At 68.8% G+C, this 89,952-nt stretch carries 64 protein-coding genes, 7 pseudogenes and 1 CRISPR repeat array; of the genes and pseudogenes, 41 read left to right on the plus strand and 30 right to left on the minus strand.

Annotated features, from left to right (window positions below):
* Positions 1-370 precede the first annotated feature (370 nt).
* Complete coding sequence (locus ABD481_RS33735; RefSeq protein ID WP_344669890.1) at positions 371-763, plus strand: SsgA family sporulation/cell division regulator; 393 nt, start codon at positions 371-373, stop codon at positions 761-763.
* A 219-nt stretch (positions 764-982) separates the two neighbouring features.
* Here the strand turns inward: ABD481_RS33735 and ABD481_RS33740 are convergent, their stop codons facing one another.
* The 3 genes from ABD481_RS33740 to ABD481_RS33750 form a co-directional block, all read right to left on the minus strand.
* Positions 983-1,609: a hypothetical protein gene (locus ABD481_RS33740; RefSeq protein ID WP_344669891.1), complete on the minus strand. Its 627-nt coding sequence runs from the start codon at positions 1,607-1,609 to the stop codon at positions 983-985.
* Between the two features lie 195 nt (positions 1,610-1,804).
* Positions 1,805-2,857, minus strand: a complete 1,053-nt coding sequence (locus ABD481_RS33745; protein ID WP_344669892.1) for an ATP-binding protein — start codon at positions 2,855-2,857, stop codon at positions 1,805-1,807.
* A gap of 399 nt (positions 2,858-3,256) precedes the next feature.
* Positions 3,257-3,460, minus strand: a complete 204-nt coding sequence (locus tag ABD481_RS33750) for a cold-shock protein (RefSeq protein ID WP_344669893.1) — start codon at positions 3,458-3,460, stop codon at positions 3,257-3,259.
* A gap of 1,055 nt (positions 3,461-4,515) precedes the next feature.
* On the opposite strand from ABD481_RS33750, the gene ABD481_RS33755 reads away from it, so the two are divergent.
* The gene (locus ABD481_RS33755) at positions 4,516-4,842 is read left to right on the plus strand and encodes a MerR family transcriptional regulator (protein ID WP_425559354.1); all 327 of its coding nucleotides are present in this window, start codon (positions 4,516-4,518) and stop codon (positions 4,840-4,842) included.
* A complete protein-coding gene (locus ABD481_RS33760) occupies positions 4,839-5,609 on the plus strand; it encodes a hypothetical protein (protein WP_344669894.1) in 771 nt (256 codons plus the stop codon). Before ABD481_RS33755 ends, ABD481_RS33760 begins: the two co-directional genes overlap by 4 nt.
* A 373-nt stretch (positions 5,610-5,982) precedes the next feature.
* Here ABD481_RS33760 and ABD481_RS33765 read toward each other — a convergent pair whose 3' ends face one another.
* From ABD481_RS33765 to ABD481_RS33795, 7 genes are all read right to left on the minus strand, one after another.
* Entirely contained in the window at positions 5,983-6,552 is a 570-nt protein-coding gene (locus tag ABD481_RS33765) for a hypothetical protein (protein ID WP_344669895.1), read from the minus strand.
* A gap of 231 nt (positions 6,553-6,783) precedes the next feature.
* Positions 6,784-7,014, minus strand: a complete 231-nt coding sequence (locus tag ABD481_RS33770) for a hypothetical protein (protein ID WP_344669896.1) — start codon at positions 7,012-7,014, stop codon at positions 6,784-6,786.
* Positions 7,015-7,029: 15 nt separating this feature from the next.
* Positions 7,030-7,776 (minus strand): GAF and ANTAR domain-containing protein, encoded by a 747-nt coding sequence (locus ABD481_RS33775; protein WP_344669897.1) that lies wholly within the window; start codon positions 7,774-7,776, stop codon positions 7,030-7,032.
* A gap of 55 nt (positions 7,777-7,831) precedes the next feature.
* Positions 7,832-8,551, minus strand: a complete 720-nt coding sequence (locus ABD481_RS33780; RefSeq protein ID WP_344669898.1) for an ANTAR domain-containing protein — start codon at positions 8,549-8,551, stop codon at positions 7,832-7,834.
* A gap of 94 nt (positions 8,552-8,645) precedes the next feature.
* A complete protein-coding gene (locus ABD481_RS33785) occupies positions 8,646-8,936 on the minus strand; it encodes a GlsB/YeaQ/YmgE family stress response membrane protein (protein WP_344669899.1) in 291 nt (96 codons plus the stop codon).
* A gap of 481 nt (positions 8,937-9,417) precedes the next feature.
* Entirely contained in the window at positions 9,418-10,719 is a 1,302-nt protein-coding gene (locus ABD481_RS33790; protein WP_425559358.1) for a serine/threonine-protein kinase, read from the minus strand.
* Between the two features lie 63 nt (positions 10,720-10,782).
* Complete coding sequence (locus tag ABD481_RS33795) at positions 10,783-10,953, minus strand: hypothetical protein (RefSeq protein ID WP_344669901.1); 171 nt, start codon at positions 10,951-10,953, stop codon at positions 10,783-10,785.
* Positions 10,954-11,226: 273 nt separating this feature from the next.
* Here ABD481_RS33795 and ABD481_RS47505 point away from each other — a divergent pair.
* Positions 11,227-11,727: pseudogene (locus ABD481_RS47505) on the plus strand (acetate--CoA ligase family protein); the annotation flags it as partial.
* Positions 11,728-11,826: 99 nt separating this feature from the next.
* Here ABD481_RS47505 and ABD481_RS47510 read toward each other — a convergent pair.
* The 4 genes and pseudogenes from ABD481_RS47510 to ABD481_RS33815 all read right to left on the minus strand — a co-directional run.
* A pseudogene (locus ABD481_RS47510) lies at positions 11,827-12,219 on the minus strand (universal stress protein); the annotation flags it as partial.
* 8 nt (positions 12,220-12,227) lie between these two features.
* The gene (locus ABD481_RS33805; RefSeq protein WP_344669903.1) at positions 12,228-13,172 is read right to left on the minus strand and encodes a M48 family metallopeptidase; all 945 of its coding nucleotides are present in this window, start codon (positions 13,170-13,172) and stop codon (positions 12,228-12,230) included.
* 11 nt (positions 13,173-13,183) lie between these two features.
* Positions 13,184-13,633: pseudogene (locus tag ABD481_RS33810) on the minus strand (LemA family protein); the annotation flags it as partial.
* A 12-nt stretch (positions 13,634-13,645) separates the two neighbouring features.
* On the minus strand, positions 13,646-13,771 hold the full coding sequence (locus ABD481_RS33815) for a hypothetical protein (RefSeq protein ID WP_344669904.1): 126 nt from the start codon (positions 13,769-13,771) through the stop codon (positions 13,646-13,648).
* Positions 13,772-14,515: 744 nt separating this feature from the next.
* Here ABD481_RS33815 and ABD481_RS33820 point away from each other — a divergent pair.
* Genes ABD481_RS33820 through ABD481_RS33850 form a run of 7 tightly spaced genes read left to right on the plus strand, consistent with a single transcriptional unit; the run spans position 14,516 to position 24,976 of the window.
* Positions 14,516-15,034: a universal stress protein gene (locus tag ABD481_RS33820; RefSeq protein ID WP_344669905.1), complete on the plus strand. Its 519-nt coding sequence runs from the start codon at positions 14,516-14,518 to the stop codon at positions 15,032-15,034.
* Positions 15,035-15,057: 23 nt separating this feature from the next.
* The gene (locus ABD481_RS33825; RefSeq protein WP_344669906.1) at positions 15,058-15,522 is read left to right on the plus strand and encodes a YflT domain-containing protein; all 465 of its coding nucleotides are present in this window, start codon (positions 15,058-15,060) and stop codon (positions 15,520-15,522) included.
* A gap of 46 nt (positions 15,523-15,568) precedes the next feature.
* Entirely contained in the window at positions 15,569-18,388 is a 2,820-nt protein-coding gene (locus tag ABD481_RS33830) for a cation-translocating P-type ATPase (protein WP_344669907.1), read from the plus strand.
* A gap of 9 nt (positions 18,389-18,397) precedes the next feature.
* Positions 18,398-19,213, plus strand: coding sequence for a slipin family protein (locus ABD481_RS33835; RefSeq protein ID WP_344669908.1), 816 nt, complete (start codon positions 18,398-18,400; stop codon positions 19,211-19,213).
* Positions 19,210-21,579, plus strand: a complete 2,370-nt coding sequence (locus ABD481_RS33840; RefSeq protein ID WP_344669909.1) for a phosphoketolase family protein — start codon at positions 19,210-19,212, stop codon at positions 21,577-21,579. The genes ABD481_RS33835 and ABD481_RS33840 overlap by 4 nt, the downstream gene beginning before the upstream one ends.
* Positions 21,576-24,227: a magnesium-translocating P-type ATPase gene (gene mgtA, locus ABD481_RS33845; RefSeq protein ID WP_344669910.1), complete on the plus strand. Its 2,652-nt coding sequence runs from the start codon at positions 21,576-21,578 to the stop codon at positions 24,225-24,227. The genes ABD481_RS33840 and mgtA overlap by 4 nt, the downstream gene beginning before the upstream one ends.
* A gap of 38 nt (positions 24,228-24,265) precedes the next feature.
* The gene (locus tag ABD481_RS33850) at positions 24,266-24,976 is read left to right on the plus strand and encodes a VIT1/CCC1 transporter family protein (protein WP_344669911.1); all 711 of its coding nucleotides are present in this window, start codon (positions 24,266-24,268) and stop codon (positions 24,974-24,976) included.
* 109 nt (positions 24,977-25,085) lie between these two features.
* Here ABD481_RS33850 and ABD481_RS33855 read toward each other — a convergent pair whose 3' ends face one another.
* A complete protein-coding gene (locus tag ABD481_RS33855; protein ID WP_344669912.1) occupies positions 25,086-26,009 on the minus strand; it encodes a carbamate kinase in 924 nt (307 codons plus the stop codon).
* Position 26,010: 1 nt separating this feature from the next.
* Positions 26,011-26,400: pseudogene (locus ABD481_RS33860) on the minus strand (Rossmann-fold NAD(P)-binding domain-containing protein); the annotation flags it as partial.
* Positions 26,401-26,638: 238 nt separating this feature from the next.
* Here ABD481_RS33860 and ABD481_RS33865 point away from each other — a divergent pair.
* The 4 genes from ABD481_RS33865 (at position 26,639) to ABD481_RS33880 (ending at position 31,813) form a co-directional block, all read left to right on the plus strand.
* Positions 26,639-27,343, plus strand: a complete 705-nt coding sequence (locus ABD481_RS33865; protein ID WP_344669913.1) for a transposase — start codon at positions 26,639-26,641, stop codon at positions 27,341-27,343.
* A 286-nt stretch (positions 27,344-27,629) separates the two neighbouring features.
* Complete coding sequence (locus ABD481_RS33870; RefSeq protein WP_344669914.1) at positions 27,630-30,257, plus strand: DUF7507 domain-containing protein; 2,628 nt, start codon at positions 27,630-27,632, stop codon at positions 30,255-30,257.
* A gap of 501 nt (positions 30,258-30,758) precedes the next feature.
* The gene (locus ABD481_RS33875) at positions 30,759-31,172 is read left to right on the plus strand and encodes a hypothetical protein (protein ID WP_344669915.1); all 414 of its coding nucleotides are present in this window, start codon (positions 30,759-30,761) and stop codon (positions 31,170-31,172) included.
* A gap of 464 nt (positions 31,173-31,636) precedes the next feature.
* The gene (locus ABD481_RS33880) at positions 31,637-31,813 is read left to right on the plus strand and encodes a hypothetical protein (protein WP_344669916.1); all 177 of its coding nucleotides are present in this window, start codon (positions 31,637-31,639) and stop codon (positions 31,811-31,813) included.
* 163 nt (positions 31,814-31,976) lie between these two features.
* On the opposite strand, the gene ABD481_RS33885 is transcribed toward ABD481_RS33880, so the two are convergent.
* Positions 31,977-32,837 carry a hypothetical protein gene (locus ABD481_RS33885; protein WP_344669917.1) on the minus strand — a complete coding sequence of 287 codons (861 nt, stop codon included), beginning with the start codon at positions 32,835-32,837 and terminating at the stop codon, positions 31,977-31,979.
* Between the two features lie 372 nt (positions 32,838-33,209).
* Positions 33,210-34,490 (minus strand): phosphatidylinositol-specific phospholipase C, encoded by a 1,281-nt coding sequence (locus ABD481_RS33895; RefSeq protein ID WP_344669918.1) that lies wholly within the window; start codon positions 34,488-34,490, stop codon positions 33,210-33,212.
* Between the two features lie 306 nt (positions 34,491-34,796).
* Between ABD481_RS33895 and ABD481_RS33900 the strand changes: the two genes are divergently transcribed.
* Both ABD481_RS33900 and ABD481_RS33905 read left to right on the plus strand, forming a co-directional pair.
* Positions 34,797-35,204, plus strand: coding sequence for an integrase core domain-containing protein (locus tag ABD481_RS33900; protein WP_344669919.1), 408 nt, complete (start codon positions 34,797-34,799; stop codon positions 35,202-35,204).
* Positions 35,205-35,573: 369 nt separating this feature from the next.
* Positions 35,574-36,404 carry an integrase core domain-containing protein gene (locus ABD481_RS33905; protein WP_425559356.1) on the plus strand — a complete coding sequence of 277 codons (831 nt, stop codon included), beginning with the start codon at positions 35,574-35,576 and terminating at the stop codon, positions 36,402-36,404.
* A 32-nt stretch (positions 36,405-36,436) separates the two neighbouring features.
* On the opposite strand, the gene ABD481_RS47515 is transcribed toward ABD481_RS33905, so the two are convergent.
* Positions 36,437-36,826 (minus strand): BTAD domain-containing putative transcriptional regulator, encoded by a 390-nt coding sequence (locus ABD481_RS47515; protein ID WP_425559359.1) that lies wholly within the window; start codon positions 36,824-36,826, stop codon positions 36,437-36,439.
* 508 nt (positions 36,827-37,334) lie between these two features.
* On the opposite strand from ABD481_RS47515, the gene ABD481_RS33910 reads away from it, so the two are divergent.
* From ABD481_RS33910 to cas2e, 10 genes are all read left to right on the plus strand, one after another.
* Positions 37,335-38,780 (plus strand): recombinase family protein, encoded by a 1,446-nt coding sequence (locus ABD481_RS33910; protein ID WP_344669920.1) that lies wholly within the window; start codon positions 37,335-37,337, stop codon positions 38,778-38,780.
* Positions 38,781-39,113: 333 nt separating this feature from the next.
* Positions 39,114-41,888, plus strand: a complete 2,775-nt coding sequence (locus ABD481_RS33915; RefSeq protein WP_344669921.1) for a Helicase associated domain protein — start codon at positions 39,114-39,116, stop codon at positions 41,886-41,888.
* 486 nt (positions 41,889-42,374) lie between these two features.
* Complete coding sequence (locus tag ABD481_RS33920; RefSeq protein WP_344669922.1) at positions 42,375-42,872, plus strand: helix-turn-helix domain-containing protein; 498 nt, start codon at positions 42,375-42,377, stop codon at positions 42,870-42,872.
* A gap of 465 nt (positions 42,873-43,337) precedes the next feature.
* Positions 43,338-50,393: direct repeats of the CRISPR family, unit length 29 nt; unit sequence CGCTCCACCTCCGCCTGCGCGGAGAGAAC.
* Between the two features lie 101 nt (positions 50,394-50,494).
* Positions 50,495-53,458 carry a CRISPR-associated helicase Cas3' gene (gene cas3, locus ABD481_RS33925; RefSeq protein ID WP_344669923.1) on the plus strand — a complete coding sequence of 988 codons (2,964 nt, stop codon included), beginning with the start codon at positions 50,495-50,497 and terminating at the stop codon, positions 53,456-53,458.
* 179 nt (positions 53,459-53,637) lie between these two features.
* Positions 53,638-56,001, plus strand: coding sequence for a type I-E CRISPR-associated protein Cse1/CasA (casA, locus tag ABD481_RS33930; RefSeq protein WP_344669924.1), 2,364 nt, complete (start codon positions 53,638-53,640; stop codon positions 55,999-56,001).
* Between the two features lie 59 nt (positions 56,002-56,060).
* On the plus strand, positions 56,061-57,281 hold the full coding sequence (gene cas7e, locus ABD481_RS33935; RefSeq protein ID WP_344669925.1) for a type I-E CRISPR-associated protein Cas7/Cse4/CasC: 1,221 nt from the start codon (positions 56,061-56,063) through the stop codon (positions 57,279-57,281).
* Entirely contained in the window at positions 57,278-58,156 is an 879-nt protein-coding gene (cas5e, locus tag ABD481_RS33940; RefSeq protein WP_344669926.1) for a type I-E CRISPR-associated protein Cas5/CasD, read from the plus strand. The genes cas7e and cas5e overlap by 4 nt, the downstream gene beginning before the upstream one ends.
* Positions 58,153-58,806, plus strand: coding sequence for a type I-E CRISPR-associated protein Cas6/Cse3/CasE (gene cas6e / locus ABD481_RS33945; protein WP_344669927.1), 654 nt, complete (start codon positions 58,153-58,155; stop codon positions 58,804-58,806). Before cas5e ends, cas6e begins: the two co-directional genes overlap by 4 nt.
* On the plus strand, positions 58,803-59,825 hold the full coding sequence (gene cas1e / locus ABD481_RS33950) for a type I-E CRISPR-associated endonuclease Cas1e (protein WP_344669928.1): 1,023 nt from the start codon (positions 58,803-58,805) through the stop codon (positions 59,823-59,825). The genes cas6e and cas1e overlap by 4 nt, the downstream gene beginning before the upstream one ends.
* Positions 59,813-60,127: a type I-E CRISPR-associated endoribonuclease Cas2e gene (gene cas2e / locus ABD481_RS33955; RefSeq protein ID WP_344669929.1), complete on the plus strand. Its 315-nt coding sequence runs from the start codon at positions 59,813-59,815 to the stop codon at positions 60,125-60,127. Before cas1e ends, cas2e begins: the two co-directional genes overlap by 13 nt.
* A gap of 175 nt (positions 60,128-60,302) precedes the next feature.
* On the opposite strand, the gene ABD481_RS33960 is transcribed toward cas2e, so the two are convergent.
* The gene (locus ABD481_RS33960) at positions 60,303-63,422 is read right to left on the minus strand and encodes an AfsR/SARP family transcriptional regulator (RefSeq protein ID WP_344669930.1); all 3,120 of its coding nucleotides are present in this window, start codon (positions 63,420-63,422) and stop codon (positions 60,303-60,305) included.
* A gap of 165 nt (positions 63,423-63,587) precedes the next feature.
* Positions 63,588-64,106, minus strand: coding sequence for a helix-turn-helix domain-containing protein (locus ABD481_RS33965; protein WP_344669931.1), 519 nt, complete (start codon positions 64,104-64,106; stop codon positions 63,588-63,590).
* Positions 64,107-64,590: 484 nt separating this feature from the next.
* On the opposite strand from ABD481_RS33965, the gene ABD481_RS33970 reads away from it, so the two are divergent.
* Together ABD481_RS33970 and ABD481_RS33975 are read left to right on the plus strand one after the other, a co-directional pair.
* The gene (locus ABD481_RS33970) at positions 64,591-64,983 is read left to right on the plus strand and encodes a hypothetical protein (protein WP_344669932.1); all 393 of its coding nucleotides are present in this window, start codon (positions 64,591-64,593) and stop codon (positions 64,981-64,983) included.
* Positions 64,984-65,195: 212 nt separating this feature from the next.
* Positions 65,196-66,515: pseudogene (locus ABD481_RS33975) on the plus strand (Mu transposase domain-containing protein).
* 13 nt (positions 66,516-66,528) lie between these two features.
* Here ABD481_RS33975 and ABD481_RS33980 read toward each other — a convergent pair.
* Entirely contained in the window at positions 66,529-66,807 is a 279-nt protein-coding gene (locus ABD481_RS33980; RefSeq protein WP_344669933.1) for a hypothetical protein, read from the minus strand.
* 80 nt (positions 66,808-66,887) lie between these two features.
* Between ABD481_RS33980 and ABD481_RS33985 the strand changes: the two genes are divergently transcribed.
* Both ABD481_RS33985 and ABD481_RS33990 read left to right on the plus strand, forming a co-directional pair.
* The gene (locus tag ABD481_RS33985; protein ID WP_344669934.1) at positions 66,888-67,058 is read left to right on the plus strand and encodes a hypothetical protein; all 171 of its coding nucleotides are present in this window, start codon (positions 66,888-66,890) and stop codon (positions 67,056-67,058) included.
* Between the two features lie 62 nt (positions 67,059-67,120).
* Entirely contained in the window at positions 67,121-67,291 is a 171-nt protein-coding gene (locus tag ABD481_RS33990) for a hypothetical protein (RefSeq protein ID WP_344669935.1), read from the plus strand.
* A 999-nt stretch (positions 67,292-68,290) separates the two neighbouring features.
* Here the strand turns inward: ABD481_RS33990 and ABD481_RS33995 are convergent.
* Positions 68,291-68,914: a hypothetical protein gene (locus ABD481_RS33995; protein ID WP_344669936.1), complete on the minus strand. Its 624-nt coding sequence runs from the start codon at positions 68,912-68,914 to the stop codon at positions 68,291-68,293.
* A gap of 110 nt (positions 68,915-69,024) precedes the next feature.
* Positions 69,025-69,189 carry a hypothetical protein gene (locus ABD481_RS34000; RefSeq protein ID WP_344669937.1) on the minus strand — a complete coding sequence of 55 codons (165 nt, stop codon included), beginning with the start codon at positions 69,187-69,189 and terminating at the stop codon, positions 69,025-69,027.
* Positions 69,190-69,606: 417 nt separating this feature from the next.
* On the opposite strand from ABD481_RS34000, the gene ABD481_RS34005 reads away from it, so the two are divergent.
* From ABD481_RS34005 to ABD481_RS34030, 6 genes are all read left to right on the plus strand, one after another.
* On the plus strand, positions 69,607-70,059 hold the full coding sequence (locus tag ABD481_RS34005) for a hypothetical protein (RefSeq protein WP_344669938.1): 453 nt from the start codon (positions 69,607-69,609) through the stop codon (positions 70,057-70,059).
* Between the two features lie 324 nt (positions 70,060-70,383).
* A complete protein-coding gene (locus ABD481_RS34010) occupies positions 70,384-70,578 on the plus strand; it encodes a DUF397 domain-containing protein (RefSeq protein WP_344669939.1) in 195 nt (64 codons plus the stop codon).
* 156 nt (positions 70,579-70,734) lie between these two features.
* Positions 70,735-73,143, plus strand: coding sequence for an ATP-binding protein (locus ABD481_RS34015; RefSeq protein WP_344669940.1), 2,409 nt, complete (start codon positions 70,735-70,737; stop codon positions 73,141-73,143).
* Between the two features lie 129 nt (positions 73,144-73,272).
* Complete coding sequence (locus ABD481_RS34020; protein ID WP_344669941.1) at positions 73,273-76,575, plus strand: AfsR/SARP family transcriptional regulator; 3,303 nt, start codon at positions 73,273-73,275, stop codon at positions 76,573-76,575.
* Positions 76,576-77,128: 553 nt separating this feature from the next.
* Positions 77,129-78,355: an IS110 family RNA-guided transposase gene (locus tag ABD481_RS34025; protein ID WP_425559360.1), complete on the plus strand. Its 1,227-nt coding sequence runs from the start codon at positions 77,129-77,131 to the stop codon at positions 78,353-78,355.
* A gap of 350 nt (positions 78,356-78,705) precedes the next feature.
* A complete protein-coding gene (locus tag ABD481_RS34030; RefSeq protein WP_344669943.1) occupies positions 78,706-79,146 on the plus strand; it encodes a DUF6228 family protein in 441 nt (146 codons plus the stop codon).
* Positions 79,147-79,160: 14 nt separating this feature from the next.
* On the opposite strand, the pseudogene ABD481_RS34035 reads toward ABD481_RS34030, so the two are convergent.
* Positions 79,161-79,421, minus strand: a pseudogene (locus ABD481_RS34035) (ATP-binding protein); the annotation flags it as partial.
* 20 nt (positions 79,422-79,441) lie between these two features.
* On the opposite strand from ABD481_RS34035, the pseudogene ABD481_RS34040 reads away from it, so the two are divergent.
* From ABD481_RS34040 to ABD481_RS34055, 4 genes and pseudogenes are all read left to right on the plus strand, one after another.
* A pseudogene (locus tag ABD481_RS34040) lies at positions 79,442-79,699 on the plus strand (ATP-binding protein); the annotation flags it as partial.
* A gap of 30 nt (positions 79,700-79,729) precedes the next feature.
* Positions 79,730-80,236 carry a hypothetical protein gene (locus ABD481_RS34045; protein ID WP_344669944.1) on the plus strand — a complete coding sequence of 169 codons (507 nt, stop codon included), beginning with the start codon at positions 79,730-79,732 and terminating at the stop codon, positions 80,234-80,236.
* 72 nt (positions 80,237-80,308) lie between these two features.
* Positions 80,309-80,956: an integrase core domain-containing protein gene (locus ABD481_RS34050; protein ID WP_344669945.1), complete on the plus strand. Its 648-nt coding sequence runs from the start codon at positions 80,309-80,311 to the stop codon at positions 80,954-80,956.
* Between the two features lies 1 nt (position 80,957).
* On the plus strand, positions 80,958-81,386 hold the full coding sequence (locus ABD481_RS34055; RefSeq protein ID WP_344669946.1) for an integrase core domain-containing protein: 429 nt from the start codon (positions 80,958-80,960) through the stop codon (positions 81,384-81,386).
* A 47-nt stretch (positions 81,387-81,433) separates the two neighbouring features.
* Here ABD481_RS34055 and ABD481_RS34060 read toward each other — a convergent pair whose 3' ends face one another.
* From ABD481_RS34060 to fxlM, 5 genes are all read right to left on the minus strand, one after another.
* Positions 81,434-83,599, minus strand: a complete 2,166-nt coding sequence (locus ABD481_RS34060) for a thiopeptide-type bacteriocin biosynthesis protein (RefSeq protein WP_344669947.1) — start codon at positions 83,597-83,599, stop codon at positions 81,434-81,436.
* The gene (locus ABD481_RS34065; RefSeq protein WP_344669948.1) at positions 83,581-84,804 is read right to left on the minus strand and encodes a lanthionine synthetase C family protein; all 1,224 of its coding nucleotides are present in this window, start codon (positions 84,802-84,804) and stop codon (positions 83,581-83,583) included. The genes ABD481_RS34060 and ABD481_RS34065 overlap by 19 nt, the downstream gene beginning before the upstream one ends.
* Positions 84,801-87,860: a lantibiotic dehydratase gene (locus tag ABD481_RS34070; protein WP_344669949.1), complete on the minus strand. Its 3,060-nt coding sequence runs from the start codon at positions 87,858-87,860 to the stop codon at positions 84,801-84,803. The genes ABD481_RS34065 and ABD481_RS34070 overlap by 4 nt, the downstream gene beginning before the upstream one ends.
* Before the next feature lie 78 nt (positions 87,861-87,938).
* Complete coding sequence (locus ABD481_RS34075; protein ID WP_344669950.1) at positions 87,939-88,142, minus strand: FxLD family lanthipeptide; 204 nt, start codon at positions 88,140-88,142, stop codon at positions 87,939-87,941.
* 13 nt (positions 88,143-88,155) lie between these two features.
* Positions 88,156-89,421 (minus strand): methyltransferase, FxLD system, encoded by a 1,266-nt coding sequence (gene fxlM, locus ABD481_RS34080; protein ID WP_344669951.1) that lies wholly within the window; start codon positions 89,419-89,421, stop codon positions 88,156-88,158.
* Positions 89,422-89,952: the final 531 nt, after the last annotated feature.

Below are 89,952 nucleotides of genomic sequence, written 5' to 3' on the forward strand. Positions count from 1 at the left end.
GAACACCATCAGGATCGCCCGGGCGCAGGTGAAGCCCGGGTGGGCAGGTCGGTCCCCGGATGGGAAGGTGATTTCCGGTCACACCTCCGAGATCCCCGCAGCCCCGCCTTATCCCCCCCGAGGCGGCCGTGCGGAAAAGTAGGCCGGCGCGTTTCGCCGGTAGGTAGATGGTGTTGAACCCCCGTGGGCCCGGTGCCGCAAGGCACCGGGCCCTTCCACGCCTGCGCCGCACAGCAGGGGCTCGGCCGGCGCGCTGATCGTCTGATGGTCCCGGACCGCATCGGGGTCCAGGCGACCATCGGGGGCTCGGGAGGGGCGTGGCGTGGGAGTGCCGGTATCACGCCGGACGGCAGGAGGGGTGTAGCGCCGTATGCGCGCAGCAGTGATCGAGCGGCAGGTGCAGATGGCGCACGTCCAGACGGCCCGGACGGGCGTCCCGCCCGTCCCGGTCCTGGCCGACCTGCACTGGGCCGCCGCCGCACCGTGGTCGGTCCGGGTCGGGTTCCGCCGGGACGGCGAGCAGGTGTTCTGGAGGTTCGGGCTGGACCTGCTGGCCGCCGGACTGGTCCAGCCGCCCCCGGGCGTCGCCGAGCACGGGCCGATGACGGTCTGGACCGCCGGGGAACAGCGGGAGAGGATCCTGCTGGGCCACGCCCAGGACGTGGACGGGCGTCCGGGCCGGCTGGAGGCCCGGACATCGGATCTGGCCGAGTTCCTGGCCGACGCGCTGCGCGCGATGGCCATCCGGACCGCGGCGGCGTAGGCGCCCCTCGGCCGGCGACGTCCCTGACCGGGCCGCAGGGCACCGGATCGGACCACGCACCCCGAAGGCCGTGCCAGGACGCTCCCCGGGCGACCCGTCGGCAGGCCCGGGCCCCGGGCCCCAGCCCTGCGTCACAGGGCGGACCCGGCGGCCCGCTGATGCCGATGCCGCGGGTACGGCCGTCCCCGCGATCTACATTGCGGGCGTGCGGGACTGCGGTCAGCCCGGCAGGGGCGCGCCGTGGCGGCCGGCGGCGCGTCGGTTGTCGACCGCGGCGGCGGCCCACTGCCCGGGGGCGAGCTGCGTGTCATCGACTGTGGTCCGCAGGTACGCGGCGGCGGACTGGAGCGCCCAGGCGGCCTGGTCGCGCAGGACGGCGGCGAACTGTCCGGAGGCCAGCATGTTGGCCCGGGTCAGGAACCGCGGGTCGAGTTCGCGCGGGGCGGTGTCCTGGGCCAGGTGCAGGTCGTGGGCCAGCAGCCCGGTGCAGGTGTCGTTGACGGCCGAGGCGATCTCGGCGAGGTCGTCGTCGTTCAGAGCGTCGCCGACCTGCCAGCCGCGGGCCAGTATCGCCGCCGCCCCGACGCCCAACAGCTCCCCGAGGTACTCCCCGGCGTTGAAGTGCTCGACCAGCGGCGGGCTCTGGTCGCGGCCGTAGGTCAGTTGCAGGCGCATCGTGGCCTGCGGCGGCAGCGTGGGGTGCAGCATGACGGCGGCGATCTCGCCGAGCACGGTGCGGTCCTCGGTGCTGAGCTGTCGGGCGGAGGATGCCGGGTGATCGGCGGTGCTGTTCACGGGATCGGTCCCCGGCGCTGCGGGGGGTGCGGTGTCGGTGCTGGGGTCCATGGCTGTCAACCTGCTGTCTTTCTCGAAGGCTACGTCGCTGACGTGGTGAGGTATCGCTTCTCGGCAAGTCCGGGACTGGCGCAGTGTGCCTGCCGTGCCGGTGGGCGGCGCCGCGATCGGGCGCGCCGCCCCCGTCTGCCGCCATGACCGGCCGACGGCAGGTCGGCGAGCCCGGTGCGGACTGGGGTCCTGCCCCTACCAGGGTCCGGTGGCCACAACGGCGCAGGCGTCGTCGTGGTACTTGCCGGCGCTGCGCAGCAGGTGGCCGGCGATCACGGCCGGGGAGTGTCCGAGGATCCCGGGAAGGGTGTCCGGGCCCCACCGCCCGGTCAGGCCGTCGGAGTGCAGGACCAGTGCGCTGCCGGCCGGCAGCCGCTGGGTCACGGTGCGCAGGGTGGGCATCCGGCGTCCGGCGATCCCGGGCTGCGCCGGCAGACCGGTCTTGGACGCAGGTGTCACGATCGCGGCGGTGATGTCGCCCACGCCGCAGAACAGCACCCGCGCGGCCTGCGGCTCGACGCGGGCCACGGCCACCGCGGCGCCCCGCGTCCCGGCCAGCCCCTGGTGGACCTCCTGGACAACCTCCTCCGGCGACCGGCCGCGGCCGGTGCGGAAGGCGCGGAGCCCGGCCCGGGACGCCATCTGCGCCAAAGGGCCGTGACCGAGCCCGTCGCAGAGCATCACCAACACCGCCGCCCCTTGCCCGGGCGCCGGCGTGCCGTCGTCCAGGCGCGCCGCCCAGCCATCCCCGCACTCCAGCGCCCCGCTGATGGGCCGGGTCACCCCCTCCACCACGGCCTGCGGCAGATCGTGGCCGGGAACCGGCCGGCCGGCCGCGTCCCGAGCCCAGAACCGGGCCAGCATCACCGTCCCGTGCCCGACAGCGGAGTGCAGATCGAAGACGTCGGCCGAGCGGACAATCGCACCCAGGCCAATGCCCAGGGTTCCGGCCGTCGAGCGGCCGTCGCGCATCGCCGCGGCCACGTCCGCCATCCCCGGCCCGCTGTCCACGGCCAGGAACTCGACCCCGGCGTGCTGCGCGGTCCGCACCACCCGCAGCACGATCGCCCCGGCGACGGCGTGCTTGGCCAGGTTGGACGCGGCCTCCGACACCGCCAGCGCGACCTGGCCGACCCGGTGCCCGTCCAGCCCGACGCGCCCGGCCAGCCGCGCCGCGGCACCACGGGCACCGGACAGGTCGTCGCGGAACCAGGCGACGTCCTCGGCCTCCAGCAACAGGAACCTCACCGCACGAGCCCGCCGGCGCACACCGTGAGCACGCAGCGCTTCGCGCCGGCACTGATGTAGCCCATGACCGTCTCCTCCGTAGTGGAAGGTGCATCGAAGGGGGTCGCGCCAGCCGTGCGTGGGGCCTTGTGCCGCCGGAAGGGTATGGCAACCGCCGCCGCGTCCAACACAGCCGCCCCGGCCGCCCGGGGCGCGCCAGCCACACGGCACAGCCTGCGCTCACCAGCGAGAACTTCAGCAGGACAGTTCGGCCGGCGAGAACCGGAACACGGCCCGCGGCGGGGGCCGCCGCCCGCGCAGTCGGCGAACCCTGATATGCAGGGCCCGATGAACCCCGGAGGGATTCCTGCTTTGCCGGGCCCAACAGACAAGGTCTTCGCGCAGAAAACCGCGGGGAGTTCAGATCGGGCGGATGTTCTCGGCGTGCGGGCCCTTGGCGCTGTGCGCGACCTCGAACTCGACCCGCTGGCCCTCGGTCAGCTCGCCGAAGCCCTCGGCGCTGATGTTCGAGAAGTGGGCGAACACGTCGGGGCCGCCGCCGTCCTGCTCGATGAAACCGAAACCCTTCTCTGCCTTGAACCACTTAACGGTGCCGACAGCCATCTGTGCATCTCCTTGGTGGGGGCCGTGCCGAAACCCGCACTGCGCGCGCTTCGCGCCGCCGCGATGACGACCACCCCGGAAACCGCACCGGGAAAACTAAGATGCGCCTGTCGGCTACAACCGACAGGCGCACACAAGTTCATGGGAACCACAACTGCAACAACTGCGACCGTACCACTCGCGGGAGATCACGGGGCCGGTTTCGATCAGGAGCCGCCCTCGCGTCGCCCGACAACGGCGCCGGGGCCGAGCGCCGACGACGAATCCGGGCACGAACACCGGCCCGGCACGCCGCGACCATCTGACAGGCGACCGCCGTCTGCCATCGCGCCCAGGCACACCGGCGACATGTCACCCGATCGGCCGACCCGAACCGGCCGACCGTCCCCGCGGATCCCGGAACGGCCCGGCCGCGCACAGGAGCTCAGGACGCCCTCATCACGCCTGCTCAGGCCAGATGCGGCAGGCGGCGATCCCCGGCAGGCGGCATGCGCAGAACCCGCTCCAGCGCACCTCAGGCAACCGCTAGCGAAAATCTGTAGCGACTGGAGTAGACATCAGGATGCCTTGTGGGTAGTGTTCCTGTCGTAACCACAGCAGTGAACAGGCGCGGCAGACACGAACTGGCGTGAGAGCAGTGGCAGGACGGCAATGGGGTTCCGGGGCCGGCAGTGCTGGTGGGCGCCGGGGCCGACGGCCGGGCCGATGAGGCCCGGGGCTGCCGGGAAGTACCGCAAGTGCAGTCAGCAGTACCGCAGGTGAAGATGCAGTACCCGTTTGGCAGGACACGAAGAGAAGAGGAGCGAACACCATCAGGATCGCCCGGACAGCGCTTTGGTCCGGGTGGGATGGTCAGACCCCGGATGGGAAGGTGGTCCCCGGTCAGCAGTCCGAGATCCCCGCGCACCCGCCGAAACTCAGGCGGTCACGCGGAAAAGTAGACCGGCGCGTTTCGCCGGCAGGTAGATGGTGTTGATATCCCCCAGGGCCCGGTGCCGTACGGCACCGGGCCCCTCCTCGCGTTCTGCCGCAGAGCAGACTTACAAGAGGTGCATGTGACAGGCAGTACCCGCTCCACCCCGGCCGACCGGCTGGACGACGACGACTACCCGGCCTACACCATGGGCCGGGCCGCCGAGATGATCGGCAGCACCCCCGCGTTCCTGCGCGCCCTGGGCGAGGCCAAGCTGATCGTGCCGCTGCGCTCCGACGGCGGCCACCGCCGCTATTCGCGCTACCAGCTGCGCCTGGCCGCCCGCGCCCGCGAGATGGTCGACGCCGGAACCCCCATCGACGCCGCCTGCCGCATCATCATCCTGGAAGACCAACTCGAAGAGGCCCAACGCCTCAACACCGAACTCCGACGGGACGGCCGGGGATGACCCCGGGCCCGGCCGGACCGCCGACGCCGACGGCGCAGGCGCCGGGCCGCGGGCCGAAGCCGGCCCTCGGCCCCCGGGCAGCGCAAACCACGGTTGCGGACACGGCATTCGCCTACCGGCCGCCGACCCCGGCGGAGCTCGCCGAACTCCGCGGCGCCCTGCTGTCCCACGTGTGGCAGACGGCCTGGCGTCTGGCCGACCGCGACGAGGATTCCCGCCCGCCGGGCCCGGACATCTCCGCCCTGGACCCGGACGAACAGCGCAGCATCCACCTGGCACTGCTCCACGCCGTCGGCGTGACCTGCGCCCTCCTGGAAGGCTTCGAGCAGGACGCCGCACAGCGGGCCGGCAACCTGGGCGCCGGCTACCCGCAGCTGGCCGGAGCCTGGCGGGTCACCAGGCAGGCCGCCCGCCGCCGGTGGCCCCCGCAGTCGGGACCGAGCGAACGACCGCTGCGCCAAGCCCTCGGCGCCCTGGTCGCGCACATCTCCACCTCCCAGGTGCGCAACCCGCGCACCGCCGCACATCTCATCGGGCCGGCCGCCGACGCCGCGACCGCGCTGGCCGGGACAGCCGGCCCGGACCTCGCCGAGGCCGCCGCGCGACTGCTGGCCGCCCCGGTGCCCGGCGCCCAGGACAGCCCAACCATCGGCCCGCTGCTGGCCGACCTCGGCACCGCACTGAGCGCCTACCTGGCCAACGGCATCCCCGGCGCACTACGCGACACCAGCCGGTGGAAACGATTCCTGGCCTCCGACGGCGCGTGAGCGACTACCGGGTGGTTTCCACACGCTTGCGATCACGCCGTACTGCCCACTTCCTCAGGTAGGCCGCCAGCCGGACCAGGAGCGGCCTCGCCGACGCTGGCGTCGACCGCGGGCCCGGTCCCGTGCTGCAGCTGGCGCAGCGCCGTCAGATCGGGCAGCGTGCAGAGCCGTGAGTGGGAGACTCCTGCAGCCCGGGATCCGCCGGGTCTCGCGGTGCCTGCGGCCGTCGACCTCGTCCATGAACACCTCGCAGGCCTCGACCAGACCGGCGAAGTCCTCGAAGACCGGTCGCAGACTCACCGGCATCCGCGGCTTCTTGGTGCGGTGCCGGTGCCGGTGCCGGTGTCGTGCCGGTTCAGGAATGCGGTGGCGGTCACGGTGACCACCCGCCGGCGGCATAACTCACCACGAGGTAGAGGCACCAGGGCAGGAGCCGGTGGGACAGTCGCGACAGCACCGGCACGGACGGTTCCCGGACCGCTGGCGGTGGCTCGGTTCGGGCGGCCGGTGTCGTCGGCTCGCCGTTGCGGGCGATGCACTCCTCGACCCGGTGCTGAATGTTTCGCCAGGCCAGTAGGTCCAGCTCCAGCACAAGGCCTTCGTGGGCCTGCTCGTAGGACCGGGCGGCGGTCCGTTGCGCGGCCAGGGCCTCCTCCAAGGCGGTGTGGGCGGCGGCGATCGGGTGCGGTGCGCGCTCCGCCAGGGTCTGCGCCAGCTGGCGCCGGGTCCCATCGCAGCGTGCTGTCGCCGCAACCAGTGCAGCGTTTGTCTGGTCGCGGTGTGTCACCAGCACCTGGATCCAGGCGTCGCCCACGATCTGCTCGGCGTCGTGCACGGCGTGATCGGCGGGGTCCGGCGGGGGCGGCCGGGGATCGGTGACGCGGGATGCCAGCCGGCGGCCGACCGCGTGGTCCCGGTCTTCGCCGCGTGGGTTGGTGTCCATGGGTGCGCCCTGCGCTTTCGCGAATGAGGGTGCTGACTGCTCGGTGACAGGGCGGCGGCTGGATTCCTGGCCGGGCCTTTCACCTGTTACAGACCGCGCCGGATAACCACGGCGCCGGGGACTGGGGCGTCACAGAACTATGGTCAGAGTAGCGCGGTTCGCCCCGAACCGTAACGGACCGGAGGCTCGGCGCGCATTGTTCACCTGGCCGCCCGCGCGGGCCCGGCCGGACTAGGCGACCAGCAGTGCCGGCGTCGCCGCCGCCAGGAGCGGCGGTATGTCGATCACGCCGACCGGGGCGAGGCCTTTCGCGCTGATCCGGAGGTTGCGGGCGGCGCAGCACTTCCGCCGCAGCCTCGTGGCCGGCGACGTTGGAGGCCCGTGGTCGACTCCGGCGCGCACCACCGGGAACAGGCCGGTGACCAGCAGCACCAGCCGCCAAGGCGGCAGGCCGAAGTGCAAGGCGCTACGCCGCCGCTAGGAAAGGCGGTCTTCGGTGCCGCGTAGCAGGTCCGTGGCTGTCGAGGAGCCGTCGGCGACGTCTCTGGCCAGGTCCGACAGCCGCAGGTTGTGGTTGCGGGCGTGGTCGCGCAGCAGGGTGAACGCCTCGTCGACGCTGATGCGACGGCGTTCGGACAGCACGCCCTTGGCCTGTTCGATCATGATGCGGCTGGTCAGGGCGGCCTGGAGCTGGGCGGCCAGGAGTTCGGCCTGGTGGAGGCTGCGCTGGGACAGGATGCTCATGGTCGCCACGTCCGCCAGTGCCTGGCCGACGCGTACGTCGTCGTCGGTCAGTATCCGGCTGTCGGCGGCGAACAGGTTCAGCGCGCCGATGACCGTCTCGCGCAGGCGCAGCGGCAGGGCGTGGACGGCGACGAACCCGGAGGCTTGGGCGGCCTCGGCGAAGCGGGGCCAGCGCGCGGCGTTGGCGGTGAGGTCGGCGTTGACCACCGGCGTGCCGGTGCGGCAGCAGTCGATGCAGGGCCCGGCATCGGACTGCAGCTCGAACAGCTCCAGCAGCCGGGCGTTCTCGGCGGAGGCCGCGGCAGCGTGCAGGTTGCCGCGCTGGTCGATGAGCATGAGCCCGGCGGCTTCGACGTCCAGCAGCTGCACGCACCGCTCGGCGAGCACATGCAGGAAGTCGATGACGTCGAAGTCGTCGACCAGGGTGTCGGCCACCTCGACGAACGTCTCGACGAGCTGCCGTTCACGGGTCACGGGCATGTCTCAAAGGTAGCCCTGTTTTCCGGTCCCGGACCCCGCCCCACGCAGGTGGTCCTCACCGGTCCTCCTCGTCGAAGCGCAGTCGGCGGGCCACCACGTCGGCGGCGACGTCGGCCAGCAGCAGATCCCGCCCGAAGGCGAAGGCCCGCAGCCGTACCAGGGCCTCGGCCAACGAGACCCCGAGTTGGACGCTGACCATGCCGGTGGCCTGGTGAACCTCGGCGCGGTAGGTCGCAGGCGCGGCCCACCCCGGGCCCGGCTGCCCGTCCAGGCCGGTGTCGGACTGGCTGTGCAGCACGGTGAGGGTGACTGCGTCGGCCAGCGCCAGGGCGTCGGTGACCTGGGCGGCGGGAAGCGGGCCGGCGGCGGCGCGGTGGGCGGTGAGCGTGCCCAGGCTGATCGCCCCGATCCGCAGCGGGAACACGAAGACCGCGTTCACTCCCAGCTGAAGGGCCGCCGGGATGAACGCCGGCCAGCGGGCCGCCGCCGAGGCCAGTTCCGCCGCCAGCACTGGAACCCCCGTGGCCGCGGCGTCCAGGGTCGGGCCCTGTCCGAGCGTGAATTGCAGGTCCTCCAGTTCGGCGCTGACCGCCTGGGCGCCGAAGGCCAGCACTGTACCGGCGGCTCCGGTACCCACCACTGCGCACAGGCCGTCGACGCCCAGCGCGGTCGCCGCCGCGGCGCAGGCCGTCATCGACAGCCCGCCGCCGGTGCTGTTCGGTGTCGAGGTGCGCTCCAGCAACGCCAGCACTATCGCCATCCGGTCGCTGACCACGCCGACACCGCCTTCCCTGTGAGCTGCGCGGATCCACGTCGCCGGTCACCACCGTAGTCCCCGCCCGCCGGCGTTCGCCGACCACCGCGCCGGGTCAGTGGCGCAGGCCGCGCCGCCGGGAGGTGCCCAGGCTGCCGCGGTTGGTGGCCAGTTGGACGACGGCCAGCAGGACGACGGCCCCGGCCAGGGCGGTGACCCAGGTGGAGAGGTTGAAGAAGCCTCGTATGTTGTTGACGTGGAACAGTTTGTCGGCGATCCAGCCGCCGAGCAGCGCCCCGGCGATGCCGATGAGCGTGGTGATGATGGGGCCGTGCGGGCTGCCCATGACTTTGTCGGCGATGAGGCCGACGATCAGTCCGAGCACGATCCAGGCGATGACGCCCATGGGGAACTCCGATGCGACGGGAACCGCCTCATCCGCCGCGCCGCCGGCACATCCGCGAAGCCGAACCGAATCCGGCCCGCACACGAAGACACCCGAACCGTTGCAGCAGATCCGCGATTTGGCGTGGATGCTGGCGCCGCCGGGGTCCGGGGTGACGCTATCAGCCTACTGCTCCCAGCAAGGCCCGACTACAGGCCGGTGCCGTGGATCTCCGTGATGGCCGCCGGTTGCCGCAGGTGGCGCGGGCATTCGCCTCCCGTGCTTCAGCGCCGCCGGAGAGCCATCACGACGAGTACGACGATGACGATCAAGACTACCGTTCCCAGACCTACATACGTGGGCTACTCCTTCTGCTCGCCTGATCCGGACGGCGCGGGGTGCGACGGTCGGCAGCCTTCCGATACCCGTCCCGTCCGGGTCAAACGGCCTCCGTGCCCGTCGCGCTCGGCCGCGGACTGTACCGCTGACCTGGCCGGTGCGCTCATCGGTCCTTACCGTCGCCATGCCCGCCGCCGCCGTGCCTGTGGTGTTTGAGCTTCTTGGTCTTCGTCCCCGAAGCCGCCGGTACCGCCGCTGCCTGGACGACGGCAGAGATCACGGTCGGTGGCGAGCTGCTTGGTGCGGGCGTCGGGGCGGTGGACGGTTGCCGGGGCGCAGGTGGGGCGGTCGACCCGCTGCCGGGGGCCGCCGCCGGCTGGGGACGGGCCACACCGACCGGTGCCCGCACGCCCTGGCTCCCGACACCGGGATCGAACGCGATCACCGCGACCCCCACCGCCGCCAGAACGGCCGCTACGGCCAGGGCCGCCGACAGCCGCCGACCGGATCGCCGCTTGCCGGACGAAGACCGCGCGACGGCGCGAAAGACCCACATCGTCTCCTGATCTGCGCCGAAAGGAGCCGCGGGTTCCGGTAGCGGCGGGATCCGGTTCATGCCGCCGGGGCGGCCGAAGACCGCCGCGCACTGATCAGCGGTCGGACGCTCGGCCGGATCCCACGCCGTCATCTGCTCCAGGATCTGCGACACGCCGCGCGGCAGACCCTGGGGTACCGTCGGGAGGCGATGCAACCGGGCCACCGCCGACTCCGCCGGGCCGCCCGGGTACTCACGCTCGCCGGTCAGGCACTCGATGAGCACCAGCCCCAGGGCGAAGACGTCCGCCGCGGCATCCGCGCGGTCCCCGAGGACCTGCTCGGGAGACAGGTAAGCAGCCGTGCCCACGACGTTCCCGACCGCCGTGGTCCCGGCGGCATCCACTGCCAGGGACACTCCGAAGTCCATCAGGCGAGGAAGACCGTCGGCGTCCAGCAGGATGTTCGACGGCTTCACATCCCGGTGAACCACTCCTGAGGCATGGACGTAGACCAGGGTCTCGGCCATGGCCCGGCCGATGCGCATCGTCTCGGCGAACGCCAGCGGACCGGCGGTGATGAGGCCGCGCAGCGTGGGGCCGGAGATGAGCTCCAGCGCCAGGTAAGGGCCCTGCGGGACATACCCGTAGTCGAAGATTTCCACGAGGCCCGGGTGGTGCAGCCGGGCCAGCAGCCGCGCCTCGACCACGAACCGCCGGGCCAGGTCGGCACTGGTGGCGGCGTCGGCGTCGAGGCGGAACACCTTCAGTGCCACCGGCCGCCGCAGCCGCTCGTCGACCGCCCGGTGGACCGCTGCCCGCCGAACGCCGACACGCCATGGCCGACGAACTCCGGAACGCGCAAGCTGTACGACGCTAGGACCGTGGGTCGGTAGAGAAAACAGCTGGCGAGCGGTCGTGGGCCGGCTGATGGCCGGTCGCGGCTGTTCGTCGGGTGTTGGTGTCGCGGCCCAAGCCTGTCCGGCCCGGCGCGTTCAGAGTTCGGCCAGTTCCTGATTCGCCATGGCGCCCAGACGTCGCTGCTTGGCCTCGAGCACCTCGCGCTCAGCCCGCCAGGCAACGCGCCAGCGCAACTCCCACAGTCTGGGTCGCCGCGCACGCCAGGCATCCATCGCCAGCCGCCAGCACAGGTCCTCCACAGTCACGACCAACAGCGTCGGCGACTGGGCCGCCAGACCCAGCGGGATTTGGAGACCGCACGAGTCAAGGCCGAGATTTCCGGTGCGGCGGAAGGCCCGCGCCGACAGCCGACGACGACGGCGCCGGGCTGAGCGCTTCCCAGCTGTCAGGGAAGTTCCGCTGCGACCGCGCCCGTCCTGCGATCAGCCCTCGAACATCTGGCGGCGAGCGAGGAGATCGATGCGGTCCTGGTGCTGCTGGCGCCGACCGCGCTGACCGACCTCGGACCGGTGCTGACGATGCCCGGTACCCGTCACGGCAAGCCGCTGCTGGCCGTACGGATCGACCAGGCCGCCACCGTCCAGATCATCGGACCCGGCCAGGCGACTGGAGGCGTCCCGTCCTATGCCGATGCCGAGAACGCCGTCCGCGCCCTGGCCCACGCCATCGACTACAGCGCCTGGCTCAGTCGACCGGCCGGCAGCGTCCCGACGTTCCCGGACATCCGCGCGGGCGACGCCGCAGCGCTCGTCGCCGAGTTCTTGCAGGCCAACCCCGAGGGCGGCTGGTTGCCGGCCGTCGCTACTGCCGACCTCCTCGGCTGCTACGGCATCCCGCACGTGAGCACCGTCCTGGCCACCTCCGAGCATGGGGCGCTGGAGGCGGCAGCGGCTGTCGGCGCACCGGTGGCGCTGAAGGCCTACTGGCCGGGCCTGATCCACAAGAGCGACGTCGGGGCAGTCGTCCTCGACCTGGAAGGCATGTGGGCCGTACGCAACGGCTACCAGCGGCTCGCCGCCCGGTTCGAGTACCGCGTCACGGGCGGGACGGTCCTCCCCGCGGATGACGATGACCGGGCAGGTGACGCCGGCGAGCGCGCGCAGGGACACCGAGCCGACCAGCAGCCCGTCGAAGCCGCCTCGGCCGCGGTTGCCCACGACCAGGAGTTCGGCGTCGCGGCAGGCCTCGGCCAGGGCCGCGGCGGCGTGACCGGCGACGGCCCGGGTCTCGACGCTCATCCCCGGGTGGCCGGCCTGCACGAGGCCGGCGGCCTCCTCCAGGAGGGTCTCGGATGCCTCGTGGCACGCCTTCTGGGAGAGATCGGGCTGTGCGGACAGCTGGCCGGCGATCGGCCACTGGTAGGCGTGGACGATGCGCAGTCCGGTGCCGCGGGCGGCGGCCTCACGGGCGGCTTCGGCCAGGGCCCGATCGCTGGACGGGGTGTGGTCGTAGCCGACGACGACGGTGCGGTTCATGGTGATGTCCTTTGATTCCGTGGTTCCGGCGGGCATGGTCGGATTCAGACCGTCAGGCCCTGGGTCATGCGTTCCAGCGCGGCGATGCGGTCGGCGATCGGCGGGTGGGTGTCGAACAGCCGATGCATCCGGCCGGCGTGGTGCTGAAGCGGGTCGTCGATGCACATCGCCGCCGTGGCGTGGTTGGTGTGTGCCAGCGGGGTGTCGTTGGCCTGCAGTTTGCGCAGGGCGCTGAGCAGTCCGGCCGGATTGCGGGACAGTTCCACGCCGCTGGCGTCGGCCAGGGACTCCCGGCGCCGGGACAGCGCCAGGCGGATCACCGGGCCCAGGACGAAGCCGACGACGGACAGCAACGCCCCGGCGGCGAAGACCAGCAGCATCAGCTGGGCGCCGTTGAGGCCGCGGGACCGCATGAAGAACGCGCTGCGCCAGACGAGCCCGGCCAGCAGTGCGGCCAAGCCGATCAGGGTGCTGACGACCAGCAGCAGGCGCGTGTCGTAGTTCTTGATGTGGCTCATCTCGTGGGAAAGGACGCCTTCGAGCTCCTCGCGGTCCATCATCGCCAGCAGCCCGGTGGTGACGGTCACCGCGGACCGGCCCGGGTTCATACCGGTGGCGAACGCGTTCGGCGAAGGATCCTCCACCACGTAGACGGCCGGCGTCGGCAGGCCGTCGCCAAGGGCGAGGGCCTCGACCAGGCCGTGAAGCTGCGCATACTGCTTCCGGTCGGCAGGTTTGGCGCCGGCCACCGACAGGACCAGCCGCGAGCCGGACCGCAGCGTGAACGCGATGCCGGCGGCGGCGATGAAGGCCGCGAGGGTGACTCCGAAGACGATGTCACCGACTGCGGAGCCACTGCCGGCTGTCGGCTGCGACGCCGTGACGGCGAACAGCTCGCCGACGATCGCCCCGATCCCCAGCCAGGCCAGGAAGAACAGGCCGATGTAGATGATCGTGCGGCGCTTGTTGCGGGCGATCTGCTCGTACACGGCCCGCCGCCTCAGCCACTCGACGGCCGCGCGGCGGCGGTGAAGTCGACAGTCGGGTTTTCCTTGTCGGCGGCGTCGGTCTGGAAGAACTCGAACGCATGGAATCCGAACGGCGAGGCGAGCAGGGTCCTGGGGAACGACTGCATCGCGGTGTTGAAGTCCCGGGCGCTGGTGTTGTAGTAGCGGCGGGCGTACTCGAGTTTGTCCTCAGTGGCGGCCAGCTGCTCCTGCAGCGCCAGGAACCCCTTCTGCGCGCGCAGCGCGGGGTAGTTCTCGGCGACCGCGAACAGCGAACGCAGGGAACTGCTCAGCGCGTTCTCCGCCGCCGCCACGGTGCCCGGGTCCGCCCCGGATCCGGCCCTGATCGCCGAGGCGCGGGACGCGGTGACAGCCTCCAGGGTTCCGCTCTCGTGGGCGGCGTAGCCCTTCACGGTGGCCACGAGGTTCGGGATCAGGTCGTGGCGGCGTTTGAGTTACACGTCGATCTGCGACCAGGCCTCGCTGGTCCGGTTACGCTTCCTGACCAGGCTGTTGAATCCGGCCATGCCACCGAGCGCCATGAATACGACGATGGCGATGAGGACGACGGCAACGAGCATGAGCGTTCACTCCCTCGTGTCGCGCGGGCATTCAGACCCCGCAGCGGCAGCACGAAGGTTGGCGAACGCTCCAGTGGGGGTGCCGAGGTCTGCCTGTTCTTCGTAGCTGAGAGCGACCGGGCGCTTTGGCACACAGCTGCCGCCGGCATCGGCGGATGCTCTGGATGGTCTTCCTCCGCCCCTATGCCCGGACTACACGGATCAAACATGCGATTCGCGGCAGGAAAGGCAGCGTCGGACCACGGACGGCTCGCTGGCAGCATCCGACAGCCCACCGTCGGCGGCGGATACACGGGGTCGCCGGCAGCGTAGGATGGAGTTGTCGCTCAAGTCCCCGGTGACCTTTGACCCGTCACCATCTCTTGGCGCACCGACAACGCTCGGTGCCGTGACTGAGTAGGCCTGTGGTAGTCGGCGACAGCTCCGACCATCCCACTCGTGATCTGAACGCTGCCGTATCAGCGGTTGCGCCGCTCAGTTCGACCTCACCCGCAGGTGTCCACCTGCGGGACCTGAACCGTGAGCAACGCGCCAGAACGTGAGCGCACCCATCGACATCGCCGAAGCCCTCCTCGCGGGCTTCAACGCAACGCGTCCCCGCTCACCGGCAAGTACCGGCGTCGTGGCGGCTGCGAGCGATCCGCCGACGAATACGGCGCTGCCCATCTGGATGACCGATCGAGCACAACGCCAGCTCCGGCGGGCCTTTGCACCGCCGACTGCGACAACAACAGGGAGACAGGCATGACAGACCAGACCAGCAGCGAAGCCCCGCGCATCGTCGTCGGAATCGACGGCTCACAGGGCTCGAAGACCGCACTCGCCTGGGCCGTGGCCGAGGCCCGGCTCGCCGGAACCACGGTCGAGGCCGTCACCGCCTGGCAGGACCCGATCCGGACCGGCTACGGATTCGCCTACGGCTGGTCCGCCGCATCGATGGACGACGGTGGCATGCGCATCGCCGCCGAGAAGACGCTCGACGCCACCATCACCGAGGTCTCCGCCATGCAGGACCACCCGGTCGAAGTCCACGCCCGCGTGGTCCAAGGCCACCCGGCCGAAGCGCTCCTGGCATCGGCGGCCACCGCGCGCCTCCTCGTGGTCGGGACCCGCGGCCACAGCGCCTTCGCCGGGATGCTGCTCGGCTCGGTCAGCCAGCACTGCACCCAGCACGCCCCGTGCCCGGTCGTCGTCGTCCCCCCGACGTCCGACCAGACCGCACCGCACGCCTCGAGCCTCGACGACGCCTGGAGCCAGTCATGATGACCAACGGCACATCGGCAAGCATGAGAAACACCCTCGCGCGAGCTGCGGGCGAGCAGATGTCGCTGGGCTCCTACCCGACCTACGTCCAGGCACAGAGCGTCGTCGAAGCCCTCGCCGAGCAGCGCTTCGAAGTCGAGCAGACCCAGATCATCGGCAGCGACCTGCGGATGGTCGAGCAGGTCACCGGACGGCTCACCTGGCCTCGGGTCCTGATCTCCGGCGTGGTCGGCGGTGCGTGGTTCGGCATCTTCGTCGGCCTGCTCCTCAACATCCTGACCACCGCGTCCTTCGGCCGGGCGATGTCCTTCGGCCTGACCTGGGGCGTGATCTTCGGCGGCGTCTTCGCCGCGGTCGGCTACGGCCTGACCGCCGGCCGCCGCGACTTCGCGTCCAGGAGCGCCATCATCCCCGGCCGGTTCGAGGTCCTGGTGACCGCGGACCACGCCGATCACGCCCGCACCGTCCTGGCCGACTCACCTCGCTGACCCGTCCGATGCTCTGCACGGTTTGCAACTCTTCAGGAGAGCAGTGATGACCGCTACCGAGACAGCACCCGTCGACAGCACGGCCTTGCCCGACAGGGCCGAAAGCGTCGATGAGCGTCAGCCGCTGGCCGAGCTGTTCCGGGACCTGCGGACATCGCCGTCGGGGCTGTCGGAACGGGAGACCGCGCGGCGGCGGCTGGTCTACGGTGCCAACGAGCTGACCCGGCGCGGCGGCCGGCGATGGCCGCGGGAACTGCTCGATCAGTTCACCCAGCCGTTGGCGATCCTGCTGGCAGTGGCGGCGGTGCTCGCGTGGGTCGGCGGCACGCCGGCGCTGTCGATCGCGGTCGTGGCCGTGATCCTGCTCAACGCCGGGTTCGCGTTCGTGCAGGAGATGCAGGCCGAGCGCGCGGTGGAGGCCCTTGCGGCCTTCCTACCGGCCACCGCCCTGGTCGTCCGCGACGGGGTACGCGGCGAGGTCAAAGCCCGCGACCTGGTGCCCGGCGACGTCCTGATCGTCGCCGAGGGCGACCGGGTCAGCGCGGACGCGCGGATCATCGACGGGGACGTGCTGCTGGACCTGTCCTCACTGACCGGCGAATCGCTGCCGGTCAGCCGCTCCGCGCAGGCCGCGGCCGAGGCCGGATCCCTGCTGGAGGCACACGACCTGGTCTTCAGCGGCTCCACCTGCACCGGCGGCGAGGCGACCACGGTGGTGACCCGTACCGGCATGCACACCGAGCTGGGACGCATCGCCGCGTTGTCCCAGCGGGTGACCACAGAACGCAGCCCCCTGGAACGCCAGGTCCGCCGGGCGACCTGGATCATCGCCGTGGTCGCGGTGGCGATGGGCGCGGCGTTCCTGCCGGCCGGGCTCGCCGCCGGCCTGGGCTGGACTGCGGCGATCAGCTTCTCGATCGGCCTGATCGTGGCGAACGTCCCCGAGGGCCTGCTCCCGACGATCACCTTGGCCCTCGCCGCCGGGGTGCGGGAACTCGCGCGTCACGGGGCTGTCGTCAAACGTCTGTCGGCGGTGGAGACGCTCGGGTCGACCACCGTGATCTGCACCGACAAGACCGGGACCCTCACCGAGAACCGCATGCGGGTCACCCGGTTGTGGCTGACCGGCCAGGAGATCGACGCCACGGCCCCCGCCACGGCCAACGATCCGCGGGCCCGGGCCCGGGTCCTGGCCTCGGCGGCGGCGGCCTGCACGACGGCCGAGGCACCCAGCGATTCCCAACCACACGGCACCGGCGATCCGACCGAACTCGCCCTGCTGCGCCTGGCCGACGAGTTGGGCGTCCCCACCACCCCGGCCGAGCGGAAAAAGAACCGTCGTGCGGTGTTCCACTTCGACGCGCGCCTGAAGCGGATGTCGACCCTCGACACCGGCGGAGACGCAGTCGGCGACGGCGATGCGGCCACGGTGCATACCAAGGGTGCGCTGGAGACCGTGCTGCCCGGCTGCAACCGGTTCCTGGACGCCGACGGCGCGGCGCAGACGTTGAACGCCGAGGCCCGACTGGCCCTCCAGCAGGCACAGGACCGCTATGCGGCCAGCGGCCTGCGGGTCCTGGCGGTCGCCCAGCGCGCTCTGGAACCCGGGCAGTCAATACCGGACGACCGGGAGGACGCCGAGTCCGGACTGACCCTGATCGGCCTGGTCGCGATGGCCGATCCGCCCCGGAAAGGCGTCGCCGACGCGGTCGCCCGAGCCCATCAGGCCGGGATGCGGATCCATGTGGTCACCGGCGACTACGGACCCACCGCGGCCGAGATCGCCCGGCAGATCGGCATAGGCGGCAAGAACGGCCGCATCGTCACCGGCGCGGAACTGGACCGTCTGACCGATGCCGAACTGGACGCGGTCCTGTCCGGCGACGGCGAGATCGTGTTCGCCCGCACGTCGCCGGAGGCCAAGCTGCGGATCTGCGAGGCGCTGCGCGCCCGCGGTGAGGTGGTGGCGATGACCGGCGACGGTGTCAACGACGCTCCCGCGCTGCGCCATGCCGACATCGGCGTCGCCATGGGCCGCTCCGGAACCGACGTCGCACGGGAGGCCGCGACGATGGTGCTGACCGACGACGACTTCGCCACCATCGTCGTCGCGGTGGACGCCGGCCGCCGGGTGTTCGACAACGTCCGCAAGTTCGTGCTCTACATCTTCGCCCACGCCGTCCCCGAGGTCGTGCCGTTCCTCGTGTTCGCCCTGTCCGGCGGCGCGGTGCCGCTGCCGTTGAGCGTCCTGCAGATCCTCGCGGTCGACCTGGGCACCGAGACACTCCCGGCCCTGGCCCTGGGCCGTGAGCCGGCCGAGCCCGGCCTGATGGACCGACCGCCCAGGTCGCGCACCGCAGGCGTCATCGACCGCGCACTCCTCTTCCGCGCCTGGGCCCTGCTGGGATCTGTCTCGGCGGCGCTGGTGATGGGAGCGTTCTTCTTCACCCTGTGGCGAGCCGGATGGCATTCCGGCGACCCGACCGGAGGCGGCACGCCGCTGCACCACGCCTACCTCCAGGCCACGACGATCACCTTCGCCGGCATCGTCGCCTGCCAGATCGGCACGGCCTTCGCCGCCCGCACCGACCGCGCCTCGCTGTTCACCATCGGCCTGCGGTCCAACCCCCTGCTGCTGTGGGGCATCGCCTTCGAGCTGGTCTTCACCGCGGCGGTCATCTACGCCCCGCCGGCCCAGCACGTATTCGGTACCGCGGCCCTGAGCCCGGCGCAGCTGGCCGTCATCGCACCGTTCCCGGTCATCGTGTGGGGCGTCGACGAACTGGTCCGCTGGTTCCGCCGAAGCCGGACCGCACCCGTCGCCGTCCCCGTCCCCGACCGGCTCGTTCCCTCCGTTTCCACATAAGGACTGCTCATGGTGTTCGCCTGGATCGTCGTCATCCTCATCGCACTGGCGGTGCTGTACCTGGCGCTCGCCGTCAAAGTCGTCAAGCAGTACGAACAGGCCGTCCTGTTCCGCCTCGGGCGCGTCGTCGGCGTCAAGGGCGCCGGCCTGAAGGTCATCGTCCCGGTCATCGACATCTTGCACCGGGTGAGCCTGCGGATCGTCACCATGCCCATCCAGTCCCAGGGCATCATCACCCGCGACAACGTCAGCGTCGACGTCTCGGCCGTCGCCTACTACCGCGTCGTGGACGCCGAGAAGTCGGTGGTCGCCATCGAGAACGTGCAGTCGGCCATCAACCAGATCGCCCAGACCACGCTGCGCAAGGTCGTGGGTCAGCACACGCTGGACGAGACCCTGTCGGAGACGGACCGGATCAACGTCAACATCCAGGAGATCCTCGACGTCGCCACCGTCGAGTGGGGCGTGGTGGTCACCTTGGTCGAGCTGAAGGACATCCAGCTGCCGGACAGCATGAAGCGGGCCATGGCCCGCCAGGCCGAGGCCGAGCGGGAGAAGCGCGCGAAGATCATCGCCGCCGAGGGAGAGGCGCTGGCCGCCGACGCGCTGGGCACCGCCGCGGACATCATGATGGCCCATCCGCTGGCGCTCCAGCTGCGCAACCTGCAGAGCCTGGTCGAGATCGGCGTTGACAAGAACACCACCGTCGTCTTCCCCGCGCCGCTCATGAGCACCATCGGTGAACTCGGCTCCTTCCTCGCCCGCGAGGCCGCGTCGGCGACCCCGGCCGCGTCGGCGAAGCCGAGTCAGGATGTTGCCGAATGATCCCCGCGACCCGGTCCACGGAACTCCTGGACGCCATGGACGCCTACTGGCGCGCCGCCAACTACCTCTCGGTCGGCCAGCTCTACCTCTACGACAACCCCCTGCTGCGACGTCCGCTGGAACTGTCCCACGTCAAACCCCTGGTGGTCGGGCACTGGGGCACCACGCCGGGCCAGAACTTCATCTACGTCCACCTGAACCGGGCCATCAAGGAACACGACCTGGACATGATCTACATCGCCGGCCCCGGGCACGGCGGCCCGGCGCTGGTGGCCAACACCTACCTGGAAGGCAGCTACAGCGAGGTCTACCCCGACGTCAGCCAGGACGAGGCGGGGCTCAAGCGGCTGTTCACCCAGTTCTCGTTCCCCGGCGGGATCTCCAGCCACGTCGCGCCGACAACACCGGGGTCGATCCACGAAGGCGGGGAGCTGGGCTACTCCCTGAGTCACGCCTTCGGGGCGGTGTTCGACAACCCGGAGCTGATCGTCGCCTGCGTCGTCGGCGACGGGGAGGCCGAGACCGGTCCGCTGGCGACTGCCTGGCACTCCACCAAGTTCCTCGATCCGGTCGGGGACGGCGCGGTGCTGCCGATCCTGCACCTGAACGGCTACAAGATCAGCAACCCGACGATCCTGGCGCGGATCGAGCACGAGGAACTGGAGCAGTTCTTCCGCGGCTGCGGCTGGGAACCGCTGTTCGTCGAAGGCGACGATCCACGGGAGATGCACCGATTGATGGCCACCGCCGTGGATAACGCGGTGGAGGGCATCCGGCGGATCCAGCGTACGGCCCGCGACACCGGAGACCGGACCCGCCCGCGGTGGCCGATGATCGTCCTGCGGTCGCCCAAGGGCTGGACCGGCCCGAAGACCGTCGACGGACTGCCGAACGAGGGCACGTTCCGCTCGCACCAGGTCCCCGTGCTTGTGGACGCCGGGCACCCCGAACACCTTGCGGTGCTCGAGGAATGGATGCGCGGCTACCGGCCGGAGCAGCTGTTCGACGAGTCCGGCCGACTGATCCCCGAGCTGGCCGAACTCGCGCCCAAGGGCGACGGGCGGATGGGCGCCAATCCCCATGCCAACGGCGGGCTGCTGCTGCGCGACCTCCGGATGCCGGACTTCCGCGCGCACGGCGTCGCAGTGCCCGCGCCCGGTGCTGTCGACGCCCAGGACACGGCAGTTCTGGGCCGGTTCCTCAGGAGCGTGATCGCCCTCAACGCCGACCGCCGGAACTTCCGCCTCTTCGGCCCGGACGAGACCCTGTCCAACCTTCTGGGAGCCGTGTTCGAGGTGACCGACCGGCAGTGGAATGCGCGGACCCTGCCGAACGACGAGTTCCTCGCGCCGTCCGGGCGCGTGCTGGACTCGATGCTCAGCGAGCACCAGAGCCAGGGCTGGCTGGAGGGCTACCTGCTCACCGGCCGCCACGGCCTGTTCAACTGCTACGAGGCGTTCGTCCACATCGTCGACTCGATGTTCAACCAGCACGCCAAGTGGCTGAAGGTCACCGCCGGGCTGCCGTGGCGGCGTCCCGTCGCCTCGCTGAACTATCTGCTCACCTCGCACGTCTGGCAGCAGGACCACAACGGCTTCACCCACCAGGACCCGGGCTTCCTGGACCACGTCGTCAACAAGAAGGCCGACGTCGTGCGCGTCTACCTGCCCCCGGACGCCAACACCCTGCTGTCGGTCTTCGACCACTGCCTGCGCAGCCGGAACTATGTCAACGTCGTCGTCGCCGGCAAGCGCGCGATGCCCCAGTGGCTGTCGATCGAGGACGCGGCCGAGCACTGCAAGCGGGGTGCCGGGGTCTGGCAGTGGGCGAGCAACGACCAGGACGCCGAGCCCGACGTGGTCCTGGCCTGCTGCGGGGACACGCCGACCCTGGAGGTGCTCGCGGCCGTGTCGATCCTGCGCGAACATCTGCCCGACCTGCGAGTCCGTGTGGTGAATGTCGTCGACCTGATGAAGCTCCAGCCCGCGGCCAGCCATCCGCACGGCCTCACCGAGGCGGAGTACGACTCCATGTTCACCCGGGACAAGCACATCATCTTCGCCTTCCACGGCTACCCCTGGCTCATCCACCGGCTCACCTACAGCCGCACCAACCGCAACCTGCACGTGCGCGGCTACGTCGAGGAGGGCACCATCACCACGCCCTTCGACATGCGGGTGCAGAACGGCCTGGACCGCTTCCACCTCGTCCAGGACGTCATCGACCGGGTACCCGGCCTCGGGGATCGGGGCGAGTACCTCAGGCAGCTGATGCAGGACAAGCTCGTCGAGCACGACCGGTACATCGACCTGCACGGCCTGGACCTGCCGGAGATCCTGAACTGGACCTGGGAGGCGACCCGATGACGACCACCGCCCCGACGCTGTCCGTCGACTCCGTGCACGGTGCCGTCTCCGCGGCGGCGTCACCGGCCGACGACGTGCTGCGCGCCCTCGGCGTATCCGCAGACCAGGGCCTGTCCGGTGCGGAGGTCGCCCGGCGGCAGGCCGAGTACGGCCCGAACGCCGTGGCCTCGCACAAGGCCCGTGCCTTGGCGGTGCTCTGGCACCAGCTGCGCTCACCGCTACTCGGTCTGCTGATGGCCGCGGCGGTCGTGTCCTTCCTGGTCGGGGAACGCAGCGACGCCGTCATCATCGGCGTGATCGTCGCCGTGTCGGTCGGGCTCGGGTTCGTCAACGAGTTCCGGGCGGAGAAGGCCGCCGAGGCCCTGCACTCCCAGATCCATCACGAGACCGTGGTCCTGCGCGACGGACGGGCGGTCGAGGTGGACGTCACGGCCTTGGTGCCCGGCGACGTCGTCGAGCTGCGGCTCGGCGACGTCGTCCCGGCCGACCTGCGGCTGTTGGCCGTCACCGGCCTGGAATGCGACGAGTCGGTCCTGACCGGTGAATCGCTGCCCGTGGACAAGAACCCCGATCCGGTACCCGCCGGGACGCCGCTGGCCGAGCTGGCCGGCTGCGCGCTGATGGGCACCGTGGTCCACGGTGGCAGCGGCCGCGGGGTCGTGGTGTCGACCGGGCCGCGTACCGAGTTCGGCAAGATCGCCGCCGGGCTGGACACCCACCCGCTGGACACCGAGTTCCAGGTCGGGCTCCGCAAGTTCTCGATGCTCTTGGTCTATGTGGCCGGCGCGCTGACCACGACGATCTTCGTGATGAACGTGGTGCTGCACAAACCGATCATCGACGCGCTGCTGTTCTCCCTGGCCATCGCGGTCGGCATCACCCCGCAGCTGCTGCCCGCGGTCGTCTCCACGTCCCTGGCCGCCGGATCACGCCGAATGAGCAAGCGGAAGGTCCTGGTCAAACGCCTGGTGTGCATCGAGGACCTCGGCGACGTCGACATGCTGTTCACCGACAAGACCGGCACCCTGACCGCAGGAAAGATCGACTTCGGGCGCGCTGTTCCAGTCGTCTCCGGCGACGAAGCGGACGCCGCGCAAGGGGTCGTGCTGCGCTGGGCGCTGTTGTGCACCGAGAACTCGGCGGCCGACGGACAGGCCGTGGGCGGGAACCCGCTCGACCAGGCCCTGTGGCAATCCTCTGCCGCCGAGGCCCAGCGGCCCGGACTGGCCGACTACACGCGCCTGGCGACGCTGCCCTTCGACCACGAACGCCGTATGGCATCGACTCTGGTCCGGGACGCCACCGGGCAGGCGACCATCATCACCAAGGGAGCGCCTGAGAGCGTCCTGGACCGCTGCCTGGATGTGCCGGACGCGGCGCGCAAGGCATTGGAGAAGGAGTTCTCCGCAGGCAACCGCGTCGTCGCGGTCGCCACCCGCCACGCCGGCGACTCGCGCCAGATGACACCCGACGACGAGAAGGGTCTGGCCCTCGTCGGCCTGCTGGTCTTCCTGGACCCGCCGAAGCAGGACGCCGCCGGGGCGCTGCGCCGCCTGGCCGACCTCGGCATCGCCGTGAAGGTCGTCACCGGCGACAACGCCGCCGTCGCGCTGAAAGTCTGCCGCGATCTGGGCCTCGGCAGCGGCAACGCGTTGACCGGCGCGGACATCGAGAAGCTCGACGACACCCAGCTCGCCGCGGCGATCGCGAACACCACCGTGTTCGCCCGGGTCAGCCCCGAGGACAAGGCCCGGATCGTGCGCGTCCAGCGCCTGTCCGGCGGCGGGGTCGCGTTCCTCGGCGACGGCGTCAACGACGCCCTCGCGCTGCACGCCGCCGACGTCGGCATCTCCGTGGACTCCGCGACCGACGTCGCCAAGGACGCTGCCGACGTGATCCTGCTGGAGAAGGACCTCGACGTGCTCGCCGACGGCGTCGCCGAAGGCCGGCGGATCTTCGCCAACACCGTCAAGTACGTGCTGATGGGCACGTCCAGCAACTTCGGGAACATGGCCTCCGCCGCCGGTGCGTCGCTGTTCCTGTCGTTCCTGCCGATGCTGCCGTCCCAGATCCTGCTCAACAACCTGCTCTACGACACCAGCCAGCTCGCCATCCCCACCGACAACGTCGACGAGGAGCAGCTGCGCCGGCCCTCGCACTGGGACATCGGCTTCATCCGCCGCTTCATGATCTACTTCGGGCCGCTCAGCTCGGTGTTCGACTTCCTCACCTTCGCCGTCATGCTCTGGGTCTTCCACTCCGGCCCCGCCCAGTTCCGCTCCGGCTGGTTCGTCGAATCCCTGGCCACCCAGACCCTGGTGATCTTCGCGATCCGCACCCGGCGCATCCCGTTCTTCCGCAGCCATCCCAGCCTGCCGCTGACCCTGGCCGCACTCGCAGTCGTGGCCATCGGTGCGGCGCTTCCGGCCACGCCGCTGGCCCACACCCTCGGTTTCCAGCCGCTGCCGGTCGCCTACTTCGCTGCCCTGGCCGGGATGGTCGTCGGCTATCTCGTCCTGATCGAGATCGGCAAGAAGGTCTTCTACCGGGTCGCTGCCACCAGCGCCCCGACGGCACCGTCGGACAAGAAGCGCCGTCACCTGCTGCGGCGCGCCGCGCGGTTCAGCACCGCCACGCGCGCCGGTTAGGCACCTGTCGACCATGACTCAATGGACCGATGACTCAGATGGGTGATGACACTGTGGACCGGGCGGCCTCGGGCGGCGGGAGCAGTGCCAGCCGGACGAGCGAGGCGCATCTGGCTGTCGGGAGGGGGCGGCTGAACCAGGTGCGGGCGGGAGTGCTGGGTGCCGACGACGGCGTCGTGTCGGTGGCGGGCATCGTCATCGGCGTGGCCGGGGCGACGTCCGCCCGAGGCCCGATCTTCACCGCCGGGCTCGCCGGACTCGTCGCGGGCGCGGTGTCGATGGCACTGGGCGAATACATGTCGGTCAGCAGCCAGCGCGACAGCGAGACGGCCCAAGTCGAGCAGGAACGCCGGGAACTGGCCGAGGCACCCGAACAGGAACTGGCCGAGCTGGCCGCGATGCACCGGGCCAAAGGTCTGACAGCCGCCACAGCGACCCTGGTCGCCGGCGAGCTGACCGAACACGATGCGCTGGCCGCGCATCTGGACACCGAGCTGCGCCTGGATCCGGCCGATATCGCCAAGCCAGTGCAGGCCGCCGCCGTCTCGGCGGCCTCGTTCACTCTGGGCGCGCTGCTGCCGCTGCTGTCCATCCTGTTGTCCCCGCAGGCCTGGCGAGTGCCGGTCACCTTCGCTGCGGCGCTGGCCGCGCTCGCGATCGCCGGGGTGGTCAGCGCCCGCATCGGCGGAGCTCTCGGCCTCACCTTGACCTACGCCATAGGTCACCTGGTCGGCACCGTCATCAGGTAGCGCCTGGGCCGCAGAGCCGTGCGGATCGGACCAGCAACGCCGTCGGCTGAACCGCCTCGATCACGTCCGGGTGCCTCTGTCGTGATTGTCGGCGCACCGATCCGGTGTCCTACCCGGCAGTTCTGGCGGAGATGGTGGTCCCGGCGGAGCCCTTCAGGACTGCGGCCGCGTGCGCCAGCGATCCGATGGCTGCCGGCCGCCCGGTGGCTTCGACGAAGCGGCGGCAGGCCTCGATCTTGGGGCCCATGGATCCGGCCGGGAAGTGCAGGCCGTCCAGGTTCTCGAGGTTCAAGCGGCCCAGCGGGGCGGCCTGTGGTGTGCCGAAGTTCTCCATGACGGCCGACACGTCGGTGAGGATGAGCAGCCGGTCGGCATTGACCGCGATGGCGAGCAGGGCCGCGGTGAGGTCCTTGTCGACGACGGCTTCCACGCCTTGCAGCTGACCGGTGCCGTCGTCGATGACGGGAGCCCCTCCTCCGCCGCCGCAGATGACCACCGCCCGATCGCGGAGGACCCGGGTGATCGAGTCCTGTTCGACGATCCGCTTCGGGGCCGGAGAGGGCACCACGCGACGCCACTGGTCTCCGTCGGCCGCGACAGTCCAGCCGTCCGCGTCCGCCAGCTGCTTGGCACGTTCGTGGGTGTAGACCGGTCCGATGAACTTGTCCGGGTCGGCGAACGCCGGGTCGGCCGGGTCGACGACGGTCTGGGTGACCAGGCCCAGGACCGGCTTGGCAACCCCGGCGTTGCGCAGGCACCGGGCCAGCCAGTAGCCGATCATTCCCTGGGTCTGGGCCACGAGCACATCCAGCGGATAGGGCCGGGTGAGCGCGGAGTCGCTCTCGCTCTCGCTCTCCAGGGACAGCATCCCGACCTGGGGGCCGTTGCCGTGGCAGATGAGCAGCTCGTTGTCGATGGCCAAGGGCGCCAGAGCCTCGGCGGCGGCCTGGACGTGCTCGATCTGGATCGCGGCGTCGGGCTTCTCGCCGCGCCGCAGGAGCGCGTTGCCGCCGAGCGCGGCCACGATGCGCATGTCAGTCGCGTCCGAGCGCGGCGACCATGACGGCCTTGATGGTGTGCAGTCGGTTCTCCGCCTGGTCGAAGACGACCGAGCGGGAGGACTCGAAGACCTCGTCGGTGACCTCGGCGCTGTCCAGTCCGTGCTGGTCGAACAGGCGCTTGCCCAGCACGGTGGTGGTGTCGTGGACGCAGGGCAGGCAGTGCAGGAACTTCGTGTCCGGCTTGCCCGACGACTGCATGACCTTCTCGGTGACCCGGTACGGCAGCAGCGTCGGGATCCGGGCGCTCCACTGCTCGTCCGATTCACCCATCCTGACCCACACATCGGTGTAGACGAAGTCGACGCCGGCCACCCCCTTCTCGACGTCCTCGGTGACCAGGACGCGCGCGCCGCTGGCGGCGGCGTGAGTTGTCGTAAACGCAGTACTCGCCCCCCGCCCCGACAATGTGGACGTGTCGGCCGCGCGGTCGCCTGCGTCATGGCGGCGGCGACATGCTCCTTGGTGCCGGAGCCGATAACGGTCAGCCCCGAGGCCGGGTCATCAGTCACGGTCGGGGGCTGCACGGCATCCAGTGTCGCTCTCCCGGGTGCTATCTCGGCGCCGACCCCCGATTGTCCGGACGGCGCAGGGGGAATCGTGGATGATCGCGGCCGTGATTCACGATGCAGCCCGCAGGATGGGCGGGGGTGTAGATGCCCAGCGCGCCTACCTCGGTGCTGCCGCGCAGGTCATGGCCATTTTCCAAAACATGGTCATCGCGCTGCTCAGCGCTGGCAGGGATCACGAAGCTCACTCAGACGCTCGAGGGCATAGCCGCCGACCGAACCAGGATTCTGCCGATCCTGGCTGCATCCCGACCATGATCAAAAGACTTTGCTTTCACCCTGCGATGGGCCGACGAGATCCGGTGTCGATGATCTCGGCGATCGAGCAGCGTGGTCGGATCCATTTCACCTCCTTCACCGGCATCTGCGACAAAGCGGCGTTCATCAAGTTCTGTCAGCAGCTTCTGGCCGATGACGGCGGCGCCGACTTCCTGATTCTGGACAATGCCCCGGTCCACAGGTCGAAAGACGTCAAGGCGTTCGCGGAGAAGACCGACGGACGCCTCAAGCTGTTCTTCCTGCCCGGCTGCTGCCCGACCTTGAACCCCGATGGATGGGTCTGGAGCAACGTCAAGGCTGCCGGCGCCGGTCAGCGCGCCGCTCGGATCAAAGGCGAGGTGTTCTGCTTCGCCATCGAAGCGCTGGAGCGCCTTGCCACTGCCCCGGAGATCCTCTGCGGCTTCTTCCGCGACCCGACCTCGCCTACCTCAACCAAGGAAACCTACTTCGAATTATATTAGTATTCTCGCGAATTAATCAGTGCCCTGCCGGCGGTTGCAGAAGCAAGCTGACTTACCTCAACTCACGGCACTGCATACTGGCACGATCCATCAGGGCGGGACAATCGTTCTCGAAGTATCCACTCGAATGGAGCACGCCGCCATACCGGCCATGCGGCTACGGACTGCCTAAGATCATTCTGCCAGGAAGCCAGGGCGCAAATGAGCCAGCATCACCTAGCGTCGCACGTGGACGGAGACGGCAGCTGTGAAAGCAATGAACGTTCGTGGTCGCGTCCGCAGGCGCGTGCCAACTCGCGCTGCGACACTGCTGGTGGCCCCGCTGCTCGCGTTGCTGGGCGGGATTTTCATCGATGGCTTCGTGACACCCGCATACGCGGCGACGGTGATCTATGTCGCGACGACAGGGAACGACGGTCCAGCCTGCGGAACCGCGGCCGACCCGTGCCTGACTGTCGCGCAAGCCTATGGCCAGGCCTCGCCCGGGGACACCATCAAGGTGGCGGCGGGCACGTACACGGTGACCACGGGGCAGTTGCTCATCCAGAAGGCCGGGCTGCGCCTGGAGGGCGCGATGGTCGGAGTGGACGCGCGCACCCGGACGGTCGGCGGCCCCGGGGAGACCGTGATCGTATGCGCCTTCACCAGCGGCGGCGGGACGTTCACTCCCGACGCCGACTCGGTCACCATCGATGGCTTCACCTTCGAGGGGAACCCGAACGGTGCGGGGGTGGAGACGACCTCGAACTACAGCGGATACACCGTCATCAACACTGTCTTCACCAACAACTCCATGGGTGTGGACCCCGGGTCCAACGGAATTCAGCCCTCGGTCTTCACCCGGAACCTGTATGTCGCCAACAACAACGGCTTCGGCGGCAACGGGGTCTTCACCAGCGACTGGTGGGCGCTGAGCAATGCCAGCTTCACCGACAGTTCCTTCAGCGGCAACAACAACACGCCGATCGACATCGACGGGCGGGCCGCTCGTGTGGGCGTGGACGTGGCCACGGGCATCACCATTACCGGCAACGACATGGTCGGCGAGGGCCCGATCTTCATCGTCTCGGTAACGGATGCGAAAATCTCCGACAATACGACGACCGGAGGTTTCAGCGGGGTGGAACTGTCCGGGAACGACCACAACGTCACCGTCACCAACAACACCATCACGGACAAGACGCACGGGAGCGTAGTGGTCGTCACCTCGAACGACCAACGCCCGAACACCAACGTCACCATCGCGGACAACACCATGGAGAGGACCGCAACCGCTGCCGGCCGCGCCGCCATCGACATTTCCGGCAGCAGCGCCATCGCGATTACCAGCAATCTCATCCTCGACTCCGGTAACAACGGGATCGCTGTCGGCATCCGCGGGGAAGCCGAGCAGCCGGGACTGCCGCCGCTACCCCGCCCCAGCTCGGACATCACCATCATGCAGAACACCATCACAGGGTCCGGCGGCATCGGGATCACCATTGCCGATGGCGCCTACACCGGCCGGATGGTGGTACGGTTCAACCGGATCGTGGACAACGGCAACTCTGACGGTCTGGTCAACGACGACGCCGCCGCCGCCGTGGACGCGCGATGGGACTGGTGGGGCTGTAACATCCCAGACCATCCGCAGCCGCCTGTGAACGGCCAACTGGCCAGTGGCGGAGGTCCCGGCTGCGGCACCATCAAGGGTGCCTCGGCCTCGGCCTCGAACGTCACCTTCGCCCCATGGCTGGTGCTCACGATCGCGACCATCCCCGCCGATGTGCTGCCGGGTCAGACGGTCGCTGTCGCGTCATCTCTCGCCAGAGACTCGGACGGCAGCTCCACCGTAGGCGTGGCCGACAGCCCCACGCCGTACTTCCGAGTCGTGCCGGACAACTTCACCGCGGACAACGGCCAGGTCGTCCCCGCCACCGTCGTACTCACTCCACAGCTGAACGCCAAAACCTCCTGGACAGTCGGCTTGACACTGCCCACGCGGGTTTGTTCCACCGTCGATCACCAGACCGTCTGCATCGCATGGTCGGAGCGATCTTCGATCAGTCTGGCGAAGTCGGCGTCTCCGACGGTGGTGTCCAAGGCCGGTGACACGGTGGCGTATTCGTTCGTGGTGACCAACACCGGGAACGTGCCGCTGACCAGTGTGACGGTGGTGGATACGGCGTTCTCCGGTTCTGGTGGAGCTCCGGCGATCACCTGCCCGGTGACGACGTTGGCGCCGGCGGAGTCGACGACCTGCACGGCGACCTACGTCGTGACGCGGACAGATATCGACGCGGGTCAGATCACGAACACCGCGACGGCTACCGGCACTCCGCCGACCGGTCCGGCGGTGGAAAGCGCTCCGTCCTCCGCGACGGTCACGGCAGCCACCGCGTCATCGACACTGACCGTCGTGAAGGAGGCGGTGCCGACCAGCGTGGACGCCGCCGGCCAGGTGGTCAGCTACACCTTCGAGGTGAAGAACACAGGGAACACCATCCTGACGAACATCACTGTGACCGACACGATGACCGCCCCGGCGGGCCCGGTCCCGGCGGTTTCCTGCCCGGTGACGACGCTGGCGCCGGGTGCGTCGACAACCTGTACCGCGACCTACGCCGTCACGCAGGCCGACATCAACGCCGGTCAGATCACGAACACCGCGACCGCGCACGGCACCCCGCCCACTGGCCCGACGGTGGACAGTCCTCCGTCCTCGGCGGCAGTGCAGGTCACGCACCAGCCGACGCCGCACGCCGGAACCGCCGAGGCTGAGAGCAACTGGCTGGTCCCACCGGTCCGGGCCATGCTGCCAGGCACCGGCGCCACGGGCCTGCTCAACCAGGCAGGCGCGGCCTGTGCCACCGTCGTCCTCGGCCTGGCGCTGGTGGCCGCGGCCCACCGACGCCGCGCTGGACGGGCCTGCTGAGTCTGGAACTCAGGGGGACAAGGAAACGCGAGGATGGAGCGGTGCCGGCCGAAACAGATCGGCCGGCACCCTGAGCTACGACAGCGGCTGCTAGCCTGCTTTTTTCGTGCTGTTCTAGTTGAAAAGGGTGCAGATGAAACTCAGGGAGATCGATTCGGGTCGGGTCGGTGCTGGGTTGGCATCCCTTACCGATGGCCGTTGGAAGGCGCCCGGTTTGTATGTGCATCTGCCTCCGCATAGCCTCGGCTATACGGAGGCCGCCGTGTCGGCCGGGACACGTCGGCTTGGCGCGGGGCCGCGGTTCGGCGGGTCGCGTCTGCGCGGACGTCGGAGGCTGCAGGCCGGTTCGAGTTCGCGGGCGGCGCCGAGGGCGTAAGGGGTGTCGAGCGGTGCTTCGATCAGCCCGGGGCCCGCAGTGGCTGAGCCGACAGGTTGCTGATTCGCCCGATCGAGTCCCGCTTTGTTCTCTACCCTGGTAACAGGGGTAGAGGGAGGCCGCCGATGGTGTCGGTGCTGGAACGGCTGGCTGCGCGGGAGCAGGCCGCAGCCGGGCGGATCGAGGAGATCCAGAAGCAAATCGCGGCGTTGACGGCAGAGCTCGGCGAGGCCGAGCGTGAGCTGGAGCGGCTGCGGATCGGCCAGGAGGTGCTGGCCGAGGTGCCCGCTGAGGATGACGCGGCGCCGGAGGCGCCAGCCGCCGTCCTATCCCGGCAGACCGCGTCGCGGTGGGCGATGGTGCCGGTATTCGCCCCGGATGCCGATCCGTCGCAGGCATTGGCCGGGCTGCCGCGGCCTTATCAAGACGTGCTGGAGGCGATCGACGACGCCGGGGAGCCGCTGCGGTCGGTGGACTGTGCCGATCTTTGGGGCTGGGCGTGCAGGCCAGGGTCATCGAGGCGATGCGCGGCGAACTGAACCGGTTGGTGGAACGGGTTGGTGCGTCAGTAGCGAACCGGGCCGATACGGGCTGTCCCCTGGCGTTCGCCGGCGAATCGGGTGAAAGCGCTGCAGCCGAAGAGATCTTCCCCCAGCGTCGGAGGTGAGCAGCCACCCACGCCGCAAGGAAGATCCCGCCATGTCAGACTACGCCGACACCCCCCGATCCCGAAGCCTGTTTCGACGCCGCAGGCGCAGGCTTGGAAGATCTGATCTGCGCCGCCCGGTCCCACGGCCGGTGCGGCGACTGGAGCGCCGAGGCCGCCGAGACCGCGGTCATCGGCGACACCCGCGCTGTCGCGCTGGCGGTGCTGCAGGGATTCTTCGACACGCAGCAGGGTGTAGCCAGGCTGTGGCGAAGTCCTGGCCTGGCATGTTTCCGATTTGACTGCGTGAGGCGGGGTTCGTCTCCTATCGTAGTGTTCGGGCGGGGGGAGACTGTGATGGCGTCGCTGGTGGACCTGCTGGCCGAGCGCGAGATTGCTGCCGAGGCGTGGGTCGCGGCGCTTCAGGAGCAGATCGCGGCGCTGTCCGGGCAGCTGGCGGTGGCGGCCGAGGCGGTGTCGCGGTTGCGGGTCACGCGGGAGACGGTCGCTGGTGTTGGGCGGTGCGTCGGCTGATGCCGTGGGAGTGCCGGATGCCGGTAGCGATGCTCCGGAGCCGGCCCCTGGGTTGTTGGTGCCGCACCGGGTCGCGGGGGTGGAGTCCTCGGCGTTGCCGCAGGGGTACTGCGACGTGCTGGAGGTGCTGGCCGATGCCGCCGGGCCGTTGCGGCAGGGCAGATCAGCGTCGCGCTGGGGCTGGGCCCTCGGCCCGGGAGGGGATGCGCTCCAGTGCCGGCGGCTGGTAGAGCGCGGCCGGCTGGTCGCGACGGCGAGGGACTGTTCGTCCTGGCCGGTGGAGTTGTGTTGCGGACCGGGGAATCCGGGTCCTGATCACACGGTGCGCGGCTACCGTGGGCAGGGATGGTGCAAGCACGCTCGGGGAGGCGAGGGGAACCCGGCGATGGCAGTCCACGACCACGACCACGACCACGAACTCGGCCACGGGCACGGTGGCGGGATTCCGGCCGGGCTGGAGGAGCAGGTCCAGCAGGCGCTGGCCGACCACGGGGGACCGGCGCAGTTCGCGGCGTTGACGGTGCGGATGTCCGGCCCGCAGGCGCTGGGCTGGACTCTGGAGCAGATCGAGGGCGAGTTGTCCGGCTCCGGTCGGGAACTGCTGCGGCTGCTGGCGCAGGCCAACTTGGACGTGCGTGCGCAGAAGGAGGAGGACGCCGCCGATTCCGGCGGCGGATGTCCGGCGCCGGTGGGCGCCGCAGGTGTGGTGCACACCCGCACCGAGCGCGGTCACCGGCGCCCCGGCCCAACTCGACCTGTTCGCCGCCCAGGCCAAGGCCCGGAACATCCAGGTCAACATCATCATCGACTTCGTGCACGTCCTGGAATACCTGTGGAAAGCCGCCCGCAGCTTCCATCCCGCGCCGGCCAGGCCGCACACGACACCGCCGCCGAGGCGTTCGTCGCCGCCCACGCCGCCGCCCCGCCGGCCGGCCGGCCGCACCACCGACACCATCGCCGAGCTGACCGACGCAGCCGACACCGCCGACATCACCGACCCGCACAGCGGCGTGCGCACCGCCATCGGCTATCTCACCAACAAGGCCGACCACCTGGACTACGCCACCCCTGGCCAAAGGCTGGCCGATCGCCACCGGCGCTGTGGAAGGCGCCTGCCGACACCTCATCGGCGACCGCCTGGACATCACCGGAGCCCGATGGGGCCTGGAAGGCGCCGAAGCCGTCCTCACCCTGCGAGCCCTGATCGACAACGGCGACTTCGAAGAGTACTTGACCTTTCACACCGCCGCCGAGTACCAGCGAAACCACCGAGCCCGCTACCAACACGGACTCGCACTAGCCGTCTGACCAGGCAAGTCAGATCACTACAGCCTGGCTACCCCAACCCGGACCGTCTCCGGCGGGAAGGCCCAGACCGGCACGTACTTCCTCCAGCTCAAGCTGTCCGCCGACTCCGCGGCCGCGCCGGTGTGGCCGATGTCCGGCGGAGGGTGACCCGTCGCCGTGCGAACGGGTCGAAGGCGAGATATGCGCCGATCACGCACAGGGCGAGTGCGGTGCCGAGCAAAGCCGGTGTGCCGCCCATCCCGGTTGCGGGGAGCATGGCGGCTCCCAGCCCGGCACCCAGATTGGCCGCGATGACGTCGCTGATCAGTCCGCGGCCGGGGAAGTCGGCGTAGATGAGTCCGTACCGGTGGGGTCTGCCCTTCTGGCGGTCCATCTCCTGCATGGTCAGCACGTTGGCGCCCTCGAAGGCCACCGAGCAGGTGGTTCTCGTTCCGAAGAACCAGTAGGTGAGGCAGCCCACGCTGGGGTATTCCGCGAGGCAGTTGTAGGCGTAAAAGCAGGTGCCGGCGTAGCCGCGGGTCCAGCCGGTGAGCAGGTTTGGTGCGCTTGTTCCGGGGCTGGAGTGGCCGCTAGCGACGAAGTAGGGGAATGAACCGCCCGAGCCGCTGAGGAAGTTGACGTAGACGGTGTTCCGCGATCCGGCGGCGGCACGGTCCAGTTGCGCTTTGATCGAGCGCCACTTGTCGGCCAGGTTCCAGTTAGTGGTCAGGTGGTAGTCGTCTTGGATACAGAGGTAGCCGGGATTGCGGCAGTCGTTGCGCCACGGGATGCCCACCCTTGACGGAGAGGAGAAGTTCTGCAGGACAACGATCTTGCCGCGGACCTCGCCCAACGCGGGGTTGTCGCTGGTGCCCCGGTAGTAGTGGGGGTCCGCGTCGAGGTCCGTCTTGACCTTGTCGGCGAAGCCGGGTGTCGGCTGCTCATCCTGGATCCGCATCAGCAGCGTCTCGGAGGGATGGTTCTGCAGGAAGGTATCGGCCACCTGAAGCACCGTCGGCGGGTAGTCGTAGCGCGATGCGTCGAAGGAGAAGAGGGTCTTCTGGAAGAAGGGGCCGTGGTAGATACCGAGCTTCTTGACGGGAAGCGCGTGGGCCACCACGACGTCGGCCAGGCGGATGTCCCAGGCCCGGATGCCCGAGTTGAGCTGGGTGCTCAGACTCATCGACTGGGTGAGGGCACTGTCTCCGCCGGCGACGGAAGCTCCGCTGTCGTGGGTACCGGGCAGGGACAGTTCACTGAGCCGTGCAGAATCCGGCAACATGCGCATCCAGTCGGTCTCGGTGAGGCCGATGCTGGAATCGTGGGAGTATCCGGCGGTGGCGGAGGCGAGAGCGGGTGTGGCCGCGCTGGCGCACAGGCCGGCCACCACGGCCGTCAGTACCGCCGTTCGCGCAAGAACGCGCAATCTCCTGATCATGTGATGTTCCCGGGGGTTGTAAGGACCGTCCCGCGACTGCGGACATGCCGGATGCGGATGGAGCAGGGATCGGCGGCTCGGTGAAACCGACAGCTCAGGCGGCGAACGTGCGCCCGTCCAGCCGCCTGATGATCGTTATTCCAAGCCCGGGTGTTTTTGAACTAGGCCAAACCGGCGAACGCCACGGAACGTGGGCCGCCGCCGCTGGCGCACGTATGCGCAAGCAGGCGTGCAGCTCTGGGCGTGATCATCGGAGGCTTGAAGAGGGTCCGAGCCCACGAAGGTAGTCTGGAAATTGTCTGCACCCAGGAACGCATTCTTAAGATCTTCCGGATTACCCGTCTATGGCAGACCTTCAGGTTCCATGACTCGGTCGTGATCCGCACCTGCGTCCGCGCGCCGCGCCAAAACTCGATCATGGAGCGCTGGTTCCGGTCCCTACGCGCGGAGCTGACCGACCGCACGTTGATCTGGAACCTGGAGCATCTGATGTGGCTGCTTCGCGAATATGAGTCGTTCTACAACGGCCACCGCCCACACCGGTCCCTGGACCAGGCCGCACCGACATGTCCGGTGCCGGAGAAGGTCATCGACCTCGACGAATTCCGCGTCCGAAGGCACGACCGAGCCAGAGGAATCCTCCACGAATACCAGCAGGTCGCATAGGTTATCGGCACCCTCAGCTTCGACCCCTGCGTGATCTGATAGCTGTTGGCTTCCGCGCATCACCTTCGTCTTCGTCTTCGCGGAGAGAACATCGCTAGTGGCAATCGCTCGGTGCTGCACGGTGTACCGCCTCCGCGGAGAGAACTTACTACCGCCCAAAGCAATCCAAGCCAGTCCCGGCCACCTCCGCTTGCGCGGAGAGAACTGCCGTGACCCCAACGAGTAGCTCATGCTTAGCGGGCCACCTCCGCCTGGGCGGAGAGAACAAGTCGCCGTTCGCGACATCCAGGTACAGCTGCGCACCACCTCCGCGCTGGCGCGGCTCCTGCCGCGAGCCCTGCGTGCCCACCGGCTCGTCAGCCGGCGACGTTGCTGGCCTGGCATCGTCTGCTCGTCGCGCGGAAGTGGCGCCGGCCTCGCCCGGTAGGGCGGCCGCCGATCCCTGGAGAACTCGCCGTGTTGATCGTGCGGATGGCGACGGAGAACCCTGGGTGGGGGTACACGCGCATCCGGGGCGAGCTGTGTCGTTTGGGCCGCCGGGTCGGCGCCTGGACGATCCGCCGTGTGCTGTGTGCTCATCGGATCCCTCCGGCTCTGAAGCGGGTCAACGACTTGTCCTGGCGGAGGTTTTTGCGTGCCCAGGCCGACGCGATGTTGGCCACGGACTTTTTCCACGTGGATTGCACGGTGACTTTGCGGCGGCTCTATGTCTTCTTTGTCATGGAGGTCGGAACCCGCAGTGTTCACATACTCGGTGTCACCAGCAATCCGTCAGGGGAGTGGGTGACGCAGTGCGCGCGGAACCTCGTCATGGATCTCGGCGGACTGGCCGGCCGGTTCAGTTTCCTGGTCCGGGATCGTGACGCGAAGTTCACCGACGCCTTCGACGCGGTGTTCACTGCCGAAGGCGTCGAGGTGAAGAAGATCTCGCCGCAGTGCCCGCGGGCGAACGCCTATGCCGAACGATTCGTGCTGACGGCCCGGACCGAATGCACGGACCGGATGCTGATCTTCGGTGAACGCCACCTTCGTACCGTCCTGAACCGCTACGTCGAGCACTACAACACGCACCGGCCCCATCGCAGCCTCGGGCTCCGAGCGCCTGCCGACGCCCCGAACGTCATCCCGTTTCCCGCCGCCCGAATACGCCGCGAACAGGTCCTCGGCGGACTGGTCAACGAGTACCACGAGGCCTCATAAGCGTCCTGCGAATGCGTCAGCGTACATGCAGGTCAGGGCCTACTGAGGGTTTTGGAACCCCGCAGGCGTGCAGGGCGAGTGTCGTCTTGCCGCTGCCGGCCCAGCCCGTCGAGGGCGAACACCGCCGCTCGGGGCCGGCGCGCAGGTCGGAGGCGACGGCCTCCAGGAGGCTCGACAGCTCTGCCTGGCGCCCGACCAGGCAAGTCCGGGCAGGGTCCAGGGTGTCGACAGGGCACGGGGCCTCTCCGCCCTCGGGCGGCGCGAGCACGGGCCGTGCTGAGCCGTTGAGCATCCTCTGGGAGCGAACGCAACTCGGTGTGAGGTTCGGTCGCGGTGCGCTCGCGCAGCCGGCTGCGCAGCTCGCGATAGATGGCCAGCGCGTCTTCGGTGCGCCCGTCTCGGTCCAAGGCGGTCATGACCAGGGCGGCGACGTGCTGGTCGGTGCGGTTCGCGGCCGGCCGTCAGCTGGCTCAGCTCGGCGACCGCATGGGCGCGGCGGACGTCGGCCAGCAGGCCCAGTTCGATACGGCCCAGGATGGCCGCGCGCCGCTTGTCGGTCAGGACCCGCCGCACGTTGACGGCCCAGGACCCGGTCAGGCCGGCGAGCGGCTCTCCGTTCCACAGGGCCTCGGCCTGGCGGAACGGTTCACGGGCGTCGGCGAGGCCGGCAAACGGTGTTCTTGGCGGCGTGACCGGTCGCGGTGGCGTCGGCCGCTGAGAAGATCGGCCACCGGGGTGGCGCCGCCGGGTCGGGTGTTACGTTGCCGATGCCCGTGCACGATCATGCCCAAGCTATGGGCCGGGCCCGATGGTGTGACGGTGTGTTCGGGAAGCGTGTTTGTTCGGGTTCTACCTCGTTGGCGGATCTCTGACACCCGGATGGTTAGCTGTCGGGTGCGTGGATTGTGTGGCGGGCGTGATTCTGAGGGCATGATCGTTGACCCGAACCAGGTGCGCCGTGCCGGGGTGACGCATCCCGGCACGGCCAGTGGCTCTGGGGGAGGGGATCGGGGGTCGGTGTCTGGGTTGCGGTTCGCGTTTGCCGGGCGGGTGTCGACGGAGGATCTGCAGTCGCCGGTGGAGTCACGGTCGTGGCAGTTGGAGCGAGCCTCGGCGTTGGTGGCGTCGTTCGGTGAGATCGTGGCTGACTTCTTCGATGTGGGGCAGTCGCGGGCTACGTCTTGGTTGCGTCGTCCGGAGTCGTGCCGGCTTCTGGAGGCGCTGGCTGATCCCGGGCGTGGGTTCGACGCGGTGGTGGTCGGTGAGCCGCAGCGAGTTTTCTATGACAATCAGTACGGGATGGTCGCGCCGTTGTTCGCGCATTACCGGGTCGGGTTGTGGGTGCCGGAGCTGGGCGGGCCGGTGGATCCGGACAATGAGGCGCACGGGTTGACGATGGCGGTGTTCGCGCAGCTGGCCAAGGCCGAGCGTAAGCGGATCCAGATACGGGTGCGGGCGGCGATGGGAGCCAAGGCTCGTAGTGAGGGCCGGTTCCTGGGTGGCCGGCCGCCGTACGGCTACCGGCTGGCTGATGCCGGGCCGCATCCGAACCCGGAGATGTGCCGGATGGGAGTGCGACTGCACCGGCTGGAGCCCGATCCGGTGGCCGGTCCGGTCGTGACGCGGATCTTCGCCCGGCGTGCCGCGGGACTCAGCGCCGCCGCGATCTGTCTGGAGCTCGATCGGGCGGCGATCGCGTGCCCGTCAGCGCACGATCCGGGCCGCAACCGGCACCGGAGCGGCCGGGGCTGGACCGCCGGAGCGGTCTTCGCGATCCTGCGCAATCCGCGCTACCTGGGCTACCAGGTATGGGGCCGCGCCCGGAAGACCGATGTGCTGGTCGACCCGGGGAACGTGCAGCTGGGTACCAGGCCGGTGTTGGTCGACAACCCGGCCGCCGACTGGGTGTGGTCCGACGAACAGGCTCAGCCCGCACTCGTCGACGAGCCGACCTGGGAGAAGGCGCAGCAGGTGCGCTGTCAGCGCGCTGTGACGACCGCCGACCGGACGTATTTGCTGGCCGGGCTCCTGCGGTGTGCGCACTGCGGACGACGCCTGGAGAGCGCGTGGAACAACGGCCGTCCCACCTACCGCTGCAAGCACCCCGCCCAGACGGCGGACAGCGACTTCGATTCCAGCTCTCTGATTCGGATGCCCAAGACGTTGTCGGTGCGAGAGGATTCGATTCTTCGACTTCTGCCCGCGCTGATCATCGCCCTCGGCCTCACCACGGCCGCGGACGACGACAGTCTGGAGGCCTGCGTGTCAGCCCTCCGCGAGTGTCGCACTCCGCTGATCTACAACCACAACGACAAAACCGTCACCGCGAACAGCGATGACGGACCGATTCGGATCAGAATCCGGGAGAAAGCTTAAGAAGGGCCTTCAAGTTTAGCCGACTTGTACCCCCACAAACCTCTGACCAGCGCTTTTACTGCCGGAAGAGGTCTGAGGCGACCCGAAAAATCCGGACATATAAGGTCAAAAAAGTGTCCGAGGGGCGTCCGACCCTATAACCCCACGAAATACCTGGGTGACGGCCGTCGAATTGTCGCTACGATGAGATCGGTTGACTCTGCTGCGTAACGGATGCCGTGTCGATCGTTCCATCGGCATAGACGTCAGCCGGGCCGTGATCGCTGGTGACGGATTCCGTCGGTGTCCTTTAGCGGGTGCCGGGGTCGGTTGTGGAGGCGGATACGAGTGGGCATGGGTGATGGCTGGCGGGGGAGTGGGCAGCTGTGGCCGCACCAGATCGACGCTGTGGGGGCGGTGTTGGGCCAGGTCGGTACGGGGGGACGGACGAGCGTGGTGGCGGCCTGCGGCACGGGTAAGACCCGGATCGGGGCGGAGGTGGCGGCGCGGCTGGGTGTTGTCGGCCGGGTGTTGGTGGTCGTGCCGACGATCGAGTTGATGGTCCAGGCCCTTGCGGTGTACCGGGCGGGGGCTGGTGGGCGGGCTGTGGTGGCGGTGTGCGGTGATGCGAGCCTTGCCGAGCGGGAGATGGTCGAGGGCCGGCCCGGGGTGGTGGTGACGACGGTGCCGGACGTCTTGGCCCAGGTCCTGGCTGGGCGTGGTGGGGCGACGGTGCTGTCCACGTACGCCTCGGTGCCGGTGGTCGCGGCGGCGCATGCTCATCACGGGCTGGCCGAGTGGGATCTGATCGTAGTCGATGAGGCGCACCGCACCACCGGCAAGGCCGGCGGTGCGTGGAAGGCGGTGCATCGGGACGCGCAGGTCCCGGCGCGTCGGCGCCTGTATATGACGGCCACTCCGCGTGTCTCGATCGGGGAGGGCGATGAACTGGTCTCGATGGACGACCGCGCGGTGTTCGGATCGGTGGCATACCGGCTGCCGTTCTCCTCGGCGATCGATCTGGGTCTGTTGGCCGACTATCGGGTTGTGATGCCGATGGTCACCTCCGATGAGGCGCTGCGGTTGACGGCGAACGAGGCGGTGGGTTTGCGGCTTGGCGCCGGGGTGTTGTCGCCGGCGCTGGTGGCCGGGCAGATCGCGGTGCTGCGGACGATGGGCGAGTTCGGTGTTCGGCGGGCGATCAGTTATCACCATCGGGTGGCCGCCGCGCGTACCTGGGCCTCGACGTTGCCGGCGACCGCGGGGTTGATGCCTAATGTGGGGCTGGGGGCTTTGTGGTCCGGGCATGTTTCCGGCGCGCAGTCCCCGACGCTGCGGCGCCGGGTGCTCGATCGTCTGGCTGATCCTGGTGGAGAGCTGGTCGTGGTCTCCAATGCTCGGGTGCTGAACGAGGGTGTGGACGTTCCGGCGGTGGATGCGGTGGTGTTCGCCGAGCCGCGCCGTTCGGCGATCGACACGATCCAGGCTGTGGGCCGGGCGATGCGGACCGGGGGACGGACCGATAAGACTGCGACGATTGTGGTGCCGCTGGTGTTGGCTGAGGGCCAGAGTCCGCAGGCGGCGCTGGAGACCTCGGTGTGGGACGGGGTCTGGATGGTTCTGCGGGCGCTTCGCGATCACGATGACAGGCTGGCCGAGCAGTTGCGGCTGCTGCGTACAGGCCTCGGCCAGGGCCGCGGCTTCCAGCCGTTCGGGCCCGAGCACAGGCTCCCGCCGTGGATGACGATTACCGGCATCGAGGTTCCTGACGACTTTGCCCAGGCTGTCGTCATCCGTGCGGTCCGTGCCGCGACGCCGAGCTGGGATGAGTACTTCGGCGCGGCCCGCGCCTTTCGGCACGCACACGACGGGCAGGAGATCCCACAGGACACGGTCACCGCTGAGGGCTTGCGGATCGGAGCGTGGTGGGCCAAGCAGCGTGCCGCCTACAACGCTGGGATCCTCCCCGCCGACCGGGCCGCGCTGCTGGACGTCGAGGGCATCGTCTGGGATCAGCTGGAAGAGGCCTGGCTCGCGACCTTCGCGGAGATCGCCGCTGACGTCGAACGGCAGGGTCACTTCGCCTTCGACCCGCAGGCTGTGACCGCGCGCGGCGTCAACAAGCTCAACTGGGCCAGCGCCCAGCGCGCCCGGCACCGGGCCGGAAAGCTCGCAGCCGGGCGGATCGAGCGGCTCGAGGCTATCGGCTTCCCGTGGGACGGCGCGGCCGACAGGTGGCTGCGCCGCTATGCCGAGGTCAAGGCGGTGCACGACCGTCGCGGGAGCCTGCTGCGCCTGCCCGCGGCGAGCAGGGAGGGGATTTGGCTGGAGAACCAGCGCATTGCCCACAAGTCCGGCCGCCTGGCCGGCTGGCAGCACGCGCTGCTCACGCAGCTTGGGGTCACCCTTGCAGACCGGCGGGACGCGCTATGGGCCAACAGTCTGGCCGCGCTCACGGCATTCCATGCCGAAGAAGGTCACTGGACCGTTCCGCCGGATCTGACCACCGTCGATGGAATCAACCTGCGCACATGGTGTGGCACGCTGCGCGCCCAGCATGCCAACGGTACCTTGGACTCCAAGCGTGCCGAACTGCTCGAACGAGCAGGATTCCCTTGGAGCCCGGCCGACGAACGCTGGGACCGCCGATATCGGGAACTCGAACACTTCCACCGGGCCCACGGACACCTCAACCTTCCCAAGGGCCCGCTGTACTCCTGGCTCTACCAGCAGACGAGGAAACGCCTCGACGGCCCGCTCACCCCGGCACGAGCCGAACGGTTGGCCGCGATCGACCCCTTGTGGTTCGACGAACACGCCAGTACCACCAGTGACCGCACCCGGGGCTACTTCCGCCTGACCGACGCCTCCTGGAACCAGGTGCGCGAGATCCTGCCCGGGAGCGGCGGTGCGGCTTGGGCGGATGCCGACCATCGCCAGATCATCGAAGCGATCCTCTGGAAGATCGGCACCGGTGCCCGCTGGAACGACCTACCGGAACACCTTGGCTCCTTCAACGCCATCAGGGCCTGGTACCAGCAGCGGATCCAGGACGGCACTTGGCAGGCCATCACCCGCCGTACCCGCATGACAAGGAACCACAACCAACCCCAAGGCCCCTCCACATAAGACTGAACCGTTCCTGGGCGGGTCCAGCGAGGATTCGAGACGGATTACAACGCCCATCAGCCCCACCGGACCCTGGACCAGGCCGCACCGCTGCGCCCGAAGCCCGAACCGATCAACCGCGATGCTCAGCTCAACGACCTGGACGTGCGAAGTGGCGACCGCCTCGGCGGCACTCTGCACGAGTGTGTTAGGGCTCGTTCAGCGAGCCCTAACAGCAGTCCGGCTGGCAGTGGCCGGGCGCAAAGACTTCACCGAGGACCCCCGAATGATCATTGCCGACGCCAGGTGAAGTGGAACCGACGGTCGTTCATTCGCAGGGAGCCCTGCTGCCGGACGCGACCCGAGGCGCAAGGTACTGAGGATGAAGGGCTGGCGTTCCGCCGGGTTCGCCATGGTGACGGCGAAGGTGCAGTCGCCGCCTGTTCGAACTATGAGGTTGAGGGTGCCGGTAACTGCTGTGAGCTGGGATGATGCTGTGCCGTAGCGTTGAAGCTGAACTATCTAGTCCTGTGCCGGGTTTTCGCGTGGCTGCGGCTGGCCGCACGGGATTCGACGGCGAAGGACGTCGAGATCTTGATGCTGCGTCATCAACTCGCTGTCGCGCAGCACCGGGATCCACACCTCGCGCGCAGATTGACCTGGGCCGACCGCGTGGCTGGCATTCCTGGCCGGACTGCTACCGGCCGGCCGACTGCCGCGACTGAGGTTGATCGTCGCGCCCGGGACGCTACTACGCTGGCACCGGGAACTGCTGCACCGCCGCTGGGCACGGCGCTCACGGCACCGCCCGGGACAACCTGCGACTTACCGGAGGATCAAGCCCTGGTGCTGCGGCTGGCACGGGAGAATCCCGGCTGGGGCTACCGCCGGATCCATGGCGAACTGGCCGGCCTCGGTATCAAGACTGCCCTCTCCACCGTGTGGGAGATCCTCAAAGAGGCCGGCATCGGTCCTGACGCAGCACGCGACAACGGACCGACCTAAGCCCAGTTCCTGCGCTCACAGGCGCAAGCGATCATCGCCTGCGACTTCGTGGTGGTCGATCTGCTCGATGGCTCTAAAGCCTACGTGCTCGCCGTGATCGAGCACGCCACACGGCGGGTCCGTGTGCTCGACGCCACCTTTCACCCCATGGTCACTCGCGCACCACCTCCGCCTGCGCGGAGAGAACCCAGCCCCATTCTCGACCTCGCCAGCGATCGGCACACCACCTCCGCCTGCGCGGAGAGAACTGCCGTGACCCCAACGAGTAGCTCATGCTTAGCGGGCCACCTCCGCCTGCGCGGAGAGAACATGCACAATGTCGATATCCATGAACACCCTAACGGACCACCTCCGCGTGCGCGGAGAGAACTCTAGGAGCCACCCCGGAACGTTGCGGGGTGGCGGACCACCCCCCCGCCTATGCGGAGGGGCCCTCTTCGAGGGGGCGACGATCTCTGCGCCGACCGGACGACCTCCGCCTGCGCGGAGAGAACGGGCGCCCAGAAAGCCGCAGCGCCCCGGACCACTGCACCACCTCCGCCTGCGCGGAGAGAACTACCTCGCAGGTGTCCGGACTCTGGGAGCGACCGCACCACCTCCGCCTGCGCGGAGAGAACCGGTCCTCAATCTGCCGGGCCTCCATCGCGGCCGCACCACCTCCGCCTGCGCGGAGAGAACCTTTGATTGCGCACCTCGTGGGCGACTACGTCCGCACCACCTCCGCCTGCACGGAGAGAACGCCAGGCCCGCGGCATCAGCGGTGACCCGCACCGCACCACCTCCGCCTGCGCGGAGAGAACCCGGCCCCGGCTGCTGCACCGATCACCGTGAACGCACCACCTCCGCCTGCGCGGAGAGAACTCGCCGTCGCCCAGAACGCGACCCTGCTGGCCCGCACCGCCTCCGCCTGCGCGGAGAGAACGACGCCGGGACCTGCGGGCACATCCCGCCGGCCGCACCACCTCCGCCTGCGCGGAGAGAACGCCGTCGTCCGGGACGAGATCGAGGACATCGTCGCACCACCTCCGCCTGCGCGGAGAGAGCGGCGCGGAGATGAATCCGCAGGTCAAGAAGGATGCGCCACCTCCGCCTGCGCGGAGAGAACGTCTCCTGGGCGGCACCGCAGGGTCGCGACGACGCACCATCTCCGCCTGCGCGGAGAGAACCAGCTACACAACCTGCCGCCCGAGGTCGAACTCGCACCACCTCCGCCTGCGCGGAGAGAACGCGGAGCGGGCCCGACAGGCCTGAACTGCGATCGCACCACCTCCGCCTGCGCGGAGAGAACAACTCCTCGGCCTGCGCGGCGTCCGCCGTTGCCGCACCACCTCCGCCTGCGCGGAGACAACGAGACGACTCCCGCCCCGCTGCCCCGCTGCCCCGCCGGAACGCACCACCTCCGCCTGCGCGGAGAGAACAGCGTTCAGCGAAACGGAGCGTCTGGCAAGTACGCACCACCTCCGCCTGCGTGGAGAAAACGTGCTGATGGACCTCAACATGCCCCGCGCGGACGCACCACCTCCGCCTGCGCGGAGAGAACGGCTGGGGCGAAACCGACGCGCTGCTCGCCCGCGCACCACCTCCGCCTGCGCGGAGAGAACGCCGAGGAAAACGGGCTGCTGAGGCTCGGCGGCGCACCACCTCCGCCTGCGCGGAGAGAACGTGTCCAGCACCGCGGGGGAGCGCCTTCGTCGCGCACCACCTCCGCCTGCGCGGAGAGAACGTGTCATCGGGAGTGTGGGTCAGGCCAGATCGACCGCACCACCTCCGCCTGCGCGGAGAGAACTCCCACTCGACCGCGAGCGTCAGGAAGTCGTCCGCACCACCTCCGCCTGCGCGGAGAGAACGATGCCGAGGTCCGGTGCGGCGGCGGTGGTGGCGCACCACCTCCGCCTGCGCGGAGAGAACGGCACGGCGGTGACGACCGCCGCTCGGCATTCCGCACCACCTCCGCCTGCGCGGAGAGAACCCGGCCGTGATCGCGGCGGCCGGACCGCGGTGCGCACCACCTCCGCCTGCGCGGAGAGAACCAAGGCTGGCGCGACTGAGCCGATCCGATGGCCGCACCACCTCCGCCTGCGCGGAGAGAACGCCTGAGCCGCTGACGGAAGAAAGCCAGCCGCCGCACCACCTCCGCCTGCGCGGAGAGAACGCCCGCCCGGCTGAACGGTTTCAGCCGGGACGGCTGCACCACCTCCGCCTGCGCGGAGAGAACCTGCGGTCGGGTTCGAGGCTGTACGCCTGGCGCGCACCACCTCCGCCTGCGCGGAGAGAACCCTGCGGGCATCGCCGCAGGCCACGACAGGGCCGCACCACCTCCGCCTGCGCGGAGAGAACGACGTGCTTGCGGCGATCCTCGCCAACGAGGACGCACCACCTCCGCCTGCGCGGAGAGAACCAGACACGAGAGGTGAGGCAGTGCTAGAGCAGCGCACCACCTCCGCCTGCGCGGAGAGAACGACCAGCGCGCCGAGCGATCCGATGGTCCCTGCGCACCACCTCCGCCTGCGCGGAGAGAACGGCGGCCGGGACTGCCCCGGTCGCCACTCGTTCGCACCACCTCCGCCTGCGCGGAGAGAACTTCTGGTGACCAACCCCGCGGAGTGGCGCGACCGCACCACCTCCGCCTGCGCGGAGAGAACAGGATCACCTGATACGACGTGACCGCCGCCGTCGCACCACCTCCGCCTGCGCGGAGAGAACGTCAAGCGTGACAAGTTGTCGGCGCTGAGTAGCGCACCACCTCCGCCTGCGCGGAGAGAACGTCCGGCCGGTCCGGCAGAAGGACATACCAGCCGCACCACCTCCGCCTGCGCGGAGAGAACCCCAGCCCGGCGCGTGCGGTGCTGCGGCCTGTCGCACCACCTCCGCCTGCGCGGAGAGAACTCCGGCATGATGATCGACGCCTCGTCCAGGTCCGCACCACCTCCGCCTGCGCGGAGAGAACTTGGATCTGGACAGCGAGCCGAAGCACACGGCCGCACCACCTCCGCCTGCGCGGAGAGAACGGATCTGTACCCCGCAGTCGGCGGCCAGGCCGCGCACCACCTCCGCCTGCGCGGAGAGAACCGCGCCGAGCACTATTCCGAAAGTGCTGCCGACGCACCACCTCCGCCTGCGCGGAGAGAACCGGGCTCGTACCCCACTCGCCAGGGAGGAACTCGCACCACCTCCGCCTGCGCGGAGAGAACCCGGTCACCAGCTCATCGCCGTGCCGGCCGAGCGCACCACCTCCGCCTGCGCGGAGAGAACGGCTTCCTCGATGACGGTCCCGCGTGCGACGTCGCACCACCTCCGCCTGCGCGGAGAGAACGCATCGTCGGCCGTTTCCGCAGCCGGCGGCGGCGCACCACCTCCGCCTGCGCGGAGAGAACCTGACACGGCGCCGCCCACCTCAGGCCGCCTGCGCACCACCTCCGCCTGCGCGGAGACAACCACTCCACCCGGCGGGCGGCCGTAAATTTTCACGCACCACCTCCGCCTGCGCGGAGAGAATCAGAGCCGCGTCCGTCAGTACACTCAGGGAGGCGCACCACCTCCGCCTGCGCGGAGAGAACCTGTCCCCCAGCCACAACGTGTCACCGCCGGCCGCACCACCTCCGCCTGCGCGGAGAGAACGTGCCCGTCGGCGCAAGCGCCTCATCCGTCAATGCACCACCTCCGCCTGCGCGGAGAGAACGATATAGCGGAACCGGCGAGCTCCTAGCCGGTCGCACCACCTCCGCCTGCGCGGAGAGAACGCGACGGCGGCGAACTGGAGCACCGGCAGACGCGCACCACCTCCGCCTGCGCGGAGCGAACTCACTCATCGAGTTCGTGAAGACCCTGGTTGGCGCACCACCTCCGCCTGCGCGGAGAGAACTCGCGCTCCCGCAGGAGCGCCCGGACCGCCGGCGCACCACCTCCGCCTGCGCGGAGAGAACCCCATCTCGTCGAGAATCCGCTGTACGCCGCCCGCACCACCTCCGCCTGCGCGGAGAGAACCGGACCGCGCCGATTGAGGACGTTATTCCGGGCGCACCACCTCCGCCTGCGCGGAGAGAACGTTGTCGCGCCGACCAGCCCATCACCGAAGCTCGCACCACCTCCGCCTGCGCGGAGAGAACGGGTCGGTGTCGGGCAGTGTCGCGAGCAGCGCCGCTCCACCTCCGCCTGCGCGGAGAGAACATCCTCGGCCCCACGCCAGCCATAGCGGCGATCGCTCCACCTCCGCCTGCGCGGAGAGAACGTACTCCAGCAGGGCGATGGCCCAGGCGCGGTCGCTCCACCTCCGCCTGCGCGGAGAGAACGGCGTCCAGGTGGACGTCAACGAGATCATTAACGCTCCACCTCCGCCTGCGCGGAGAGAACTTTCAGAACGCGACACGCCGGGGCCCGAGGTGCGCTCCACCTCCGCCTGCGCGGAGAGAACGTGGGCGAGGCGCCGCCAGACATGGCGAGCGTCGCTCCACCTCCGCCTGCGCGGAGAGAACCGACGAGGTGCTGGCATCCCAGACCGCAGTGGCGCTCCACCTCCGCCTGCGCGGAGAGAACGCGGTATGCGCGAAGGTCCGGGGCGGGACGGCCGCTCCACCTCCGCCTGCGCGGAGAGAACAAGCGCCTGTCCTACAAGCCGATGCTGGTGGACGCTCCACCTCCGCCTGCGCGGAGAGAACCGCCGCGAAGGCAAGGGCAAGGCCCGGGAGATCGCTCCACCTCCGCCTGCGCGGAGAGAACCGGCACCAGCGCGCGCAGGACTGGATCGAGGACGCTCCACCTCCGCCTGCGCGGAGAGAACCATCCCGCCGGAGCCGGTGCGGCATCTGCGGGAGCTCCACCTCCGCCTGCGCGGAGAGAACAGCGGCCACCCGCGGATCCGGTGCGTACAGCGCGCTCCACCTCCGCCTGCGCGGAGAGAACTTGCCCCGCTACGACCCGGCGATCCTGACCGCCGCTCCACCTCCGCCTGCGCGGAGAGAACTCGTCGGCCTCGATGTCGGCGATGACGGCGAACGCTCCACCTCCGCCTGCGCGGAGAGAACTCGGCTCCAGCTGCTCCGGCTGCTGATGGACGCGCTCCACCTCCGCCTGCGCGGAGAGAACGTCTCCACACCACCGGCCCTGATCATCAGTCCCGCTCCACCTCCGCCTGCGCGGAGAGAACGCTGGAGCAGCTGGGCGTGGACCCGGCTCTGGCGCTCCACCTCCGCCTGCGCGGAGAGAACTGCTGCACGGCGGCGGTGTACTGCGGCAGCGCCGCTCCACCTCCGCCTGCGCGGAGAGAACTGGCGCGTCCGATACAAGAAGCCTGACGGTACCGCTCCACCTCCGCCTGCGCGGAGAGAACAGCGCCACGATCGCCTCGAACGCGATGAACACCGCTCCACCTCCGCCTGCGCGGAGAGAACTTTCAGAACGCAACACGCCGGGGCCTGAGGTGCGCTCCACCTCCGCCTGCGCGGAGAGAACTGGCAGTTGCTCGCCGAGTGTTCGCGCTCGCGCGCTCCACCTCCGCCTGCGCGGAGAGAACGCCTCGGTGGCCTCCTCCGAGTAGAAGAACTCCGCTCCACCTCCGCCTGCGCGGAGAGAACGGAGTAGACCTTGCTGGGGCCGCCGGCAACGCCGCTCCACCTCCGCCTGCGCGGAGAGAACCCGCTCTTGGATCCCCAAGTCCCGTCCGGCTTCGCTCCACCTCCGCCTGCGCGGAGAGAACTCTACGCACCAGGAACTCCTCGCCTCCACCAGCGCTCCACCTCCGCCTGCGCGGAGAGAACGAGAGCGGGGCCGCTTCGTCGTGTCAGCAGAGCGCTCCACCTCCGCCTGCGCGGAGAGAACTTCATCCGACCGACCGCGAAGGGGTCCCCGGGCGCTCCACCTCCGCCTTCGCGGAGAGAACTTCACGATGCCGTCGCACTCGAACGGCAGGTTCGCTCCACCTCCGCCTGCGCGGAGAGAACGGCTGGTTCTCCGACGGCGTTACCGCCGTGGACGCTCCACCTCCGCCTGCGCGGAGAGAACTTCGGAAACCTCATTCAGCAGTGCGTTGACACCGCTCCACCTCCGCCTGCGCGGAGAGAACGCGTACGTCAAGGCGATTTATTCCAAGGTGATTGCTCCACCTCCGCCTGCGCGGAGAGAACAGCGCCATCGTCGCCACGTGCGGCGATGGTGGCGCTCCACCTCCGCCTGCGCGGAGAGAACGGGGCGGCTCCGATGGTCGAGCCCGAGCACGACGCTCCACCTCCGCCTGCGCGGAGAGAACGACTCTGGTCGCGAGTCCGAGCGAACCGGCGGCGCTCCACCTCCGCCTGCGCCGAGAGAACGTCGGCGCGAAGAACCAGGTGGTGACCACCGGCGCTCCACCTCCGCCTGCGCGGAGAGAACCGTTCACCGACGCGCAGCCCGTGCGCGATCACCGCTCCACCTCCGCCTGCGCGGAGAGAACCGTTCACCGACGCGCAGCCCGTGCGCGATCACCGCTCCACCTCCGCCTGCGCGGAGAGAACCTGTCAGGCAGCAGATCGGTGAGAACGTCCCGCGCTCCACCTCCGCCTGCGCGGAGAGAACCGCATCAGCAAGGATCCGGCCACCGGCGAACTCGCTCCACCTCCGCCTGCGCGGAGAGAACGAACTGGTGGGCGACCGCCGCCGCGGTGGCGTAGCTCCACCTCCGCCTGCGCGGAGAGAACACGACCCACCCGGGAAGCACCTGGCCGTGCTTCGCTCCACCTCCGCCTGCGCGGAGAGAACCTCGCTCACGCCACTCCAGCCTCTCTGGCGCGCGCTCCACCTCCGCCTGCGCGGAGAGAACGCCTCCACCTGGGAGGTGTGGCAGCGCAACGACGCTCCACCTCCGCCTGCGCGGAGAGAACTTCGACGCGCCCTTCGCCGCCGCTGTCGTCGGCGCTCCACCTCCGCCTGCGCGGAGAGAACCGGAGCTGGGCACTAGCGGCGCGGAGCTGGGCGCTCCACCTCCGCCTGCGCGGAGAGAACTGCGGCCGCCTCTGCGGTCTCGGCGTCGACGGCGCTCCACCTCCGCCTGCGCGGAGAGAACTAGACCGGAACGCCGTCGACGAACGTCACCGGCGCTCCACCTCCGCCTGCGCGGAGAGAACGTCGGCACCCAGATGTCCGTCAAGGACATGGACGCTCCACCTCCGCCTGCGCGGAGAGAACGGCGCCCTGTCGGGTCGTACCGACAACGAAGTCGCTCCACCTCCGCCTGCGCGGAGAGAACACCTGCACAACACCACCCGCCCAGACCACGAACGCTCCACCTCCGCCTGCGCGGAGAGAACGATGCCGGCCCCTCGCGACCCGCCGACATCACCGCTCCACCTCCGCCTGCGCGGAGAGAACCAATGCTCCGCACGCCACCCCCGCGGCAACCGCGCTCCACCTCCGCCTGCGCGGAGAGAACTGCGGTGTCCGCAGTGCCATGCGGTCAGCGAGCGCTCCACCTCCGCCTGCGCGGAGAGAACGGTCGCGGCCGGGAATCCGGCGTTGCCGGCGGCGCTCCACCTCCGCCTGCGCGGAGAGAACCCTTCCCGACCTGCAACTCGACGCTGTCGTTATCGGATCGTGATAGCCATGTAGTCCATCTTCGGGGTGCGGAGTCGTTCTGATGTGTGCACGTTACATCGTTGGCTGTTCTGGTGGGTGGGTGGTTCTTGTCGGTGGGGTTTGGTTGGCTGGTTCCCTGCCCGGTCCCGGGCGGGCTACTTTCCAGTTGCGGCTGGCTGAACCAGGGGTTCGACGTGCAGGATTCATCGGAGCGAGCGGTACCTGCGGATGGTCCGACGGGCACCCCTGATGTCCGTTTGTGGGGTAAGCATCGGGAGCTGCCGGGGCCGTATCCGGTGGTTTGCCATCTGCTCGATACCGCGGCGATGGCCGGTGCGCTGTTCGATGAGTGGTTTGGTGCGGCGGCTGCCGGCCGGTTGGCATCGAGCTTGGGTGTGGAGCCCGGCGCGGTGCGTGCGATGGTGATGTTCTGGGCGGGGCTTCATGACATTGGCAAGGTTACGCCGCCGTTCCAGGCGAAGGTCCCGGATCTTTACAAGGCGCTGATTGGGGATCCTGATTACGCAACTGTCAGCTTGACCGAGAACGAGCGGGGGTTCGGCCACGACGAGGCGACGATGTGGGTGCTGGCCGAGGTGCTGCCGCAGCTGGGTTATGCTGCGGGCCGCTCGGGTCTGGGGCATGTGGTCGCGCAGCTGCTCGGTGCTCATCACGGCCGGGTGCACAGGTCGCTTGATCATGATGATCTGAGGCGGCCGCGCGCGTGCAAGGGTGCGGCGATGGGGTGGGGCGGCTGGGAGCGGCAGGCTTTCGTGCATGCGGCGGTGTTGCGTGCGGTGATCGGTGGCGGTGCGCAGTCGGTGCTGGCGGGGCCGGTGCCCAGTGCGGTGGTTCCGCCGTTGGCGGGGCTGGTGGTGGTGGCTGACTGGCTTGCCAGCCAGAAGGAGTTCATCATCGCGCGCATGCCTGGGCACGGGTGGGGCGCCACGATTCCGGAGCTGCAGGCGCACTTTGATGAGGCCGTGCTCGATGCGCCGGCGGTGGTGGCCGAGGCTGGCTTGGCCAGGGCCAGGTTCCGGGACATGCCGACGCCGGCCGAGTTCCCGCAGCGGTTCGGGTTCGTTCCCAACCAGCTGCAGGCTTCGCTGATGCAGGGCCTTGCCCGGCAGGTGAACGGCCCAGGCATGCTGTTGATCACTGCGCCGCCTGGTGATGGCAAGACGGAGGCGGCACAGTTGGCGGCGTTGCGGTTCGCGCAGGTGGCCGAGGTCGGTGGCATGGTGTTCGCGTTGCCGACGATGGCGACGACCGATGCGATGTTCACCCGGCTGGCGCAGTTCTGCGGGGATGAGCATCTGCTGAATTCGGCGTCGATCGCGTTGGTGCATGGGATGTCGTGGCTCAACAGTGATTTCGCGAAGCTGGCTGCGGGGTCGGTGTCGCCGAACATTGTCGTCAGTGATGCGCGGGCGGTTGCGTTCTCTTCGGAGTGGTTGCGGGGTGGTCGTCGGGGGTTGCTGGCGGCGATCGGGGCGTTGACGATCGACCAGATCTTGGCCGGGGTGTTGCCGATGCGCCACAATTTGCTGCGGTTGTCGGCGCTGACCGGCAAGGTCGTGGTGATCGACGAGGCGCACAGCTATGGGCCGTGGATGCATGCTTTGCTGCTGCGGCTGTTGACGTGGCTGGGGGCGATGCGGGTGCCAGTGGTGGTGATGTCAGCGACGCTGTCCGGTCGTATCGCGCACAGTGTGGTGGAGGCCTATCGGCGCGGGGTGCTGGGACCCGGGGCTTCGGCGCTGGAGCCGGTTGCGGCGCCGTATCCGGGCTGGTTGTTCGTCGATGGAGACACCGGTGAGGTTGGGGCACCGGTCACCGTGGGCAGCGGTCGGCGGCACCAGCTTCAGGTTGAGCTGATTCCGGTGACTCGGGCTCAGGACAGCGCGGGGGAGCGGGACCGCCTGGCGGTGATCGCCGACCGAGTTGCTGACGTGGCCGGCGCCGAAGGCGGCTGCGTACTCGTGTGTTGCAACACTGTGGCCGAAGCCCAGGAGACACTCGATTACCTGGACGATTTCTTCAATTCGGAGGACGGGTCTGAGCGGGTGACGGTCCGGCTCCTGCACTCGCGGTTTCAGGCGCTGGACCGCTCGAAGATCACTGATGCCATCCAGTTGGATTTCGGCAAGCCAGGCAACGGCGGCGAACGCCCGGTCCGGGCTGTGGTGGTGGCCACGCAGGTGGTCGAGCAGTCGATAGACCTGGACTTCGACCTGGTCATCAGCGATCTGGCTCCGGTCGCGCTGTTGTTCCAGCGGGCTGGCCGTTGCCAGCGTCACCGGCGTGGCAAACGCCCGGTGTGGATCGGGGACCAGCCGCGGCTGGTGGTCCTGGACCCGGTCAAACCTGATGGTGAATACGAGCTGCCCCGGCAGTGGGGATCGGTGTACTACGACAGCCTTCTGCGCCGCACTCGCAACCTGCTTGCCCAGCAGGCAGAAGCCCCGATCCGGGTCCCGGAGGACGTGCAGGCGATGGTGGATGGCGTCTACGCCGACGAATTCGCCCAGCCCGGGAACCTCACGGGAGAAGAAGGCGTGGATCAATGGCGGGCCGACCTGGAGTACCACGGCGCGGTCCTTGCCGAGACACAGCTCGCCGAGAACGTCATCATCGATGAGCCGCGGCGGAAGCTGACGAACCTGCACGCCGGGCTGTGGAAAACGGATGGGAGCGTCGACGATGACTTGATCGTCACACGGCTGGGCGCTGACAGCGCCCGGGTCGTCCTGGTCTTCCAGCAAGGCGACGGCAGGCAGAGCCTGGACGCGGAAGGCAAGGCGGCCCTGGCGCAGCCCCTGACCGGCGAGGGCGTCCGGACTCTGATGGAACACACGATCCCCGTGCCCGGCTCCTGGGCCGTCGGCCACGCCTCAGCGCTGCAGATTCCTGCCGCCTGGGAGACGAATCCGCTGCTTCGCCATATCGCGCTGATCCAGGGCCGGGCAGGCGCTGACGGGCGATGGCACGCCGACGACGGCAGCCTCACATACGACCAGGTCACCGGGTTGCGTCACGCCTGAGCCTGTGACGAACCAGCATCCGCTGAAGCCCATGTTCTCGCCAAGACTGACGTCTTCCTAGAAACCGCACGATCAAGGTTGGCGCTCTGGCATGCTCTGAGTACTGAGTCAGTCGCGCGCCGTGGCCAAGGCGCGCGGGCGGGTCGGTTGATGCGGAGCGCTCCGCATCAACCGACCCGTTGACCTCCGCCTGCGCAGAGAGATCACTGTCTGCGGCGTGCTCGCGTAGACCGACGTGGGTCCACCTCCGCCTGCGCGGAGAATCCTGTTCTGCTCGCATCGTACAGCCCATCCTGAGGAGGGCCGTGACAAACCTCTTACCGTCGAATGTGCTCGTCGGTGACTGGATATCCGTGACGTGGCGCATGGGAGTGGATATCCCCGACGATCTGGTGCGGCGCCGCAGCCTGGGACTGCGCGAGCTGCTCGAGCATGCCCACATGATCGAGTCGATCGATGCCAGTCCGGCGCCGACGCTGTCTGCTTTGTATCGCATCCTGTACGCCTTGGCCGCCCGTGTCAGCGCGTTGCCGGGATCTTCCGCACTGGACGACAACGGCCCGGACGAGGACTGGATCGAGCGTCGCGACGCCGTCCTGGAGTATGGCCGGCTGGATCCGCAGGCCATCGACGACTACTTCAACGGTATCCCCGCGGGCCGGTTCGACCTGTTCGACGCCGCCCGCCCGTTCCTGCAGGATTCCCGGCTGGCCGCGCAGTGCCCGAAAACAGCGGGAATCAATAAGCTGATTCCGGGTCGTCCGGCGGGAAACAACCACGCCTGGTTCGGCGGGCCGCACTCCGATACCGCCCCGGTGCCGGCGGCCCCGGCCGAGGCGTTCTTCGGGTTGATCACCACGCTGTACTACGGCGCTTCCGGGCGCTGCTCGACGCGCGAGGTCGCCGGGGTGGCGGCGGCCAACACCAAGGCCGGTCCGCTGCGCACCAGCTTGTCCTATCACCCGCTCGGATCCTCGCTGTTCCAGACCCTGATCGCCGGTCTCCCGGAGCCGGCGCTGATGAGCGGGCCCGGCAGCTCCGGCGACCGGTGCCCGTGGGAGTACGAAGACTACCCAGATCCGCTGGGTACCGCGCCGCAGGCCACCGGGATCGGTTCGCTGCTGACTGGCCGGGCGCAGCACGCGGTGCTCCTGATGCCGAACTCGGAACGGGACGCAGTCGTGGACGCTTACCTGACCTGGGCCTGGCGCACGCCCTCGGATCGGTCGCAGGACCCGTACGTGATCTGGCAGACCAGCAAGGAAGGCAACCAGTACGCCCGCCGGGCCGATTCGGGCCGGGCGCTGTGGCGGGACGTCGACACCCTGATCGGCAACCGGCCCTCCTCCAGCGACACGGTTCTGAAACCGGTGGCGTTCCAGGAGCTTCCCGATATCCCCGATCTGCGGGTGCTGGCCTTGGGGTTCGATCAGGACGGGCAGGCCAAGGACACTCAGTTCGTCGACGCCGTCACGCCGCCGATCATCAACACGCTCAAGGCCGACAACGCCCAGATGGCCGCGAACGTCGGGAACCTGTGCCAGGCCGGGGAGATCGCCGGGCGCCGCCTGGAGTACGCGGCGAAGAAGGCCTGGGCACTGTATACCGACGGCAAGGTGCAGGAGTGCGCCTGGTCGCAGGTGGTGGCGGCGGAGTACTGGCCGCAGGCCGAACGGCTGTTCTGGTCCCGGCTGTTCTCCGCCGACCCGCAGGCCCGGCACGGGCTGGGCAAGGCGTTCCGGTCCCTGGCTGAGCAGGCATTCGACCACGCCACCGAGAACGCCGTGCACTCCATGGACGATGCCGAGGCCGTGGAGACCGCCCGGCTGGAGCTGTACGGCCCTCGGGTCAAAGCCGGTCTGGCCAGGAAGCCGCAAGCCCCCAAGCCCACTGCGGACGGGAAAGTGAAAGTGATGAACTATCCGGAACTGCAGGCCGACCGCCGTTTCGTCAAGAAGGTCATCGAGCACTGCAAGGACACCCCGGGGGCGAGAGCGGCACTGCGGTCGATCATCGGCTTCTCCTCCCGGCAGATGGCCGCCGCGGCCGACGAGATCGTGGTGAGCGCGCTGGCCCCCATCGACCCCTCTGTGCTGGCCCCGGAGAAGCAGCGGGCCTACTACACGATGGCCGCGATGCTCGCCGCCGTGCCGACCAAGACTGTCCTGGAGCTCGGCGGGCCGGATGTCACCCAGCCCTATTATGGCCGGAACCTGGGCCGGTGTCTGGCTGCGGCGGTGGGCGAGAAGAGATTGGCTGAGGCCTCGGCCCGCCGCCGCCTTGAGTTGCTGACCAAGCAGGATCTGGACGGCCTGCATCTGCATCTGCCCGGCGCCATCACGCAGATCCCGGAGGCTGTCGATTGGGTGACGCTGCTGCGCGACCTGCGCGACTGGTCCGCCCGCGGCGACGACATCGCCCGTCGGTGGCGCCAGGGCTTCTTTCACAGCCTGCTGTCCGCCCAGCGCGACGCTGCCGAAGAGGCCGCGGACACCGAAGACAACGGCGGTGCCGGCGGCGATACCGAAACGTCGGCTGCGTGATCGCTACTCAGCGACTGGCCAAACGCTTCCACACCTCACTCATCGATCCAGGAGTCCCTATGAGCACCCTTGCCTCCGCCCGGTTCCTCGACCTGCACATCCTGCAGTCGGTCCCGTACTCCAACCTCAACCGTGATGACACCAACTCTGTGAAGAAGCTGCGCTACGGCGGCGTGGTCCGCACCCGAGTGTCCAGCCAGTGCTGGAAGCGGTCGATCCGGCTGCAGCTGGAGGCGGCGCAGGGCGATGCGGCGATGCGGACCCGGCGGCTGGCCGACGAGCTTCGCCGGTTCCTGCGCGACGAGCGCGGCTGGAGCGAGGAGCTGGCGACCCGGGCTGGCATCTACACGGTCGTGGCCAGCAGCATCGGCGCCGAAGCGCCGAAGAAGAAGTCCAAGGACGCCGACGAGTCAGACGCCGAGCAGGCTGAAGTGCCCTGGGGCACCAAGGCCATGATCTACATTCCGGCCTCGGCGGTGGCCGAGCTGGCCGTGATCGCCGAGAAGCATCAGGATGCGCTGGCCGCCGCGGCCGACCTCAAGCCCGGCGTCGCCGAGAAGGACGCGGTCAAAGCAGCCATTGCGGTCCTGCCGCGCGAAGAAATCGACAAGGTGCTGCGCTCCCGCAACGGCGTCATCAACCTGACCGGTCGGATGCTGGCCGAGCTGGACGGGGCGGCCGTAGACGGGGCGGTGCAGGTGGCCCACGCCATGACCACCCACGCCACCGGCGTGGAGATCGACTACTTCGCCGCTGTCGACGACATCACCGCCGCCTGGGGCGACACCACCGGCAGTGCGCACATGGGCCGCGGCGAATACAGCGCCGGCACCTTCTACCGCTATCTGACCATCGACCTCGACGAGCTGCTCGGCAACTGTGGCGATCTGGCCGCTGCCCGCAACCTGGCGGCGGCATTCGTCGAGGCGGCGATCACCGCGATGCCGCACGCCAAGAAGAACTCCACCGCCCCCAACACCTTCCCGGACATGGTCGCGGTCTCAGTCCGAGCCGACCGCCCCGTGTCCTACGCCTCGGCCTTCGAACGCGCAGTACCGGCCGATGCCGCCTCCGGGTTCGCCGCTCCCTCCATCAGCGCCCTGACGGCCTACGCCGCGGCCGTCGACACGCTGATGGGCGCCTCCCGGGCTCCGAAACTTCGCCGCTACGCCTCAATCTTGGACGTCGGCGACCAAGGACTGGGGGAGCGGGTGGCCTCCATCGACGAGCTGGCCGAGCAGGCGATCGCCGCGGCGTTCGCCGGCCGGGACAAGGCATGAGCCCGCACGACGCGACGGGCCGCTCCCGACCGGGGCTGCTGCTGCACCTGAGCGCCCCAATGCAGTCCTGGGGCCAGCGCTCCAGATTCGGGGAACGGGACAGCGCCATGGTCCCCACCCGCTCCGGGCTCATCGGGCTCATCGCCGCCGCCGCCGGTCGCCCGCGCAGCGCCGACATCCAGGACCTGCGGGCTCTGCGATTCCTGGTCCGGGTCGACCGACCCGGCACCCTGCTGCGGGACTTCCACACCGTCGGCGGCGGACGCCCCAACCACCACAGCGTGATCACTGCCGAAGGCAAACGCCGTTCCGGCGACACCGCCACCCTGGTGAGTACTCGGTATTACCTGCAAGACGCCGCCTTCACCGTCGCCATCACCGCCGATCCCGAAGCCAGCACCAGCACCGACAGCACTGCCGACGGCGCTGCGCTGCTGTCCGCGGTCACAGAAGCGCTGAACGAGCCCAAATGGCCGCCCTTCCTGGGCCGGCGAGCCTGCCCGCCGGATGCCGCACTGCTGCTGGGCCACCGGGACGACGACGTTTGGGCAGCCCTGATGCGCACCCCGCTGCACCGGGAACGCAGCTGGAAGGACGACACCGGCATCGACATCACCTACAGCGCCGACCAGCCTCTGAACGACCTGCCGCTGCCGGACGGCTGCACGCCGGTCGGCGAGCAGACCACGGGCACCATCACCGACGACCCGCTCAGCTTCGCCGAAACCGGCCGCGCCCACATCCGCCGCACCAGCTACGAGCGCGTCATCAACACCCCCCCGACGGTCACCGCACCGGCCGGCACCAGCACCGACTACCTGACCGCCCTCATCCGGCACCTGCACCCCCAGGCCGCCACCGGAGCATCCCGATGACCGTATGGCTGACCCGCATCACCCTGAACACCCGCACCCACCAAGCCCGCCGCGACCTGCGCGACGTGGCCCAGATGCACCGCACCGTCATGCGACTGTTCCCCGACGGCCTCGGCAGCACCGCCCGCGCCAGCGCCGGCGTCCTCTTCCGCACCGAGGACACCGACGACGGACCCACCCTGCTCATCCAGAGCCAGATCGAACCCGACGCCACCCGCCTGTCCGACGAATACGGCACCGCCCTCACCCGCTCCCTGGACCCGCTGCTGCTCGCCCTGCGGCCCGGACTACCGGTGCGATACCGCATCATCGCCAACGCCACCCGCAAACTCGGCGTCAACACCCAAGCCGGCAATCCCCACCGGATCGTCCCACTAGGCGGCCCGGAAGCCGAACTATGGTGGCACCGGCAGGCAGAGCAGTCCGGACTGCACCTTCGCACCAGCTCCACCCTCGCCCTCACCTCGGCCACCGGCGTGCGCGACGTTCCCGAACCGGCCAAACCCCAGCCCCAGCGCCACGCCCGCACCCAGTTCGACGGCACCGCCACCATCACCGACGCCGACCTGCTGCGCCAGCGCCTGCGAGAAGGCATCGGCCGCGGCAAGTCCTACGGCTGCGGACTACTGACACTGGCCCCGGCCCGATGACCACCGCAGCCGGGCCGCCCGGACAACCGTCCACTCAGGCCGCCCGACGGAAGATCGCCGTCCCGACCGCGGCGATGATCCCGCGCATCGGCGACAGCCTGTCGTTCCTGTACCTGGACATGATGCGCATCATCCAGGATGACACCGGCCTGATTGCCTTCCCCGCCCAACCCGCTCCCAACCGCCGCCTGCGCATCCCCACCGCAGCACTGAGCTGCCTGCTGCTGGGTCCCGGCACCTCTATCACCGTGCCGGCCCTGGCAACCCTGGCCCGCCACGGCACCACCGTGGTCTGCACCGGCACCGCAGCCGTCCGCACCTACGCCGGCATCGTCGGCCCCGGACAATCCAGCCGCTGGCTGGAAGCACAAGCAGCGGCCTGGGCCGACCCCGAGCAACGCCTCGCCGTCGCCGCACGCATGTACGCGCTGCGCTTCGGCCAGGACCTGCCGCCCGGTGTCACATTGGCACAGATGCGCGGCCTGGAAGGCCAACGGATGAAAGCTACCTACAAGATCCTCGCCACCCAGCACCGCGTCGGCCGCTTCAAACGCACCTACGATCCCGACGACTGGGACAGCCAAGATCCCGTCAACCTTGCCCTGTCAGCGGCCAACACCTGCCTGTACGGCATCGCCCACGCCGCCATCCTCGCCCTAGGCTGCACACCCGGCCTCGGCTTCGTCCACACCGGAACCACCCACGCCTTCGTCTACGACATCGCCGACCTGTACAAAGCCGAACTCACCCTGCCTCTGGCCTTCTCCCTCAACGCCTCCGAAAATCCCGAAGCCGACGCTCGCCGCGCTTTCCGCAGCAAGCTACGGCTGTTCCGCCTCATGCCCCGTATCGTCCGCGACATCCAAAACCTGCTCCTGCCCGACCAAACACCATTAGCCGCCGCAGACGGCGATGACACCGACCTGGACGACATCCAACTCGTACACCTGTGGGACCCCGACGACGGTACTGTCGCAGGCGGCACCAACTATGGATACGGCCAACCATGGCAAACCTGACCGTCATCTCCACCACAGCCGTCCCGCCCCATGTCCGCGGAGCACTTTCACGCTGGATGCTCGAACCAGCACCAGGGCTGTACATCGGGACGCTGTCAGCGAAAGTCCGGACCGAACTATGGGCAGTGGTCGCGGCATCAGTCGGCGACGGAGCGGCCGTGTTGATCCACCCCGCCGACAACGAGCAGCGATTCACCCTGCAAACAGCAGGGGAACGACGGCGGAGCCTGGTAGATGCCGACGGGATGCTGATGATCGCGCTCAATCCTATGGAGAGGAACGAAACTGAAGCGATCGAGTAGGGGTGCAGGTGAGAAAGGTGCTCTCCGCGCTGCAGAGGTGGACCGGACTACTGCGGCCGTTGGAGACCGGGAGTAAAGGCTCGATCACTACCCACGCGCGATCCGTCAGCTCACCCACGACCCACCATCACGTCAGTGCGCGCTGCAAAATAAGCCTTGACCGGTAGGGCAGTCCCTAGCCGAGGTCGGCGGGGGCTGCCTCGTGGGCGAGTTCCAGATCGATGGCGAGGCCGGACTCCAGGTGCTCGGCGGCGCGTCCGGGACTTCCTGCGGTCGTGAACATAGTGCTCAGGGCGTGGTGTGCTTTGCTTTGTTCCACGAGCGCACCTGCTTGAAGCGCAAGGTCCAAGGCGTGCTGGTACGCGTTAATGGCTTGGAGGACGTTGTTGGTGGCGCGGCGGCTGTCGCCCTCGGTGAGGCGGACCTGCGCCTGCAGAAGCGTGTCGTGTGTGGTTTCTGCCAGCACTGCAGCGCTTCGGATCTTTGCCAGTGCAGTCTGATGATCGGCGAGGTGGGTGTGTGAGTTTGCCATGTAGATGAGGCAATCGACCTCACCTCGGTGGTTGCTGATGGTGCGGAATTGCTCGAGTGCGATCTCGAAGGAGGCCAGGGCTCTGTGGTGATCGCCAGCGTGTTGGTAAATGGCGCCGAGGTTGTTGCCTACGGTGGCGATCACGAGCGGATCGTCGAGAGTTCCGGAGAGATTCCTGGCTTCGTGGGTATAGGCCAGGGCCTGGGCTTGGTGGCCGGCTTGCCGGTGCATCTCACCGAGGCAGATCAGGATGTCGCAGATGGTCGCGAGGTCGTTGTCGTGGCGGGCGAGGTCCAGAGCATGGCCGCACAGAGCCAGCGCCTGCTCGCGGTGGCCGGTCTGGAAAGCGGCAACGGCCCACAGATTTTCGGCGGCTGCCACGCGGTTGCTGTCGCCGAGGCCTCGATACAGCTCTGCCGCGGTGCGGAACGCGGCGATGGCTTGGTCGAGTCGGCCGGTGAAGTCGTGGATTCGGCCGATCTGGAAGTAGGTATCGGCCAGTCCGTAGTGGTCGTCGCTGACGGTCCACAGGCTCAGTGCGGCGTGGGCGGTGTCGAGGGCGTGGCCGAGATCGTCGGCCCTCGCGTATAGGCCAGCCTGATCGGTCAGCAGCCTGGCGGTGATCGTGTCGGCAGCCGGGTCGATGCTGGAAGTTGTCGTCAGGGCCTGCTTGATGTGGTCGAGAGCTTGGTGCCAGCGTCCCCTGCGGTCGAGGTGATGCGCGAGCACGTGCGCGATGAGCCCGACCTGTCGTTCCTGCCCGGGCTGGGCGCCCCAGTTTATAAGCGTGGCCAGGTTGAGGTACTCCTCGTCGAGCCAACGGCGAGCCTGCTCTGGGGTGTCGAGGGGAAGGCCGTCTCGTGATTGCGAGGCCGTCGGGTAGTTCAATGCCCGTCGGCGGGGGTTCTGTGCGTGGTCGGCGCGGGCTGCCCCGTCGCTATAGAACGTAATGGCGCGCACCACACCGGCCAGGACGGCTTCCCCATGCTTGCGTTCGCGCTGGGTCAACATGTACTGGCGTAGCAGGTCATGGAGGCGGTAGCGATGTGCTCCAGTGTGCTCCAGAAGTCGGTGGTCGACCAGTGCGTCCAGGCGGGCATCGGTGTCAGGCAGGCCGGCTCTGGCCATTGCTGCGGCTGCAGGCAGACCGATGTCTGGGCCGGGATGGGCGGCGATGTCGTACAGCAGGTCTTGAAGGGTCTCATCCAAAGCCCGGTAGGACATGGCGAATGCGGTGTGAATGGGCCCGGTCAGGGGGTCGTCGGCCAGGGCCTGGGAAGTCATGGAAAACCGGGCTACCAGGTCGCCCACCGTCCATACGGGCCGACTGAGGAGGTGGCCAGCAGTCAGGGTGATGGCCAGCGCCAACCCGCCGCAGCTTCGAGTGTAACGGTCCAGATCCTCGTCGCGAGTCAGCGTCCTGCCGGTGATGTGCGCGAGCAGCGCCGCGGACGCCTCGTCGGACAGCGGGGCCAAGGTGTGTTGTCGCAGGCCCGGCAGCCCGGTCAGACGCCGTCTGGAGGTGATGAGGGTGATTGTGCCGGGTGCGGGCGGGATGAGCGGTTCGATCTGCGCGGCGTCCTGAACATCGTCGAGCACCAGCAGCAGACGGCGTCCACTGGTGTGTTTTCGCCACAGAGCAGTCAAAGCCGGCACGGTGTCAGCCCGGCCCAGCTCGTGCGACGGGGTGCCGAGAGCGTCGAGCAGTTGGGTCAGCGCCTCGCGTGAGTCCAGCGGCGGCAGATGGTGATCGTGGGCGTGCAGGTTGATCTGCAGCGCCCCATCGGGGCAGCGCGAGCGAAGAAGGTCGGCAGCCTGCAAGACCAGGGCGGTCTTCCCGATGCCGGCCAGCCCGTCCAGCGCGAACCGTGCTCCCCGCCCGGCCGCGGCCAAATCGGCAGTGACAGCCGAGATGAGGACCTGAAGATCATCATCTCGGCCGGAGACGAAATCTGGCCCGGGGTCCACAGTGTCGATCGGCTGCTGGGGACTCTGCTGCGGAGCGGCGGCGGGTTTGTGCGGCGCAGAGCCGTTAAGGAGCCGCTGGTGCAGCATCCGCAGCTCGGGGCGGGGCCCGGTGCCGGTCTGTTCCTGCAGCTTTTTGCGCATTTCGCGGTAGACGGCAAGCGCGTCCGCCGTGCGGCCGTCGTTGTCCAATGCTGTCATCAGCAAGGCGGCGATGCGCTCGTCGGTGCGGTTCGCCTCCGCGAGCTCCGACAGCTCTAGCACTGCTTCGGCTGCGCTGGCGCCCTGCTGCAGATCCAGCTCGATACGGCGCAGCATTGAGGCACGACGCTTGTCGGTCAGGATCCGCCGGACCGTGCGGGCCCAGGATCCATTGAGACCTGCCAGCGGCTCACCGCTCCAGAGCGTCTCGGCCTGCCGGAACAGCTCCTGGGCAGCCGTGGGGTTTGAGGCCACATGTGACTGGGCCTGCGAGATCAGCATATCGAAGCAGTGCACGTCGACGTGGGCGACGGGGATGTCAATGCGATATCCGGCTGGCCCGCCGGTGATGACTTGGCCGGTCTCGCCAGCCTCGCGCAGGCGCCGACGCAGGCGTGAAACGTAGGCTTGAAGGGTGCTCCGGAAGGCGGCGGGAGGTTCATCGTCCCAGAGCCGGTCCGCGAGTGTCTGCGTCGGCACCGCCCGGCCGCGCTCCATTAGCAGCGCCGCTAAAACAGCTTGTTCCTTGGGAGAGCCCGCTAGCTCGAAACGTTCTTGGTGGCGCAGGCCGACCGGGCCGAGCAACTTGTACTGCACGTGTGCCCCCTCGTGCACTGCAGGACTTAGCTCCACGCTCATGGTTGCATGGGTTGTTATCAGACTCCAGCCTTAATTGATGTCAAAACACGACGGTAAGGTTTGGCTGGGCTCGGAGGCGCTGACTCTGGCAGGGCGCGGTTGTGCCTGGCTGGTCGTGCCTCTCTAGGCGCGCGCTAGGGCTGCGGAGCGGCGTAGCTGCGGGCGTGGCTCCAGGTCCAGGGTGAAATCGAGGCGGTCGGACCACACGATCAAGGCGATCAGCCGGGACAACTGTTCGCCATCCTCCCAGCGCCGCAGCGTCGACCTGGCCACGCCGATGATCAACGCGAGGTCTTCTTGTGAGATCTTGCGCGCCTCACGCCTGGATTTCAGGGGCGGCGTCAGGCGGCGCATCTCCCGTAACTCCCAAGGCGCCTCGCCTTCGGCGGCGACGGGTTCGGGCTTTGCCTTGCCCAGCCTGTCTGCGAGCGTTAGCTGATAGCCGAGCCTGCTTGCCCAGTTCAGCGCATGGGCCAGGCTCGGGGAGTCGTAGCACGTTTCCCAATCTCGAAGCGTCCGTTTTGCTATGCCCAGATCGTCGGCGAGTGTTTCGCGCGTTATGGCACTGGCCTGTCTGGCCAGGAGCAACTTTGTCTGGATCGAGTCCAGCCGCCGCTGCATCGCAGCGTTGACCCGCAGCACCAAAAAGCACCCCGTATGTCTTCGAGCCCTCGGCGTGGTGCACCACTCTTGAGTGCACCACGCCGTCAGCCGGCGGCTTCTGCGTCATCATCTGACGATTCGCTTCGGTCCAATTGTCCCGAAAAAGTCTGGACTGCCTCGGGAAGACCGTACCGGAGCCCATATCCGAGAGCAACGGCTCGTTGCCGGTCGTGACTCAAATCGGCGTAGGGGTCTTCCTGCCATGCAATGCCACGGCCTGACTCCAGTCACGACAGGTAGCGCATCAGTAGCGAAGGGAGGTCGAAAGTTGCGATTCAACCTCCAAGGCAGCCCTCCTCCGGCTACGCTCCTGAGCGCACCTTCTTAGCTTTGCTGCATGAGAGCTCCGCCATCTTGCAGCAGCTAAGGCGTGACCAAACGATGATCATGCGGGTGTGACGCCTCAATCTTCTCTGCCGCTCACGCGAAGGCGTCCCATACCGTTGAAGGCTGAAGGAGATTGATGAAGCTTCGTTCCGTGTCGGCACCTGCCGCCCGTGTCACTGCCCTGATCAGCGTGACCGGTCTATCGGCTGCCGTAGCCGTCGTCGGCGTGAACTCATTCGCGCACTCCATGGGCGCGACTCGGATCGCCATCCCTGCGCACGCTACGGGCCGACTGGCCGAGAGCACCGCGAATCTGAATGGTATTGAGGCTGCTGGTGCGATCGGAGCAAACGCTGCAGATCGGCAGCTGACCGCCTACCCCGCGACGTTTATATCCCATATGGCTGTCGGCCCGGTCATCGTGCAGGCGTCCTGGGCGCAGTCTTTCCTCGTCAATCTCGGCGTACTCGTTCCGACGGCCACCGAAGTCGGTGGTCAGGGCCAGGCGGATCAGCTGATTGCTTGCTGAACCGCCGTGCGCACCGGCGGAGCCGCATGGGCTAAGACTCCTCATTCGAGGAGTCTCGCCGCCCGAAGGTCGCCACATACGTGTGAGCGGGCGTGACAAGCTCCCCGCTGCGGAAACAAAGGGTACCCACCGGCGGACATGAAGACCACCCATTGACGAACTATTGACCTCCCCACCTGCCTTCGGGAGGCTGCTTGCCAAAGTGGCCGACCGTGAAGACGAATGAGGAGATCATGGAAATACTGGCTGCATACGACTTAACGGGGAGTTACCGCAAAGCAGCCGAGCTGGCCGGATGCGACCACCACACGGTCCGCCGCTACGTCCAGTTGCGTGGGACCGGCATCGACTCGTCAACGCGGATCCCGTGCGCGAAGGTGATCGACGCCTTCATGCCCGAGGTCGAGGAGCTCATCGAGGCCTCGCGCGGCCGGATCGGCGCCGACCAGGTCCACAAGAAGCTTGTCGCGATGGGCTGTGACGGCACCAACCGCACGCCCGCCGCGCGGTGGCCGCGGCGAAGGAGTCCTACCAGGCCGGGCACCGCGCGGCGGGCGTGCGGCGGGGTGCCGACGTACTGCCTGACCGACAACGAGAAGACGGTGACCACGGCGCACATCGCGAACATCGCCGTGCGGAACCCGGGCATCGTGCCGATCGGCCGCTTCTACAGCACGGTGATCCGCACCTGCATGCCAGCCGACCCAGCCTCGAAAGGCGGGGTGGAGAACACCGTGAAGATAGCTAAGCGGGACATCGTCCCCACCACGACGAACCTGCGCGGCAGCTACGTGTCGTTCGGGGAGATCGAGGTGGCGTGCGACGCGTTCATGGCCGAGGTCAACGGCCGGGTGCACCGCGAGACCCGACGGATTCCACTGGAGATGCTCGGCGAGGAGCGGTTCCGGCTGCACCAGGTGCCCGAGCACCCCTACACGCAGGCGTTCGGCACGACCCGGCAGGTCCACGACAAGGACTCTACGATCCGGGTCGAGCAGGTCCGCTACTCGGTGTCGCACCAGCACGCCGACCGGCAGGTGTTCGTGCGCTGGCACGGCGACGAACTCGTCGTCACCGGCATCGTTGACGGCACCCCGGCCAAGATCGCCCGGCACCACAGGTCAACGCCGGGGAACCCGGTGATCCTGGACGAGCACTACCCGGAGTCCGCACGAGGGGCCAGGACGCCGAAGCCGACCAACGCTGCCGAGGAGGCGTTCCTGGCGATCGGTCCTGGTGCCGCATCGTAGCTGGAGGAGGAGGAGGAGGAGGAGGAGGAGGAGGAAGGCGTGCGCGGCATCGCCTCCAGGATGGCCGAGGCCGTCGCACTGGCAAAGCTGCGCGGGCAGGGCGCCGTCGACCGGGCACTCGGGACGGCGGCGATGGCCGCCCGGTTCGCCGACGGCGACCTGCGCTCGATCCTGCACCACCAGTCGTTCCACGACGCCCCGACCTCGCCGAGCCGCGCCGGCGAGGAGCACAGCCTGCACCCTGCGACCTCGGCCTTGTCCGGATTCGGAGACCGCCGCTGAACCCGCGCCGCGGCTACTCGTCGTCCTCGTCCACCAGCCCAAAGTCCTCGGCGAAGGACTCCAGGAACTCACGCTCCGGGCCGGGCCGGGCTTCGGCCGCGCGCTCGGCCATGACCTGCACCAGTCGCTGCCGCTGCTCAGGCGGAAGCTGACCGCAGACATACGCGATCCACTCCAGCGCCTTGGCCGCCCACCGCTCGTCCACGAGCTCCTCATCGGAGCCGTCCAGCCGAAACGCCAACTCGGCGACAAGCCCAGCCAGAGGCCGCACCAGCGGATCAAGATCAGTCATGACCGGGAACCTATCGAAACCCACCCACTACCGCGCGACCCGCATCCCCGTCACCACCAGGAAGAAGACCACATCGCACCATGACCGAGACCACCACCACGCCCCGACCCCGACTCCAGGCCCCGGCCTCCGCAGTCCCCGCGACCTCCGGCGCCGCGTTCGACGAGGCCGTCGCGCTTACCAAAGCGCTGACGCTACCACACATCCGCCGGGCAACGACCGACATCATCCCCGCCACCAAAGCTGTCTGATTCCAGGGGTAGGCCGGCCATCCCTAGGACCAGGGCGGTTTCCGCGAACGAAGGAGGAGCCCGTGGACCCCGACAAGAACGAGGGCCGCGGCAACGCAGAGCCCGGCAAAAAGCTTCGTCGGTTCGATTTCCGACGCTGGTGGAGGCCGCGGTGGGCCAGGAAAGCGCTGATGGCAGCAGCTGTCGCCGCTCAAGCCGCCGCTGCGCTGGATCAGCTGTGGAATAGCCGCTGACGCCCGACCCGGAAGGGACTCCGGCGGGTCAGGGCTTTCAGCGTTGAGCACGCAGGCAGCTTGATTGATCCTGCGGTCGCGCGGCAGCTGCCTGTTGTGCTGTCTGGCGCCAGTCGTGCCGACGTCTCACTTGAATGTAAAGCGTGACCCCTGGTCAAGTCGAGGCTACTCCCTCTGTTGACACCACCGGGCCGGCGTTGTCATTTTCCCTGCTCAACGGCCTGCTTCGGAGGGTCCCCAGAGGCTTGGTGTGACCTTTTTATCTACTTTTTGCCGTGGGTAGACATATTTTGCTCCGCTCGGGAAACGTGCTGGTCGAAGGCGCCTTGGTCCCTCGTCATTTTGGGTTGTCGAGCGATCTCGCAGTTAGAGGGCTCGGGCAGCCTTTAGGCAGGTAGTGGCCGACTAACAACGCGGGGTCAGGGACAATTGCTCGAAGCTGGGCTGCCGATCATGTAAGAGCCCGTATTCTTGTAGGATGAGCGTTGCTGCAGACGACCCTCGGTTCATGCTGCAAACCGCCATCCTCGGGTTCCACCAGGCTCGGGTTCGGTTTCAGCAGCATGAGGCCGACGCTGTGTTGGAAGCCGTAGTCGTCCCGCTCGCGGAGGCCATGTGGTGGGCCGTCAGCATCCATGAGGGCTTCACCGATCTCTGCGCAGCAGACTATGAAAAGCTGTCTGGCCAGGCCGGGGCTCTGGTGTTGCAGGGTGCCCGATATGCGCGCAATCGTTTGGGTCATCAGCGGGCTCTCGCCGTGACGCGCATCAACGGGATCATCCCGCCGATCACTCCGCCCCTGCGGATGTTCGAGTTCGTGTGGCGGCCGATCTTCCAGCGCCCGGCCGGCGGGACGCGGTCGGCCTCGCCAATTACGAGCAGTATCTGTCGGGCAGGCCTGCGCGTCAGACCTTGGACACGTGTGCGATGTGGTTCGAGACCTGCCGCAACCAGCTGCATAGCCACTTCGGGTTCACCTGGCCGGCAAGTCCGTCTGTGTCATGAAGTAGCAGGTTCGGCTTCAGTGTCGCTGTCGTCGTCGACCATCACGGTGATGCAGACGTTCGGCGAGAGGTCGTCGGTGCAAGAGCGGTAGCGCTCGTGAACGGCCTGTCGGCTGACGCCCAGTGCCGTGCCGATCTGCTCCCAGGTGCGTCCCGCGCGGCGAGCCTCAATCACCGCGGAGCGTTCCGTCTCCTCCAGCCACCAGCGTCGGAAGGAGCGGCAGATCCGTAGCCGGTCCATCGGCTCCTGCCCGGCGATGTTGTCCCAGCCTTCGCGTAACCGCTTGGCGGCGTCACCGAGCTTCGCCCATGCGTCGTCCTGCGCCTTGTCCTGGACGTGATCCTCCCACTCGGCTCGGGGTTTCCGCTCACTCAGTGCGCGGCTGACGCTGGTCCTGCCGTTGGCTGTGGTGCGCATGACCAGCGCATACGTGTCTTTCATTGCGATCTCGTCCTCGTCGGTGTGCCATCCGCATGAGCACGATGAGGCGAGTTGGATCTTTTCAGCGCCTTGCCGGGCGACGACCGTGGTCCATGGCTCGTCGAGCCAGACTGTGTAGCTCTCGACGGCGACGGCCCGTCCCGTGTGCTTCTGATCCTCGCTGACCCAGGTCGTCATTCGTCCGCCTCCAAAAAGTCCGTCAAGGAGTCTTGACGAACTTCAGGGTAGCAGGGGTCGGATACCCTCACGGCCGAACGGCGGCATTCCGGCGTGGCGTCGGCTGTTGATCAGCTGGGCGGCAGGTGCAACATCTTGCGCAGTTCGTCCGGGGTGTAGGTCTCGCGGACCTTCCCCCGGGCCTGGCGTTCCCGGGCTTCCTCCAGTGCGCGGAGGACTTCCGGCGGCAAGGAGCCGGGGGCTGGCAGGCCCCGTGTGCCGTCTGCCCGACCCACGTCGCCTTGTCCTCGATCTCCGCGCGAGTAGGGAGTATGGACAGCGCGAGCGGAAGCTTCGGCGTGGGCGTGATCTGCTCGTTCATCAAGACCCAGACCCTATCGGTCGTCGCGGCGCAGCCGGCGAGGGCATCTGCCCGGTCCGGCTGCGCTGCGGTGGAACGGCGGGACTAGCTGATCGGACGGCCCGGATCGTCGATCCAGAACTGGCCTGACCCGGTGGTGTGACTTGGATTGCTTTGCGGCGTGGACTTCCGCACGATATTTGGCGTGTTTTGTGCGGGCCTGGATGGTGTCAGGTTCGAGGCTGGCTGTTGCATGTTCTCGTAGCATTAGCGGCTCGCTGGGCGGTTGTGGGGTGACGCTTGACTGGGTGGACCCTTATGGACAGGTGTGTGCGGCACGTACGATCTGAGGGTGGATTTGGTGAATGTGGTGACCCCCGGCGCGCAGTCTCTGGTCACAGCGGTCCTGACCGATTCCTGGGGTCAGGTCCGCTCGGCGATAGCCCGGATGTGGGCACGACGCCGGTCTGACAGCGAACCCGCCGGCGCGGAGTCCGCCGCAGTTGTGGCCGCCAACACGGAGCTTGACCTCGCCAGGGAGCAAGCGCTCGCGATCGCGGGACAGGGACCGGAGCCGGAACGCTCCAGCAGGATGGAGTTGTTTTGGGTCGGCTATCTTGCTGGCCAGTTGGCGGCACGCCCTGAACTTGTTGATGCCGTCAAAGCGCTGCCTGCGCTGCTGGAGTCGCGGTCGGCAACGGCACCGGTGACGGTGGTGACGATCAACAAGACCGTCAGCGGGTCCGTACGTGGAAACGTCGCACAGACCGACGACGTTTCCGGAGGGATCAGATTCGGACGATAGTGCGAGACGATCCACCCGGGCGCTGGCAGAGTGCGGGCATCGGGGCGCAGCGGAGGCCGACGGTGGTGAATGGGCAGCGGCCAGGGTTGTGACCCTGATCGCTCTGCGGTGCGGACCTTTGCGTGGTCGTTGGCGCCTTTGGTGTTTCGGTGAGATGCCAGCCGTGTCGCAGGAGATTCCGGTTGAGGTCCGCAGCTTCCCGCACTCCGAAACCGAAGATCGTTCGCTCACGGCCGATTTCCGAAGACACGGCTGCACCGTGGTCGTTGAAGGCACTCTGTAGCCCATCCGGGGCTGTGGACCTAACTGACCAGGGGGTATGTGATGAGCGCACGGGGATGGTTCAAGAGCAGTTTCAGCGGGCAGCAGGGAAACTGCGTCGCGGTGCGGTTCGCTAGCGGCATGGTCTACGTGCGCGATGACAAGGTGGCCGACGGGCCGGTGCTGGCGTTCAATCGCGGTGAGTGGGAGGCGTTCCTGCTGGGCGCGTTCAACGGCGAGTTCGAGATTCCTCAGTAGGCACCTGGCCCCGGGATGTCTGCCCGACCGATGCTGACCGTGCCCGCCTGCTGGTGCAGGCGGGCACGGTTGTTTGCCGACCCGATGCGGGTAGCCTGACCTATGATTCAGGCTACTGATTCAGCCGGTAAAGCCGCATATGGTTGAGGGGCGCTGATGAGGCCGACCGACGATGCCGACCGGGCGGGTGTGTCCGCGGACTTGTCCGGGTCGGCTAGAGACGTGGTGCAGGCTCGCGATGTTTCCGGCGGCATCCACTACCACGTTCCCGCTGGCCCGGCGGTTACGGTGCCGCGACTGCTGCGGGCGGATGTGGCCGGGTTCGTCGGCCGGGATACCGAACTGACGGCGCTGGCCGGGGCTGTGGAGTACCGCGGCGGGCTGCGCCTAGTGGTGGTGACCGGTACGGCCGGGGTCGGGAAGACCTCGTTGGCGCTACGGTTCGCGCACCGGATACGTGCCGACTTTCCCGGTGGAGATCTGTTCGTGAACCTGCGCGGTTACGACATCGGTCCGCCGCTGGCGCCGGCGGAGGCGTTGGAACGCTTTCTGCGTGCCCTCGGCGTACCGGGCGGGGACATCCCGGCGGACCTGGAAGACCGGGCCGGGATGTACCGGTCGCTGTTGGCCGGTCGGCAGGTGCTGGTGGTGCTGGACAACGCCGCCACCGCCGGGCAGGTCCGCCCGCTGCTGCCCGGCGATGAGCGTTCGCTGGTGGTGGTGACCAGCCGCAGCCGCCTGTCAGGTCTTACTGCCCGGGACGGGGCACGCCGTATCAGCGTGGGACTGCTGGACCCGGCTACGGCCGCCGACCTGTACCAGGCCGCCGTCGGCGAATACCGCAGCCTCGATGACCGGGGGCAGGTTGCTGAGCTGGCTGAGCTGTGCGCCCGGCTACCACTGGCGCTGCGGATCGCTGCTGAGCGGGCAGCATCTCACCCGCTGATGCCGCTTCAGGAGCTGATCGGCGAGCTGCGGTCCGGGTCCGGGCTGTGGCAGGCGCTGTCGGTCGACGACGGGCAGGAGGCCGACGCCGTCCGCACCGTCTTCGCCTGGTCCTACCGGGCGCTGCCTGGCAGTGCGGCGCGGGCATTCCGGCTGCTCGGGCTGCACCCGGGGCCGGAGTTCGGGATCGGGGCGGCCGCCGCGCTGCTGGGATCCACGCACACCGCTGCCCGGACGATGCTGGACGTGCTGGCCGGCGCGCACCTGTTGGAACAGAGCAGTGCGGTCCGGTTCCAGTTCCACGACCTGCTGCGCGCCTTCGCCGCCGACAGCGCCGAGGGCGATGAACCCCCGACCGAACGCGAGCACGCACTGCTGCGACTGAAAGACTGGTACCTGCACACCGCCCGCGCCGCCACCGCTCTGGTCGAGAACTCTGTGGCAGACGTGGTGGACACGCCAGCCCTTCCGGGCGTGGAACTGGAATCGTTCGCCGACCGCAGGCAGGCCGTGGACTGGTATGCCGTCGAACGACACAACCTGATGGCCTTGATCCGCACTCTGGAGCAGGCCCAAGACCACAAGGCCGTGTTCCAACTCGCAGCCACCATGTACTCGCTGACATTCGTCCTGAACGCCTCTGACGACCGGATACAGTCCACACAGGCCGCACTGCGTAGCGCCCGCGCATCGAACGATCTGGCTGCCCAGGCACGGGCGCTGCGTAACCTTGCCATCGCACATCGGTTCGCCGGCAACCTAGAGCCAGCACTGATCCACGGCCAGGAAGCACTGGCTGCCTACGACACCCTCGGCGACGCTGTCGGCAGCGTTGACGCGGCCAACGCCGTAGGCCTGATCCTGATGCGCCGACGTGATCTAGACCAAGCCCTGCAGGTCTTCAACGATGCCACGACCAGGGCTGATACCACCGGCCAGAACCGCATGGCCGCGATCATGAAAATCAACATCGCCGATGTGCTCCAGCATCAGGGTGAGCTGTCCGCAGCTGTGGAAACCGCAGAACAAGCCCTGCCTGAGCTGGCCGCCGCCGACTACCAAGGCGGCATGGTGCTGGAGGCCTACGGCATCATCGTACGGGCGCTCACCGAGCTCGGACGATTCGAACTGGCACATCAGGCACTGGATGCCGCCGACCGCGACGCCACCGTCGGCGCGGATCCGGGGATACAGGTGGTCCTCATGGTCGACCGTGCCGAACTGGCTTTGGCAGAACAACGTCCCGCCGAGGCCGAAGACCTGTTGTGGCAGGCCCAGAACCTGGGGCAAGATCTGGGCAACCGCACCATCCAAGCTCGGGTGCTGACTGCGGCAGGACGCGCCCAGCACATGCTCGGCCGCCCAGAACAGGCAGCTGACTTTCACCGCCAGGCCGTCGCGCTGCTGCGCACCCAAGCCGACGGATACAAGACCGCGAACGCGCTGTCCCACCTGGCCGACACCCTCGACACCACCGATGACGGGCACGGCGCCGGTGACGCTACGGCCGCCCGGGTCGAGGCGGCCCGCCTCGCCGCCAACTACGACGATCCACGTGCCATCGAGTTGCGCGCTCACCTTCAGGCCGGACCGCACCCACCGACAACGACACAGTCGTGACCGCCCGCGCATGCTCGTTTCAGCATTGCGAATCGCCGGATACGCCACCCTGAACGACAACGCCACCAGGCAGGTTCCGCGGGCACACTGGTAGACCCGACAGGGCTCTGATAAGGGGGCGGTCCGCCGATGAACGGGGATCCGGGCACGACACCGGAGTTCGAGTTCCGCCTGATCGGCACCATCCGGGCACATCACCGCGGCATCCCAGTGGACCTGGGCGGGCCCCTGTCCCGCGCGATCCTGGCCGTCCTGCTCCTGCACCAGCGGCAGGCCGTACCGAAGGTGACGATCGCCGAGTACGCCTGGCCGAACGACCCGCCGGACACCGCCACCACCATGATCGCCGACTACATGTACCGGCTGCGCAAAGCCCTCACCCCCGCGCTGGGCCGGGACGTGTTGAAGGCCGTCCGCGGCGGCGCGTACCGCGTCAGCGTCGCCCCCGAACTCGTCGACGTCCACCGCTTCGACCTGCTGGTACGCCGCGGCGCCGCCAGCTTGGACGGCCATGAACCAGTCCTGGCCGCCGAGCACCTGCGCCGGGCCCTGGCCTTGTGGAACCCCGGCGCGATCGCCCTCGCCGATGCCGAATCGGCCTGGCTGCGCGCCCAAGCCCGCTCGCTGAACATCAAACGCCTCGGCGCCCTGGAGACACTGGCCGGCATCGAACTGGATGCCGGCCGCCCCCAGGCCGCCGCCGACCTGACACGGGACGTCGCCGAAGCACACCCCGAACGCGAAGGCCTGACCGTCATCACCGTCCGCGCCCTGACCGCGGCCGGGGAGACGACGGCCGCCGCCGGGCTGGCCGCAACCACCATCACGGCGCTGCACGGCCTGGGCCACGATCCCGGCCCGGCGCTGCGCGCAGCGCACTCCGCCGCCCTCAACCGCACCGGCCAAACCCCGCCCGCCAGCGCGGCGGGCCACGGACCACGTCACCAACTGCCGATGGACACCGTCCTGCAAGGCCGCGACCGAGAAGTCGCCGAACTGCTCGACCTCGCCGCTACCAACGCCGCCACCGACAATGACGCCGGCGGAGCGCCAGGCACGGTGGTGATCTCGGCGATCGACGGCATGGCCGGGATCGGCAAAACCGCCCTGGCCGTACACGCCGGCCATCTTCTCGCCGAGGAGTTTCCCGACGGGCAACTGTTCATCGAATTGCGCGCCCACATTCCCGACACCCCGCCGCGAGATCCCGGTGATGCTCTGGCTCAGATCCTGCTGGCCCTGGGCCTGGACCCTCGAAACATCCCCACGGAGTTGGAGGAGCGGGCCAAAACCTTCCGGGACCGTCTGGCTGGCACTCGCACCCTGATCGTGTTGGACGACGCCGTCACGGAACAGCAGGTTCGACCCCTGCTGCCCGGGACCGCCGGTTGCCTGGTGCTGGTCACCAGCCGCAACCGCCTCAAAGCCCTCGACGACGCTCACCCCATGCCCCTGGACGTCCTGCACCCGACTGATGCGGTTGCGTTGCTGCGTCGGCATGCCGGCGCCGGACGCATCCCTGCTGACGACCCGGCCGTAGCACGGATCGCTGAGCTGTGCGGCTACCTGCCGCTGGCACTGCGAATCACCGCCGCCTTCATGGCCCACCGCCGCACCTGGACCTCCGAACATCTGGAAGCCCGTCTGCGCGCTGGCCTGGCAGACCTGACGGCATTCGACGACGGCAACCGCCAAGTCGCCGCCGCCTTCAACCTGTCCTACGACAACCTCAACCCCGAACAGCAGACCGCGTTCCGGCACATCGGGCTCATCCCCGGTCCGGAAGCAGACGCCTACGCCACCGCGGCACTACTGACCACCGGCCGGCAGCAGGCCGATGCGCTGTTGCAGGAGTTGACCGACCGTAGCCTGCTCACCGAAACTACCCCCGGCCGCTACCGCCTCCACGACCTACTCCGACTTCACGCCCGCACCCAGGCCACGGCCATCGACCCTGCCGAACGGCGCGCGACGGCCCTGGACCGGCTCCTGCACTACTACGCCCACACCGCCCAAACCGCCTCCATGCTCATCGCCCGCTTGCCGCGCCGCGCACCCGACGGCCCGCCCCCCGCCCACGCCCCAGACCTCACCGACCCCGAGAGCGCCCAGGCCTGGATGCGCGCCGAACGCCCCAACCTGGACGCTGCGTGTACCCACGCCGACACTCACCACCTCGACTACCACACCATCCCGCTGGCCGACGGCATAGCCGAAATCTTCGACTCCGATGGCCACTGGACCCGTGCCCTACAGATCCACCAAGCCGCTGAGGCAGCAGGGATTCGGTGCGATCGGCCCGCCGCCCGCGCCGATACCTTAAGCGATCTGGGACGGGCGCGACAGCTGGCCGGGAATCTGCCGGGGGCAGCAGACGCACTGGAACAAGCCCTGGAAATCTTTCGGCAGATCGGCAATCGCCGCGGTGAGGCCACCGCACTGACCCACTTGGGGCGGGTTCGATACCTGGCTACGGATATGCTAGCTGCGGCGCATATCTTGGAGCAGGCGCTGGAGATCTTTCAGGAGATCGGTAGCAGTCTTGGTGAGGCTGGCGCCCTGACCTTCTTGGGGCAGCTCCGGTTTTATCTCGGGAACTCACCGGGGGCGATGGACGCGCTGGAGCGAGCGTTGAAGATCTCCCAGCGGATCGGCAGCCGTCACAATGAAGCTAGCGCCTTGACCTACTTAGGATTGACGCTTTTTCAGATCGGGGATCTTCCGGGGGCAGCAGACGCACTGGAACGGGCCCTGGAAGTCTTCCGGCAGACCGGGAACCGCCTCGGCGAGGCTGCCGCCCTGAGCAACCTAGGGCAGATACGGTTTCTGACTGGGGACTTGCCGGAGGCGGCGGAGGTCTTGGAGCGAACGTTGAAGATCTGCCAACAGGTCGGCAGCCGCGTCGCTGAGGCCACTGCTCTGGCCCACCTGGGGCAGGTACGATATTTGACTGCGGACTTGCCGGGGGCCGTGAACGCCCAGACCCGGGCTTTGGAGATCTCCCGGCAGATCGGTAATCGTGCCAGCGAGGCTGGCGCCCTAACTCACCTGGGGCAGTTGCGGTTCCATGTCGGGGATTTGCCGGGGGCGAAGGATAAGCTGGAGCGGGCCCTAGAGATCTTCCGGCAAATCCATGACCGTACTAACGAGGCTTGGGCGCTAAACTTCTATGCGGCCACCGTCGCCGCGCTCGGCGACCGTCTCCACGCCCTCACCCTCTACCGGCAGGCTCTGGCCATGAACCGGGAGCTGAACAAATCCGACGACGAAGCCATCTCCCTTGAAGGCATCGCCAACCACCACTTGGTTACCAGCAACCCCGCCGAGGGTATTGCATACCTAAACCAGGCCCTGGAGATCTACCAGCGGCTCGGCATGCGTCCGGATGTCGAACGCGTCCAGGTCAAGCTTTTAGAGCTCGACGGACAATAGCGGTGGGTGCCGGGGTGCCGATTTTTTCTCGAAAGAGCCCTAATGGGGTTGTAAGGGTTCCAAGGAAGGCCTCAACCTGGATGGTGAGTCCTCTTGTGAGGCGGACTGCTGGAGCCGGTTCGTGCAGGCGGAGGTCCGGGACGAGGTCTTAAAGAGCACGGAACCGTGAGTTCTCACGGAAGACTGACCTGCTCTGGGCCTCCGTGCACGCACGTGGATTGAGACGCGCCGATGCGCGCAGGATGTGGTGCGGTGCGGAGCCGGACTCGATGGAGTGGTTTGGCGGCTGGAGCCGTCGCTGTGGTCGTCGGTGCGGGAAGCATGCTCGTGGTCTGCTTGCCGTCTTCGCGGTCATCCCTGGATTCAGCCGGAAGCCTGTGACTTCCTGCGTCAGAGCGGGGCCCGCGCGGATCGCTAGGGTCGCGAACGGCTAATCGGATGTCGGACCTGAACGATCAGAGTCCTTCCATTAGGGAGCGCGCGCGATCTCGCTAGGCGTGCCGACAGGTCTTGTCCGACGATAGCAAGGGAGCCCGCATTGCCTGACAGCGCTGTGTTCTGCGGAATCGATTGGGCCAGCGACCATCACGACGTCGTCCTCGTCGGCCACGACGGCGGCTTGCTGGCCAAGGCCCGAATCGCCGATGACCCTGTTGGCCTGGCCACCTTGCTCGACCTGCTGGCCGGTCACGGGGAATCACCCCATGCCCCGATTCCGGTGGCGATCGAGACCTCCCGGGGCCTGCTGGTCGCCAGCCTGCGGACCACCGGCCGCCGCGTCTACGCGATCAACCCGATGGCCGCGGCCCGCTATCGCGACCGCACCGCGGTCACGGGCAAGAAGTCGGATCACCTCGACGCGATGGTGCTGGCCAACATCCTGCGCACCGATGCGGCGGCGCACCGGCCGCTGCCTGCGGACACCGAACTGGCCCAGGGGATCGCGATCCTGGCGCGGGCCCAGCAGGACGCGGTCTGGGATCGCACCCAGGCCGGGAACAAGCTTCGCTCCCACCTGCGCGAGTATTTCCCCGCGTTCCTCGATGCGTTCGGTGATCCGGCCAAGTTCACCGGCGCGGTGGCCCGCACCGTGCTGGCCGCGGCTCCGACTCCTGCCGGCGCCACGAAGCTGACCGCCGCAAAGCTTCGCGGCCTGCTGCGCAAAGCTGGCCGCCAGCGCGCCATCGACAAGGAAGCCGAGCGGATCCTGGCCGCCCTGCACGGGCCCCAGATGCGCCACCTTCCCCAGGTCGAAGAGGCGATGGGCCATCGCGCCCTGGCTCTGCTACGCCAGCTCGACGCTGCGTGTCAGAGCGCCGACGAGCTCGAACAAGCGGCCACTGACGCCTTCGCCCGGCATCCCGATGCCGAGATCGTCAGCAGCTTCCCGGGCCTCGGAGCGCTGCTAGGCGCCCGGGTCCTGGCCGAACTCGGCGACGACCGCGCCCGCTTCACAGATGCCCGTGCGCTGAAGGCCTATGCCGGATCCGCACCCATCACCCGCGCGTCCGGCAAGAAGATCAGCGTGCGAGTTCGTCGCGTCAAGAACGACCGTCTTGCCAGCGTCGGCTATCGATGGTCCTTCTGCGCGCTGACCGCATCCCCCGGGGGACGCGCCCACTACGACCGACGCCGCGAAGCCGGAGACGGCCACGCCGCAGCTCTGCGCAACCTCAACAACCGCTTCCTGGGCTGCCTCTATCACTGCCTGCAACACCGAGTCCGCTACAACGAGGCGACTGCGTTCCCAGGGCGCACGACCGACCAATTCCAGGCCTGATGCTGAGAACCGGGGTCGGCAGTGACTTGGATCTTTCGATCCGAAGTGGGGCAGGCGCTCCGACACCTGGATCGGATAACGGACCCTTATCTGGTGCATCGACGCAGCGGGACCTGTGGCTGTGCCGGGTGTTGGCAGAGCCTGGCCGTGACGTTCTCGCGTGGCCCCACCAGGACGCTCTGAGCAGGCTCCAGTCATAGATCGACTTGGAAGTTAGGGCGCCTTGCGGCGGCCCCGGATGTTGGCCCGAGTTGGCCCCGGTCGCATCGTCGCACCGTCCGGTTTCGTGTGATCTTCTGAAATCGGCCGCGACGGATCTGCGGTCGAGGGTTCGACTATCGTCTGTGGGCATGCACCTTGAAGATCGCGCGGAGTCCGAGGAGATCGTGATCCGCTGCCAGGAGGATCGCTCGACCCGCGTGCGGCTGTTCGATCCGGTCGGGCAGGGCGAGGACGAGCTGGCGTTTGGTATCGAGGTGCAGGCCGAAGGACTTCACGCTCGCCTGGAACACGTCGAGGTCCATGCCTGGCAGAGCGAGTTCCTGTCGACGTTCCTAGCCGGGCTCGCCGCGGACTTCCGGGGCTGGGATGGGGAGCGGCTCTGGCATACCAACCACCTGACGCTGTCGGCCACGTTCCGCTCCGGAGGTCATGTCCGCCTGCTGTGGACTCTGCGTTACTCGTCAGGCATGCCGGAGTCGTGGCAGGTTTCGGCGGCAACCTGGCTGGAGGCCGGGGAACAGCTGACGGAGGTCGCCGAGCAGGCGCGGGAGTTCCTGCGAGGCTGGTGAGCGTGGTCTGACGGTCACCCAATTGGTGCTTCCTGGCGGTTCTTGGCGTGGTCCAGCCGGTAGGACTGGTTGCCGGTCTCGATGATGGTGCCGTTGAACGTGAGCCGGTCGACGATCGCCCCGCAGAGCCTGGGATCGGTAAACGTCTTCGTCCAGCCGCTGAACGATTCGTTACTTGCTATCGCCACGCTGTTGTTCTCCTCCCTCTCGGTGAGAACCTGGAACAACAGCTCCGCTCCTCGGCGGTCCAGTTCGAGATAGCCGAGCTCGTCAACCTATGCGGATATCCGCATAGATCGACGAGCTGGGATACATGAAGCTGCACAAGCGCGGCGCCGAGCTGCTGTTCCAGGTGCTGACCGAGCGGGAGGAGAAGAACAGCGTCGCGATCGCCTCCAACGAGTCGTTCTCCGGCTGGGCCAAGACGTTCACCGACCCGCGGCTCTGCGCTGCGATCGTGGACCGGATCACGTTCGGCAGCAACATCATCGAGACCGGCACTGACTCCTACCGGCTCGCCCAGACCCGAGCCCAACAGCAGGCGACAGGTTGAGGAGCACATCCCGTTGAAGATCGAGGCCAGGTGTTGATCCCGCACGCGGGCAACCTTAGAGTCGAGGAACTCGATACACGCCTGGATACTCTGGAAGTTGCCATGCCTCGCCGGACACCGGGCGAGGTCAGGGCTGGTCAGCCCCGACGCCTCAAACATCACGCGCCGACAGTCATCCGTGGACTCTCGGCTTCAGCGAATCGCCAGATCGCCGACTTCGAACGAGCCAACGGGCTTCGTCAGGGCGAGGTGGCCTCAGCATTTCAGCGCTGGGCGCAGACAGCCCATCGGGCCAATCGGCGATCACCTCTCGGGGACGGCTACCACAACATGATCGCTACTGACGACCCGCTGCGCAGCCCATCCCCGCACATCAGGTTGACGTTGGAACACGCCCTCCACATCCTCCGCCGCAGAGCCCGACGGGAGCTGCACGCTCTGATCAACCCACTTGATGATCGCTACATCGCCCGAACGGTCAACAACCCGCATGCCCCGATCGACCTCCCATGGTGGTATCGCCGCATCGAGATCTGACCGCCGCCGCGCTCAGCCACGCTCCAAGTGGGGCCAAATCTCATGCCCGATCATGAAGCTCCGAGACCGTGAGTGGGGCCAGAACTCGTTCCTAGATGGGCCCAGTTCCCGTTCCTGAAATCAACATGGGCCGCGTTCCTGCGCAGCCAGGCCGACGCGCTGCCGGCGTGTGACTTCATCGAGACCGTCACACTGACCGGGCAGCGCCAGTACATCCTGGCCGTAATCGAGCACGTCACCCGACGGGTCCGGGTGCTGGGCGCCACGGCCCATCCCACCGCCGCCTGGGTCACCCAAGCGGCGCGGAACTTGGTTATGGACCTGGAAGACGCTGGAGCCACAGTCAAGTATCTGATCCGCGACCGGGGCGCGAAGTTCCCGCCGCTGTTCGATGAGGTCCTCGCACAGGCGGGGATCCGGGTCGTGTTCAGTGGCATCCGCATGCCGCGGATGAACTCGGTGGTGGAGCGGTGGGTGCAGACCTGCCGTCACGAACTGCTGGACCGCACTTTGATCTGGAGCCAGCGTCACCTGCTGCACGCCCTGCACGAGTACGAAACGCACTACAACCGCTACCGCGCTCATCAAGCGATGCAGCAGGCCGCTCCACTACGTGCAGTGCCCGTACCGATCACCGATCCACAGCGAGTCACGGACCTTGACATCCGCCGATACGACCGACTCGGCGGCATCGTGCACGAGTACCGACACACCGCCTGACATGCCGGGACGACATTATCGGCAGGCGCAGGGTCTCGAGGAGGCCGGTCATCGATTCACTCATCTGAGCCGGGGCCGGGATGCGAAGTTCACCGCTGCCTTCGACGTGGTGTTCGCTTCCATCGGCATCGACGTCGTGCTGACCGCGCCGCAGGCGCCCCGGATGAACGCAATCGCGGAACGGTTCATTGGCTCCGTCTGCCGCGAAGTCACCGACCGGATTCTGATCGCCGGCGAGCGGCATCTCTACATCGTGCTCACCGAGTACATCGCGCACTACAACGCCAACCGCAGCCATCAAGGCGAACATCGCAGGCTTCGTGCCCCAGATGACGACTCGAACGTCATCCCGTTTCCCACCCCGGCCAGCCAGATTCGACGCCGGCAACGCCTCGGAGGACTCCTAGCGCACTACGAGCCAGCTGTGTGAACGAGCAGGTCAAGGCCATTGGCCGAGATTTCAAACCAGGACAGGCATCAGCGGGATGTCGGGATCAGAGACTTGAAGGTGCCGGTGATGACGTCGGCCGCCTGACCGGTGGCGGTGGCGAGCCGGGTCTGTAGATCATGGGGGATGGATCCTCGGCGCAGCCCTGCGTTGGTGACGAGGTCCTGGAGGGTCGGATCGTTGGGCAGTGGGTCGTGCAGGGGTTCGGCATCGTCGAGGACGTCGCGCGCGGCGTAGGCGCTGCCGGATTCCTCGGCGTCGCGGGCGGCTTCGCCGCGCAGCAGCTCTGCGTGGCGCGGTCGCGTCGGTGCGAGCAGGTGCGCCGCGGTGAGGGCGAGTCTGATCCGGAACATCGTCATTACTGGTCCGGCGGCGGCTGCGCGCGCGGTTTGGATATCGCTGATCAGCGCGTCCGGATTACTCGTCCCTGCGCCGACGAACTCCCGCAGGCAGCCGGCAACTGCTTGCTGCCAGGGGTGAGCGGTCGTGCCCGAGTCGATGAGGGCCAGTGCGTCCTCGGATTGTCCTGCGCGAGCTGCGGCGATGACGAGCAGCTGGCGCGACTCGTGCATCTGTTCGGGCAGGTCGTCGTAGCGGCAGGCGTGCGCAGCGGCCTCGTCCCAGGCTCGTGCGGCGACTAGCGCACGGGTGCCGTCTTCGCGCATCGTTCGGCGTAGCCATTTCTGGAGCGGGTTGCGGTCGCCGCCGGGGTCCAGGAAGCCCTCAAAGGGGATCGTCAGGTCGGCGACGTCGACGGTGCCGCCGTGGAGGGCGGCGGTCTCGATCTGGGCGAGGACGTCATAGGCGTGCTTCGGGTCTCCGGTGCGCTGGGTGAGGCGGGCGAGGTTCACCAGCGGTTGCAGGGCGGCGATCGCCGGTCTGCCGGCTAGCGGCCATGCCTGGTGGAACAGGTCGAACTGGGCGAGGCTGAATTCTTTGGCCAGTTCGGGCAGCTCGCAGTCTGCGGCGATGAGGGCGGCGAGGTTCCAGGCCGCTGCGGCGTCGTTGATGCGCCGGTCAGGGTCGGCGTAGGTGGTGCTGTTGGCGGCGTATTCCTCCACGAGGGCGATCCGGGAGGGCAGGTCGCCGCAGTGCTGGCGGCCCTGGTGGATCAGCGGGAACCGGGCCAGCGCGGCGCCGTGATCCGATGGTGGCGCCGACGCGGGACTCGGCGAGCGGGGATGCGCCGAACGCTGTGGGGCACTGTGCGTCAGGACGCTTGGGCCGAGGATGGCGTGCCGTGCGGCGTGGGCGAGGACCGCCTGGGTGTGGGCGGGCAGTCCGAGCCGGTTCCAGTGGAAGATCACGTGGTAGCTGAGCACCTCGCGCAGCCCGCGGTGCAGCTGCCCGGCGGCGTTCGCGTCGGCGAGCGCACGCCCAGTGTTTCGGAACTCGGCGGCCCAGCCGGAGTGCCGGTCGGCTGGGCCGCCGTCGGTGAATATCGGCCCGTCGGGCGCGGTGTCGGCGAGCAGAAGGGTTCTCAGTGTTTCCGCCATCGCGGCGATCTTCTCGGCGGGGACGGCGGTGGGAAGGGGGCGTTCGACGGCCACGCGGTCCCAGACGTCGCCGCGTTCATACCATTCCAGGCGGGCTCCGTCGCGCATCAGGGCGCCACACAGCAGGATCGACAGCTCCCGCCGTCCCAGGCCGGCGCCGTCGGCGGCCAGATCGAGGACGCCTTTGCTGTCGGTGGCGAACAGCTGGTGGGCGGCGTCGATGGCCCGTTCGCCGCCGAATGCGGCGGTTTCGGCCTCGTACACACCTGGCCACCAGCCCTGGAGGTGACCGGCGGCGGTGAGTTGGTCGAGGTCGGCGGACAGTTCGGCGACGACGTCGTGGCGGCCGGGGCTGGGGCGAATGCGCAGGCGCCAGCAGGGGTGTTTGCGCATGAACCACCAGTCGTTGATCACGTGGCGGTGCTCGGCTGCGGTGAGGATCGGGAGCAGATGGGTCGCCGCGATGCGGTCGGCGCCGGTCCATTCGGTGAAGTGGAGGTAGAGCTGCTGCCAGCCGCTGTCGTGTTGGGAGGTCAGGGCGTGGTGGCCGGCCTGCCGGTAGATCTGGGCGGCGGCCGACAGATCTTCTGGCTCGAGGGCGAACATCTCGGCGGTGGCGCCCAGGTCGTCGCCGGCGAGGATCCGCCAGACGGCTTCTTCGGTCGGGAGTGTCGCAGCGGTTAGTTGATGAGCAGGCATGCGTCCCATCCGCAGGTCGGGGCGGTGTCGGTGGCGGCGGTGTGCAGCGCCAGGGCGGTGCCGGCGGTGCCGGTGAGCAGGCCGGGCCCGTGGCCGTGGGGTTGGGCCGCGGCGGCGGCCAGCTTGTCGGCCAGGCGCGGCAGCTGGTGGCGCAGCGCGGGGGTGGCCGCGTCGGCGGCGGCGCGCCAGGCGGTTTGGAACGTCCCGGCCCAGCCGTGGCACAGTCCTGCGTTGCTCAGCTGTTCCAGTTGGGTCTCGTCGCCCAGGCAGCCCAGCAGCGCGTCCTCGAAGTGCTGCTGAAGGGTGCGGTCGGCCAGGGCGAGCGCGGCGAGCTGGCCGGCGCGGGCGATGCCGGGGGTGCCGTAGCACCAGCTGGGCCGTGCCGGGCCGGTCTGCCGGGAGCGTCCAGAGCGGAGATCTTCGGCGCCGAGGTGTTCCGGCCACCAGCATGTGCCGTCCTCGTCGCGGTGCCACCGGTACAGCCAGCGGCAGATGTCGGCGATCGCCTGGTGCTGTCCCTCGACGGTGATGCCTTTTCGGGCGGCCTGGGCGAGCAGCGCCAAGGGCCCTGCGATGCCGTGGGCGGCGCCGAGGTTGGCGTGGCCGGGGTATCCCGCGGGCGCCTTCCGGGTCGGGTCGTGGCTGACCCACCAGCCCGGCAGCGCCCGGTCGCCGGCCGGCAGCGGTCGGGTGAGCGCGACGAGGTAGGTCAGGACCTGCTCCAGGGCGCTGCCGCCGGGATCGCGGCGCAGCAGCAGCGCGCCGATGCCGGTCAGGCCGGAGAATACGTCGTATTCGGCGAAGGCGGCTGGCCGTCGTTGCTGGATGCGGGTCATCGCCGCCTGGGTGCGGCGGTGGGCCAGCTGCGCCAGGGGCTGGTCGAGGTCGCCCAGGCCGGTGCGGTAGCGGGACGTGGTTCCGGCGGCGGCGTGCAGCACGAAGGCCAGGGCCGGGGCGCCGAGGAACAGGCCGGAGGTGTCGTGGTCGCTCACCGGGCCGCCGGCGGCGGACTGGATGAAGGAGTGCGCGGTGCGCCAGTTGTCCCGCCCGCAGCTCGCCCGTTCGATGTGGACCAGGGCGATTCCGGCGCTGCCTGCGGCGAGGTCGGCGCCCGTCCCGGTGTGACCGTACTTCTGCTCCGGCGGGGTGTGCAGGAGCCGGGCGTGGTCGTCGGCGGTCTGGGTGAGGTAGGCGGTGATCGTCATCGGTCGGCTCCGGTGGTGGCTTGTTGGCGCAGGGCCAGGGCTCGGGCCAGGCGGCCGGTGGCGCGCTCGGAGTCGGGGTAAGCGCCGACGACGCGCAGGTGGTGCAGGTGCAGCAGCGGCTCGAGCACGCCGATCGGGTCCCGTTGCGGGGACAGGGCGGCGGCGTACCCGGTCAGCGCCTCGCCGCGGCAGCGCCAGGCGTCACTCACCGTCTGGCCCGCGTCGGTTCCGTGAAGCGGGCCGAGCCCGTCGGCCAGGGACAACGCCTGGTCGCGCAGTTCGGGGTTGAGATGGCCGCTGGTCTGGGCGATCTCGCGCAGCACCCAGGCCCGGCCGGACGCCGGGTCGCCGGCCAGGGCCGCGGCGAGGTCGAGGAAGCTGGCCGCGGCCAGCGCCTGGGGGCGCAGCTCGGCGGCCCGCGCGGCACGGATCTGCGCGGTCGCGGCGGCGGAGTCCGCAGCGAACACCTCGAGCGCCGCGGTCAGCGCCTGGCCGTGTCCGTAGCGGCCGGTCGGCGGGGTCCAGTCGGTGATGTGCAGGCCGGATGCCAGCCGGTCGCGGTGCAGCGCCGTGGCCCAGGCAGCGGCGTGCGCTGCGGCTGGCGCGAACTCCTGCTCGTCGTCCAGGCGCAGGAAGACCGCTAGATGCTGGGCGGCGCGGTGGTCGCTCAGGTCGCGGTGCCGGTGAAACCACCAGGCCGAGACCGGCGGGCCGCTGGTCTCGATAAGGGCCGGTAGGTGGTCGGCCAGGATCTCCTCCATGCGCTCGGGATGAGCGCCGAGGCGCAGTGCCAGGACCGGCGAGACCGCAGGAAGCTGAAGGTCGCCGACCTCGACGACGGGCGGCAGGGCGGCGATGGTCCGGTGCCGGGGCACGGGCCGGCCGGCACGGGTCATGATCAGGAGGATCTCGTGAGCGCGGCCGATCCATCCGAACTCTTCAGGGGCGGGGCATTCCCGAAGCTCCAGATGGCCTCCGCGATCCAGCCGGGCGCGCAGCAGCTGCCGGTGCGCCCGGCGCCGGAGGTCGATGGGCTGGGCGCGTTCGTGGTCGACGATGGCCACGTGGTCCGGGACGCGCCAGTGCTCGCGGAAGCCGTCCAGCGCCGTGTCCCACTGCTGCTGGTCGGCCGAACGGCCGGGCAGTTGGTCGGCCCTCAGCAGCCAGCGGGCCGGGGAAAGGATGGTGCGGCGGTAGCGCACGCGCGGCAGGTAGGTCATGGCGCTGGCCGCGCCGAACGCGAAGGAGCTGTAGGTGGGGAAGCAGGCGATGGCGACCTCGGACAGGAAGCGGGCTAGCGGCGGGGTGTGGGAGGCGGCCTCCAGGGCGCTGGTGATCTGCGGGACGACCCGGCGGCCGGTGGAGATCTGGATCAGGAGCAGGTCCGCGCCTTCGGCGGTCACAGCGAGATCGTTCAGATCGATAACCTCCTGCTGGTCGCGATGCGCGTATTCGGCGATGCCGATCACGGCCGGGGTGAGGGCGGCGGTGCGGGCCACGTTCTCGCTGCGCCGCCAGCGCGGGGCGAACGACAGCTGGGCGGTGACCGTGTCGGGGCCGGCTGCGGTGAAGGTGGCGCGGATCGCGGCCTGGTCGGCCTCGGGCAGCAGGTGGGCGTGCCGTCCGGCCATGCTGCTGGCCGGGCGCGGGGTACCGGTCAGCAGCAGGGTGAACCGGCCGGCGGTCACGTCGTCGGCGCTGGCGGCCCGGATCGCGAAGGAGATCTCGGTGCGCTGCGGCAGCCGGGCTGGGTCGACGGGCGCGGAGGCCAGGTGGTCTATCAGGTCGTTGGTGAGGACGATCTCGCCGCCGGTCATCGTGGCCTGCTGGACCAGGCGAAGGATCTTGTCGTCGCGGTCGGACATCTGTCGCGGCCCGCGCTCGCGGCCGGAGCCGATGTACCCGGTCGGCAGGCCCAGACCGGAATCGGCGACCAGGTCCAGCACCGGCACCAGCGCGCCGGTGCCGTAGCGGGCGCGGAACGCGGTCTGGTAGTCGCGCCACGGCGGGTAGCCGCCCATGAACGGCGACAGCCGGTACAGCACCTCCACCGCGTCCCGGGCCTCGCGTGCCACCGCGGCGGGGATCTGTGCCTCGCAGTCGGCGGCCGCATCGACGATCAGCGGGGTGCGCTCGGCCTCGGCGAGGGCGGTCATCTGCTGGGCGAGCCCGGGTGGCACGGCGTCGAGCAGGCCGGCGCCCATCGTGTCGCAGATCGCGTACAACTCGGTGACTAGTGCGGCGATCTGGGGTATCTCCTCGGCGTCGGCCTGGCGCAGTACTGAGCACAGCGTGCCCAGCGCGTCGGGGTCGCTCAGCGGTATCTGCAGCGCGGTCAGCAGGAACTGCTGGCCGGTCAGTGCGGTCAGGACGGCGCTGATCTGCTCGGGCGTGGCGGCCGGGAACCGGTCCGCCAGCGCCTCGCGCAGCGCGCCGAACACGATCGGGGGCGTAGCCATCGACAAGGCGGCGGCTGCCGGAGCGGTGGCGCGCACCGAGGTCTCCGACAGCGCTTCGGCCCGAGCGTCACCGATCGGCGGCACCCCGGCGGCGACCAGGCGCCGGCCCCGTCGCACGACCGTGTTGTTCGCGACCACTGGCAGCCGCTCCACCAGCTCGGGGCAGCGGTGCAGCTTGGTTGTCACCTCGGCGAGCCACTGGCAGTCCGCCCGGATCGACAGGCGGTGGGCGCCGCCGTACTGGACCTTCGCCGGGCCGTCGATCCGCACCGGTGCGACGCCGGCCATGGAACCCAGCGGGGTCGGGCGCCGCTGCCACCGCAGCAGGTAGGCCGCCAGCGCGGAGGCGGCCCGGCACGCACCGGCCGGGTCTTGTCCGGGGTGTTCGGTCATCAGGTCCAGCTGGCGGGCCAGCGCCGGGCTGGCCACAACAAGCGCCGCGCGGACCTCCGCGCGCTGCCACACTCCCGCCGCCCAGGCTGTCGCGGCCTGCGGATCGGCGAGGTCCAGGCCGTCGGGCAGGTCCAGGCCGCCCGGGTCGGTGCTGACCCGCAGCAGCCCTGCCCCGCCCCACTGCCATCGGTCTGCTGGCTGCACGATCGTCCCCTCGATCCGGTGTCGACTCCGCTGGGCCCGGCCGGCGCCCTCGGCGGCGGCCGGGGGTACCCGGTCAGATCAGAACTGGTTGTTGCTCTCCGACGAGCACGCGGACGCGCCGTTGGAGCAGCTGGAGCCGCACCCGTCGTCGGTGGGGCAGCTGTTGCTGCAGATCGCCGCCTGGTGCGACAGCACCGCGCGGACGTCCAGGTCGAACTCGTCGTCCCAGGACGGCGCCTCCAGTAGCGCCGTTCCGTCGCCGGTCGCCTTGATCGTCGTCACGATCACACTCTCCTTACTGATGGTTGGGGTGGTGCAGGGTGTCTTGGCTGTCGTCGCCGGTCGGCTGCGGCCAAGAGATCAGGACCCGGGCGTGGCGCTTGGCTACGGCGAGGTCGGCGGCGGGCAGCTCCGCCTCGGGGGTGGCCGCCGGGTAGATGAGGTACTGCGGGCCGGGGCCGCCGCGGTGGTCGCGGTCCCAGATCGCCAGCTGCGCCGCGACCTGGTTCGCCAGGGCGGCGGGGTCCGGGCCGTAGGCGTGGACCTCCAGCGCCAGCTCCCTGTCTCCCAGGTCCCGGGTCGCCGCGTAGGCCAGGTTCGTGCCGTCGACGGCCGCCATGCCGGTGTAGCCGCCGCCCAGCGGCCGGTCCGACGCCTCGTTCGCCATGCGGTCGACCATGATCCGGCAGAATCCGGGGACCGTGGTGGCCAGCCACATCTGCATCGTCGCCCACGGCTCGCCGAGGCGAAGGCCCGCGCCGCTGTCCACCACCAGCGGCTCGAAGTCCAGCACGCCCGCCAGAGTCTCCGCGTCGGCCGGTGGCTGCTCGTCGAAGACCAGCGTGACTCCGTCGCGCAGCTTCAGCTCGGTGCTGTCGTGCGCGCCGGCGCCCTGCATCGGTACGAACCCGAACAGCCGCGCGGACTCGCTGACCAGCCGGTCGCCCTCGCGCGCCAGCGCCACGGTCCGCATCAGGCCCTGCACCTTCAGCGGGACCACCAGCAGTCCGCCCTCGACCAGCTGGTCGATCCAGGCCGGCGGAATGTCCCAGGCGCCGACCGTCACCAGGATCCGGTCGTAGGGTGCGAAGTCCGGCACGCCGTGCTCGGCGTCGGCCAGGACCACGTTGACCTTCGAGTAGCCGGCCTGCCCGAGGAAGCGGGACGCCCGGTCGGTGACGAACTCGTCGATGTCGACGGTCGTCACCCGGCCGTCCGGCCCGACCATCTCCGATAGGTAGGCAGCGTTCATCCCCCCGGAGCCGATCTCCAGCACGTTCATTCCCGGCTCGATCCGCGCCTGCTCCAGCATGTGAGCCTGCGCGTCGGGCGCCGACAGCGAGCTGAGCGCCCGCCCGGCGGCGTCCTTCTTGGTCACCAGTCCGTTCCACGGCTCGTAGACGGCCTCTAGGTCGACCTCTGGGGCGAAGGTCTCGCGCGGCACCATCCGCAAGATGGCCTCCACGCGAGGGGACACAATGGTCCCTGCCTGCTTCAGCTCCTCGACGGTGCGGTTGCGCAGTTCGGCCGAGCGGTCGGCGGCGGGTGTCGTGTCAGTCACAGATCTTCCTTGCTGTGGTGGTCGGTCGAGGGTCAGGCGCGCAACGTATCCGGACGGTTACGCTCCGGGGAAGGCGTCAGCGTATCGCCGGGTGTGGCGAAGCGGCGAGCTGTTTATCAGAGGTCTGTTTTGGTGCGCCCAGCGTCGTGCGCGTCGCGGGGCGCTGGCACGTCCGGCTCGTAGCGCGTTGCGGTGTGCGATCCGCGGCCGGGGTGTCGGCATCGTGCTGTTGTGGCGTGTCTGGGCGGTCATATCGGGCACTCCCCGTCGGCGGCGGTGCGGCTTTTAGAGGTCCGCGTCGTCCTGGTGCCGTTCGAATGGGTGATCGAACAGCTTGCCGGTCACGCTGGTCCCAGACCAGGCGTACACGGTGCGCCATGGCCTGTCGGCGCAGGTCGCGTCGCCGGCTGCGAACAGCGGGACGGTGCCGGGCGCGGTGGTGATGACGTCACGACATTGTCGGCAGGCGCAAGGGGCCGGGTGCGAACCTTGCACCCACCTTGCGCCAGCGAGTTCTGAGGCGGAATTGGG

This window comes from Catenulispora yoronensis (assembly GCF_039531695.1).
Taxonomy (GTDB): domain Bacteria; phylum Actinomycetota; class Actinomycetes; order Streptomycetales; family Catenulisporaceae; genus Catenulispora; species Catenulispora yoronensis.

Coding starts and splice junctions, on each gene's coding strand:
- ABD481_RS33880 (WP_344669916.1), top strand. CDS start 31,637: ATGGCGTCGCTGGTGGACCTGCTGGCCGAGCGCGAGATTGCTGCCGAG.
- cas7e (WP_344669925.1), top strand. CDS start 56,061: ATGAGCACCCTTGCCTCCGCCCGGTTCCTCGACCTGCACATCCTGCAG.
- ABD481_RS33910 (WP_344669920.1), top strand. CDS start 37,335: ATGATCGTTGACCCGAACCAGGTGCGCCGTGCCGGGGTGACGCATCCC.
- ABD481_RS34055 (WP_344669946.1), top strand. CDS start 80,958: ATGCCGGGACGACATTATCGGCAGGCGCAGGGTCTCGAGGAGGCCGGT.
- ABD481_RS33750 (WP_344669893.1), bottom strand. CDS start 3,460: ATGGCTGTCGGCACCGTTAAGTGGTTCAAGGCAGAGAAGGGTTTCGGT.
- ABD481_RS33815 (WP_344669904.1), bottom strand. CDS start 13,771: ATGCTCGTTGCCGTCGTCCTCATCGCCATCGTCGTATTCATGGCGCTC.
- ABD481_RS34030 (WP_344669943.1), top strand. CDS start 78,706: ATGCACCTTGAAGATCGCGCGGAGTCCGAGGAGATCGTGATCCGCTGC.
- ABD481_RS33885 (WP_344669917.1), bottom strand. CDS start 32,837: ATGGCGGTGCGCACGCCGCTGTGCGGGTCGGTGATGTCGGCGGTGTCG.
- ABD481_RS33840 (WP_344669909.1), top strand. CDS start 19,210: ATGATCCCCGCGACCCGGTCCACGGAACTCCTGGACGCCATGGACGCC.
- cas6e (WP_344669927.1), top strand. CDS start 58,153: ATGACCGTATGGCTGACCCGCATCACCCTGAACACCCGCACCCACCAA.
- ABD481_RS33760 (WP_344669894.1), top strand. CDS start 4,839: ATGACCCCGGGCCCGGCCGGACCGCCGACGCCGACGGCGCAGGCGCCG.
- ABD481_RS33970 (WP_344669932.1), top strand. CDS start 64,591: ATGAAGCTTCGTTCCGTGTCGGCACCTGCCGCCCGTGTCACTGCCCTG.
- ABD481_RS34065 (WP_344669948.1), bottom strand. CDS start 84,804: ATGACGATCACCGCCTACCTCACCCAGACCGCCGACGACCACGCCCGG.
- ABD481_RS33875 (WP_344669915.1), top strand. CDS start 30,759: ATGGTGTCGGTGCTGGAACGGCTGGCTGCGCGGGAGCAGGCCGCAGCC.
- cas1e (WP_344669928.1), top strand. CDS start 58,803: ATGACCACCGCAGCCGGGCCGCCCGGACAACCGTCCACTCAGGCCGCC.
- ABD481_RS33915 (WP_344669921.1), top strand. CDS start 39,114: ATGGGTGATGGCTGGCGGGGGAGTGGGCAGCTGTGGCCGCACCAGATC.
- ABD481_RS33995 (WP_344669936.1), bottom strand. CDS start 68,914: ATGACGACCTGGGTCAGCGAGGATCAGAAGCACACGGGACGGGCCGTC.
- ABD481_RS33740 (WP_344669891.1), bottom strand. CDS start 1,609: ATGGACCCCAGCACCGACACCGCACCCCCCGCAGCGCCGGGGACCGAT.
- ABD481_RS33835 (WP_344669908.1), top strand. CDS start 18,398: ATGGTGTTCGCCTGGATCGTCGTCATCCTCATCGCACTGGCGGTGCTG.
- ABD481_RS33825 (WP_344669906.1), top strand. CDS start 15,058: ATGAGAAACACCCTCGCGCGAGCTGCGGGCGAGCAGATGTCGCTGGGC.
- cas5e (WP_344669926.1), top strand. CDS start 57,278: ATGAGCCCGCACGACGCGACGGGCCGCTCCCGACCGGGGCTGCTGCTG.
- ABD481_RS33735 (WP_344669890.1), top strand. CDS start 371: ATGCGCGCAGCAGTGATCGAGCGGCAGGTGCAGATGGCGCACGTCCAG.
- ABD481_RS33985 (WP_344669934.1), top strand. CDS start 66,888: ATGACCGAGACCACCACCACGCCCCGACCCCGACTCCAGGCCCCGGCC.
- cas2e (WP_344669929.1), top strand. CDS start 59,813: ATGGCAAACCTGACCGTCATCTCCACCACAGCCGTCCCGCCCCATGTC.
- mgtA (WP_344669910.1), top strand. CDS start 21,576: ATGACGACCACCGCCCCGACGCTGTCCGTCGACTCCGTGCACGGTGCC.
- ABD481_RS33765 (WP_344669895.1), bottom strand. CDS start 6,552: ATGGACACCAACCCACGCGGCGAAGACCGGGACCACGCGGTCGGCCGC.
- ABD481_RS34060 (WP_344669947.1), bottom strand. CDS start 83,599: ATGCCTGCTCATCAACTAACCGCTGCGACACTCCCGACCGAAGAAGCC.
- ABD481_RS33980 (WP_344669933.1), bottom strand. CDS start 66,807: ATGACTGATCTTGATCCGCTGGTGCGGCCTCTGGCTGGGCTTGTCGCC.
- ABD481_RS34015 (WP_344669940.1), top strand. CDS start 70,735: ATGAGGCCGACCGACGATGCCGACCGGGCGGGTGTGTCCGCGGACTTG.
- ABD481_RS33865 (WP_344669913.1), top strand. CDS start 26,639: ATGATCGCGGCCGTGATTCACGATGCAGCCCGCAGGATGGGCGGGGGT.
- ABD481_RS33785 (WP_344669899.1), bottom strand. CDS start 8,936: ATGGGCGTCATCGCCTGGATCGTGCTCGGACTGATCGTCGGCCTCATC.
- ABD481_RS33820 (WP_344669905.1), top strand. CDS start 14,516: ATGACAGACCAGACCAGCAGCGAAGCCCCGCGCATCGTCGTCGGAATC.
- ABD481_RS34020 (WP_344669941.1), top strand. CDS start 73,273: ATGAACGGGGATCCGGGCACGACACCGGAGTTCGAGTTCCGCCTGATC.
- ABD481_RS33850 (WP_344669911.1), top strand. CDS start 24,266: ATGGGTGATGACACTGTGGACCGGGCGGCCTCGGGCGGCGGGAGCAGT.
- ABD481_RS33830 (WP_344669907.1), top strand. CDS start 15,569: ATGACCGCTACCGAGACAGCACCCGTCGACAGCACGGCCTTGCCCGAC.
- ABD481_RS33775 (WP_344669897.1), bottom strand. CDS start 7,776: ATGCCCGTGACCCGTGAACGGCAGCTCGTCGAGACGTTCGTCGAGGTG.
- ABD481_RS33855 (WP_344669912.1), bottom strand. CDS start 26,009: ATGCGCATCGTGGCCGCGCTCGGCGGCAACGCGCTCCTGCGGCGCGGC.
- ABD481_RS34010 (WP_344669939.1), top strand. CDS start 70,384: ATGAGCGCACGGGGATGGTTCAAGAGCAGTTTCAGCGGGCAGCAGGGA.